We start from the raw sequence: 84780 nt of genomic DNA, 5'->3' as shown, positions 1-84780 counted from the left end.
TCCGGTCGGAGCGGGCGTCGGCGGCGCTGGGCTGGAGGACGCCGGACGAGAACCGCAGGCTGCTCGGCTACGCGGTGTAGGATGTACAGGAAAACGTCCGCAGTCCCGATTGCACACGGACCGTGCGATTTGCACATGAGCCGTGCAGATTGCACACAGGGCGTGCGAGATGCACAAAGGGGGTAGGCAAAAGGTCTCAGGTGCGCCACTCGTCCACGTCCTCGAACTGACTGTTGTAAAGCTCTGCGTAGAAACCGCCCTGCGCAAGCAGCTCCTCATGCGTACCCGACTCCACGATGTCGCCGTCGCGCAGAACCAAGATCTTATCGGCCGAGCGTATCGTGGAGAGGCGATGCGCAATAACGAAGCTCGTCCTCCCCTGCATGAGGGCGTCCATCGCGCGCTGGATGCGCTCCTCGGTGCGCGTGTCCACGTTGGAGGTCGCCTCGTCGAGGATAAGGATGGGACGGTCCGCGATGAAGGCGCGCGCAATCGTGAGAAGCTGCTTTTGGCCCTGGCTCACGTTCGAGGCGTCCTCGTTCAAGCAGAAGTCGTAGCCACCCGGCAGCGTCCGAATAAAGTGATCGGCAAGCGCGGCGCGAGCGGCAGCCCTCACCTCGTCGTCAGTCGCCCCCTCGCGGCCGTAGCGGATGTTCTCGGCAATCGTGCCCTCAAACAGCCACGTGTCCTGGAGCACCATGGCAAAGTCGCTCCGCAGCTCGTCGCGCGGACGGTCGCGCACGTCCACACCGTCGACCAAGATTGCGCCCGCGTCGACATCGTAGAAGCGCATGAGAAGCTTCATGAGAGTAGTCTTGCCCGCACCGGTGGGACCGACGATGGCAACGGTCTCGCCCGGCTCCACCTCGCAGGAGAAGTCGTGGATGATGGTCTTATCGGACGTGTAGCCAAAGCGTACGTGGCTAAAGCTCACCCTGCCCTCGCAGGCGCCCGTTGCGCGCGCGGGGGCGTCGGGTGTCTCCTCCGGCGCATCCAGGAACTCGAACACGCGCTCCGCCGCCGCGGAGAGCATCTGGACCATGTTCGACACCTGCGTGAGCTGGGTGATGGGCAGCGTGAAGTTGCGCACATACTGCATAAACGCCTGGATATCGCCCACGGTGATGGTGCCCGCGATTGCAAGGAAGGCACCCACGGCAACCACCGCCACATAGGCGAGGTTGGCAACGAAGTTCATGATGGGGTGCATGAGGCCGGAGAGGAACTGGCTCTTCCAGCCGGCGTGGTAGAGGCGGTCGTTGTCCTGATCGAAGTCGGCAAGCGCGCGGTCCTCGCGGTTGAAGACCTTGATGACGCTCTGCCCGGAGAAGCTCTCCTCGACAATGCCGTCCACCCGGCCGAGCAGCGCCTGCTGCTGGCGGAAGTAGCGCTGAGAGGCGCGCACGACGATAACCACCAGCACGAGTGAAACAGGGATGGTGAGAAACGTGATGCCCGCGAGCTCAAGCGAGAGCGACAGCATCATGACGGTAACGCCAATGAGCTGGGTCACCGAGGTCACCACCTGCGTCACGCACTGGTTGAGCGACTGGCCGACGGTATCCACGTCGTTGGTGATGCGCGACAGAACGTCGCCCGTGCTCGTACGCTCAAAGTAGGCAAGCGGCATGCGGTCGATCTTCTCGATAATCGCACGGCGCATGCGGTAGCACACACGCTGCGTGAGCCCCGTCATGAGGAAACCTTGGAGGAGGTTGAAGAGCGCCGAGGTGACGTACAGACACATGAGGCCGGCAAGTATATACGAGATGCCGCTGAAGTCGATGGAGCCTGTGCCAGCGAGCTTGGCGGTGAACCCTTCGAAGAGCTTAGTGGTCGCCATGCCAAGGATGCGCGGGCCGACGACGTTGAAGACAACCGACGCCACCGCACAAACGAGCGAGATAACGAGCGCGATGCGCTCATGCGCGATGTAGGCAAGCAGCTTCTTGATGGTTCCGGAGAAATCACGGGCGCACTCGGAAGCGGGCCCACGGCGTGGACCGGGCATCAGCGCTCACCTCCTTCGCAAACGGGGGCGTCGCAAGCAGACGAATCCTCGACCGCATCGGCGGAAAGGCCAAGCTCCTCGGCAGAGAGCTGCGAGGACGCAATCTCAAGATAGGCAGGGCAGCTCCTGAGGAGCTCCTCATGCGTTCCCTTGCCGACCATGCGCCCGTCGTCGAGCACGATAATCTCGTCCGCGTGCATGATGGTGGCGATGCGCTGGGCCACGATGACGACGGCAGCGTCGCGGCAGCTCTCGGCGAGCTCCGCGCGCAACGCCGCGTCCGTCTTGTAGTCGAGCGCGGAGAACGAGTCGTCGAAGACGAGCACCTTCGGCTGAATCGCCAGGGCGCGCGCAATCTGCAGGCGCTGGTTCTGCCCGCCCGACACGTTGGAGCCGCCCTGAGCGATGGGGCTCTGGTACCCCTCGGGCTTGGCCTCGATGAACTCGATCGCCTGTGCGATGCGCGCGGCACGCTCCATCTGGGCATCGTCCATGGTCTCGTCACCATATTTGATGTTGCTCTCGACCGTTCCGGAGAACAGCATGCGCCTCTGGGGAACGTAGCCGATCTGGGCGCGCAACTCGGTGAGCGGGATGTTTCTCACATCCACCCCGTCGAGCGTGACCGAACCCGAGGTCACATCGTACAGGCGTGGGATGAGCTGGACGAGGGTTGACTTGCCGCATCCGGTGGAACCGATGATGCCGAGCGTTTGCCCCGGCTTGATCGTGAAATCGATGTGCTCGAGCGTGGGCAGATCGGCATCGGGATAGGTGAAGGTCACGTCGTTGAACGAGACGACGCCGCGCCAGCCGTTCTCCCCCGCACGCGAGACGCGCTTGCCCTCCTCGGGCTCGCGGATGGAGGTCTCGCACTCAAGCACCTCGAGCACGCGCTCCGCCGCAACGCCGGCACGCGGGAGCATGACCGAGATCATCGTGAGGATCATGAAGCTCATGATGACCTGCATAACATAGTTGATATAGGCCATGAGCGTACCGACCTCGAGGGTGCCAGCCTCAACGCCCAAACCGCCGAACCAAACGATGGCGACCGTCGTGGCGTTCATGACCACCGTCATCACCGGCCCCAAAAAGGCCATCGCGCGGTTGGTGAAAATATAGGTGCCGGTGAGGGCGCGGTTTGCCTCGTCGTAGCGCGCCTCCTCGTAGGCCTGCCGACCAAAGGCGCGAATGGGCATGATGCCGGTGAGAATCTCGCGCGCCACAAGGTTGTTGCGGTCCACGAGACGCTGCATGCTACGGAACTTGGGCATCGTGATACCCATGAGCACGCCAATTGCGATAGCGATGACGCAGATAGCGACCACCAAGATCCATTCCATACCCGTGGGGGTCGACAACACCCGGATGATGGCGCCGATGCCCATACAAGGGGCAAAAAGCACGATGCGCAGACACATGACCGTGATCATTTGAATCTGCTGGATATCGTTGGTCGCGCGAGTGATAAGCGATGCGGTCGAGAACTTCTCCATCTCTGCGGGCGAGTAGGTGAGCACACGCTCGTAGAGGGCATGGCGCACCTCGCGTCCAATGGCGGCAGAGGTGCGGCTTGCGTTGTAGGCAGCCAAAATCGAGCACGCAACCGACAGAAGCGTCACGCCCAGCATGAGCCCGCCTTGGCTCAGAATATAGGATGTCTGAATCTGGGCGAGCTCAGCGGCGGTGGCGCCTGCGGGCGCGGCGCCCGTAAGACCACCGCGGGCGATACCGATGTCAACGATATCGCTCATGATGCCGGGAACCGTAAGTTCAAGGTTCGCCTGGATGAGCAGCAGAACCAACGCGATAACGAAGTTGATCTTGTGGTTCTTGAGGAAGCTGAAGATCTTCAAGCGGCCTCCCCTGCCTGATTGTGGATAGATAAACGCCGGCACCGACGGAGCGCAGGCAAAAAGAATGCGCGGGCACACAGGCCCAGCGCCAAGCTATTTTTCCCAACACGCCGAGACGCTATCGGCAGAACCGGCACTGACCCCCTTCTACACAGGAAGCCAACAGATGAGGTACCGTACGAACATCGGGCCAAAGATTGCCGAAAAATCTTGGCATACCCCTTGCCTTGATGGCTTTGACCTGCAATACTGTCCCTCGCGCAAACCAGAAGCCGGCCATCGACGGCCGAGACGGATCCCTTTTTCGTCCCGGCATGCTGCTTCCGCTGATGGTGATTTGAAGATTGCACGTAGAGGGCTGGTTTTGTGCTATAGTTCCGATTTGTTTGTTCACGCGGCATCGCCAAATGCTGCCCAAGGAGGGTTCAACCATGTCCAAAGTTTGCGAGATCTGCGGTAAGCACCCCGTTGCTGGTCGCTCCATCAGCCACTCCCACCGCGTCACCAACCGTACGTTCCGTCCGAACATCCAGCGTGTCTACGTTGTGGTGAACGGCCACCGTCGCAAGATGAACGTCTGCACCACCTGCCTGAAGTCCGGCAAGGTCGCTCGTTCCTAAGGGACCCTCCCCTCAATCTTTGCGTCATCGCACCCCCGCTTGCGGGGGTGTTTTTTTATAGCTAGACGCGGTCGGTGCGTACGCGTACGCTTTCAGTCGTACACCAACAGATGGAGGCCTTTATGGCGGCAACCTATTCGTTCGGGCGAACGCTTGTCATCGTTAACCCTACGGCCCATTCTGGCGCCGCGGGCACCATCGCGGAGAGGCTGAGCTGCTTTCTCACCCTGTACCTCCACACAGACAGCTCCTTTGAGGTCAAGCGCACCGAGCGCCCGCGCCACGCAACGGAAATGGCGGCGGGCGCCGCAGGATACGATACCGTGCTCGCGCTCGGTGGGGACGGCGTCATCCACGAGGTCGCCTGCGGTCTCATGACAATCCCCGAAGCGGAGCGACCCGTTCTCGGCGTAATCCCCGTGGGCTCCGGTAACGATTTTGCGCGGACCCTCGGTTTTCGCGAAGTAACGTGCGATGCCGACCTGGTACAGACCCTTACCTGCGTGCCGACACAGATCGACGTGGGGCGGATCCGCTACACGCCCTCCGCCGACGCTGCCGCCCCGCTCGACGCAACGGAATACTTTGTAGAGACCTTCTCCTTCGGACTCGATGCCGCTATCGCGCACGGCACCGCCGCGTTGCGGCGCACCACCAAGCTCGCCGGCGCTCCTCTGTACACGTTAAGCGGACTCAATGTCTTTGGCGCGCACTATCGCAGCTATCCCGTGCGCCTTGGCCTCGACGGCGGCGAGAAGCGTGACCTCAAGACCATCATCTGCGCTGTGCAAAACGGACCCACCTACGGCTCGGGATACCGCATCACGCCCGATGCCGACCCGCAAGACGGTGTCTTTGACATCTGCTACGCCACGGGCCCTTTGCCCCGCGCCCTCGCGCTTCCCGTCTTCCTCTCTGCCAAAGAGGGCAAGCACGTAACCAACCGCCACGTCACCATGGGCCGAGCGCGCACGGTGTCGATCGACTTCACCGATGGCGCCTATCCCGCGCAGGCAGACGGAGAGGCGCTCGAACTCAGGCGTGCGGAAATCGATCTTCTTCCCCGCGCGCTCACCGTACTCGCTCCCGCGCGCTAGCGCACCTGTCCGGCGCGCTCCCCTAACAACTCCTCTCCCCTAGTTATGGAGTCGTTTCAAAGTTCCGTTAAGGTATCTGCATCTTAGGAACTTTCCGCTACTATGGCGAGCTCGAGTGAAAGGGGGCCATTATGGCAAAGAAAAACATTGCTCAGGAATTCATCGAGTTCATCAGTCGCGGTAACGTCGTCGACCTCGCCGTCGGTGTCATCATCGGTGGCGCGTTCACTTCGGTGGTGAACGCTCTTGTCACCAACCTCATCCAGCCGCTCATCTCCGCGACCGGTGGCAACCCCGAGGTCAAGGGCATGGCGCTCGTGCTCAACGGTCAGACGATCGACTTCGGCGCCTTCATCTCCGCGGTCATCAGCTTCCTGATCACCGCCGTCGCGGTCTTCGCTATCGTGAAGGGCATGAACACGCTGAACGACCTCAAGAACCTCGCCGCCGCGAAGGCCGGCCTCGCCAAGAAGGCCGAGGAGGAGGCCGCTCCCGAGCCGCGCACCTGCCCGTACTGCAAGCAGGAGATCGCCGACGACGCTACGCGTTGTCCGCACTGCACCGCCAAGCTCGAGGGTTACGAGAACCCCGCCGAGTAGTTTTCAACTATTCAACAATCTTTGCGGGTACGCCCAAGTACAGCGTTCCTGACTCAGAGAGAAGCCCCCTGCCTATCTGCGAAAACAGAACAGGCAGGGGGCTTTTCTTGTCTCGTTACTCGTGCGCAAGCCCCAAGATTGTTGAATACCTGAAAAACCGCTATACCGTCTCGAGCGCCTGGGCAACGTCGGCGATGAGGTCCTCGGTGTCTTCGAGGCCGCACGAGAGGCGCACCATATCGGGCGCGATACCCGCGGCAGCGAGCTCCTCGTCGTTCATCTGGCGATGCGTGGCGTTAGCGGGATGCAGCACGCAGGTGCGCGCATCCGCCACGTGAGTAGCGATCTGCGCGACATGCAGGCTCTTCATGAACTGCTCCGCAGCGGCGCGACCGCCCGTAAAGCCAAAGCTCACTACGCCGCACGAGCCGTTGGGAAGGTACTTCTGCGCAAGGTCGTACCACGGATCGTCGGGGAGCCCTGGATACTTGACGAAGCGAATCTTGGGGTGGTCGTGCAAGAACTCGGCCATGGCCTGACCGTTGGCGCAATGGCGCGGCATGCGCACGTGAAGGCTTTCAAGACCCACGTTCAAAAGGAACGCGTTCTGGGGACTCTGGATGCTGCCCAGGTCGCGCATGAGCTGCGAGGTCGCCTTGGTGATGAAGGCGCCCGCCTGACCGAACTTCTCGGTGTAGACCACACCGTGGTAGGTCTCATCGGGCGTAGTGAGGCCCGGGAACTTGTCCGCATGCGCGTCCCAGTCAAAGTTGCCGGAGTCGACGATAGCGCCGCCCACGGCGGCACCGTGACCGTCCATGTACTTGGTGGTCGAGTGCGTCACGATGTCGGCGCCCCACTCGATGGGTCGGCACATGACGGGTGTCGGGAACGTGTTGTCAACAATCAGCGGCACGCCGTGGGCGTGCGCTGCCGTGGCGAAGCGCTCAATATCGAGCACGTCGAGGGCGGGGTTGGCGATGGTCTCACCAAAGACCGCCTTCGTGTTGGGCCTGAATGCACCCTCAAGCTCCTCATTCGTGCAGTCGGGCGCAACAAAGGTGCAGCTTATGCCCATGCGCTCAAGCGTGTGGGCAAGCAGGTTGAACGTACCGCCATAGATGGCCGAGCTCGCGACGATATGATCGCCCGCGCCGGCGATGTTAAAGACCGCAAAGAAGTTCGCCGCCTGGCCGGAGCTCGTGAGCATAGCAGCCGTACCGCCCTCAAGCTCGGCAATCTTTGCTGCCACGGCATCGTTGGTGGGGTTCTGCAGACGCGTATAGAAGTAGCCCGACTCCTCGAGGTCGAACAGGCGACCCATGTGCTCCGAGGTGTCGTACTTCCATGTCGTCGACTGGTAGATGGGCACCTGACGCGGCTCACCGTCGCCGGGTCGATATCCGCCTTGCACACATACCGTTCCGATATGCTGGTCCATGGCTCCTCGCTTTCGCAGACAGTTAATCACATGTTGCAAAAGCTTACCCCAACGGAGCGACGCCGCGCACGCCGAGGCGGGCCGTTACCCGCGTGCAATCTTTAACGACGCGCCCGGCTCAGCTAAATAGCCAGCAGCCAACGGTCCCCTCATGGCAGCTGATGCGCGCCGTGTCCGCTTCTATCACATTGGAGATGCCCAGGTCGTCGAGAAGCTCCACCCGATGGTGGTCGAGCTCCCATCGCATACCGACCTCTGAAACGCACGCATGGGGCGAGAGCACCATGAACGAGAAGCGCCTGCCCTGAGCACCGTCCATCTCCCACGTGCCGCCAGCCTGGAGCACGCGCCCCTCGAACCCGTCCTCCACAAGCTCAACGGGAGCGTTGGCACCCGCCGCATCGGAGCGGCGAAACGCGGCAAGGCGGCCGAGCACACCGAGAAGATGGTCGGGATTGCCGCCCGCAAAGCACGTGGTGCGCACGCGGGCCCCGGGCCAGCGCCGCTCGATCTCGCCGAGCGCAAGGCCCAGGTCGGTATCGTCTTTATGGGGGTTATAACGCACGACGGCAAACGGGGCGTCCGGCATCCGACGCTCGGCGCGCTCGACCTCGCGCGCGCCTCGCTCCCCCACCGAATCACCGTCGCCGCAGAACAGATCGCACGTAAGGCCCGCAGAGGTGAGCGCATCGAGCCCGCGGTCGATAGCGACCACGCGGGTGCAGCCAACCGCAGCGCGTCTTACCGTGGCGGACGAGGACGGCTCCGGCGAGCCGCCCACCAAAAGAACGGTCTCGGGAACGTGTGTCGCGATGTCGCGGGCCTCTGTCATTGCTGCCTCCTCGTTTCTGCTCCCGTGCATGGTAGCAAATAGCGGACGGACAGGCCGTGCGGGAGCCCGTAGGAGCCAACTTCCGTTGACACTCCCCCGCCAACCGTCAAGCCAGCCATCGCTTGTACGGACATATAAAACGCTTACGAACCCATAGCTACCATCCCCTGACTTAGGTGATAGACAAAATCGGCCGAATGGTATGCTTGTTTTGGTATGGGCTTTCACCGCAAGAGCGCACGAGGGCATAGGACATACCCCCGGACGCTCCCGCCCCCATCCAGTATCTATCGGTTCGCGATGCGCATGCGCGTCGCGCTGTCGAGGGGAAGTGCCTCGTGGAAAAGAAGCCAGAAGCACCCGATACCGCCACTGCAACCGCAACCACGCAAAAGCCCGTGCGCCGGACCCGCCGCACCAAGGCAAAGGAGGAAAAACCGCTCCTCATCATCACCGAGGACGACCTTTACATGTTTGCCAACGGCACCTGGCTGCGCAGCTGGGAGAAGCTCGGCGCCCACCCCGACGAGCAGAACGGTGAGCCCGGCTGGCACTTTGCCGTATGGGCACCCGATGTTAAGAGCGTCCATGTCGTGGGCGACTTCAACGGCTGGGATTCTTGTGCCAACCCCCTCGAGCAGCTCGCTCATAGCGGTGTCTGGCAGGGCTTTGTCCCCCGCCTGCCGGAAGGTGAGCTCTATAAGTATGTGATTGAGACGCAGGACGGCACGCTTCTTTACAAGGCCGACCCCTACGGCTTCTTTGCCGAGAACGTCCCCGGCACGGCATCCCGCCTCATGGATATCACCGGGTATGACTGGAAAGACGGCGTCTGGATGCGCAACCGCGCGCGCCGCGACCACATGAAGCAGCCCCTCAACATCTACGAGGTGCACTTGGGCAGCTGGCGCCGCCACGGCAACGATCCGCAGGGCGAACCGGACGAGAACGGCAACTACCCGGGCCCGGGCGACCCGTTCCCCGCGCAGCGCGGCACCTACTACACCTATGACGATCTCTCGACCGAGCTCGTTGAGTACGTGCGCGACATGGGCTACACCCATATCGAGATCCTGCCCGTGATGGAGCATCCCTTCGACGGGTCCTGGGGCTATCAGCCGACCGGCTACTTTGCCGCCACCGCGCGTTACGGCACGCCCAAGCAGTTCATGCACTTCATCGAGAGCTGCCATAAGGCGGGTATCGGCGTGATCCTGGACTGGGTGCCGGGCGGCTTCTGCGCCAACGCCGAGGGCCTCGCAACGTTTAACGGCAAGATGCTCTACGAGCGCGAGATCCATCCCAACTGGGGCACCCATAAGTTCGACTTCGGTCGCGGCGAGGTGCGCAGCTTCCTTGTCTCTAACGCCCTCTTCTGGCTCGAGATGTTCCACGCCGACGGTATCCGCATGGACGGCGTGTCGAGCATGCTCTACCTGAACTTTGGCGTCGACGACCCCGGACAGAAGAAGTTCAACAAGTACGGCACCGAGGAGGACCTCGACGCCTCCGCCTTCATCCGCCAGGTCAACTGCGCCGTAGGCCGCGAGTTCCCCGACGTCATGATGATCGCCGAGGAATCCACCGCCTGGCCGCTCGTCACCTATCCTCCCGAGGAGGGCGGACTCGGCTTCCACTACAAGTGGGACATGGGCTGGATGAACGACACCCTGCACTATATGCAGACCGACTTCCCGTGGCGCCCGGGCGCGCACCGGCTCCTCACGTTCTCGCTCATGTACGCCTTCAACGAGAACTTTGTCCTGCCGCTCTCCCACGACGAGGTCGTGAACGGCAAGTGCTCGCTCATGGGCCGCATGCCCGGTGACCAGTGGCGCCAGTTCGCGGGGCTCCGCACCCTCGCCTTCTACCAGATGGCCCACCCCGGCGCGCAGCTCAACTTCATGGGCAACGAGATCGCACCCTTCATCGAGTGGCGCTACTACGAGTCGCTTGAGTGGTTCCTCGCCGACGAGTTCGACGCGCACCGCAACCATCGCGAGTTCGTGCGTGCGCTCAACCACCTCTATCTCTCTGAGCCCGCGTTCTGGGAGAACGCCTACACCGAAGACGGCTTCACCTGGATCGACCCGGACAACAACGAGCAGTCGATCATCTCCTTCACGCGCCACGGCAGCAAGAAGAAGGACGACGTCATCGTGATCATCAACTTCGATCCGGCGTCGTACGAAACCTTCCGCATGGGTGTGCCGCGCGAGGGCGACTGGCAGGTCATCTTCAACTCTGACAAGCCGGAGTTCGGCGGCAGCGGCTACATGCTCGACAAGCTCAAGGGCGCCGTGTGCTCGAGCGAGCCCTATCCGTGGAACGGCTGCGACAACTCCATCACGCTCGCGCTCCCCGGCCTCTCGGGCATCGTGCTGAAGCGCATCGGCAAGAGCTCCTACGTGCCGCCGAAGCCCAAGAAAAAGCCCGCTGCCAAGGCCACCACGAGGGCAGCTGCCAAGACCACCGCCAATCCCGCTGCCAAAAAGACCACCTCGAAGCCGCGTGCCGCCAAGGACGCTGCCGCTGACCGGAAAACGAAGGCGTAACGTTTTACCATGAACCCGATTTGCGCGATAATGGAAAAGTTGTGTTCGCCTAGCAACTCGGCGTCAGCCGACAGAAAGGACCCCATGAATAAGATCTTCGACAGCAAAGAGGAGTTCATCGAGGGCTACAAGGCCTCGATCATGTCCCTCTCTGGCAAGCCCTTTGAGAAGACGAGCGATCTCGACCGCTTCACCGCGCTGGCAAAGCTCATCGCCGGGCGTGCCCGCGCCATCCAGACCGATACCGAGAAGCGCGTCTCTACCGAGAAGAAGAAGCGCGTCTACTACTTCTCCATCGAGTTCCTCATCGGTCGCTTGCTCGACAACTACCTGCTGAACCTCGGTGTGCGCGACATCGTCAAGGAGGGCCTCGCCGACCTCGGTGCCGACCTCGACGAGCTCTGCGAATTTGAGCCCGATCCCGCGCTCGGCAACGGCGGCCTCGGCCGTCTTGCGGCGTGTTTCCTCGACTCGATGGCCCATGAGGGCATCGCCGGCTACGGCAACGGCATGCGCTACCGCTACGGCCTCTTCAAGCAGGAGATCGTGAACGGTGCCCAGCATGAGACGACCGACGAGTGGCTCTCCCACGGCTACCCCTGGGAGGTCCGCCGCCCCGACCGCGCCGTGCGCATCGGCTTTGGCGGTCACGTCGTGGGCGTGGAGGAGGATGGCCGCATGGTCTTCCATACCGAGGGCACCCAGGACGTCCTCGCGGTCCCCTATGACATTCCCGTGGTGGGCTACGGCGGCGAGACCGTCAACAAGCTCCGCGTCTGGAGCGCCGAGCCCGTCGAGGAGCAGTTCGACCTCGAGGCCTTCAACCGCGGCGACTACGCCGGTGCCGACGCGCACCGCGCCGAGGCCGAGGCGATCTCCGCCATCCTCTACCCCAACGACGCCGGCGAGCACGGGCGTCTTCTGCGCCTCAAGCAGGAGTACCTCTTCGTCTCCGCGGGCATCTACAGCCTGCTCGACACCTTTGAGAAGGACTTTGGCGCTAACTGGGAGCAGCTGCCCGACTACGTCGCCATCCACACCAACGACACGCACCCGGCCATGTGCGGCCCCGAGCTCATGCGCATCCTCATGGACGAGAAGGGGCTCGAGTGGGACACGGCGTGGAAGATCGTGACCAACACCATCTCCTACACCAACCACACCATCCTCCCCGAGGCGCTCGAGAAGTGGCCCATCTCCACGTTCTCCAAGCTGCTGCCGCGCGTCTACCAGATCATCGACGAGATCAACCGCCGCTACAGCGACAGCTTCGATCGCACCTCCGAGGACTGGCAGAACCGTCTGCGCAAGACCGCCATCCTCTGGGACGGCGAGGTCCGCATGGCGAACCTCTCGGTCATCTGCTCGCACTCCGTCAACGGCGTGGCCAAGATCCACACCGACATCCTCGAGCGCGAGACGCTGAAGCAGTTCTATGAGCTCACGCCGCAGAAGTTCAACAACAAGACCAACGGCATCTCGCACCGTCGCTTCCTCGCCGAGGCGAACCCCTCCTACACCAAGCTCATCAACGAAGCCATCGGCACCGGCTGGCTCGATGACGCCGCCGAGCTCGAGAAGCTCAAGGACTTTGCCGACGACCCGGCGTTCCTCGAGCGTGTGGGCGAGGCCAAGCGTGCCAACAAGGTGCGCCTCGCCAAGTACGTCAAGCGCGAGTGCGGCCTCGACATCGACCCCAACTCGATCTTCGACGTCCAGGTGAAGCGCTTCCACGCCTACAAGCGCCAGCTCCTGAACATCTTCAAGGTGATGGATATCTACAACCGCCGCCTCGCCGACCCCAACTTCCGCGTGGCGCCCACCACCTTCATCTTCTCGGGCAAGGCCGCGTCGAGCTACGCGTTTGCCAAGGAGACCATCCGCCTCATCAACTCGGTCGCCGACGTCATCAACAACGACCCGCGTGTGAACGAGGTCATGAAGGTCTGCTTCATCCCCAACTTCCGCGTGTCGAACGCCCAGCTCATCTACCCCGCCGCCGAAATCTCCGAGCAGATCTCCACGGCCGGTATGGAGGCCTCGGGCACCTCGAACATGAAGCTCATGATGAACGGCGCGCTCACGCTCGGCACGATGGACGGCGCCAACATCGAGATCGTGAACCTCGCCGGTATCGAGAACGAGAAGATCTTTGGTCTCACCGCACCCGAGGTCGACGAGCTCCGTGCAAGCCATATGCACTTCGCATGGGATATGTACAACAGCGACCGTGACCGTTTAGGGCGCGTTATTGACGAACTCACCGATAACACGTTTGCTCATCTCTCGGGTGACTTCGAAAGCATCCATAATGAGCTTATGAGCGGAAACGATCATGACTTTGTCATGAAGGACTTCCGCTCCTACGTTGACGCGTGGGAGGAGCTCACCGCCAGCTATGCGGACCGCAAGAGCTGGAACCGCCGTGCGCTCATGAACACCGCGTCTTCGGGCTGGTTCTCGTCCGACCGCACCATCCGCGAGTACCGCGACGAGATCTGGCACGCGTAACGGATCGCGTCATTGCACGACGGCGCATCCCCATAAAGGCATCCACGGGGCGGACTCACCGTCCGCCCCGCTCGATAGCAAGGTCTATAGGGTTCAGGGATTTTGAAGGAGAACATCGATGAGTAGAAAGCAATGCATCGCGATGCTCCTCGCCGGGGGGCAGGGCAGCAGGTTGGGGGCGCTCACCGCTAAGATCGCCAAACCAGCCGTCTCATTCGGCGGCAAGTACCGCATCATTGACTTTACGCTGTCCAACTGCGCTAACTCTGGTATCGACACGGTCGGCGTTCTGACGCAGTACCGTCCCTACCAGCTTCACGAGTACGTAGGCTCGGGCCGCGGCTGGGACCTCAACGAGATCGGCGCGGGCGTCTCTATCCTCCCGCCCTACGCCACGCAGGAGGGCGGCGCCTGGTATGCCGGCACCGCTGACGCCGTGACGCAGAACCTCGACTACATCAAGTCCCATCACCCCGAGTACGTCCTCATCCTCTCGGGCGACGCGCTCTATCGCATGGACTACCGCGAAATGCTCGCCACCCACATCACCAACAACGCCGACCTCACCATCGCGGTCATGCCGGTGCCGTGGGAGGACGCGAGCCGCTTTGGCATCCTCACGACCAATGAGGATCATCAGGTCACCAAGTTCACCGAGAAGCCCGAGCAGCCCGATTCGAACCTCGCCTCCATGGGCATCTACGTGTTCTCCTATGACTTCCTCGTGAACGCCCTCGAGGAGGACGCCATCAACCAGCGCTCGAGCCACGACTTTGGCAACGACATCATCCCCAAGGCCCTCGCTGACGGCAAGCGCCTGTTCGTCCACGAGTACAACGGCTTCTGGAAGGACGTCGGCACCATCGCGAGCTATCACGAGACCTCGATGGACCTGCTCGGCGAGAACCCCGAGTTCGACCTCTTCGACACCAAGCATCCCATTATGTCGAACGACTCGACTCGCCCGCCGCACTACATCGGCCCCGACGGTCGCGTCGACGACTCGCTCGTCGCCAACGGCTGCAAGATCATGGGCACCGTGCGCCACTCCATCATCTCCACCGACTGCGTGGTCGGCGACCGCGCCATCGTCGAGGACTCCGTGCTGCTGCCCGGCGCCGTCGTTAAGAACGGTGCGCATGTGAGCCGCGCGATCCTGGGTGAGAACGCCGTCGTCGAAGAGGGCGTCAAGCTCGGCAGCGTCGATACTACGAAGGACACCGCCGTCGTCGGAAATGACGTCGTGATCGGGAAGGGGGAATGAACCGATGATCAACTCCAAGGCCATCGGCTATATCACCGCTAACTACGCGGGCACTGAAGCCAGCAAACTGATAGAGAACCGCCCCGTGGCGTCGCTGCCGTTCATGGGCCGCTACCGCCTGATCGACTTCCCGCTCTCCAACATGACCAACGCCGGCATCCGCACCGTCGGCCTCGTCATGCCGGGCAACTGGCGCTCGATCTCCGACCATGTGGGTCACGGCAAGGACTGGATGCTCGACCGCAAGAGCGGCGGCCTGTTCTGCATGCCGGGTAACCCCTACGGCACCACCAAGCGCGGCATGCGCTTCCTTCTGCGCGACATCATCTCCAACCGCGAGCTCTTCGAGCGCGCCACGACCCCCTACGTCGTGATGATGGGCGCCAACATCATCTTCAACATGGACCTCGACGAGATCATCGATGCCCATGAGCGCTCCGGCGTGGGCGTGACCATGGTCTACGTCAAGGCCGAGCGCCATCACGACGACGCCAGCCGCCTCATCATCGGTGACGCGGGCCGCGTCCAGTCGATCGAGGCCGGTTGCGAGTACGGTGACAACAAGTTCATCGACTGCTTCGTCATCAACCGCGAGCTTCTGCTCGACATCATCAACAACTACGCGAACGCCGACTACCTCGATTTCTTCGAGGCTATCGCAGGTGACTTCGCGCGCATCGACGTCTGCAGCTACGAGTACAAGGGCCTCGCTATCGGCATCTTCGGTGAGCGCAGCTACTACCAGCGCAGCATGGAGCTCCTCACGCCCGATGTCTTCGACCAGCTCTTCCAGAAGGATCGCCCGATCCGCACGAAGGCGCACGACGCGGCACCCGCCAAGTACTATGCGGGCAGCAACGCGCAGAACTCCTTCATCTCCGCTGGCTGCAAGATCTACGGCACTGTTCGCAACTCCATCCTCTCCCGCGGCGTCATCGTCGAGAGCGGTGCGAATGTTTCGAACTCCATCATCATGTTCAGCTGCGTCATCAAGCGCGGCGCCCGTGTCGAGAACGCCATCCTCGACAAAAACAATGTCATCCCCGAGAACACCGAGTACCGCGGCACACCCGACGCAATCCTCGTGATGGGCAAGGGAGCACGCCACTAACCGCGCGCATGTAACAACACAGCGCCCGCCCGGCACCGTCTGGGCGGGCGCGTTATCATTTAGGTGTCGCCCCGCAGGCGGCAGTTTTATCTCTCAGATCGATTAGGAGAGTACAACATGGCAAAAGACAAGATGCATGTGGTCTTCGCCTCCGCTGAGGTAGCCCCCTTTGTTAAGACGGGCGGGCTCGGCGACGTTGCGGGATCCCTTCCCCAGGAGCTCGTGAAGGACGGCTCCGAGGTCATCGTCATGTGCCCCAAGTACGCGAGCATCCCCGAGGAGTTCAAGGCGCGCATGGAGCACTTCTGCGACTTCTACGTACCGCTCGGATGGCGCAACGAGTACTGCGGCCTCGAGAAGCTTGAGGAGGGTGGGGTCACCTACCTCTTCGTGGATAACGAGCACTACTTCAACCGTAGTTATCCGTACGGCTTCTTTGATGACGGCGAGCGCTTCGCTTTCTTCTCGAAGGCCATCTGCGAGAGCCTCCAGCATCTCCCCGAGGGCTTTGAGTGCGACATCCTGCACTGCAACGACTGGCAGACCGCCCTCGCCCCGGTCTTTCTACGCGAGTTCTACCAGGGACTCCCCCTGTACGAGCGCGTAAAGACCATCTTCACCATCCACAACATCGCCTTCCAGGGCCAGTTCTCCGACAAGATGCTGAACGACGTGTTGGGCCTTGCGCACATCCCCAACGCAGCGCGCCAGCTCCGCTGCGACTCGTGCTCCATCAACTTCATGCAGGGCGCGCTCTGCTACAGCGACGCCATCACCACGGTCAGCCCGAGCTACGCCCGCGAGATCAAGACCTCCGATTACGGCGAGGGCCTCGACTGGGTGCTCCGCAACCGCTCCGAGAGCCTCCAGGGCATCCTGAACGGCATCGACGAGCCGTCCTGGGACCCCGCGACCGACTATCAGATCACCGAGAACTTCAGCGTGGGCAACATGGCCGGCAAGGCCGCCTGCAAGCGCGCGCTTCAGGAGGAGCTCGGCCTCGAGGTCCGCGACGACCGTCCGCTCATGGTCATGGTGACCCGCCTCACCCGCCAGAAGGGCATGGACCTCGTCACCTACTCGCTCGACCGCATCCTCTCGGGCGGCGTCCAGGTGGCCGTGCTCGGCACCGGCGACCGCGCCTACGAGGACGCCATGAACTACTTCGCGGGCAAGTATCCGGGAACCATGGCTGCGCGCATCACCTTCGACTCCGCGCTCTCCCGCCGCATGTACGCCGGCGCCGACCTCTTCCTCATGCCGTCGCTCTTTGAGCCCTGCGGCCTGTCGCAGATCATCGCCATGCGCTACGGCACCCTGCCGGTGGTCCGCGAGACCGGCGGTCTGCGCGACACCGTCATCCCCTACAACTACGAGACCGGCGAGGGCACAGGCTTCTCGTTCGCCAACTTCAACGGCGATGAGATGGGCGACGCCGTCTTCCGCGGAGCACGTCTGTTCTGGGACGACCGCGACGCCTTCAACCGCGTCGTCGAGCGGGCTATGAAGACCGACTTCTCGTGGAAGCGCTCTGCGAACGCCTACATGGACCTCTACACCTTCCTGCGCCCCGATGTCCAGCCCGTCCCGCCCACTCCCCCGGCGCCCGAGCCTAAGCCCGTCGCCGAGCCGGAGCCCGAGGCAAAGCCTGAGCCCAAGCCCGAGCCGGCTCCTGCGCCTGAGCCCAAAGCGGAGACCAAGCCCGAATCTGCCAAGAAGCCCGAGGTTAAGCCCGAGCCTAAACCAGCTGAGGAGAAGGCCGCGAAAGCGAGCTCCCCAAAAGTAACTGAGAAGCCGGCGGCGAAGAAGCCTGCCGCACGCAAGACCGCTGCCAAGCCGGCTGCGGAGAAGGCTGCCCTCAAGGCCGCTACCGCCAAGAAGACGACCGCGGCAAAGGCTGCCCCCAAGACGACCGCGACCAAGGCCGCGAGCACGCCTAAGACGGCTGAGGCCAAGACCACGGCAAAGGCCGCTGAGAAGCCTGCTACCAGCAAGGCGGCCGCCAAGCCCGCCGCCAAGACGGCAGAGGCAAAGCCCGCCAACAAGCCCGCTGAGAAGGCTCCTGCCGTTACGAAGGCCACTGCTGCAAAGACTACCGCCACGAAGGCTGCCGCGCCCAAGACGGCAACCAGGGCAGCTGCGACAAAGCCTGCCGCAGCAAAACCTGCTGCCAAGGCGGCTGCGGCAAAGCCCGCCGCAGCCAAGCCCGCTGCTAAGTCGACTGCCACGGCTAAGCCCGTCGCAAAGACGACCACCGCAGCCAAGCCCGCCGCGAAGCCCGCGATTAAGACCACCTCGGTAAGCGCGGCCAAGAAGCGCACCACCAAGCGCTAAGAGCTGACAGTCTACCTACCGACGCTAAGAGGAGCCGCCCGCAAGGCGGCTCCTCCCCTATGCCGACACCTTGCAGCTTCCGCTTTCTCAACAGCCCACCTAAAACTGTTGAACTACGCCTTCTATGGGCGGCGCTCTCCCTTATAATAGGTGAGCTGCCCAATTCTTGACGCTCTGTCAAATCCTGTACGTCCGGGCGGCAGATAGATCGGAAACCCCTATGAAGCTCATCCATAACTCTCGCCTGCCGGAATTCCGCTCGCCATTTGGAGCGGTGGAAGTCGGGGGCTCTGTCACCTTGTCAGTCCGCGTTGAGGATCCTGTCCCAAGCCCAATCACCGTTACCCTGCGCACATGGGCTGACGGTGAGGGCGAGCGCCTGCACGAGATGGCGCTCAACGACGAGGGGCTCTACGCCTACACCCTCGCCTACCCGCGCACCGCCAACATCTGGTACACCTTCCATGCGACGTGGAGTGAGGCCGATGGCACGCATGTAATGCACCTCGGCGCACGCGAGGGCCACGTAGGCGGCGAGGGCGTGCCCTACGATTACGCGAACTGCCCGTCGTTCCAGATCAGCGTCTACCGCCACCGCGCCATGCGACCGTCGTGGTACGAAAACGGCATGGTCTACCAGATCTTCCCCGATCGCTACCGCCGCGATGACGCCTGGCGCGAGCGCACCGAGGCGGCGCTCGCCGTCCCCCGCAACGGCGTTCAGCGCCGCCTTATCGAGGACTGGTGGGAGCCGCCGGTCTACGAGCGCAACGAGGACGGTTCAATCAAGTACTGGGACTTCTACGGCGGCTCACTCAAGGGCATCGAAGAGGACCTGCCGCGCCTCTCCGAGCTCGGCATCACTGCCATCTACCTGAACCCCATCTTCGAGGCGGCGAGCAACCACCGCTACGACACCGCCGATTACCTCAAGATCGACCCCATCCTCGGCACGGAAGAGGATTTCAAGAGCCTCTGCGCCGCTGCCGAGAAACTCGGCATCTCGATCATCTTAGACGGCGTCTTCAACCACACCGGTGACGATTCCCGCTACTTCAACCGGTTTGGCAACTATCCGGACGAGGGCGCGTGGAACAATCCCAACTCTCCGTGGCGCGACGCCTACGAGTTCAAGGAGGACGGCACTTACGCGTGCTGGTGGGGCATCGACAACATGCCCGATTTCAACCAGGACTCCCCGCTCGTGCGCGAGCTTTTGCTCGGCGAGGACGGCGTCATCCGCCACTGGACGCGTGCCGGTGCGCGCGGCTGGCGTCTCGATGTGGCCGATGAGCTCCACGAGGACCTCATCGCCGGCATCAAGCAGGTTCTGACCGAGGAGAAGCCCGACGCCCTCTTGCTCGGCGAGGTCTGGGAGGACGCTTCAAATAAGATCAGCTACGGCAAGCCTCGTCACTACCTCCAGGGCGAGGAGCTCGACTCGGCCATGAACTATCCGTTCCGCACCATGGTCATCGACTTCCTCATGGGAAACATCTCCGCCGCCGATGCGGCCGAGGTCATCTGGAGCCTGGCGGAGAACTATCCGCCGGAGGCGCTCGCCTGCTGCCTGAACCTTCTTGGCAGCCACGACCGCCCACGTATCGCGAGCGTGCTTGGCGGCGGCCCCGACGAGAGCAAGCTCCCCGAAGAGGAGCGCGGCCGCTGGCGCCTCTCCCCCGAGGCAATGGGGCTTGCCAAGGCGCGCTTCTGGCTCGCCACGCTCATGCAGATGACGTTCCCGGGCGTGCCGTCCATCTACTACGGCGACGAGTACGGCTTGGAGGGCCTCTCTGACCCCGGCAACCGCCGCGGTCTGCCGCGTCCCAGCGATCCGCATGAGTACGACATGGAGACCATCATCAAGAACGCCGCCGGCATCCGCCGCGAGCTTCCCGTGCTCGTGAACGGCCGCATCGAGGCCTTTGCCTCCGGCGACGACGTGCTCGGCTACACCCGCGTGAACGACTGCGGCGAGGCGGCAACGGTGCTCATCAACCGCAGCCGCACCAACGAGGCGACCGTGCGCATTCCCGCTCGCGGCGAGCGTGCGACCGACGTCGTCTCGGGCGCCGAGCTCACGGTGGACGCCGAGGGCTTTGTGGAGGTCCACCTCTGGCCGTTCGGCTCTGCCGTGGTTTCCTTCCACCCCGCGCGCCGGCTGCAGGAGCCCCTGCATAAGGGTGCCGGTGTGGTCTGCCACATCACCTCCGTGCCGACCGACGACGGACGCCCGGGCACGCTCGGCGATGCGTCCAAGCGCTTTGTCGACCATCTGGCGGCCATGGGCTTCCGCTACTGGCAGGTACTGCCGGTAAACCCCACGGACTTCTACAACTCTCCCTACGCCGGACCCTCCGCCTTTGCGGGCAACATCGACCTTCTGCCCGAGACGGAAGAGGAGCTCCGCGCCGACTACCTCGCTTGGGAGGCGCGCGGCGGCGCCGGCGTTGACATCGCCTACCGCGACTACGTGGCCGACGCGCGCAGCTGGCTTGAGCCCTACTGCGCCTTTATGGCCATAAAGAAGCTCACCGACGGTGCCTCGCGGCACGAGTGGCCGGAGGAGTTTAGCCGCTACCGGCCCGAACTCCTCTCTGACCCGCGCCTTGCCAAGGAGGCGCATATCCAGTCCTACCTGCAGTACCGCTTTGAGCTTGCCTGGCAGGACGTGATGGGATACGCCAACGCGCAGGGTATCGAGGTCATCGGCGACATTCCCATGTACGTCTCCGACGACTCGGCCGACGCATGGGCGCGCCCGGAGCTCTTCAACCTCGACCGCGACGGACGCCCGACCGAGATCGCTGGCGCTCCGCCCGATAACTTCGCCCCCGGCGGACAGGTTTGGGGCAACCCCACCTATCGCTGGGATGTCATGCGTGCGGAGGGCTACGCCTGGTGGCTCGCGCGCCTGCGCCGCGCCACGCGCGTCTACGATCGGGTGCGCCTCGACCACTTCCTCGGCTTCCACAACTACTTCTCCATTCCCGCCGGCCACCCCGGCTCCGATGGCCGCTGGGTGCCTGGCCCGGGCAAGGAGCTCTTTGAGCGTGCCTACGTCGAGCTCGGTCCCCTGCCGTTTATCGCCGAGGATCTGGGCGTGCTCACCCCCGGCGTGCGCTCGCTGGTAAGCTCCTGCGGCTTCCCGGGTATGGACGTGATGCTCTTTGAGGATTACGACATTCGGGCGGGCCTCTATCCGAAGCCGGAGAAGATCCTCTACACCTCGACGCACGACACGGCCACCCTCGTGGGCTTCTGCGCGTCCTCCTTCACCGGCGGCGATGAGACGGCAGCAGCCGAGCTTGCCGAGAAGCTCGTCGAGAGCGCCCTTGCGAGCGATGCGGAGCTTGTCATGATGCCACTGCAGGACGTGCTTGGACTCGGCGACGACTGCCGCATGAACGTCCCCGGCGTAGCAGAAGGCAACTGGAGCTGGCAGGCGGACGAGGCCGATATCGCGGCTGCCGAGCAGGCATGCGCAGAGTTGCTCGAGCGCTGCGGTCGCTCGGCCCACGCGAAGGAAATGTGACGTCCGCGCGCTGTCTTGCCAAGGCGCGTGCCCCGCTTCACATGACGGGGCGTTTTGGGTACAGTATCGGATGGTCAAACGCTCAGGCGGCGCCTTCGGGCGCCGCTTTCGGCAAACAGGAGAGGAAGCACATGGCACGTTACGATTACCGCTGCACCTCGTGCGGCGAGGTCTTTGAGGTCGAGCACGGCATGATGGAGCACCCCGAGGTAAGCTGTCCCGCCTGCGGCGCCGAGGCCACCAAGGTCTTCAGCGCGAGCGGCATCACCTTCCAGGGAAGCGGTTTCTACAACACCGATCAGCGCGGCGGCAGCTCATCGACCGAGGCCACCTCGGGTTCGAGCAGCACCGCACCGGCAGCGGAGACGCACAGCTGCGAAAACTGCCCGCACAAGAATAACTAGAGCTCGCAGGAGCGCACCATACGGGCGCAGAAGTGCCCATCATAGGCACCGGGAGCGGGGGCGGTACGAAACGTGCCGTCCCCTTCTTCGTGCGCGCGCACAAGCTTTGCGGCGCCCGTGAACGCCTCAAGCGAGAAAATCGGGCTCTCGGAGACCAGCGCTAGGCGAAACGCCATCCCCTGTTCGCTCGCGAGAAACGCCTCGATTACATCCCGGTTCTCGGCGTCGAGCACCGAGCAGGTGGCGTACAGAAGCGTGCCGCCGGGACGAACGCGCGCAGCGGCAGCCGTGAGCAGGGAGAGCTGAAGCGCCGGCAGCGAGCCGCCGGGCTGGATGTCCGCCTCCGCAAGCCGCCAGGGAATCTCCGGGTGACGGCGCATGGTGCCCGTTCCCGAGCAGGGTGCATCGACCAGCACGGTATCGAAGAGCATCCCGGCTGCATCGCCTAGAGGGGCGAGCACGGCATCGAGGTCGCGGGCGTCTCCCGCAAAGGCGCGCACGCCACAGAAACCGGCTCGCTCGAGACGCTCGAGGTTCGCGGTGCACTTGCCGGGATATAGATCGACGGCAACATGCTCCCGCGTATAGCCCGCACGCGCTGCCTGGCACGCCATGATGAAGGTCTTGGTCCCCCGTCCGGCACCTTCCTCGAGACAGGTGCCCGAAGACACCGCCGCGGTCGCAACGAGCTGGGCGTGGAGGTCTGAGGCGACCACCTCGGCGCGGGCGAAGGCGCCCGAGTGCGCAATCTGGCCCGCATCGGCGTCGAGCACGCAACCCGGGAGCTCGGAGGGGTGTCCCTCCTGCGGATATGCGGCGCCGGGGCGTACATGCACGCTCACGGGCGCCGGCTCGAGCTCGGATTGGCGAAGCGCCTCTGCAACGCTTGCGGGAAGGGAGGCGTCAATACGGTCGGAGAGCCACACCGGCAGCCCCGCGCGACGGGCGCGGGAGATACGCTCACGCTCGCCCAAGGGCGCATCCAGCGCTAAGAGATAGCCCTCCGCTCCCTCGGCCACGCGCCTCAGCACCGCGTTGGCGAGGCCGGCGGCGCCGCGGGCGACGGAGCGCACAAGCTCCACCCCTTGGCTTACCGCGACCTCGGCGGGCGTCCTCAGATAGACGATCTCGAACGCCGCGATGCGCAGCGCCGCGCGCACGCGAGGGGAAACCTTGCGGGGCTGCGATAGAAAGGTGTCGAGAAGCTCGTCGAGCGCACCCTCCGCTGCCGTGGAGCCCAAAACGAGCCTGCGGCAAAGCCCGCGGTCGCGGGCGTCCAGGCGCGCGACCGCATCCGCGCGGTCGAGCACCTCGCGAGCGTAGCGCTTCTCCCGCGTCGCCGCTACGATTACCTCGAGCGCGACGCGGCGCGCCGGTGCAAGCGCACTCACGACAGGAGCTCCCAGGCGCCCTCTTTGGTCTGGAGGCCGGCCGCCCAGGCGGCAGCATCCATGGCGCGCTTACCATCAGGCTTCACCTCGAGAACCTCAAAGGCACCGTCAGCGCAGCCCAAAAGCACGCGCTTGGCGCGGATCGCGAAGACACCCTCCTTTGGCAGACCGCCCAACGAGGACGCGTCTGCGCCCTCGGGCGCACGAGCGCTAAGGATGCGCACCTGCCTGCTTGCCACCGAGCAACGCGCCGGCGCTGCATCGCTCGATGCGAGCACCCTGCGCACGTTTTGAGAGGCAGACGCAGCGGGATCGAGACGAAGCTCGGCCTTGGCGATCTTGGCGGCGTGTGTGACGAGGGACTCGTCCTGCACCGTCCACGTGGCGGTGCCATCCGCGATGGCGGGAAGCGTCCGCACCAACAGCTCGCCACCGAGCTCTGCAAGCTCAGCTGTGAGCTCATCTGCCGTCTTGCCCGGAACCGAGCACGATGCCTGAGCGCAGTAGTCGCCGGTGTCCACACCCTGACCGATGCGCATGATGGACACGCCCGTCTCATCGTCCCCGGCAAGAATCGAGCGCTGGATGGGGGCGGCGCCGCGCCAGCGGGGCAAGAGCGACGCGTGCACGTTCACACAGCCGAGAGGCGCCATATGGAGGACCTCGTCGGGCAGGATGCAGCCATAGGCCGCGACGCAGAAGATGTCGGCCCCGGCCGCACGGAGGGCGTCGAGTACCTCGGGCGTCATACGGGAGGTCTCAAGCACGGGCAGACCGAGTTCGAGCGCCGCCGCCTTCACGGCAGAGGGCTCGAGCTTCTTGCCGCGGGAGCGCACCGCGTCGGGTCGCGTGACAACGAGAGCCACCTCGTGCTCGCGCGCAAGGGCCGTAAGCGAAGGCACCGCAAACGCCGGCGTCCCCATAAACACAACTCTCATAGCGACCTCCAGTCAGTTTCTTGTCGTTCGACCCAAAAGGCGTTCGCTGGCGCCGCGGGGCGTCTTCCCTGCGTGCGAATCGCGAAGCGAGCCAAAGGCGCTGAGCACGCGGGGAAGACGCCCCGCGGCGCTCGGAGTCCTATTCGGTATCCCCCGGCTTAGCCCCGTGAGCGAGCGCATCCTGGTAACGGCGCATGGCGTGCATGCGGGCCTTCGGCTTCAGACGCTCGAACATGGTGATGCCGTGCAGGTGGTCGATCTCGTGCTGCAGGCACACGCACATAAGGTCGCCCTCCGCCTCGTAGCGCATAAGGTCGCCGTCGAGGTTCAGCGCCTCCACAACCACGCGGTCGGGACGCTCGATCTCGCAGGTGAGACCAGGGATAGAGAGGCACCCCTCGTTGAAGGGAACCAGATGCTCGGACTGCTCGACGATAACGGGATTGATAAGGACGTACGGGTCGTAGTCCTCGGCCGAGGTGTAGTCGACATCGATGATGACGAGCTGGATGAGCTCGCCCACCTGAGGCGCTGCGAGGCCGCAGCCCGTATTCTCGATCATATCGGCCTTCATGCGCTCCACAAGCTCGCGGATCTCGGGCGTGATCTCCTCGATGGGCGCACACTCCTGGCGCAGGCGCGGGTCGGGCGAGATAACGATGTCGTTCATCTCCATGGTCTAACAGCCTTTCTTACAGCAGACGACGCGGAATGCGTCACATGAGGTCGTAGGCATCGACGTCGACGCTCACACTCACGCCCGCAGGAGCGGGACGCGCGTCGAGCACCGCCGCGATAGTATCTGAAATATGGTACCCCAGCGGGGACTTTATCACCACGTGAAAGCGCCAGCGGTCCTTGGCGCGGGCGATGACGCAAGGCGCAGGTCCCAAAACGACCGGGCGCACGCGGGCGTCGGCAGCGCTCGCAATCGAGGGCATCGCGCCCGGGGCCGGCTCCGGCAAGGCGCCGGCGCCTGCACCCGTGGTTGCCTCGATAAGACGCCTGAGGTCACGGGCAAGCTCCTCTGCATAGGAGCGAGCGGCATCCTCGGCAGCCGCCCAAACGGTCACGTTCGAGAGCCTCACAAAGGGCGGGTAGACCGCCTCGGCACGCTGAGCGCGGTCGTGCTCGGTAAAAAATGAGCGGTCATGGGTCGCCACGGCGCGAATGACCGGGTCGTGGGGCAGATAGGTCTGGATGATGACCTCGCCCGGACGCTCGCCGCGGCCGGCGCGGCCGGCCACCTGCTCGAGCAAGTCGAAGGCGCGCTCGCCAGCGCGGAAATCCGGCATCTTGAGGGCATAGTCGGCGTTCACCACGCCTACGAGCGTTACCTCGGGAAAATCGAGGCCTTTCGCGATCATCTGCGTACCGAGAAGCACGGCGCACTCTGCGGCGTCGAACGCCTCGAGCAGGCGCTGGTGACCGTCCTTGCCGCGGGTGGAGTCGGCATCCATGCGGATGACCTCCACGTGCGGGGGCAAGAGATCGCGCAGCGCATCCTCCACCTGTTGGGTGCCCATGCCCATCTTGGCGAGATAGCGGCTCCCGCACTGCGGACAGGCGCTCCCCGGCGCGGGATAGGGCCGCACATGGTAGACGGCGCCGCAGGTATGGCACTCGAGCGTGTGCGTGCGCTCGTGATAGGTAAGTGCCGTCGAGCAGTGCTGGCACGTGGGCACGCAGCCGCATTCACGGCACATGAGAAACGGCGCAAAGCCGCGGCGGTTGTGGAGAAGCACCGCCTTCTCGCGGCGCTCGGCCACCTCAAGAAGCGCCCGCTCGAGCGGAGCCGAGAACATCGAGCGCCGCCCGGCGGAGAACTCGCGGCGCAGGTCGGCAACGGTAACCGTGGGAAGCGTCGCTCCCCCGGGCCTCTCGCGCATCTCCACACGCTGCCACCTCTGACCCGCCCACTCCCCTTTGCGCGTGCGCTCGAGCGCTTCGGCAGAGGGCGTGGCTGAACCCAGGACGAGCGGGATGTTCAGGCGTCGCGCCATCTCCGCGGCGACCTCGCGCGCATGGTAGCGAGGGCTCGACCCCTGTTTGTAGGACTGCTCATGCTCCTCGTCGATCACCATGAGGCCGAGGTCCCGGAAGGGGCAGAAGAGCGCCGAGCGGGCGCCCACGACCACACGCGCCGCGCCCGTGCGGACCATGTCCCACTGGTCGAGCCGCTCTCCCGGAGAGAGTCTCGAGTGAAAGACCGCCACCGCATCCCCAAAGCGCGAACGGAAGCGTCCGACCGTCTGGGCGGTGAGCGAGATCTCGGGCACGAGCACGCAGGCAGAGCGTCCCTCGGCAAGTACGCGCTCGATGGCGGCGAGGTACACCTCGGTCTTTCCCGATCCGGTCACTCCGTCGATTACCACGACGTCGCCGCGGTGCGCATCAAGCGCGCATCCAATAGCGGCAAGCGCATTTGCCTGCCCCTGTGTGAGCTCAGCGGGGGCGGCGGCACGGGCAGAGGAGAGCGACGTCGTCGCCTCCGTGCCGCGCCAGGCGCGCCGCTCCGTCACGGACACGACGCCCTTCTTGGCGAGCGCGCGCACCGTGGCGGACATATCGGTGTAAAGCGCCCTGAGCTCGCGCGTGGAGACAGGACCACAGGCGAGCGCCTCGATAAGCTGGCGCTGACGGTGCGCGTTTTGGGGCGGGCGGTAGGACTGGCCATCTGCGGTGAGGGCGACCACGCGCTCGTGAACCTCGGGGACCGCCTGACGCTCGACGCGGTAGGTTCCGTCCTTCCCGCGTACGAGCCGGGGCGTGCCTCCCGGCGGCAGGAACAAGCGCAGGCACTCGGCAAGCGGTGCCACGTACTCCCTGCTCATCCAAAACGCCATCTCACCGGCAAGGTCAGCACACGAAGGCGGAGCGAGCACGGCGCGAATCGGCTTTACCCGAGCGGACGCCAAACCATCGGTGCCGGGAATATCGGCAAGGGCGTCCGCAAGCGCGACCACGTAGCCGAGCGCCATCTGCCGCCCGAAGGCGACAAGCACCGTACAGCCAAGCTCGACCTCGTCGGCAAGGTGGGCGGGAACGGCATAGGCAAAGGCGTCCGCGATGGCGCGCGCGGGAATGTCCACCACAACCGATGCGTATCCCGCAATAGGCTCCCCTTTTGCGGAGGATTTTCCAGCGCGGGCGTCCACCACAGGAGCGGCGCAGGCGCCGTCTTTTGTCTCGGGTTCAGGGAACAAGGAAAGCTGCTCGCTCATCTACAACAGCGCCTCATAATCACGGCGGTTATGGAACATACCGTACAGCACCACCTGTCGGCGCTCATCATCCACCTTGTAAAACACAACGTTTGTGCCGATGATGATACGGCGGTATCCTCGTCGCGCGAGTGTTGCGCTCGCGGGCACCGCCCCCATACGGGGAAACACCTCAAGCTGGGAGGCAGCATGCTCCAGCTTGTCTATGAGGTCAAGCGAGGCAGAAACTCCCTCCGTAACATCCCTCAGATACCAGACGATATCGCGCAGAAGGCTATCAAACGTGGCAGTTTTCACCACCGTATAGGGATGCTCCTCGCTCATAAGGCGGCTCGCAGGGGCACATCCTCCGCTCCGGAGAGCTCTTCGCGCAGCGCGGAGAGCGACGAAGAAAGCGGCTCGATACGACCGAGCTCGAGGTCACGTTCGGAATCGGCGAGCGAGCTCAGCAACTCAAGCTCAGCGCACATACGGTTGTAGTCTTCAAGTCCTAACAGCACCGTATCGCCGCGCCCGTTAACGGTGAAGATCGTGGGGCGACGCTCTTCACGGCACGCACGGGCAATCTCCGCGTAATGGTTTCGCAAGTCTGAGGAAGGTCTGATATCAGGTGCCATAACGCCTCCTAAAAAGCCATAGTCATATTTTATCTTGATATGACTATGGCTTTTTCTCCGCACAAGCTAGGCGATACCGCAGGCGGCGCGCAGCGCGTCCACGCGGTCGGTACGCTCCCAGGTGAAATCGGGGTCGTTGCGGCCAAAGTGGCCGTAGGCAGCCGTCTTCTCGTAGATGGGGCGGCGCAGGTCGAGGTCACGGATAATCGCCCCGGGACGCAGGTCAAACACCGAGGCAACGGCACGCTCGATATCCTCAACTGCCACCTTCTCCGTCCCAAAGGTCTCCACCATGATGGAGAGCGGACGGGCCACGCCGATGGCGTAGGCGAGCTCGACCTCGCAGCGGTCGGCAAAACCCGCAGCCACGACGTTCTTGGCAACCCAGCGCGCAGCGTAGGCGGCAGAGCGGTCGACCTTGGTGCAGTCCTTACCCGAGAAGGCGCCGCCACCGTGACGGCCCATGCCGCCGTAGGTGTCGACGATGATCTTGCGGCCGGTAAGACCGGTATCGCCCATGGGGCCGCCCACAACAAAGCGTCCGGTGGGGTTCACGTACACGACCGCATCACGCCAGGCGATGCCCACCTCGTCCATGACGGGTGCGATCACATGCTCGAGCATATCGGCCTTGATCTGACCCATATCCTCAATCTCAGGCGCGTGCTGAGTGGAGATGACGACGGTAGTGACCTCGACGGGACGGTCGTCCTCGTAGCGGACGGTCACCTGCGTCTTGCCGTCCGGACGGAGGTACGCAAGCGTGCCGTCATGGCGCACCTGAGCAAGGCGCTCGGCAAGACGACTCGAAAGATAGTGGGGCATGGGCATGTAGGCGGCCGTCTCATTGGTGGCATACCCAAACATCATGCCCTGGTCGCCCGCGCCCACCTGGTCGAGCGGATCAGTTGTCTCCCCCGCCTGAACGGCAAAGCTCTCATCGACTCCCTGAGCGATGTCGGGGCTCTGCCCGTGGATCATGTTGATGACGCCGCACGTAGTCCCGTCGAAACCGTACTTCGCACGGTCGTAGCCAATACGGCAGATGACGTCGCGCGCGATCTTCTGCACGTCGACGTAGGCCTGAGTGCGGATCTCGCCGGAGATGACGACCATACCGGTGGTAAGAAGCGTCTCGCAAGCGCAGCGCACCGCCTCGAGACGGGCCGGCACGCCGTCGGTATCGATATAGCCCTGCGCCTCGAGCTTGGCCTCCTTATCGAGGATGGCGTCGAGCACGGCGTCAGAGATCTGATCGGCGATCTTATCGGGGTGCCCCTCGGTAACCGATTCCGAGGTGAAAACAAACGAGCGCCCCTGGGTGGAACGAAGCGAGTCTGACATGGCAGTCCTTTCTGTCACAGGTAGGCGGCCGTTACCATTCCGCCTGCCCTCGATACGTGAAGAGCATGGTACCACCCCGCGCGGACGCGAGGTGGTACTCCAAACAAACAGGATATGCGCCGATGCAACCTAAGCGCGGTGCGGCGGCGCGACGCGGACCCGGCGCGACCTGGCCGCAGCGTGTGCCCAACGCGACCTAGGCGCGATGCGGCTCCAGTGCGCGCAGCACGATGGCGTTCGCCTCGCGGCAGAGCTCGTCGGTCGGCGCCTCGGCGAGCGTGCGGACGAGCGGCTCGGTGCCGGACGCGCGCACGAGCACGCGGCCGCTGCCGGCGAGGAACTCCTCCGCCTCCTTGGCCGCGGCAAGTACCGCTGGGTCGTTCATGGCGGCGTCCTTGTCCTTCACACGCACGTTGATGAGCTCCTGCGGATAGAGCTTCACCGGGGCACAGAGCTGCGAGAGCGTCTCGCGCTCGGCGCGGATGACCTCCATCACGCGCAGGCTCGTCATGATGCCGTCGCCCGTGCACTCGATGTCGCCGAAGATGATGTGGCCCGACTGCTCGCCACCCAGGCTGTAGCCGTGCTCGCGCATGCAGGCGTAGACGTTCTTATCGCCCACCGCGGTCGTCTCGTAAGAGAGGCTCGCCTCGTCAAACGCCTTGAAAAGGCCGTAGTTGCTCATGACGGTGGGAACTACGGTGCCGGCGGAGAGGCGACCGTGCTTGTTCAGGTACACACCGCAGACGTAGAGGATGAGGTCGCCGTCGACCACGTTGCCGCGCTCGTCCACCGCAAGGCAGCGGTCGGCGTCGCCGTCGTAGGCAAAGCCCACGTCGAGCCCCTGCTCCACCACGTGGCGGCGCAGGCGGTCGATGTGGGTGGAGCCGCAGTCGACGTTGATGTTGAGACCGTCGGGGCTGTTGTTAATGACGCGCACGTCCGCACCGAGGGCGTCGAACACGGGCTTGGCGACCGAGGAGGCGGCGCCGTTGGCACAGTCGAGACCAATCTTCATGCCCTGCAGCGAGAAGTTGGCGCTCGAGATCAAAAAGCCGATGTAGCGGTTGCGGCCCTGCATGTAGTCGATGGTGGAGCCGATGGCATCCCCCGTGGCAAGCGGGACCTCATCGCACTCGCCGTCGATGTAGGCCTCAATGAGCTCGAGAACGTCCTCGTCCATCTTGTAGCCCTCGCCGTTCACGAGCTTGATGCCGTTATCGGTATAGGGGTTGTGCGAGGCAGAGATCATGATGCCGCAGTCAAAACGTCCATCGACGGTCTCGTAGGCAAGACCGGGCGTGGGGATGACGTGCAGCATGTACACGTCGGCGCCCGAGGCAACAAGACCCGCGGTGAGGGCGCTCTCAAACATGTAGCTCGAGCGGCGCGTGTCCTTACCGAGCACGATACGGGCTTTCTTACCCTGGCGCGCTCCGTAGTACCAGCCCACATAGCGGCCGATCTTGAACGCGTGCTCCACGTTGAGGCCGTTGTTTGCCTCACCGCGGAAACCGTCGGTGCCAAAGTACTTCATATCTCATACCTCCGTTATGGACAAGAGAATAGCGGCGCGACCGCACCGCCCTTTCGCGCAACGAAACAGCTTCCCCATTGTACCGTGGGCCTGAACCGAGAACCACCACCGCGCGGAGGCAACACCTGCCGCACAAATGTGCGCGGCCCACACGCTACACATCTGCTGCGGTCGCGTCCGGTACGAACACTGCACTTTGAGATGGTCCGCAGTCTACGGGCATCCGCAATATCACAAGCGTGATGGCTCCCCTTGGATTACCCAACCATCGATGGTTCTCGTCTCGGGAGAGAAGTTGACGCCCACCTTTATCACGGCGCAGCCATCGGCCAAAAACGGTAACGGATAGCTCTCCGAGAGCCCGCGACTCACCTCCACATTAGGAATACCGAGGGTGTAGACACCAGCTTCCTCGTCATACGCCTTGACGGTGAGGTATCCCGATTGGTAGAGCAGCGCCGTCGGGGCAACGGAGTGCTCGGTGGGAGCGTCAAACTCCGCCTCAAGTGCATCCACCTCGGTAAGGTCGACAATCTGCCAGCCGTGCGCACGAATGGCGTCGATAAGCACCGTTGGCGTGCCCGAACCAAACCAGAACGACTTGATGCGGCCACGCGCGAAGGCGGAAAGCAGACTGAAGGGGTTGTAGATGTCCGGCGATTCGGGGGTGAAGTGATAACCGTCGTAGTAGTCCTTGAGGCGCTGGCGAGCAACGGAAGGTGCGACGTTGAGGCGCTCGGCCAAAATCTCTATATCCTCCCCCATCTCGCTATCGAGTTCCTCTGCGGTAATACCGCAGATGCCGGCATATGCCGGGTCCATGCTTATAATCGTGAGATTGTTGAGCTCCGAGAAAATGGAGAGCTGACTGAACTTGGTGATACCCGTAAGGAAGACGAAGCGAAGATCCGCATCGCACGCTTTAAGTGGAATGTAGAACTCGCGCATAACCTGACGAAACGCATCGAACTGTTCGGGGTCATCTATAACATTGAGCAGCGGCGCGTCGTATTCATCCACAAGCACAACGACCTGCTTGCCCGCCTGTTCACGCACATGGGTGATAAGCGCCTGCAAGCGCCCGCCAAGCGTTTCCGCAAGGCGCATGCCGCCGGTGAACTCATTCTCAAGATTGCGAAGGATGTCACTTAACCGAGCCTCGAGCGCATCAAGGTCTCGCGTCTTGACCGTGGAGAGATCTAGGCGTATGACTGGATAGACTTCCCATTCGGTTTCCATCCGCTCCAGCGCCGTACCGGAAAACAGTTCTCGCCTGCCCTCGAAGTACGACTGCATCGTAGAGACAAGCATCGATTTGCCGAAGCGGCGCGGACGGCTCAAGAAGAACGAGCTGCCGTTCTCGTGCGCCAGACGCCAGATATAATCAGTTTTGTCGATATAAACAAATCCACCGTTCCGCAGCTTGGGAAAGTCTCCCCTCCCAAATCGAATGACGCACCGCCCCTCGTCGAGTTCAGTAGCTTTCTTCCTCCATAAGAACACGCCAACCAGAGATTCATTGTGGAGGCCTATCTGATGTCTACCCCAGAGATGCTGTACCACTTACACAAGCCATGAAACGCTGGCGCTCATTCTTGAGCATAGGACCATCCGGCTGATGCCTCTATCAAACATGGACGACAAGCAAGAGAGTGTGGCATCGGACGTTGAGAAGATGGGGCAGTTCTACTTTGCAAGCTGCTGGACCGCCGACGACACCGAAAGCATCCCTATGTGGAACATGTACGCCGGAATACGCTGTGGCGTACGTATAGGGATGCCGGCAAACCCCTTTGTTGAATACTCCTATTCAACCGAGGAGGTATTTCATTTTGATATGAGCAACTGCGTGGTATCGGGAGACCCAGGCTCAAATGTGTGGCATTCCATTCTCCCGCCTCAATACTTTAAAGCGGGCGCCTTCACTACATCGCTCTTCGAGGGCACTGAGGAACTGATTAAAATCACCTATACCGACAAGCGAGAACTTCTCGAGCCGCAGATTGTCACCAATCTAGGCGACCAGTTCGGTATTGCAACCAACAAGTTGGGAAGGTTCAAAAACAAATACCGGAAATTCCAAAAGGAATACCGCTATATTCTTGAGGTATTTCCGCCGACGCTAGGAAACCAGCCAAACCCCCAGGCGATCATGCTGTATTTCACGATGTTCGCGAATCGCCTAGCGAATGATCAGCTGAAATCCCCGTTTAACTACATCGACCTCAATCTGCGACCCGCCGCTGCGCACCAGGCGACATCCAGCTGCCGGCAAGATATGTTGGGGCAACTCCCCCACTTAGCGAAAGCTGAAGATGTACGCATTCGTTTTCAGTTTTCCTTAAGTCTTTACTATTGTTGCCGGAACGTAGGGGCCCTCCACCCTAAATATCCCAAGATATCCTCTGGGACGGACCCCCCGTCTCAACTGGGGCGATGGTGAAATGTAAAGAATCTAGCCCCCAAATAAAGCTTCTTATCTGCACAAAAGGAGCATGGCAACTATAGTTGACAAAATGAAAAGCCTAGCGCTTGAAATGGGCGCCGCGCACCGAAAAGGACTTACGTGCTTTGGCGAGGTAGCGGTAGTGCTCGACACGGTGGGCATCGCTCGCAATGTAGGTGTAGAGGTTCTCCTCAAACAGGCGCTTGGCAGGTTTTTTCTCCGCACCCAAGCGGCCACCGGCCACAAAGTCGGCCGACGCCTGCAGTTTGCAGCCCATTTGCACGAGGCGGCGCGCGATGTCGAGGTCTTTCTGGATAGCACGGTAGCGCTCGGGATGGGCGATGATTACCGTATAACCCATGCCCTGCAGCTCAAAGATGGTGCGCTCATACTGGCGAAACTCGAGCTCACTCGCCCGGGTGGATAGCTCGAGCAAAAACTCACCCGTCCCGTCGATTGCCAGATGGTCCGCCCACTCCATACCCAGGTCCATAAGCTTGGCATGGTTGACCTCAAAGCCCATGGTGAGCGGAAAGCCTCCCGCATGCGCTCGCAAAAGCTCAAAGGCGTCCCACATGGCATTGTAGTCAAAGTAGGGCTCGCGGCAGTGCGGAGTGCAGACGATGCTCGTCACGCCCGCCTCACGCGCGGCATCGAGCATAGCGAGGCTCTCGTCAAGATCCCGGGCGCCGTCGTCGACGCCCGGCAGGATATGGCTGTGGATGTCCCTCATACTAGATCGCTCGAACTACTAACGCGAGAAACGGCTGCCGCTCTGAAGCGACCCCTGTGCAGGGGCAACACCCGCCGCACGCTGGGCGGGAACGCTGCCTGAGGCAGAGCGCTGGGTGGGCACAGAAGCGGCCTGCGGGGTGGCGGAGCGCTGGGTGGGCAGACTCGGCCCTTCCTCCACATGGTCGTGGCCCTTACGCACGCGCTTGCCGTCCTTGTTGTAGTAGGAGTAGTAGTACTCGCTCGTATCGGACTCCGTACCGTTCAAGATCACGCCAATGATGTTGGCATCGGCCTTTTTCAGCTGCTCATAGGCGGCAAGGACCTCGTTTCTGTGGGTGAAGCGGTCACGCACGACGATGGCGGTACCGTCCACCAGCGTGGAGAGAATCGCCGCGTCAACAAAGGTGCCCACGGGCGGCGTGTCCACGATCACGAAATCGTAGCTCGCCTTCATGGTAGCGATGAGGTCGCGGAAGCGGTGCGAGGAGATGATGTCGGCCGGGTTGGGGATGTTGGGCTCGGCATCGAGGAAGAAGAGATTGGCCTGCTGCGTGGCAACGACCGCCTGCGAGAGCTCAACCTGATGCGAGAGCACGCTGTAGATGCCGTAGCGGGCGCGCTCGCCTATGGAGTCGGCGATGGAACGGCGGCGCATATCGCACTCGACGAGCAGCACGCGCTTGCCGCCCGAGGCGACAGCGACGGCGAGGTTGTAGGCGACCGTGGTCTTGCCCTCGTTAGGAACCGACGATGTGAGCATGACAACCTTGATGGGATGGTCGACGCTCGCAAAGCGGATGTTGGCGTAAAGCGTCTTGGCGGCGTTCTGAACCACCTGGGCGTCGGCGCCCTCGGACTTGCGCTGCATCTGCATGGCTTACATGCCCCCCTTCATGACAGGGATGCGGCCGATGACGGGCACCCCGAGCAGCTCCTCGACGTCGTGCTCACCGCGGATGCGGGTGTCGAGGATATCGAGCAGGACAACGATCGCAACCGCGGCAAAGAGACCTGCCATAAGGGCGACTGCGATGTAGAGCATGCGGTTGGGGCCGGATGGGGCGGTGGGCACCTCGGCCTCGTCCACCACGTTGACGCTCTCGACGCTCATGACCTCCTGAGCGACGGCTGAGACGCTCGACATGAGCGCGTTGGCGACGTTGGCGCACTCGACAGGGTCGCTGCCCGTGACGGAGAGCGAGATGAGACGCGTGGTGGTCTCACTCGAGACCTCGATGTCGAAGTCATCGAGGTCCTCGAGGCCAGCCTGACGCGCCGCGTCATCCTCGACGCGGCTCGAGGTGAGGAGCGTCGCAACGTCGTTGGAGAGCATCTGGCTCGCAGAAAGCTCGCTTGAGAGCGCGGAGCCGGTGCTATCGGCCGTGCCGGCGAGCACGTACATGTCGCCCGTGGCGGTGTAAGAGTCGCGCATGACGATAACGCTCGCGAGGGCCATGACGATGGCGCACACGACAGGCAGCGTTACCACCAGCTTGAGGTGCTTGCGCAGCAAGGTGATGAGTTCGAGCAGAGTCATCGGTAACCTTCCAGCTAGAATCGGGCGCGGCTGCGCCTGCTTTTGGTAGGGGCGGTGCTGCGACGCACCGCCGGGGCGCGGTACCGGAGCACCGCTGGGTGCGGAGCGCTTGGAGCGGCACGGCGACACGCGCACAGCGACTCCTCACAAGTCCGCAACAGTGCATGGTACACCTATCCTATGGTTTACGCACCGACAAGGACAATTTTGGTTGTGCACTTACCGTATCGCCATAACCCTGGCCGGCAGCCGCTGCACCAAATTGCACTGCGACCAGTCGACGCAACGGCGTGCACGCCGTGCAAACCCGCTAGGCCGGAAGGTGCTGTGCCCGGCGCCGGCAGAGACCTTGGGCGCAGATGATAGACACGGCAAGCGCCACCATAGCGATAAGGACAAGGTAGGCAACCGCGCCCGCAACGCCCGCACCAGCTGCACCTGCGGCCGCACAGGAGCGTAGAGCCTCGGCGAGCACGTTCACGGGCAGCACTGAGCCCAGGGCGGCAAAGATGCCCTCGGAGAAGAACGCGGGCAGAACGAGCCCCGCACAGAGCAGCTGGATCACAAGGGCAAAGATGAATACCGCCGGGGCTAAGCGCCCGGAGATGAGACGCGCTGCCTGCGCGAAGGCGGCGCAAGCAAGCGCCCCGAGGACGGTGAGCGCCACGAACGAGACGGCAGAGGAACCCGAGAGCCCCGAGGAAAGAGCAGCCGCGGCGCCGATGAGGGTGCCCTGCGCGAGCGCGAGGACCGCGCACTGCGCAAACTGGGCCGCCGCAGCCGCCGCTCCCCTACCCGCAAGCGCGGCGCGTGCGTCAAGCGCGGGCACGACGAGCACAGACGCGAGAGCGCCCAGCCACACAGCAACGGCAGCCGCGATGGGCGCAACGGAGCCCGCAGAGGTAACGCGGTCGCGCACGCTTGTGCGGAAGCGGACCGGGCTCGCGGCGACCTCGGCACGCTCGGCGGCGTTACCGGTGGCATTGGCGAGCGTATCGCCCGCCGCCTCGAGCGTATCGGTCACGCCGTCGGTTGCTTCGGCGATCTGGCGCGTCCCCTCACCCAACTGGCTCTGCACAGAAGCAAGCGACGAGAAACCGCTCCCGAGCGCGCCCACACCCTGGTTGACGGCGTCGAGCGCCTGCGCGAGCGCGGTGTTGCCCGTGCCGATGGCGAAGGTCCCTTGCGCCATGGTGGAGAGCACCTCACCAAGGGCGGCCGCCCCCTGCGAGAGCCCGGTTGCACCCGCGCCGAGGGCACCCTCGCCCGAGAGCTGCTCGCCCACCGCCGTAACACCCTTGCCGAGCAGGGTGACCGAGCTTGCAAGACCGGGCACCTCAGTTCCGTCCGCCAGCGTGGTGCCTGCAAGCGCCGTCTCGGCATAGAACACGTTGGTCACCGCATCGGTTGCCTCACCTGCCAGGTTTGTCACCGCACCGGTGAGGTCCTCCCCCACTCCAGAGAGGCTCTCCGCAGTCGCTTTAAGCGTATCGAGGTCGCTGGCGATACCGGCGTTTGCGTCGTCGAGGACGGACATGCCCGCTGCGGCGGAGGCAGCGGAGTCCGCAAGGCTACGGGAGGCTTTGGATGCGCCGGACACGCGCTCGGCGAGCGCCTTTTGCTCAGTGTCGAGGACGGCGAGCTCGTCGCGCACCTCGGCGATCTGGGTGCGCAGGGCACCGAGAGCATCGGCGTCGATTGCCGCCGTAGACGACGCGCCGGAGCCGCCCGAGGCCCCCGCCGCAGAACCGGCGATGTCTGTCGCAGCTCCATGTGCCGTCGCGCCCTCCGCGCCGGTGCTAGGCGCGCTCGAGCCGTCTGCGGCGGTGCCTGACAGCGCCGCATCGAGGTCTTGAAGCAGCCCGTCGAGCGTGGCAGAAAGTTCGTTGTAGCGCGCATTGAGCTGCGCGAAGTCCTGCTCCACGCCCGCGGTGGAACCGTCCTCGCTACCGGCGAGCTCGGCCGCAAGCGCGTCTGCCCCGGTCGCGACCGCGGTGATGCCGTCGCGCATCGAACCGACGCCCTCGACGGCGGCCGTCGCGTGCTCCTTGAGCGAGGCTGCCGCCGCGGTGGCTGAGGTGAGCGCTGCGGCAAGAGTCTCCTCATGCTTCTCGATAACACCTGTGACCTCGCCCATCGCGGCGAGCGAGCCGGTAGCAGACGTCAACCGTGCGGAGACCTCCTCGAGGCTCGTGCCCGCGGTCACCACCTGCTCACCCATGCCCACTGTAGTCGCCGAAACCGTCTCGAGCCCCTGCGCGAGTGCCTCGGAACCACTTTCGAGCGCTCCTGCGCCCTGAGTCCCGGTGGCTTCGAGACCTTGGGCGATGGCTTCGGCGCCCGTACCCGCAGCGGCGACGCCGGATGAGATGGTCGCGATTCCCTCGGCAAGGGCGTCCGTTCCCTCCGCCGTTTGGGTGAGCCCGTCTGCCAGCTGGTCGTTGCCGGTGGCTACGGCCTCGAGCGCCTCTGCCATCATGGTCGTGCCATCGGCGGAAAGCGTGAGCTTGGATGCTTGAGAGCGGACCTCGTTTAGGACCGAGAGCACGTAGTTCTCGCCCAGATCGCTCTTGAGGCGCGCCTGCACCTGACGAAGGGCGGCGCTGCCCGCCTCGGTGGCGAGCACGTTCTCGGCCCCCGAGGACGCAATCTCTATGGTTGCCTGTTTAGGATCGGAGCTATCGATGCTTGCAACATGCTCGGAATAATCCTTAGGGATCACAAGCGCAAGCGCGAACGAACCCGCCCTGACGCCTGCGTCTGCCGTGTCCTCGTCCACCACCTGCCACGCGAGCTCTTGGGAGTCCGCAAGATCATCCACAAGGTCTTCTCCAGCGTGCACGCGGCGCCCGTCCGCATCGGTCGCGCCTGCGTCCAGGTTCACCACGGCAACGGGGATACGTGAGGCGGCGTCGAACGTGGGCGCGAGGGCGAGCACGCCCACAAGGCAAACCGCAGCTGGCACGAGGGCTACGAGGGCAAGCGTGCGCACAGCACGCGGCTCACGCATGAGAGGGCTCAAGATTCGCCGCAAAACATCAACCACTGAGGACATCATCTGTTTCCCATCTGCACTATATATATGCACCGCTAACGCCGTCAGACCCTGCCGAGGAATCGTTCGCGTTAAGAAGTTCCGCGGAATCGATATCGAGCGCAAACGCTCGCGTAACCACGCGAGCAACTGCGGAATCGGTTGTTCCCACGAGGACCGCCGCGCGCTCCTCGCTCGCGATGTGGGCAAGCAGGCGCAGGAATGCGAACGCCTCGTCTTGGGACAGGCTGCGCACGAAGGCGTCAGTAAGGTCGAGAACCGCAGCGGCGGGGCGACACGCAAAGGCAAGGGCGGCGCTCAGGCGGGCGCGATGCGCGGGGTCGAGCGCGCCGACCGTGCGACCGATGTCGCCCGCAAGCTCGAAACGGCCGAGATAGTCGATAACGTCACCCGCGGCGTCGGACGTACTGGACTTGCCCGCTGGGCTTGCATCGGCGGTCGCGCCGGCGATGTTCGCTGCGTCGGCAACGTTCGACGCGGCGGTGACGTCCGTCGCACGCCGCCGCCTCTGCCAGAGGGAGAACTCACGCGCAAGGGCGTCGCCAACAGTCTCTGCGGACACCGCGTCACACACGCCACTGACTACGCCAACACCCACTGTACCGCGAGGCAGACGGGGGCGCAGGCGAAGCGGCCCTCGCGCGGGGCGCGCCGCGAGCTCGGTGCCTGCGACCGAAAGCGAACCCTCGGCAGGAGCGATCAGACCTGCCACGGCAAGGAGCGCGTCGCGCACGGGGGCCACCTCGGCCGCCGCCAGCGCGACGACCTCGCCCGGGTGCGCCGCAAACGTCGCGAACTCACAGGTGCGCACGCCTCCACGGACGATGCAGAGATCTCGCGCCTCGACAACGGCATCTCCTGAGCCTGCAGCCTCTGCCATGGAATCGCTCCTCCTCTGCCACCTAACAGGTCTTCTGACGGCCGCTCGCTCATGGCATGCGCCCGCCCACCGGAACCTCGCTGCTCGCATTGCGGACAACTAGGCCGTTACATGACCCCTAGCGTACCCGATACGCCCGCTCGCAGTCGCGAAACCGCCGCATCGGGCCAAAGTTGGGACAAATATCTGAACGGTCTGTGCGCGACCGGCGACCGCGCTATAATTCATGTGCTCGAAAGCCCATCCGACCTTGCAGAAAGCGAGTTTCACCATGACCCAGCCTGTCCGCGTCCGCTTCGCCCCCTCGCCCACCGGCAAGCTCCACATCGGCGGCGCGCGCACCGCAATCTACAACTGGGCGTTCGCCCGCGCCAACGGCGGCACCTTCATTCTGCGCATCGACGACACCGACCCCAACCGTTCCACCGAAGAGAACACGCAGATCATCCTGCGCGCCATGCGTTGGCTCGAGCTTGACTGGGACGAGGGCCCCGAGGTGGGCGGCAACTTTGGCCCCTATGCGCAGACCGAGCGCCTCGACATCTACCGTGAGGCCGCCGAACGTCTGCTCGCCGAGGGACGCGCCTACCCTTGCTTCTGCACTCCCGAGCAGCTTGAGGCAGACCGCGCCGCCGCGCGCGAGCGCAAGGACCCGTTCCAGGGCTACCAGCGCCGCTGCCGCAACATCCCCGCGGATGAGGCGCGCGCTCGCATGGAGGCCGGCGAGCGCTACACCATCCGCATCAAGGTTCCCGAGGACCGCGGCGACGTCGTGGTAAACGACGCTGTCCACGGCAAGGTGGTCTTTGATGCCAAGGAACTCGACGACTTTGTGATCTTCCGTTCCGACGGCACGCCCACCTACAACTTCACCACCGTGGTCGACGACGCCCTCATGGGCATCACCCATGTCATCCGCGGCGACGACCACCTCTCCAACACCCCGCGCCAGATTATGGTCTACGAGGCGCTGGGCGCTCCCGTTCCCGTCTTTGCGCACCTCTCGATGATTCTCGGCGCCGACGGCAAGAAGCTCTCCAAGCGCCATGGCGCCACGAGCGTCGAGGAGTACCGCGATGCCGGCTACCTCTCGGACGCCTTTGTGAACTACCTGGCGCTGCTCGGCTGGTCGCTCGACGGCGAGACCACCATCATCCCGCGCGACGTGCTCGCTCGCGAGTTCTCGCTCGACCGCATCTCCAAGAACCCGGCGACCTTCGACCCCAAGAAGCTCGACTGGGTGAACGCCGAGTACATCAACCGCATGGACAACGCCACCTTTGTGGAGAAGATTCTGGTACCGCAGCTCGTTGAGGCGGGCCTCATCGACGCCGAGCCCGCTGTCACCCCGGACGCCGCGTGGTTCGACGCCCTCGCCGAGATCGTCCGCCCGCGCACCAAGATGCCCGCCGACGCCGCCACGGTGGCCGCGCCCATCTTCGCCACGGCCGAGACCCTCGCCTATGACGAGAAATCGGTTGCAAAGGGTCTTGCCAAGGAAGGCATGGCATCGGTGCTTGACGCTGCCCGCGCCGCTCTCGAGGCGCTCGACGACGCCGCTTGGACCGCCGAGGCGATCGACGGTGCGCTCGAGCCCCTGCCCGAGGCGCTCGACCTCAAGAAGCGCGTCGTCTTCCAGGCCGTGCGCGTTGCCGTCTGCGGCAACCTCGTGTCCCCGCCGCTCGGCGAGACCATGGCGCTCATCGGCCGCGAGGACTGCCTCGCACGCATCGACCGCGCCCGCACGATGGCGCTGTAGCAGCTGTGTCTCGTTGCGATATCCGATATCGCAACGAGACACAGCACCCACATACCTCTTGCCGCTAGAGCCGTCCGTGAGGACGGCTCTTTGCTTGTCCGGAGGATTGGGCTAGGCCGCACCCCGCCCGCATTCGTCATAATTCTCCGCCCGCATTCGTCAAAACCGTGTTTACCAGCTCCTGGAGGCTCTCTAGAGCTGGTGAACACGGTTTTGACAAAACGAGGGCCACTGGAGCCGTGTTTACCAGCTCTACCCGTCCACGCACCGTCCGCAAGCCGCGTCACATAACAAAACTCGGGCGGTTTCGTCTGACCCCCGAGGCCCTTTCTCGAAGAAACCAAGTTTAGGAGGGTTTTTAGCCTCAATTCGTTCATACACTTGGTTTCTTTCTCAGGGATGGCCGAAGAAACCAAGTTTGCAACCGCTGAACAAGGCGGGGGCAGGTGCCACAAGAACCGGGACGGCCGGCGGCTTTTGCCGGCAGCCTTCCCGGGTCCAGTAGTGACAGGAAATGATAGGTAGATCTTACTAGCAGCCCTTGCAAGCAGCGCAGGCGGACGGCGCCGCTGCGATACCACCCCGCGCCGTCTCGCGCAGCGTTGCGGGCAGGGCGCGCCCGACCTCGTGCATGACATGGGCCATCTCATCAAAGGGAACAAGGGGCTCGATGCCCGAGAGTGCAAGCTGTGCGGAGGAGAACGCCGCCGCAACACCGATGGCGTTGCGCATCTGGCAGGGCACCTCCACAAGGCCGCCCACCGGGTCGCATACCAGGCCGAGCAGGTTTGCCAAGGCGAGCGACGAGGCAGCGAGCGCCTGCTCGGGCGTTCCGCCGAGCATCTGGGTGAGCGCGGCGGCGGCCATGGCAGCGGCGCTTCCCACCTCGGCCTGGCAGCCGCCCTCGGCACCCGCCACACAGGCGTTGACGGTAAGGAGCATCCCTACGGCGGCGGCGGCGTACAGGGCGTCCATCACCTGATGGTCGTCGAGCCCGCGATGCTCCGCGACGGCGAGGATGCAGCCCGGCACCACGCCCGCCGAGCCTGCCGTGGGCGCGGCGACGATGACGCCCATGGAGGCCGAGCGCTCGAGCACGGCGAGCGCGTAGGCGACAGCGCGCGTCTGGACCTCGCCCATGAGCGCCGCCGTGAGGGCCGTACCGGCATGGGCCACCTGCTGGGCCTCTCCGCCGATAAGGCCGCCGAGCGAGGGACGCGGATCCACAAGGGGCCCGCAGGTCTCCGCCCGCATGGCGCAAAGCACGCGCTCCATGGCGGCAACGGCCTCGCTCTCGCCGGCGAGCACCGCCTCGCGCACAGCCATAACGGCGCCGATATTCATGCCGAGCTCACGGCAGCGCGAGAGCAGCTCCGCGCCCGTGTCGAAGAACTCCTCTCCCCCGCACACCATGCTCGCTGGCGCCGCGCCGGGAACGCGCACATAGGTTGCGGTCACGATGTTGGGCCGACTCCGAAGCTCGTCCAGAAGCGCCTCGTCCGGTAGCTCGTCAAGTTCAAAGACCGTGTAAGCGCGCCCGCCGCGCTCGGTGCGGTAGGTGCGCATGAAGGCGATGTTGATGCCGCGCTCCGAGAGCAGCACCGTGAGCGCCGCGAGGACGCCCGGCGCGTCGCGATGGGCGACAAAGAGCGTGTCGTACTCGCCCGAGATGTCAACCGTCACACCGTTGATGCGGCTCACGCGCACACGGCCGCCACCGAGGCTCTCGCCGCGCACTTGGCAGGTGCCGCCCGCCTCGTCCTGCATCTCGATGTCCGCCGTGTTGGGATGGATCCGCTCGTCATCTCCCGCAATGTCGAAGGCGACCTCGAGCCCTGCCGCCGAGGCAAGCGCGAAGGCGTCGCGGATGCGCTCGTCATCGGTCTCGAGCCCGAGGATGCCCGCCACAAGCGCGCGGTCGGTGCCGTGCCCGCGGTAGGTGTGGGCAAAACTGTTGTAGAGCGTGAAGCGCACGCGGACGATGGGCGCCTGCATAAGCGAGGCGGCGACGCGGGCGCAGCGCAGGGCGCCCGCGGTATGCGAGCTCGACGGGCCGACCATGATGGGGCCAAGGACCTCGGATGCGGACATGGTTGCCATAAGGGGCCTCTCTCCTCTTTGTTCTCGTCCCTCCCATTGTAGCGGGAGGCGCTCGGACGATGGCGCGACTTGCCCGCCGGGTGGGCCGCCGGATTGCCTGCCGGGTGGCCAGCCGGCTGCTGCCGCCGGATCGGCCGCCGGCCATGCCCGCTTGGCAGCGTGTTCGTTCGTGTTGCATATTAGGCGAGACCAAGACCTTGTCCGCTCGGGCGGCTATAATCATGCAAACGGTTCCTACCTGCGGGGCCGCCTTGACGCTGATTTTGGGGAAGGAAGGGTGCACGATGCCCGGCTCCGATATCGATAACCGCATTCCACACCTCGACCGGGAGAACCCCCTCGCTGTCGAGGACACAACTCAGATCCGTATGCCACAAGAAGCGGAACGCACGGTAGCGGCACCGGCTCGCGCGCCGCAGCCCCTGGGCGCCGCTGCCATCGGCACATCAGGGGGCGGGTACGCGAAGGCCACGGGTGGCCCGTCGGCAACCACGGGGGGCGCACCGGCCAAGCGCAAGCATGGCAAAGGTGCGCTCATCGCACTTAGTATCATTGTCGCGATTATTGGCCTTGCCTACGTAGGTGGCATAGTAGCGTTCACGTTTTTGTTCTATCCCAACCAAGAACTCGCCGGCATTGACGTGTCCCTCATGCAGGCAGATGCCGCCGCTCAGAAGCTCGACGGCCAAGTCGATGGCTACACGCTCACGCTCGAGGATCCCGACCTCGGATTTAGCTGGACCTATGAGCCCGAGGGCGGCCGCAACATCTTCAACACCGCAGCCGCCGCGCGCGAGAAGCTCGCCCAGAACGAGCCTTGGATCTGGCCGGTAAAGCTCTATGAGGCCGTGACGGAAAAGGCCGTAACTTCTGACGAGGATGCCCTCGACCTCAACGCAGAGCCCGACCTCTCGCTTTTGGGCGCCGCATTCAACCGCACCGACTTTGAGAACAGCCTTGGCGCGGTCGTCGATGGCTTCAACGCCAACCGCTCGGGCGTCTTCAACGCGCAGAGCTCTTGGGACGCCGACGCGGGGGCGTTCCGTTACGAGAAAGCGGCTTCTGCTCGCAAGCTCAACCGCGACAATATCGTTAAGCTCGCGCTCGCGTCGCTCGCCGACCTCAAGGCCGACGCGTCGCTTACCGAGCTGGGCGAGGACCTGTACCTGCCGCTCGAGGGTAACCCCACCGAGGAGCAGATGAAGGCCGACTGCGACGCCGCCAACGCCTTTTTGGGGACGAACGTGACCTTCAAACTCGGCGACTCGACGGCGGGAACGCTCGACGGCACCACCATCGGCCCGTGGATAACCTTCGACGCCGCGACCGACCCCACCCTGAGCACCGATGCGGTCAGCGCATGGGCGTCTGAGCTCGCCGCGCAGATGAACACCGTGGGCTCCACGCGCACCTACACCCGGCCAGACGGCAAGACCGTGACCATCGGCGGTGGCACGTTCGGCTGGTCCGTCGACGAGGACGCACTCGTGCAGACCGTACAGGATGCTGTGGCCAACCACCAGACGGGCGACATCCAAGTTCCCACCGCGAGCCAGGGCGATGTCTTTACCGGCGCCGGCCAGCCTGACTGGAAGAAATACGTCGATGTCGACATCTCCGAGCAGTACGCGCGCCTCTACGATGAGAACGGCACCCTCATCTGGGAGACGGGCGTTGTGACCGGCAAGGACAACGGCGAGGACGACACCCCCATCGGCGTCTACAAGGTCAACAACAAGGCGCGCAACATCAATCTGGTGAGCCAGAACAAAGACCCCGAGACCGGCGAACCCGAGTATGTGAGCCCCGTAGACTACTGGATCGCCTGGAAGGGGAGCTCTTGGGGCTTCCATGATGCAAGCTGGCAGCCCTCCTGGGTATACAGCGACCCGAGCGCCTACCACACCCGCGGCAGCCACGGGTGCATCAACACCCCCTACGACAAGGTCCAGCAGCTCTTCGACCTGCTCGAGGTCGGCGACTGCGTGATCGTCCACTACTAGGGGACCTCATGGGCGCGCGCATCCTGCTGGTGGAAGACGATTCGGTCATCGTCTCCGCCCTGACCGAGCTTCTGGAGGGAGAGGGCTATGCGGTCGACACCGCTGCCACGCAGACGGCGGCGCTTGCCCGCGCGCTCCCCTCCGGCGGCGATAGCGCGCGCTCGTACGCCCTCGTCTTGCTTGACGTCTCCCTTGCCGAAGGCAACGGCCTTGCCGTGTGCGGAGCCCTCAAGCAGGCAGTGCCCGAGCTGCCCGTCATGTTCCTCACCGCGTCGGGCGACGAGTTCACCACCGTTACCGGGCTCGAGCTCGGCGCGGACGACTACATCGCCAAGCCCTTCCGCCCGCGCGAGCTTCTGGCGCGCATCGCCAGCGTGCTCAGGCGCACGCAGCCGGCAAGCAGGCGCACCATCACCTTGGGTCCTCTCACCATCGACCCGGACCGTGCGCACGTGGAGCGTGCCGGCGAGGAGGTCGCCCTTTCCGCCCTCGAGTACCGGCTGCTTTTGCTCTTTGCAACGCATCCGGGCAAGCTCGTCACGCGCGATCAGATCCGCGATGCCCTTTGGGACGACGCGGGCACCTATATCGAGGAGAACACCCTCACGGTCTACATCAAGCGCCTGCGCGATAAGATCGAGGACGACCCGGCGCACCCCGCCCTCATCACCACCGTGCGCGGCCTCGGTTACCGCGCCCTCGGGTAGGGGCGACGCATGCTGTCGCGAAACCTCCCCGTGAGGCGCGCCGTTGTCGCCTGGCTCGCCGTCACGGCCATCGTGGTAGCACTTGCGGCTGCTCTCCTCGGACGGGACGGCGCCCTTGTCGCACTCGTCGCCTCGCTCGCAGCCGCCCTCCCCTTTCTCATCCATACCTACCTGCGCTACCGCGACCTCAAACGTCTCGCGGCGCGCTTAGACGCGGTCCTTCACGGCGAGCGTGAGCTCGCCTTCGAGCGCATGGGGGAGGGAGAGCTCGCCATCCTTGCCAGCGAGCTCGACAAGATGGTCCTGCGTCTCACCCTCACCGCCGACGACCTTGCCCGCGAGCGCCAGCAGCTTGCCGACGCCCTTGCCGACATCTCCCACCAACTGAAGACACCGCTCACCGCGCTCTCCCTCACCACCGAGCTTGTGCGCAAAGACCTCGTCCGCCGCGGTGATTGCCCGGCGGGGGTAGAGCGGCTCCGGCACATCGAGCAGCTCGAGGTGCATGTACAGGAGCTCGTTGCGACTCTGCTGCGCCTGGCACGCCTCGACGCGGGCGCGCTCCAGTTCGCGCATGCCCCGGTTGCCGTGGCTGAGCTTGTCGAGCGTGCCGCCGCGCCCCTCGCCATTGCCTACGACCTTGCCGATGTGACGCTTACCTACGATATCGAGGACGGCTGCTCCTTCACCGGTGACATCGCGTGGACCGCCGAGGCGCTCGGCAATATCCTCAAGAACTGCCTCGAGGCCACGCCTGCCGGCGGCACCGTCACGGTGCGCGCCCGCGAGGACCTCATCGCCTGCCGTATCACCGTCGAAGACACCGGCCCCGGTATTGCCGAGGAGGATCTGCCGCACATCTTCGAGCGCTTCTACTGCGGGCGGCGCCCCGAGGATACGGCGGATGCGCAGGAGGAACCGTCCGAGGGGACCTCTAGTGCCGTCAACCCGGCGGGTGTGGGAATCGGGCTCTCGCTCGCACGCGCGCTCATCTCTGCCCAAGGCGGGACCCTCACCGCAGAAAACGTGCGCGATACAGATGGTGCCCCCGCGGGAGCGCGCTTCTCCATCACTTTCTTTAAGGACATCGCCGTCTGACGCATCACGGCAAGGTGACAGAAGTGTCACGCGCCGGTCATCCGGCAGAAAGGGCACGTGTCCAGTATGGTAGGTGACCTATCCCCAACGCAGAGGGAGCACCCATGAACATCCTTAGCGTAGAGCACCTCACCAAGGTCTACGGATCGGGCGATACCGCCGTGGCCGCGCTTGACGACGTGTCGTTTTCGGTAGAAGCGGGCGAGTTTGTCGCCATCATCGGCAGCTCGGGCTCGGGTAAGTCCACGCTTCTGCACCTCATGGGCGGCGTCGAACGCCCGACCTCGGGCACCGTGCGCCTCCAAGGGCAGGACGTCTTTGCCCGCACCGACGAGGAACTCGCGGTGTTCCGCCGTCGTGAGGTCGGCCTCGTCTACCAGTTCTACAACCTCATCCCCGTGCTCGACGTGGTGGAAAACATGACGCTTCCTGTCCTTATGGACGGGCGCGAGGTCAACGAGAGCCGCCTCAAGATGCTCCTCGAGGCGCTGGGCCTCACCGGGCGCGAGCGGGCGCTCCCCAACCAGCTCTCCGGCGGTCAGCAGCAGCGCGTCGCCATCGGCCGCGCGCTCATGAACGCGCCGGCGGTCGTACTCGCCGACGAGCCCACGGGAAACCTCGATTCCAAAAACTCCACCGAGATCATGCGCCTTTTGCGCGCATCCAACCGCCGTCTCAAGCAGACACTCATCGTCATCACGCACGACGAGGACATCGCCCTCATGGCGGATCGCGTCGTCGTGATCGAGGACGGGCGCCTCGTTCGCGATGAGCGTCGCCGGGAGCCCGAGCGCACACCCCGCGCGGCCGCGCCCGCATCGGTTGCGGGCACCGGTTCCTTCTCTCCGCGCGGCGGCGCCGCCTACCGCCCCGCGCACGCCGCCGAGGGGGTGCGCTAGATGAGCATCTTCTCGCGCTTCACCCTAAAGTCGCTTTCGCGCAACCGTACGCGTACCGTCGTGTCGATCATGGGTGTGGCGCTCTCGGTTGCCCTCATCACCGCCGTGCTCACGAGCGTGGTCTCACTCTCCCGCATGCTTATCGAGCGCACCGCAGCGGACGAGGGCTGGTGGTACGGCGAGCTCGCCGACGTAACCCCCGAGAGCTTCGACGCGCTTATGGACGAGCCCGGCATCACCTCGTGGACGAGCATCTCAGACCTCGGCACCGTATCGCTTGGTGACGAGAACAGCAGCCTCTTTGGCAGCTACCTTTATGCCAAGACCTGGCCTACGGCGCAGGATGAGGCGGAGCCCCTTCTGGTGGCGCCCGAGCTCGTGGCGGGGCGTGCACCCGAGGCGCCCGGCGAAATCGTGCTCCCCCACTACCTGCAAAATGTTGAGCTCGCGCCCTGCGGGCTTAGCGCGGAGGACAAAACGATCGGCATCGGTAGCACCGTCACGCTCGACCTCGGCACGCGCACTGTCCAAAACCTCGACGACGGCACAACCTACACGGCAACGTCCTACAACGGCAGCTATGTTGACGAGGCGACGCAGCGCGAGTCCTTTGCGGCGGACCTCGGCCAGATAACCGGCACCGTGGTGGGCTTCTACCGCAGCTACGGCGTCTCCTCCACCATCGCCCTCCAGGGCAACAGCGCCTACGTTTTTGACGACGGGAGCGCGCTTGAGCGCGTCGTCTCAGACGGCTCCGAGGCAACCTGGGCATCGGTCCTGTTCCGCACCGAGGACCCGGCAGCGGCCGAGCAGATCGTCGATAGCATCTCAAACGCGAGCAGCTCCACCGGCGGTTCGGTCCACTCCTCCCTCATCCGCTGGATGGGCGCCACACCGGACACCGCCATCTGGAACACCCTCTATCAGATCGCGGCGATCCTCGCGGCGGTGGTTGTCATCGCGGGCGTGTCGCTCGTCTACAACAGCTTTGCCATCTCGGTTGCGGAGCGCACGCGCCAGTTTGGCCTCCTCTCGAGCCTGGGTGCAAGCCGCCGGCAGCTGCGGCGCACTGTGCTCACCGAGGCACTCCTCATCGGGGCGGCGGGCATCCCGGCGGGCCTCGTGCTCGGTCTTGCCGGTTGCTTTGTGGTCTTTGGTCTTCTGCGGGAGGGCCTCATCGCCTTCACCGGCAGCACCACGGCCACCGTCGCGGTGAGTCCCGCCGCCCTTGCCGTCGCCGCTGCGCTCGGCATGGTCACGCTACTTGTGAGCGCTTGGATCCCCGCCATCCGCGCGAGCCGCGTCTCCGCCGTCGATGCCATCCGCCAGACCCAGGACGTACGTTTGAGCCGCACCGCGCTGCGTGCCCAGCGCCGCGCTGCGCGACGTGCCGGCAAGCACGGTCAGACCTACCGCCGCTCGCTCGGCATCGCAGGGCGCCTCTTTGGTGTGCCAGGCTTTATCGCCCACAAGAACCTCTCCCGCAGCTCGTCCAAGGGGCGCGTCACGGTCGCCGCGCTCGCCGTCTCGGTTGCCCTCCTCATCACCTCCGGCTCCATCGCCGACGTGATGAGCTACGCGAGCGACACCGCCGTGAACACCATGGAGGGACAGGACCTTGTGCTCTACATCGACGCCACGGGCGCCGGAGCGGACCAGACGCTCGCCCTCGCGGACGGCAAGGTCGACGGCGAGGGCATGCAGCGGGCGCTTGCGCGCTACTACGCGGACGCCTCCGCCCTGGAAGATGCCCACCCAAACGGCTATAGCACGAGCTATGTCGCCGACATGATCGTGCCCGCCCGCATGCTCGACGATGACATCACGGGTCTCGACGGCAGTGCGAACGTCCATTCCGACGGCACCTGGTACGGATCTGCTTACGTCTACTTTGTGGACGATGCGACATGGCGCGCCTATGTGGACGAGCTCGGCCTCTCTGAGGACGCCTTCTGCGACACCGCGCGCCCGCTCGCCATCGCCGTGAACTCCTACACCACCAACGACGGCGAGACCTACGCCTCTTGGAAACCGTTCAAGGACACCGGTACGGTCGAGTTTCTCGAGTTCACCGACCTCGACGGGCGCTTTATCGCCAGCATCGAAGACGGGCCCGACGGCACACTTCAGGCGCTGTATTACGATGACCGAGGTGAGGCGCACTACCTACCTTACGACGAGGCGGTCGCACGCGAGGACGCCGTCGAGGTGGGGGCGCTCGCCGACCACGCACCGGTCTGCGTCGACCCGTCGGGAACCCTCCAGCTCATCCTGCCCGCCTCCGCCATCGCCCTTTCCGCTAACACCGGGTATCTGCATGCAAGCCTCTCCTTCGACACCGGAGGCAACGCCGCGCGTGCCGCCGAGCTTGAGGACGAGCTCAAGGGCATCGCCGCCGACTATCCGGAGCTCGACTTCACCTACACCAACATTGCCGAGGGCAAGCTGCAGGCGCGCCTCATGGCGACCACGGTGAACACCTTCATCTACTGCTTTGCCATCATCACCGGGCTTATCGCCGTGACGAACGTCTTCAACACCCTCGCCAACGCGCTTATGCTTCGCCGCCGCGAGTTTGCCATGCTCAAATCCGTCGGCATGGGCAACCGAGCCTTCCGCCGCATGATCGCCTACGAGTGCGCAAGCTACGCGCTGCGCGGTTTTGCCATTGGCTTTGTGCTTGCTCTTCTTGCCTCCTACGGGTTCTACCAGGCCATGATGCTCTCGTACTCCACCTACGAGTTCCAGCTGCCCGTGGTGCAGATCGCCGTATCTCTTGTGGTGGTACTCGCCGTGATCGTGGTGAGCGTGGTTTACGCCCTTAGGAAGAGCCAAAGCGAGAACATTGTGGAGGCGCTGCGCGCCGACGCGATTTAGGCCATATGGGCGGCTATGAAGCCGTCGACGGTATCCCAGTAGAGCGCGGGGTCGGTCGAGGAAGCTTGGCCGTGCCCCGCGTTTTCTATCACGAGCTTCTCCTTTACCGTGCTGGCGCAGGCGTTGTAGTTCACATCGAGCATCGAGAAGGGCACGAACTCGTCGGCGTCGCCATGGATGAAGAGCATAGGCAGGCTTGTTTGGGCGAGCATGTCGGTAGCGCTCGCCTCCACAAAACCGTAGCCGGCGCGGATCTGACAGGCGAGGTCGGCAGCGTTGAGCAAAGGGAAGCTCGGCAGGCCAAAAACGTTGTCGAGCTGGAGCGAGAATTCGTCCCACACGCTCGAGTAGCCGCAATCCCCCACAATGAGACGAACGTTATCGGGAAGGTCGCGGCCGGAGGCCATCATGACCTCTGCTCCGCCCATGGAGACGCCGAAGAGCATGATCTTGGCCTGCGCGTCGCGCTTGACGATGTCGTTCACCCAGCCCACGAGGTCCGCGCTGTCCTGCCAGCCCATTTGGATGAGACCAGCGTCCACGTTGCGCTCGTGCCCGCGCGCCGCCGGCATCACCACGGTCATGCCCATCTGCCAAAAGTGGTAGGCGTACTTTGCCATGTCCGCGGGCTTGCCCACGTACCCATGGCACACGACGGCATAGGTGTGCTCCCCGACCGTCTCACGCGGGTAGCAGAGCGCCTGGACCTTCGCCGACGCGCCTCCGTCCGCCGCGGCGGCGTCGGAGGGAATCTCCCACCCGAGAAGCTCGGTGCCATCCTCAGCCGTGTGGGAGATGCTCTGCTTGCGCTCATCGAACCATGCGCGGGCCTCGGAGCTGTAATCGGCATCCTTCGCAGGCGTGACGGTCTCGAGGCCGTCGACGTCGCCGCCGCGCATCATGCTGTTCATGGTGAAGCTCGCGTGCGGGTTCAGCGCGAAGTCGACAAGAAAGTTGCCCGCAAACGCCACAGCGCCCACCAAAAGCACCGCTATCACCGCGCAGATGATAAGCGCGATCTTTACCCTCTTGTGCGACGTTTGTACCATACCGACTCTCCTGCCTGAAAAAATGTACCGCAGGACATGGTAAAGCATTGCCTGCGCGGTCGGGACGGCGCTACAGCTCTTCATGGATCGCGTTACAGAAAGCGAGGGCCCGCCCAAAAGGCGAACCCTCGCTTGGCATTGCGCACTGCTCGGGCGGCGTTACTCGGAAGGAGTAGCCTTGGACGCCGAGCGCGGCTTCTTCTTGCGGCGGGGCGCTGCAGTGACGGTGATGCCCTCCGCCGTGCGGCGCACGCGCGGCTTGGAAGCGGCTTGGGAGCGCTTGGCTTTGGAGCGCGTCGCCTTCTTAGCAGGAGCCTCCGTTGCGCGCGATGCGCCGGCGCCAGTTGCGGCAGACGAGCCTGCCGTCGCCTGCGGCTCGGCAACGAGCGTCGCCTGCGCGCCTGTGTGATGGTGATGCTTATGCTGCTCGGGCGCATGCGCCACACGCGGTGCCTTGCCGTCCTTCTTGGCGGACACCGGTGCAAAACGACCGCTGAAGCGCGCCCAGCGCTCGTGGATGGTTGCACGGTGGGCGCTCTTGAGGCCGAGCATGGGAGCGGCGATGATCGTGGGCGCGATAAAGGTGATAAGCCGCCAAAGCAGGTAGCCAGCCGTTGCGGCAGAGCCGTAGAAGTGGCCGAGGAAGAGCGCGAAGCCGCCCTCGGCACCGCCCGTGCCGCCGGGCAGCGGCACCGCGGAGGAGAGCAGCTGCACGAAGGCCGAGGCGGCCATAACGGAGAAGAAGTCCACGTCGTGATGGCCAAACGAGAGCATGAGGAAGTACGGCACGAGATAGAAGAACGCGAGCTGAATCATCGTGATGACCACGGTGAGGAGCATCGAGCTGCCGTGAGCCATCGAGATCTTGAACTTATCGGAGAATGCGTGGACCTCAGTGTCGAGGAACTCGCGCCAGCCGTCGATCTTGCTCGTGGCAAGGCCGAGACGCGCGAGAATCGAAAGCGCCCAGCGGCCAAGTCTTACGACCGTGTTGGGCATGAGGCAGATGGCAACGATCGCGAGCAGCAGCACCGCGTGGCCGCCGAAGCTGAACACGCACAGAAGCGTGATATCGCCGTATTTCTCGGCAAAGAACGGCATCTTGGCGATAAGCAGGATTGCGCCCCACGCCACGAGGCCAAACTGGTAGACAAGGAAACGGGTGAACTGCGTGGCGCCGGCCTCGCCCACGTTCATGCCGCACTTGGTGAGGCGGTAGATCTGCGCCGGCGAGGAGCCGACCATCATGGGTGTGAGGTTACCGAAGAAGATACCGCTCATCTCGACAGAAATGAGGTCGCGGATGCCGACGGGCGAGTTGGGGTCGAGCCAGACGGCGATGGCGTAGGCGGCCACGCCAAAGAGCATGTAGAGCGCCATGCAGATGCAGGCGACCACGAGCCAGGGGATCTGGACGTTTTGCATGGCGGCCCAAAACTCGGCCACCTGACCTGTCACCACCAGGAAGATGATGTAGCAGATAAGAACGAATCCAATGAAGATGGCGCCGCGGCGCGCGCCCTTGTGGTCGTCGCCGCCAGCGGGCGCCGCATCGACCGTGCCAACGGGCGGGTTGTGCTTGGAGGAATCCGACATGGCGCTCCCCTATAAGGCAATCGATGGCTCGAATGTTCCGACACGTGTAACACACCTAGTTTAGCGTACGTTCCGGCTCGTCCGACCCCCATTCGGCGGGCGGCTCAAAACTCCTAAAGCACGCATGAAAAAAGGCTCCCAAAGGAGCCTCGAGAAATCGTTGGTAGCCCGTACCAGATTCGAACTGGTGATCTCCGCCTTGAGAGGGCGGCGTCCTAAACCGCTAGACGAACGGGCCATAAACGAATGGCTGGGATGGAGGGAGTCGAACCCCCATTGACGGAACCAGAATCCGCTGTCCTGCCATTAGACGACATCCCAATGGTTCATTCGCACGCTCGCGTTGCCGCTTGCGCAAGTAGAAATAATACGGCACCGCGCCGGATGACGCAAGCCCCCAATTGCGATTTTTTCTGGCTGCAGCCTCGCAACCCTTGCGAGCAATACGATGCGCGAGCGGAATATCAGTTATTCAATAATCTGTCCCGTACCTTCAAAGTAGACCGTACGAACGACGCCTCGTTTCCCCACGATTCGAGCATCCAGCAGAAGCGTCTGCTGCAAGGAGTTCACGTAGATTGTTGAATAACTGCAATTCCGCTCGGAAGCGCCCGCGCACGGCGCTTCTTCATGGGTCGGGAAGCTCCTCGCGACATGAAAAAAGGCTCCCGGAGGAGCCTCGTAAAATCGTTGGTAGCCCGTACCAGATTCGAACTGGTGATCTCCGCCTTGAGAGGGTTATCCCACAGCGTCGACTGAGGACAACAGACCTATACAAAAGAGCGTCTGAGCAGGTCTTTTGCAGCGATGAACAGCGACTGACGGAACCTGACGAAAACGGAGTTCCGGTCGCTGTTGTGTCCCGGTTGTGTCCCGTCCGCAACCAGGCCGACGCAATGGTCAGATCGAAGGAGGCCACCATGAACTACAGCGCAGCAGACATTGAAGCCATTTGCGAGCTCGAGGACTACTCCCACTTCCGCGCTGAGCTCGTTGAAATCTCACCGCAAAGCTTTACGCTCGAAGAGCTCAAGGAGATTCTCGGAGACATGATTCGAAGCAAGGTCGCTCTGGAAGACAGCATGCGAGAGCACTTCGCAATGCTCGGAGAGCTCGAGCAGACCCAGCTGCTCGACATGCTGGGAGCCAGCGGCTGCAAGGACCGCGACTGGTGGTACCGGATGCTCATGGATGGTCCGGTGCACAGGGAGTTCCCGACAATCTGAAGCGAATAAGAAAAGACAGCATGCCCCGCGAATATGAAATCGCGGGGCTTCTTAATGAATGTGGGAGACAATGGCCCCCATGAACAGCGGTCAAATCGAAGAAAAATGGAGATCTCAGTTCGCGTCGAAAACGTATACCTCATACCACAGAGGGGATAGCGACGGCATTAGCTTGGCATATAGCCTATCTTGTCCACGCCTACGATTCCTCGCCTGTCGTAGCTGATGCTGATGGTATGGGGGGAGGCGCGCTTAACAGAGGCTGTCCGGGTTCTTCCAAGACGGACATCTGCGCTAGCCAAGTTGGCACTTTTCACCGAGGCCTTCTTGATTCCCAATCTGTCCTTTGTCCCCTCGGGTAGCTCGTAGCTCTGCCGAACCAGCCCAAAGAAGGTGAACCCAGACTCGTTGGCAAGACTCAGCACGAGAGACTTCGCCGGGGAGAACGCGAGACCGCCCGCAGCAGACCCGACAAGAGAGCCAATGAGCATGGGGATGGCAGCGCCACCCGAGACAACGGATGCTACCCCGGCGCCGACCAAAGAGATTGCAGAGACGAATGCACCCTGTGTGAATCCGTCCATGAGCTCCTTTTGGGTCTTCTGTCCGTTCGCGACGAGGAATGCATCCCTGCACGTTTCGACGGTAAGTACGACAAGTGTCCCGATAACTGCTGGCCCCATGGACCTGCTCGCCGCTCTCATGATTCCCTGTCCGAACATGCCCTTCGCAGCGGCGGCGGTGATTGCCGCAGATGCCGAACCGTTGATAAAGCCCGTTGTTCCCCCGTCTAAAGTGGCGGCACCGATGGTGCGGATGTCCTCCTCTGTCAGCTCTCCCTCGGTAACAAGCTTGTCTATGGCACGATAGATCTCCGGGGCAACTTTTAAGGCGGCAGAGACAGCGGCAGCTGTTGCGCCCGCCTTGAGAGACTGTCTCAGCAGGTGCTGGGCCTCGACGAGCTGGGCCGGAGTCATGCCGTCGTCCATAGAATCTAGGTGATTGCCACTGCTCACCTCGATGGCCTTCTTTCGCGCCTCGTCTACTGTCAGCGCCTTCCCCTCGACGCCGCCTTTACCTCTCACGCGGTCTACGAGTCCGTCGGCAACCTTCTCCCACCTCTGCACCTCAGCATCCTTGCCGAGCGCCTTGCTCCTTGCGAGAAGCTTGAAGGCCTCCTGCCGACAGTCTTCGAGCTTATCGGGAGCAACGAGACCAAACTGTCCTTCGTAGAGAAGGTCGGAGGGGCTTGCGCCGGCCCTTCCCTTGAGCGTCGCCCACTCATTGAAGCTTAGTCTCGCTGAATCGGCTGATGCCTTGTACCGGTCGAAAAGAGTGGTACCGAGCGTCCTGACAGTCTGATAGGGGCTTTCGTAGACCTTAAGTTGGTATGCAGAGCCAGGTCCCGCAACATCGACCGAGCCGAGGTCGTGCGAGTGAAGAACCTCGAATCTCACATCGCTTCCCTTGACGGCGGCGTCGATGTTCGCCGTCCCAGCGGCATACTCCTCAGCGAGGAATCCCTTGAGGGACTCCTGGGCCGGCTTTGTTGCCTGATAGTAGTCGTATGCGTTCATCCGACGGTAAAGCTCGTCTATTGCCGCCTGGACGTCGCGAATGTAGTTGACGCCAACCTCCGCGCCAAGATGGCCGCCGCCCTGTCTGAGAACGAAATCGTAGCCGCGTTCGAAGTCATCCATCTCACGCCTCCGCGAAACCACGCATCTTCTCGGTGTAGAAAAGCTTGACAGCGAACTGGTACTTCTGATCCTCGATCTCAGCACCTTTTGTGGCAAAGATGGTGAGGTCGTCAACTCCATGTTTGATAAAGCCGCCGATTCCCTCGAAGAAGCCCCCGATGACCTCAAGTGGGTTGTTGGGACCGTCCTTCGAGTCAGTGTCCGCCACGTGGAAGTCGGCGAGAAGGTCGGGGAAGTCTTGGCCGTATGACCGAGCGAAAGCAAGAAAATCCCAATACTGCTCGCGAGTCCCAGGACCTGAATCGACGGCGATGGAAGCCTGCTTTCCACTGACGAGGATATGGACGCCGCCACCCTCGATCCTGTCAGTCGACTGGGCATTGAGGGCCTCAATGTAGTCACGAGCAAAGCCAGGGTCCCCGACGAACACGACCTTCTGGTCGGACGTGAGCGGGTTGTCGTTGAAGAGCCGCTCGTTGTAAATGACGGTGCGAATCGACCCGTCAACTGGGCCGACAACGTGATCACGATCCTTATCGTCGGCGGTACCCACGAGGTTGTGAAGCAGCTTCGAGTATTTGCCGCGCCCATCGGCTTCCACGATGACAATGGTCTCGGGCTCTGGGATACCGAACATCGCGCCCCCTAAGAAGCGAAGGATTAATACAAAGATTATAGATTCTGCACGGATGTCCTGCCACGTACGCCGGAGGGGTGCCTTTTAGGAGCCCTTCGCAGTGAGGTACCCCGCACCACCCGCGCCGTCGATCCTCATGTACTGGTAGCCCGCGCGCGAGCTCGCGTAGGTCGTGCCCGCCCCACCCACGAGCGACGTGCACTGGTAGAACGTCTGGAAGCCGGAGACGCCGGACGCGGGCAGCGCCCAGTCCGAATCTACCCAGATTGTCACGAGCGCCGAGCACCCGCCGAAGGTGTACGTCAGGTCCTCCAGAGACGACGCGTCGAGCCCGGAGAGGTCGATCTCGGTGAGCCCCTCGCAGCTGTTGAAGGTGTGCTGCATCTCCCGGACGCCGTGGAGGTTCCCCATGCCGGTCACCTCGGTGATGGCCTGGTGCCCGTAGAACCAGTAGTTCGTGTTCACGTGGTCGTAGGTCGCCATGTCCGCCGCGGCGGTCACCGTCTCCACGTCGTGCCGGTGGTCGTACCAGGGCTGGTATCCCACCGAGTTGTACCGAGCGTTCGCGCACAGGTGACCCGACGACACGAGCGCCCGCCCGTCCTCCGGCTCGGTCGCGGCGGTCAGCACGAGCTCGCCGTCACCGTAGAGGAAGCAGCGGAACCACTCGCGCTCGTCCTCGGACCCGTCCGTGTGGGTCAGCACGCCGGTCGTCTCGAAGTGCAGGTTCAGGTGGTCGTCCGTCCGCTCCGGGACGTAGCCCCTCTCCCCGACGAGGCGCCCGCAGCCGCTGAACATGAGGGTCCCGCTCTCGACGTGCGCGTAGAAGTTGTCGGCACGTATCGTCTCCAGCGAGCCGCAGCTCACGAACATCTGGTTCATGTTGGTCACCGTGACGAGGTGGCCGAAGCCCGTGACCTCCACGAGGTTCTCGCAACCGTGGAAGAGGTAGGCGGCGCTCTCGAGGCCGCTCTCCTCCATGTCCTCGTTGATGACGGCGCGCGTGACGGAGAGCTTGTCGTCGCTCCAGGGCCTCGAGCCAGCGGACGAGTAGCCGGCAGGGTCCACCTCCCACGCCTCGAGGATAACGGCTCCCGGCACGTCGGATGAGCGCCCGTCGCGGTAGTTGAACTCGAGCGTGCCGTCCGCGAGCAGGAGTGCCCGGATCTTCACTCCCACGTCCCACGAGAGTGCAAGGATCGCCGGCGCCATCTCGCCCGGCGTGTACGTCTCCGTGAGCCCGTTCTGCGCGCGGATCGCGTCGGCGATGGCGTCGAAGACGGAGTCCGATACCACGCCCGTTCCGGACGTCGCGGGCGCCTGGTAGGGCGTCCCGGTCTTGGTTCCGTCGAGCGCGAGCACCGCCACCGCCATCTCGGAGGGCAGGTAGGTCGCAGTCCCTCCGTTCTGCGTGCGGATCGCGTTGGCGATGTCGGTGAGCACGCCCTTCTGGATCGTTCCCACGGCCATCAGAACTCCACCCCGCTCAGGTCGTCCAGCGCCGCGATTTGCTGCGCCACGTACTCCTTGGTCGCGTAGGCCGAGAGGTCGGGCGTCGCCCCCGGTGCCCCGTCCTCGCCGTCCTGCCCGGGCGCGCCCTGCGGCCCCTGCTCGCCGGCCTCGCCCTTGAGGCCTGAGAAGGCGAAGGCGAACGTGCGCGCCCCGGGGGTGCCGCCGAGCGTCACGGTCACGGAGGGCGTGCCCGTGGAGGCGTCCACCGTGGCGGTGGCTCCCGTGATTTCGGCGTCAGCCCCGTCCTGGCCGTCGGCGCCGGGAGCGCCGTCCTGCCCATCAGCCCCGGGGGCTCCGTCCTGCCCGTCGGCCCCGTCCTCGCCGCGCAGCCCCTCGAGCTGCTCGGCCGTGAAGTCATCGAACGTGAACGCGTCGCCCTTGGGGCCGCGCAGGTCGGCGGAGCTCGTGCCGCTCCCGCTCGTGACGGTGAGCACCGAGCCCGCCCACGAGTGCGTGCAGCCCACGCCGTCAGCCCCAGGCGCGCCGTCGCTGCCGTCGGCGCCGGGCGGCCCCTGCACGCCCTGCGGCCCGCGAAGCGCCTCCAACTGCTCGGCGGTGAAGTCTGTGTAGAGGAACGGGTCCCCCTTTTCGCCCTTCTCGCCACGCAGCTCCTCGATCTCCTCCTCGGTGAGATCATCGAGCGTCATCTTGTCACCCTTCGGCCCCTTGAGCGCCGCCAGCTGCTCTGAGGTGAAGTCAGCGTACGTAAAGGCATCGCCCTTCTCGCCGCGCTCGCCGGCATCGCCCTTGTCCCCTTTCGCGCCATGGAGGAGCGTGGCCGTGGTCGTGCCGCTGGCGTCGGTCACGGTCACCACCGCGCCCGCCTCGGTCTGCGTCACCGTGGCGGTCGGGCTCACTCCGTCGACGCCGTCCTTCCCGTCAGCACCAGGAGCGCCATCGGCACCGTCCTTGCCGTCGACGCCCGGAGCCCCGTCCTTCCCGTTGGCACCCGCAGGGCCAGGCATTCCATCCACCCCATCAAAGTCACCCCGCTGGGCAGCCGCCAGCAGCTCCTCCTTTGCCTGTGTCGCAGCCGTCGCAGCTGCGTTCGCCGCGGCAACGGCACCAGAGGCACCAGCAGCAGCCTCGACCGCCTGCTCCGCCGTTGCCACCGCGCCCTCGGCCGTCGCAACCGCCTCCTGCGCCTTGGTGACAGCCTCGGCAATGAGCGCATCGGCGTTCTCATACTTCTGTATCGCGTCAAGAAAGAGCGAGAACCCGTCCTCGGACTCAGCGCCGCCCACAAGCACCTGCTCCACGCGCACCTCGAACGCACGCGTCGAGATTGCTCCCCCATCGGGAAGAGACACCATCACCTGGCAGTCGACAGAGCCCTCAGCACACGCCATGGCGGCAGGATAGAACACTGAGAACGCGCCCACCTCAGCGTCAACCTCATCGAACGGCTCGCACCCTCGCTCGCGCGTCGCACGATGACGCCACAACAGGTACACACTCGCGCCCGAAAGGTCGACCGCCTCACCGTCCCGCCTCACCGAAAGAGCGATGCCGCGCCCCTCCGCATCGGCGGGAGAGGCAACCAAGGCGCCCGCAAACACGTCATCGCAGGACTCCCAGACCAGCTCATGCAGGCCGAAACCATCAAGACCAGCCATCAGAACTCCACCTCGCTCAGGTCATCAAGCGCGGCTATCTGCTGCGCAACATACTCCTTGGTCGCCAGCGCGGGCACCTCGCCGCCGGCAGCCACGCCCGCTGCCTGCTCGATGGCGGCCACGCTCGCGCCCACGGCGGCAACGGTATCGCCCGCAGCGCCCGCCGCGTCCTCAACCGCCGCCACCCGAGCCTCGACAGAGCTGCGCTCTGCAAATGCTGTGCGCGGGGCAACGCCTACCGAGTAGCGTGCTTCCACAGCATCGCCAAAGAGCCGCACGCGCCGCACCACCCGCGCCCGGAGGCGCCATGCGGGATCGCGCGACGAGTCCACCACCGCGACCTCGTCCCCGAGTCCAACAAAGACAGCACCCGAAAGCGCCACGGCGTCCACCTCGTAGCTCACCAGCGGAGCGCACGTCTCCACAAGAGCCTCCTGCGTGCGGGCGAGAAGAACCTCGGGGTCCTCAACATCCGCGAACGTCACCTCTCCAAAGCGGTGCACGCGGCCGCCCGAGCCGTCTGGCAGGCCCCACAGCAGCCTCGCTTCATCGTCGCCGACCCAGTCGACACCACCGTTCACCTCACCGAACGTGAGCTTGCGCCGATACCCGCCCGTGAAGGCGCCCGTCTCGTCCACCACGGGCAACCCGGCCCCATAGCCGTAGAGCGCCGTGAAGACCTCGTCCTCAGCAACCGTGCGCGTGCAGCCCGTCATGTTCCGCCCGTACTCGAGCCGCGCCCCGCGCCACGAGCCCAAAGCCGCCACCGCACGCACGGTACGCGACGACACGTGACCGCCAGACACCACGATCGCAGGCTCGACCTCGCATCCCCACACCTCGCACGCGCGACGGAGCGCCGCGAGCCGGTTCACGTGGTAGAGGTAGCAGTCATGGGTGTCAAACCATCCCAGCACGGAAGCCTGCCAGCGCGTCCCCTCAAGCACGACGCCCAGCGCGCCATAGAGCCCCAGGTCCGACACCCGCTCCTCCTCGACATAGCTGCCAAGGAGGTCGCACAGGCTCGACTCCGCGTACACCTCGCACGTAGCTCCCAGCGCCTCGTCAGTGCGCACCACCACGTGCTCGCGCCATCGCCCGTCCTCGGGATCTCGCCACAGGATGCGGTCGTACTTCTCGGGCGTCTCCAGACAGAGGAACAAGAGCACGTCTTCGCCGCCCAGCTCCTCGCGATGCTCCACCGCACCGGCCGGATGCAGAATCCCGATGCGCTCGTCAGCGCGGTCAAACCAGAAGAGCGTCGGCGCCGCGCCACCCATCAGAGCCATCTTTCTGTGAAGTTTGCTGTGAAGTCCGTGCATCCCGTGAAGGAGAGCTCGTGCGAACCCGGCTCCAGCCAGAAGAAGTCGCTCTCCAGCGTCACGTCGGCATCGGCCGCCGCTCCGTCAACCAACGCGCGCCCTGCGGCACAGTCGACAACGATCTCCTCACCGCCAAGAAACACCCGCTCCACCTCAACGCACGCACTCGTTCCAACATCCTCGACAACCACGCCATCACCAGCCGAGGCCTCCATCACGAACGTCGGCCACGTCCGATACGTGCCGCCAACGAGCAACGACAGCCCCGCGCTGCCCGCAGCAGCCAACTTCTCCTGCTCCTGTCCCCACGCAACGGGATCGAACGCCGTGAACACCAGCTCGCAGGAGCCATCCTCGAAAAGGTTGTCCCACGACCCCGCGTCCGTGCACACGGCATCGCGGTAGACGAGTCCCGGCTCCCCGGGAAGCTCCAGGTCACTCCCGGCATCCGAGGCGAGCCATGAGGCCGCCTGGTGCCGCACGGCGGAGAGCCCCTCCACACCCTCGTCATCCGCAAGGTCGAGGAACAACCGCACGTTCAGCACCTTGGGCGGGATACGTGTGGAAAGAAGAACCGCACCGGCACGGCCGGGCACCTCAGCGGCCTCTACGGAGATGCCATGCGCCGCGGGCAGCACCACCTCAGCCGTCGAGAAGGACGAGAAGTCGTGCCCTCCAAACGTGATGGATCGGGCCATCAGAGCCGTCCCCTCGCGCGACCGTAGGACACGGCCCGACGCTGCTCGCGCTCAGAGAGCTCCTCGTCTCGAAAGCGGCTGCCCGAACGGCTCAAGCAAATGTTGGCAGGAAGGTCGCGCCTATCGCGCCAAGCGCCCCGGCCATCATCTACCACGGCTTTTGACTCCTTTCTGACAGTCATATCTCCCTCGCAACCGTCAGCCTCACCGTGAATGCCCACACGAAGCGCCCGCTCGAGTCGCGCTCCCTGAAGGTCGGCGCGTCCGTGTCGATGCCCAGAATGCGCACCCCGGAGCCCTCTGCGTTCCACTCGGAGCGCCCAGACGAGCGCACAGCCGCTTCGCACAGAATCGCGACATCGTACGCGGCAGCATCCGTTTCGCGGACGGCAAACACCTCCACCGAGGCGACTCCGCGTTCCTCGCCGTCTTGGCGGCTCTCACGCGAGAAGCCCGCCCAGCGAACCACGACGGGCTGTTCGCTCAACAGTGCGCTTGGCGCGATACAGAACACGTCACCGACTCCCGCCGCGCGCAGCATCCCCGCCACGGCATCCACGACCGCCCTCATCGCAGCTCCACTTCCCAGTGGTGCACGCGTCCGTTGAACCCCTCGAAGCGCGAAACCTTAGCAGCCACGTACGACCTCCCATGCACCTCCACGCGCGAGCCCGCGGGAATCTCGAAAGCACCTGCGCTCATGACGGCATCCACGAAGAGCGTGCCCGCCCCGGCGTCCGCGCTGCGGTGCGCATTGGCGACCACCGACTGTGCCCGCTCGAACCTCACGTGCGAGATGGCGCGCGGCTCGCCAAAGCCGCCATCGACCGCCGGCTCGCGCACTAGGCACGAGTCCGACAGCAGCCTCGCGGGTATCGGACGCAGCCACGCCATCAGCGCACCCCGCAGAACAGGAGCCCCGTCCCAGCAAGTTCTTTCTCGCAGGCGTAGGTCGCCTGCTCCTCACCGGTGGTTCCCCGGTTGTCGTAGTGCGTCACCGAGAAGGACCCGATCTGGAAGCCGCCCACCTGTCCCTCGCCAAACTCCGCGAACGCCTCGGCTGCCGCGCAAACCGCACGCCGGTACGCAAGCTCGTCCGCATCACACGCAGGCACGCATCCGCCGCAGAGCCACCGCACGTGACGCTCGGCTGCGGGGAGCGCTTCCGTAAACGCCTCCACGCCCATCCCGCCGCCATACGTGTCGCGATAGAAGCCAAAGTCCACAGACGTCGCACCCGCACAGCCCACAGCGAACCCCCTACGCCAGCGGAGCCACAGACGCATAGACGCCGTCAAGCTTGTTGTCGAGCAGCTCCACGATGCCGTACTTGCGGTACTTCATCATGTAGGAGTCGAGTGTCTCCAGCTCGTCGGGGCTGAACACGCGGCTCGCCACGTGCTTGTCGAACTTAATCACGGCGCTCTTCTCCACCACGAGGAAGTTGATCGGTGCGCCTGCGCCCACGAGCTCGTAGTACGTGGAGAGGCCGCTCTTCTGCGGGCTCGCCACCTTGGAGTAGGTACCGGAGCTCTCGGTGTAGTAGGTCTTGCCGCTCACGACCTCGGTGTCGGAGGTGAGCTCGTAGGCACCTTCGGCGGGCGCGTAGCCAAACTGGTCCTCGTCTCCGGAAAGCAAGTCGATGTGCGAATAGAAGCGCACCTGCGGAACCTCGACGATGCGGGAGAACCGCTCGAGCACGCGGTTCGAGCGCGTCGGGTTCGCAAGGCTGAAGTCATCCAGCACGCCCTTGAGCGTCGGCGTGATGAAGAGGTAGCGCGAGCCCGTGGTCACCTGCGCCTCGTCCATCGCGTTCGTCGCTGCGCGCAGGTCGGCAAGCACGTCCTCCGCCTCTGCGTCGGAATAGTCGGTCGTGGCAGTGGAGACGCCCTCGTGCCCTGCGATCTCGGCAAAGGTGAAGGCGTCGGCCTCCGGCGCCACCTGCGTGCGCTGGAGCTCGGAGCCAGCCTCGACAAAGCAGTCGAGCACGCCGGCCTCCTCCACGTCCATGACGTCAGCCAGAAGGCGGATACCACGGTCGTAGTTAAACGTCTTCGTCTCGAACTCGTAGGTGATGCTGCCGGTCTTGTAGCCCACGTTGCGTGTGTAGTTGCCAAGGCCGGATACCTGGATCTTCGGAACCATGATCTCCTTGGCATTGCGCCCCGCGCGCACCATGCGGCGCGGGCTGTTCAGGCACGCGGAGACCGCCGCGCGCTGGTACACCTCGTCGAGGACGGTCGTGTAGTTCCTGACGGATGCGATGCTGTTGGCCATCTGCTACTCCTCGTCCGCGATGCCCGCGATCTCGCGCCACCGCTTCATCGTCTTGCCCTCGTCGGATGCGGCCCCCGCGTTGGGGAGGCCGGTCTTGCCGCTCTGCTTGGGCTCCGCTCCCCCGAACAGCCAGGGCTCGGCTTCCTTCAGCTTGGAGACGTCACCGCCGTGCTCGTCGAGAAGGGCGCGGGCGGCCTTGACGCTCTTAGCGCCGGCCATCGTGAGCTCGAACTCGACACGCTGCTCTTCGCCCTGGCGTCGCAGCTCGTCCATCTCGGCGCGCAGCGCCTCGGCTGCCTCGGCAGTCTTTGCCGCCTCCGCGATTGCTCCCTCCAGCTCCGCAATCTTGGCGTCGCGCTCGGCGAGAAGGGCCTCGTAGTCCGTGCTCGCATCAGCAGCACCGCTGCCCCCAACCGTCAGCGGCTCCTGCGTCGCCTGCGGCTCCGGCTCGCGCGCCGTCGTGCCTTCCGTACGCTCCGGCCCCTGCGAGCCAACCTCATCACCGGCCATGTCAACCGCCTCTCAGCTTATGGCCGATAAACGAAATCGGCCCCCTAATACTGCCAAGCAGCTTAGAGGGCTGTCACAAAGCAAAAAACGGATAGGAGGTGCGCTACTCGATTCCGAGAACACGTTTCCAGTTCTTCGGGAATCCCATCGGCGCAAGATTTACAGAGGGGTGCCGGTCGACGCAGGCGGCGAGCTCGTCACTGAGAGGCCCCCACTCCTCCGGCCAAGACTTCTCGTATATCCTGCGGAGCACCAGAAAGGTCGGAAACTGCTTGTTGGCGTCCCGTCGCCTGATACGCCTCTCGTCTTGCCTGAGAAGCGATGGGCGGATGGTCATCACGCGGTTGTAGAACCGGTCGTGATGGGCCGCGATGTTGCGGACCGTAGTCAGGTGGTGCACCCAGCTCTTCAGGTAGTACGGATTCGTGCCGAAGGCCTCTGCGACCGCCGCCTGCACCCCCTTGGATCTCTCGCTCGAACCAGTGCTGGGGCAGAGGTTCCCGTAGAGCATCGAGAGCGTGCCGAACGACATGCTCTCCACCGCCGCCCAGACCGGGAGCTTCCCGTACTTGTCCATGTTGTGGACCACGCAGGGCACGCCCTGATCGCGCGCTCGGTCCCTCTCGCGCTCGAAGTTCGAGATTGCCCTCCGAAAACTGGAGCGGCTCCTATAGTTCCCAGCGTCGAGATATGCCCCCGCGTCGCACAGGTTGGCAAAGTGGTAGGCGAACTGAGTCCTCAGCTTTATCTCGATGGGCGCTATCGCACGCCAGAGCCACGCGCGGAGCTCCCGGTCGAGCTGGTAGATCTCCCAGACGTCGTCGAAGCTCGCCCCCTCGACGAAGGAGCCGTCCCGCTCGAGCGTGAGCCAGTACCCGCGGAGGCGATAGTAGTTCAGCTCGCGAAGCCGGGCGACGGCAAACTCCTCGTCCGACACGAAGAGGCCCCGTCCCTCCATCTTGGAGAGCTGCTCCTCGTAGGTTGTAGCGTCAGGGAGTGGAGAAAAAGATGACCCCGCCTGGTTCGCTGTTCCCGTTGGGACTGAAGCGTGCGGGGTACTGTCAGTACGATTTATACCACCGTTCGCCACGTCCATGCAAGCCGAGCCCTCGCAAGCATCGGTGACCGGATCAACTTCCATCAAGTGCCCACCTTACTTCCTCGACCTCATGGGGAGAGATATGATTTGTCCCTTCGGAGAATTTGCGGCCCTTCTGAAACTACCAAATAGCGTCATCATGAAATCCTCTGGCAGAGCAGTCATCTTGTTGAACTCATCTTCCGATCCGACGAGCGAGGTGGAGATGACCTCAAGACACTTTCTTGCCAAAGCAGGACGCTCGGGAGCCATCTCCTCGTCAAACGGCTCAATCTTGCGCCATCTACGACGGCTGATGGAAATGTACAGATTCCGATATCCCGCATCGTCAATGATGCCAAGGTCTCTTGTCCTGCGAATCATCGCCGATATAGAGGTCTTCCAGTATGGTTTAAGATCGCGGTATCCATCGAGACTTACCGTATAGAGCGAATCGACGAACTCTTCTTCCGGCAAAAGAAGCGCCGAGGCGAATCTATGCGCCTGTGTCTCAATGAGCTTGCAAACAGCGGGCGTTGCCAGAAGCGAGCTATCGATATTTCTGTGCAGAACAAGGTGTCCGAGCTCGTGAGCGCAGTCAAATCTCCAACGGCAAGCATTTCCCTGGTCAGTCCCCACGACCACATACGGATGTGCCTCGTTCCAGTCGACAGATAATGCATCAAGGGTGTCAGCGCCAAGGGGCATCATAAAAACGAAGACACCATGCCTCTCAAGAAGGCCAATCATATTGTCTATGGGACCAGCTGGCACGTCCCATGCAGCCCGAACAGTTGCCGCAGCCTCCTCTATCAGCTCATCAGTGATCAGGAGAGGGTCGCTTGGAATCTCCATGTCGAACGGGGAGAACTCGGGCAGGTCAAGCATGGATTCAAAGTATGAAACGCAATCATCAATCCACTCCAGCTTGCTCTCGGCAGCATCTCGCGCCCGCTTGGTTGCCGCCGACATCGATCTGTAGAACACGGGCTTATCCGAACCATGGTCTACCCAAGGCCTGTAAAGCAGCTCTACAGGAACCTGCAAGAACTTGACGATGCGTTCGACCACCTCCTGGGAAGGGGTAGTCGAGCCTTTCTCGTACTGGGAGACTGCCTGCGAGGTCTTTCCAATAAGTTGAGCGAGAGCCCTCTGCGTCATGGAACGAGCCCTGCGAGCCTGCGCGAGTCGTCTCCCTTGAAATCCCAACTCAGGCATGCTTCCTCAACAGTCCTTCCTTTGGCTTGATGTCGAAATCATCAAACACAACCGCTTGAGTGGTGGCAGATTGTACAGCCACTTTCGAAAGAAGGTCTATACGGTGAGTAACATCCTCAGGCGAAATCCCAATCTCTTGGAGTTCGATTCGCTGGATGAGGTACCGCTGTCCCTTAGCTCGGAGTGAATAAGCAAGGATTAGGGCTCGCACGTCGTCATCATAAGCAAAGCTACGAGTGTCATCCAAGTCAAATAGGCGCAGCTGGGCAAGATTGCACCGCAGCCCTGAAGGGCGGGTTACATTGCGCTTGCCATACATCCGCGCAACCGTCAGCACGGTTCCGCCGGCCCTGATGACTGGACTATGGTAGCGCTGCCGCTCGGGCTTCTCATAGGTGCACTCGAGCCCACTGGCTGCAGCAAGGCCTGCGACTGCCTCGTTAATCTTCGCGCGACAGTAGTCGCCCACAACATCACAGCTGGACATGTCGGCAAAGTCCGCCCGACAGTGGCTAATTCCCGCCTTGAATCCGGTACGGACTGCCCTCACTGCGTGCTCAACAAAATCGGTGCCGCCGAGCGGCCTCAGAATCTCGAGGTCATAGGGGGTGTACAAGGGGCATTGAATCAACGCTGCCTCCTAACATCACTATACGATGTAAGTATCATAGCAATAATTCTACAAAAATGAAAGTCGTTGTGTTAATCTGAATTACCCTGAGCGCTGAGCTGACGTAGCGAGGTAATTCCATTCCCTCTCCCTTTCGCAACTCGCACACATCACTCACCCGCAAGCTTCCCCCCGAACGCCTCCTCGACGAACTCCGCCAGCCTGCCCTCCTTTGCGAGCTCGGCAGAGTCCGCCATCACGAAGTTGGTCTCGCAGCCCCCGCCGACCTCGTTGTCGTAGCCGAGGATGTAGTGCGTCGAGATCTGGTAGATGATCTCCGTCGGGGCGATGCCGAAGACCTGCCTCTCGAGGATGTGGTCGAGCCGCTCCCTGTCATCCGGGATGAGCTCTCGCATCCTCGGGCTGTTGTACAGGCGCTTGATGACCTCGGTGACGTAGATGCCGGACTTCATGTAGAGGTCGGCGAAGGTGTTGCCGGGGTCGTCGAAGCACCCGGGGTTCTCCCGCTCGAAGAGGTCGAGCATGCGCGCCACAACGCGGCGGGGCGTGAAGATCTGGTTGGTCCTCTGCGGGGGCACGTAGTCGAAGATGTCCTCGTCCTGGCCCTCGTCGAAGTAGTTGGCGAGCCTGGTGCGCAGCGCGATGAACTCCCGCACCGAGTCGTCGAACACCACGGGGTCGAAGAGCTGACCCCCGAAGTGGACGACCTGGCCGGTCTCGGGGTCCGTGACGTCCCCGCCGTCGCGCAGCAGCCGAAACTGGTCGACGGTGACGCTCGTGACCTCCTGGAACACGCTCGCGGGGATGATCCGGTCAAAGTTCGAAAGCGTCGTGCCCTCGTCGCCGTACGCCATGAGGAACGACGGTATCGTCCGCGAGAAGCCGCGCAGGTGGTCGCGGATGTTCCCCTCGAGGGTCTGCTTCTTCGCCTCGCGCCTAGCGGTCTCGACCTCGCGCACGACCGTCTCCCCGGCGCTCCTCACGAGCTCGCCCCGGGCGTCCCTCAGGTTGCTGACGAGCTCCCTGCGGGCATCCTCCAGCCGCTCGTCGTGCCTGCGGTTGATGCGGTCCGCCTCCTCCTGCGTCTCGGCGCCCTCGAGCTCCTGCTCGCGCTCCCGCTCGATCCTGTTGCGCGCGATGTTGAAGCTGCCGACCTCTCGGTTGAGCTTGATGTCCACGTCCGCCTTGATGCGTCGCTCCACCTTCCTCTGCTGCGCGGGGCGCATGTCGGAGCCGTAGCTCTGCCTCGCCGCCTCGACGAGGGGCTCGGCGATGCCCGAGCTGAAGGCGCGGGCGAGCTCGTCGAGGAAGGAGTCCTCGGGGTCGCCGGCGCCCTCGGCGGAGATGGAGTCGACGGCGCCGTCGAACTCCACGGCGATGTCGCCGTAGACCTTGTCCCCGAACAGGCTCTCGGCGAGCCCCACGACCTGCTCGCGGGGGACGTCGACCTCCCCGTTCTCGTCGAGGTCGAGCTCGTCGGCGGTGCCGGAGCGCACCCCGAGGTCGTCGGAGGGCGTCTTGTAGGGCTCCATCCGCTGCAGCACCTCGATGACCTCGGCGGGGGCGTGGAAGACGCTGCCGATGTTCTGGAAGAGGAAGTCGCTCATGAAGCCGCGGCGCACGACCTCGCGCGACCTGATCTTGCGCGGGATGGAGAGCACGCGCTCGGCGTCGAGCTCCACCATCTCGCCTCCCTCGTCCTCGCCGATGACGGGGAAGAAGTTGAGCAGCGTGCGGATGCGCCGTTTGCGGTCGTCGAGCGTGCCGCCGCCCGAGGCGGTGTCGGTGTAGAGGTCGTTGGCGAACTCCTCGAAGATGGTGAGCGTGCGCGCCGGGTCGAAGTCGAAGACGTAGGCGTTCTCCTTGCGGAGGTACTTTCCGCCCCTGCAGAAGAGGCAGGGGTTCTGGGCGCGGAAGGCGGCCTGCATGTAGAGCGAGGGGCTCTTCATGTTGGAGAGCATGAGCACCGCCGTCCACTCCGGGACCGTCACGCCGGTGGTGAGCTGGCCGACGGAGAGCGTGATGGTCCTGTCGTGGGAGGCTATCGCCGCCCGCACCCTGTCGAACGCGCGCGCCGTCTCGCCCTCGTCGTCGAGCCTGCCGTCGCCCGCCGCGAGCACGACCTCGTAGTCCCTGAACACGGGGTGCTTCCTCAGCTTCCGCGCCAGCGCGCGGGCGGAGTCCACGCGGTTCAGCATCCAGAGCGTGTGGCGCAGCTCGTCGCGCAGCTCCGGGGTCGAGAACGGGAACTTCCCCTGCGTGGTGAGCGCGTCGAGGAAGCGGTCGACGTCCTCGTTGTGCTGGAAGTAGCCGTTCTGGTTTGTCGCGAAGAACTCGTTCAGGTCGAACGCGTACTCGACGGTGTCGCCGTCGATGTCGCAGCCGCGCCTGACCTCGCCCTCCACGATGTCGGACATCTGGTAGGTGAACATGTTGAGCCGGGGCAGGTCGGCGTAGGGGTTCGGGAGCTCCGCGTCGCCCCAGTCGTGCTTCGCCCGCTGCTCGTCGGCGTAGGTCCAGTTGAAGATGGCGTCCTCGGGGAACTTCTCGTTCGCGATGGCCTTGAAGGGCGTCCCGGAGAGGTGCAGCGTGAACCTTCTTCTGATGTGGTCGAACGCCACGTCGGTCTTCATGGTGTCCACGCCCTCGTGGGCCTCGTCGATGATGAGGACGTCCCACTCGAGGTCGGCGACGTGGGCGAGCTTGTCGTACCTGCCGCCGAACTCGATGGAGCCCTTGAGGTCCTGCAGGCTGACGAACTCTACGAAGCCCCGCGGTCCGCCGTTGCGGAGATTCTCGAGATACTTGTCGCGCGTCAGGCAGTGCGGCTTTCCCCTGAGCGCGTCGACGGAGCTCACGAAGCAGAGCCCCGACCCCGTGCCAACGAACTTCACGTAGTCGTCGTACCAGGAGTTCGCGATGGCGGGGCGGTTCGTCACGATGAGGACCCTCTCGGCGCCGAGCCTCCGGCACAGGTCGTAGCTCGCGAGCGTCTTACCGAAGCGCGGCTTCGCGTTCCAGAGGAACTCGCCCCGTTCGTGGCTCCGGGCGTACGCCGCTGCCCGCTCGACCGCCTGCACCTGCTCGTCACGCAGGCGGTACTCCACGGCGGCGGGGGTGCCCGTGACGCCGTGGTTCTCGCGGAACTCGTAGAAGCGCATCTTCGCGGGCTGGGGCGCGATCTCAAACCACTCGGTCCCCGGCTCGTTGGCTACGTGGAGCCGCCTGAGGTAGGCGTGGAAGTCGGTGTCCTTGAACGTACCGGAGCCGTCCTCGTAGGTGGCGTTGCCGTGCCACTCTATGACGGCCCTCACGTTGGCGGTGTGCGTCTGCTGCCACACGCGCCGCTCGACGTCCTGCTCCGTATAGCCGATCTTCGTCCACCCGTCGTGGCGGGCTATCTCGGGGGTGGTGTAGGCGTAGATCTGCGGGAGCGCCGGGCGCGAGGTCTTGACCCTGCCCGTGATGTCGGCGAAGGACATGTCACTCCATCTCCTTCACGTTCGTCTCGATGAACTCGACCTCGCCGTCGTCGAGGCCGTACTTGCGGTACAGCTGGCGGTCGATGTCGGACACGGACTTCGACCAGTCGATGTCGGAGGAGGGGGTGAAGTCCTGCAGGGGAATCGTCCTCCAAACCTGCTGAGGACTGTGCTGTGTCACCTTCCTGGCTCCCAAGAGGGCCCTGAAAAACTTGGTCTTGTAGTATTTGGCAAGTGCTCGGGCCTCCTCCTCTGATGAGAACGGGCCAGCGTTGAGAAACGTGTCTGCTGAGCCGTCTCCAGGAAGACCTACAACGGGCTCTGCCAAGCGCTCGCCAAAGGCGCCAGATGCGTTTGCTTCCGGTATAAACAGCTTGTATGCGTCGAGGTATTCGTTGGCCTTTACATACCGCGCGTCAATGTACCTGTATTCGCGCTGGCCCCGAATACGTCCGAGCATACGAATATAAGACGCATCTCGGGGAGCTTGCACGAGAAACACGTCGGGCACCTTCTCCATGAAGCTGGATACGATTTTGGTTCTCGTTCCGCTGTTCATGATCTTTTGAACGTTGTCATTGTCGGCGTTCTCCTGGAAAAACGTGTCGGAAAACTTGTATAGCCGCTGGGAGGCAAAGATGCTGTCGAGCTTCTCTTTACCGGCCGTTGCCCTGCTTACGCGTCCGATTATTTCGTTCAGCGCAGGAAATGCGGTGAATACTCCTATCGCCCCATAGTCGACTCTTGAGTTGCGAAGCGTTACCGCCACGCCACCCTTGATGTCGGTGTTTGCAAACACCTTTGAGGAATCTGGTTCGTAGTCGACTACTGTAATGTGCGGGTCGTCGAGCATCTTCTCGTTCCAGCTTGGTAGCGTTTGCCCCGCGTTGAAGAGGAAGCGAGCAGGAGTGATTAGCTCAACGATGTCAGCGACCTCGTAGCAGGCATCCATGAACTTGTCATAGATGGGCTGAGCCCGAGTATTCCCCTCGCCGGGATCGGTTTGGTATGGCGGATTGCCAATCACCGCGTAGAACTTCTTCTCCATCGGACACGCCTTGCCTTTCAACGACACGTACTCAAACGGCTTTTCCCCTTGCCAGTCGTAGATGACGCAGAGCGGGACGGCGTCCCTGCCCCCTTGGTCCGTGGGCGGCGGCGCCCCGTCCCCAACGTCGTCGGCGCCGAGCGCGTCGAACAGCGAGAGCTGCACCGGCTCGAGGCTCGGCTCCTCGTAGTCGAAGAGCGTCGACTGCACGGGCGCGCCCGCCCTGGTGGTCGGGACCGCGTCCGTGAACCCGTTCATCTGCCAGAGGTTCCACGACACGACCCACGCCGCCCGCTCCACGTCGGCCTCGGGGGGCTCGGAGCCCCAGCGGTGGCGGAAGTGCTCGCAGAACGTCTCGAGCACGTTGACGCGGGCGATCAGGAGGTTGTCGCCCTGGAACTCGAAGCCGTACGTCGCCCTGAGCGCGGCGAGCGCCCACTTGAGCCAGTCGCCGGGAGTCCTGGTCCTCTCGGTCACGACGCGGAGCTTGCGGTCGAGGAAGCCGATGCGGTCCTCGACGGGGATCTCCTCGCCCGTCACCGTGTCGTAGCGCGAGCACACGAAGGGCGCCTCGCCGCACGTTATCTCGAGCCGCCTGCTCCCGACGTAGGCGCGCCAGCCGCGCCCCCGCGTCCTGGGGAACCTGATCTCGTCGCGGCTCGTGTCCCAGCCGCCGGGCGCCTCCGAGTTGAACGTCCCGTCCCGGCGGAACCACTCCCGGTCGAGGAGGTTGTTCATCCTGTTCACGAGCCACGAGGGCGTGAACACCTCCGCGCGCGTCTTCGTTCGCTGCGACTGGCGCTCCTGCTCCTTGGAGACCCGGGGCTTGATGACGCCGGAGCTCATGCCCGTGATTCTCCCCACGGCGATCTCGTCGTCGCCGCGATAGCCGTCCCCGAGGCGCTCGTACTCGCCGTCCGCCCAGATGATGTTCTTGCCGGTCGTGCGGTCGCAGAGCAGGGTCTCGAGCACGCGCGCGGGATGGCGCCGCTCGAACGACTCGACGAAGCCCGACGTGAGAAAGTGCGCGACACCTGGGGCGCCGTCGCATGTGGCAGCGTTATTCGAGCGCGACGATGCCATAGACGAGACACCCCCTACCAGAGACATAGCAGCGCAGCCGGAAATTCGCTCAGCGGGCTACGGGCAACCTATCGCGACGATTAGTGATTTTACCAAAGCAAACTGCCGTTCCAGGAACGGCCCGGCAGGAACATGACCTGAATTCCCCCAACCATCAATGTCGCACCGACCGTAAATCAAGCGGGCTGATGGACAGGAGGATATGTCTGCGCCGCCAGTCCTGGCCGTCTGCCCGGCCGCGCGCTGCGTCGACGGGGATTGTCCGCAGCCCGGCCGCCCGCGCTCCGGGTGCGCTGCCGGGCCGTTCGCGCCACGCGGCAGCCATGGCGCGTGCACGTCTGCTGGGACGGCCATGGGCGCAACCCGCGCGCGTCTTCACCACGGCTCCGGCAGCCCGCTGCGCGGTCTGCCTCCGCATGTCCGGGTTCAGCCGCGCGCGGCTATGCGCCCATGGCCTGTCGAAAGGTCAGTCGGCGCCATGTCAGCCGCGCGTCGCGCCCGTCCAGCGGCGCGCACCCTGCGCACGGCCGTCCGGTCTGCTGCCGCATGCGGGTCGTCCGCACGCACCCGGTCAGCCGTCCAGGGCGGGCGGCGCAGCGCTCGTGGCAAGAGCATGCGGTGCGCACGGGAGCCGCTGCGGAGAGGCCCCGCCGTCCCGTGTCCGCGCTACCGCGCGGAGCGGCGTTCGCCGCATCCCCTCGCAACCGTCACGCAGGGGGCCGCAGCGGCCACTGTGAAGCCCGCTACCGCCCCTCGGATGCAGCGGCGACACCCGACCCCGCACGCATCGCCGAGGCCGCCACAGGGCTGCCCAGCTCGCCCGCAAGTCTCCTCGCGGTCTCCTCGTCCTCGCCGTACCACTTGGCGCGGTACTCCCACGCACCCATGAGGCCCGAGGCCACCTCCGCCATGTCCTGCCGCTTCTCGGCGCTCGTGTCCGTGATGATGCTGTCGTCGAACGTGACGCGCACCTCGCCCTCGTCGGGCAGCTCAACCCCGAGCGAGCGCGACGCGGCCATGACCGCACGGCAGATGCCCGCTATCGCGCCCTCCAGGGCATGCTCGTGCCGGCGTATGTTGCGCATGAGCGCCGAGTTGTCGGCCGACACCTCCGTGGCCGTCTTCACGTACCCCGCGCCGTCGAAGTCGAAGTACCCCAGCCCGAAGCCCGTCAGGTCGCCGAGCATCTGCAGCGCACACCTGAACGCCCTCACCTGCGCGTCGGTCCGAAGCGCCGGCGCAAACTCCTGAATCGTGTCCTCCGTGCTCATGACCTTCCTGAACACGGTGCAGTCCTGCCGCCCGAACGGTATCGAGACCTTCCTACCCTTACCGTCCGTCTCCTGGTCGAACATCACGTCACTGAGGAACACACGCATCTTGCCATTGTCCACCTCGGAGATCATCGCGTCGAAGGCGAGGTCCACCGCCTGGATCGCGTCCACCGCATCCGCGAACACGCTCTGCCCGTACGGGCTCATGTCCACGCGCGTGTTGTCCACGGCGGGCTTGACGATTGCGAAGGTGGGCCACGGGCTCCCCGTCTCGTACACGGGGCACACGCCCGTGGGCGCGACCTCGTTGCCATGCTCGTCAAAGCACACCGTGACGATCCGGTACCCGCCCCTCCCTGCGCTCTCATAGGGCGAGAAGGACAAGCCGCCCGTATCAACCCCTCCAGCCTCGAGAGATGAGGATGCCGAGAAACCCGTCCCGCCGCCACGCAGGTGCATCTGCAGCTGGTCGACCACGCGTCCCCGGTAGAACGCCCGCGTGACGAACGCACACTCCGTCACGCCCTCCTCGTCCCACGTGAGCGGGATCACCATGCGCGCGTCGTAGTGCCGGATGCGCACGTTGCCCGCGTCCGCGTCCACCCACAGCGCCCACGCGCCCGTCCCCATGCCAAAGGCCCTCACCACGGTTGCCTGCGCCGCCGCCATGAAACCGCTTCGGGCGAGAAACCCCTCTAACCAGTCCGTGCACTCCTGCGCCCCGCACACCACCTGCGTCTTGTCGTTCAGGAGCAGCGACCCCCACTCCCGGCACACCCGCATCGCAGGATGGATCGAGCGCCTGTGCACCTCGTACACGCGCCCAACGCCGTCGGTGTCGTGATAGTCGTAGAACGACCCGCACGCCTGCATCCACTCGTGCCACGCGCGAATGTGCGGCTCCATCGCCTCGAGCGGCAGCGCGAACCCGAGCGCCCGCAGGTACTCCCGCACGTGCTCAGGCACCCAGTACTCCTCCTCATACGCCTGCCCCATCTACATCGCCCTCCATCGCTTACGCCCAACCGGCTCCCCTGGCAACTCTTCCAGCCTTCGCCCCTTTTCATTCGCTTGGCGAGAAGAACGTGCTGCCTCCGCCACACGCTGCCGCATATCTCTCCCATGAACCGCTGGCTTTGGTTTTGGATGCCGAGAATCCCGCCCGCACATCCACGGCACATCGCATCGTCCGTCCTCCCCGCGTTTAAACTGGCGAGAAGAACGTCCGCTACCTCGTGTTTTCAGTTGTCGACTGAATATGTCGAGAAGCACGCTCCTCACCCCCTCAGCACGTCATCCATCATCGCGTAGCGAACTGCGTCGATGGAGTGGTCATCACCGTCGGGAATCTCGTCAATCCAGCGCCCGTCGCGGTCGCGCAGGAACTCCTTGCACATGAACTCCTCGAACGTCCTCGGGCACCGGGCGGGGTCGATGACGATCTCCCTCAGGCCGGCAAGCCAGTCGTAGGAGAGCCGGCGCATCCGCGACTTCCTCGCGGGATGCACGCGAATGCCAAGCTCGCGCCGCCACGTAGCCATCTGCACCTTTGAGTCGGGTGTGTCATCGCACCACACCATCTGGTCATGGAAGTAGGGCTCCGCACCTGGCTCGTCGGCGTAGGTGAGCGCGTTCACCACGATGCGGCCGGTATCGGCGGGCATCATTTTGTTGGCCGAGTGCTCCTCGAAGACCGTGAGCCTGCGCGCGCCCGGCTCCCAGCCGCAGCGCACGAAGCGCCACGGATCGGGGAACCAACCCCAGTCCACGCCGTTTCGGACGCGCTCGAAGCCTCGTACGCGTTCGTCGGTGAGCCTCGCCTCCACGATGTTGTCAAAGACCGCACCGCCGGTCCCAGTCACCTCGCCGAGGTACTCCCAGCGCCACGCGCGCTCGTTCTCCTCGCGCAGGTACTCCGCCTCCTCGACGAAGGGCGCGCCGAGCCATCCCGGGCGAGTCTCCACCACATCAAGGTACGAGGAGCGTCGAACAAGCGTGTCCGCCCGGCGCCTTCTCTCGACGCACTCCACGTTCACCCAGTTCCACATCGTCTTGGGCGGGTTGTAGCTGTAGAAGATCCAGAAGTCCTCCCCACCTCGGCGCAGCGAGTTGAGGATCGAGCGAACCGCCTCGATGCCGTCAAACTGGTCGAGTTCCTCGAACCACGTGATGGCGCAGTACCCGCGCGTGAACTTCACGCCCTTGAGCTTGAGCGGGTCATCAGCGCCGCGGAAGACGATGCGCTGCCCCGTGGGCAGATAGACGATCTCCATCGGCGAGAGCTTCGCCTTGAAGTACGCCGAGAGCCCCAACGCCTCAATCGCCCAGAGCACCTGCTGGTACACCGAGTCGCGCAGCGTGTTGGAGAAGCGCCGCACCACGCACGCGTTCGCGTAGGGAAAAGCCACAACGAGAAGAACAATGCACAAGCTGATGAAGCTCGACTTCGTGCTCCCTCGACCGCCATGCAGCCAGTAGTGCGTATGCCCGTGCGCCATGACGTCACCGAGCACGTCGTGGAAGCGCGGGATACAGAGGTCGGCGGCACTAACCATCGACACCACCCGCCTCGTCCCCGGGCTCGTCCTCATCGGCCTCCGGCCTCGCCGCGCTAACCGCCACGCCGAGTACAATTTGCGGAGCCGCCTCGGCGCGCTCGCCCTTGTCACGGGTAGCCTGTGCGTACTCGTCGGGATACTTTCGCTCCAGGAGCCACGCAGCCGCCGTCCACTGGCCGTTCTTCTTGGTAGCCGCCTCACGGATGGTGGTGAGAAGCGTCCGCTTGTAGTCAGCTTCTGCCTTTTTTAGTGACTCGCCTAACGCGCGATGCAGCCTCCCGCTCGGCTTGGAGAGCCAGCGGTACAGCGTTGCCTCGTGAATGCCCACCGCCCGGCAGATGTCCTTGTTGGAGAGGCCATCACCTTTGAGTGAGGCCATCTGCTGGATCAGTTCCTCGGTGAGCTTTGCCCTCATGCCGGGCACCTCCCTCCGTGACAAGCCCACATTCGTACAGGCTCATTGTCCGGAGGTGTCACAAAGAAGGCGCCCTGAAAGGCGCCTAATGAGTGGGCTCAGGAATCAAAAGAGCTTCTTGAGGATGTCCAAAACACCTCTAGCATCCGTAACTGTTTGGGACCTGCTCTCCGAATCGCCATCATCGTCGTGATAGGAGTAATCGACCCGAACGCCAGGCTCGTCAGTGAACGTATATGTTGTCGACTCTTTGTAACGGTAACGACCATCCGAACTAAAGCCAACACCGCTAGCACTCTTCGTCCTGCTTTTCCCTTTGTAATCAGTCTCGTACGAGTCGAGGAAACGATCGAGCATGAGTGCATCGTCATCGGACATGCGTGTGTGGCTAATATCAAGCCGTTCTCCTATACGACTGCGAAGCCGTTTCTTCTCGCTCTTGTCCATAATCGACCTCCTTTACACGAGGTTTACCTTGCAAATGATTCTACCCACGCTCCCGCTTGCCCCTCAGTCCATGCTTGCGCATGAGTCGCGAGTTCTGCTGCCGCAGTCGCGCGTACTCCCGGCGCGCCGCCTCAATCTCCGGGCCCTCCTCGCACCCTTCGGCCTCGCGACGCAGAAGCTCGTTGAACGCCCTTTCCTCGGCAACGTGCGCCTCCTCCGTACAGCGCGGGCACATACCACTCTGACGGTTCAACCGCACGCCGACGGCACCGCACTGAGGGCACACCGCCCTCACCCGTAAGCTCGCATGGATTCGCGATGCCTGCATCTCAATCGCTCGGACGGTTCTCTCCACGCCGTAGCGCCTACGAATCTCCTCGCGCACCGCCTCAGCGCCCCGGTATCCCAGCTCGCGGATCACGTCGTTCTGTCCGGTCGTCCATGCGCTCATAGGGTCGGCCCCACAAAGCCTGTCAGAACCTGTGAAAGCAAGGCACGGGAATCAACGCCATAGAAAAGGTTGTCAAGCAACCTTTCTATAGGTGTTGATTGCCTAGCTTTCCCGCACCCATTGCCTGTCAATTGACGAGCTTGACAACCCTCGAGCTTTCTCTGACAAGCTTTCGCGCTACTCATCGGCACCGCTCACCTCCAGCAAATCGGTGCCAAGCGGCGGTTGCCAAGCCGCCCAGGCTATGTGGTTGCGCTTCTGGCCCTTGCCGTCCACCCGCATCTTCACAAGCTGATACTCGTCAAGGTCGATGAGATAGTCCTTGACGGTGTTCACAGAAATCGCCGTGACGTTCTGCACCGTCGAGAAGGGCACGGGTTCTCCGCCATTCTTGTCGAGAAGCTCCTTGATCTTCTTGCGCACCTTCTCCTTGCGCTTCTCCTTCTGTGCGGTCTTCTTGCTCGCCTCAGCACGCCGAGCAGCCTCACGCGTGGGCGCCTTGTCGAACTTGCCACTCTCATCACGAAAGAACATCCCGTCGATGCGCACAGCGTTGAAGTCGAGGTTCTTGTTGGCCTTCGACTTCTTGAAGCTGCGAAGATCGGTCGATACGCGCACAACCACGGCGCCGTCGGGAAGGTCCGCAGCATCCTCCTCGCTCGGGGCAAGCTCGGTGAGCGACCACATCGCACTGTAGTTGCGTCCCAGGGTACCCGCACCGCTTACGCGATCGCGGGCCTCCTTGAGGTCCTGCGGCCCCTTGCTGAAGTGGTGCATGTAGATGACACCGGCTCCAGTTTTGCTCGCAATCATCTTGAGGTATCCGAGCGTCGTCCTCGCGTCAGCGTTGCTGTTCTCGTCACCCGCAAACAACGGGTAGATTGGGTCAATGATGACAACGTCAGGACGATAACCGCTTCCACAGACTACCTCGGCGATGTCCTTGACTGTCATCTCCGGGCTATCGTCCGTGTGGGCGATTCGCACGTGCGAAGCAACATCAGCGGCAATCCCATATGCGAGAGATGCCTCGACGATGCGGTTCACGTACTCCGCCTGGTTCATCTCGGAGTTCACCACGAGAATCCTCTCGCACTGCGTGAACTCGAACCCGAGAAGACCCGTACCCGTCGCAAAGGCCACGACCATTTGAGCGGCAAGGAATGTCTTGCCGACCTTGGGCGCCGCACCGACAAGCATGATGCCCTGCTTCCGAAAGGTATTCTCAATCAGCACGGGCGGAAGCTCCTGCAACTCGGACGGCATGGGAATAAACAAGTTCTCGAAGCGCGCTGCGACGTCCTTCTCCTCTTCAGCGTCCTGGTCACCAGCATGAGGACGATGCGCCTCCGCCCAGCTGCGGAAGTCCCGCGCACCCATGTCCGTGCCGAGAAGCGACTGTCGCTCCGTCCCTCGGTTCGCCCCCGCCAGCCTCGTCAGACGGCTCGCGTCCTTGTTGGCGGCGTCAACCTTGAGCCCGGCGGCGTCACAGAGCTCGTGCAGCAGCCGCACGCGATCCTCATAGTGGTTGGGTCCGTCTGCCTCCACGCGCACCAAGGCATGGACGGACTTTCCGCCGCTCTTGGTCAGCGTCGTGATGGGCAGGTCGAGCTCGCCCATGATGCGAATCTGCTCGTCGACGGAAATCTCGTCGCTCTCTATGAGGGCGTGCCGCCACGCCGTTGTCTTGCCCTTGCCACGCCCCGTCCCATCGGTGGGGTTCTGGCAGACCCATATCCCCGCCTCAGGCTCGTATCCGTCGAGCACGCCTCCGAAGCCTTCGCTCTGTAGGCGCGCGATGAGGTCGTCGCGCTCGTAACAAGCGCCGCCATCCGCGGGCCCCCACTTGCAACGCTTCTCCGACCACTTCGCCCGCACGGAGAGATTCACGTACTCGCCCGGCTCGAAGAGCGCCTCGAGCTGTGCCACGGCCTGCTGCACCGGCGAGAGGTCTATGGCGGAGGGCAGGACAGTCGAAGGAACCTGGACAACAAAGCTGTCGGAGGCGTCCTCCACCCAGCCCGCACGTTTCGCGTGCCAGAAGAGCGTCCCGGCGGTGATGCGCCCGTCTTCGCTCACATGCTCGAAGAGCTTGCGAGCCTGCGCCTCGTCATAGTTGTCCGGATCGGATGCCGACCACTGAAGAAAGGTATCGACGTCACCCCCGGCGGCCTTATAGCTGATGCCAATGTTCTTCCATGTTTCGTAGTCTCGCGGCGGCACCATGGAGAGAAGTGCTCTGTCGGCACGCTCTTTGGAGACAGCGCGTCCGTTCATGCCCCATCGCCGCCCGGGAGCCTGTGACGTGCCCTCACAATGGAGACGCAGCAAATGGTAAGCTGTGCCCGCAGCCCCTTAGGGGTTGCACTCCAAGCGTCCGCCGTGCGCCGTCCTCGCCAAAAGACAAGCACGGCGGGCGCATTATTCCGGAGACTCATGCGTCACCGCCCATCACATACTCAACAAATCGCGGCTTCGGCACGAACCACTGCCTGCAACCCACCTGCACGGCGGGGATCTTGTGCTCTCGACAGAGCTTTCGCACGTACTCGACTGTGAACCCGGTCAGTTCCGAAATATGCGCGGGGGTCAGCAGGTCAGGATATGCCGAGAAGAGCGTGGTCCCTTCGTCTTTATCCGCAACCATCGTTACCGCGTCCTGTTTTCGCGAAGACGCCATCACGCCACCTCCGAATCCTTCACCTCGTGAAACAGCAGTGAGGGGTCGCCTTTCCATCCGAGCGCATGAACGATTTTCTCGACCTGCCCGGGGTAGGGGCGCAGCCTCCCGTTCACGATTTGGGACACGCTGCTCACATGCAGACCCGAGAGCCGTGCGAACTCGCTGAACGACCCGCGCTTCCTGATCTCTCGCTTCACCAACAGCTCAGCCATCGTCACCTCCAATTTGGTGTTGACGTTTGTCAGAATTGATTCTAAAGTAGCTATTAACGGCAAAGCTTTTGTTAACGGTAAAACGTCATTATTGGTTGGATTCGAGCAAATGAAGGTTTCATACATCAATGAAGGGATTGCTCTGGCGTGGCCAGAGGCCATGGAGGACAAGACCCCCTATGACATCAAGCGCGTCGTCTCCGACATGCTCGCGGTGAGGACAACCAAAGACGTCATCGACTTCGTCCTCAGTACCCCGGCGTCGTTCTTCAAGGACATTGTCAACGTGGCGTCCCGCACCCCAATTTTCGAGAATGACCTAGTTCACTACAAGCCCGTCCACGCATTCAGAGGCAACGTGCTCGACCTCGTTGAGCGCATCTACCCTGACATCGAGATTCTCGACATGCTCGTGGTGAAGTCAGGCGAGCTCGGGACGTATGTTGAAAATTACTTGCTTGCAAAGCCGCGCGACGATGAGCCGGTCTATGCAAACGTGCTTTATCCACCAAAGCGATTCTACGAGATTCACTTCAGCACGATTGAAACGCTGATCTTGAACGTGCAGGCCGTTCTACGTATGGCAGCAATCGCAAACGGAGAGCAGCCCCTAAACGGACTGGAGATTATTCCCCTCAAAGGCAATGTGCCGGCAGTCGCGATCGACACGGGCCTTTCCATCAGCTCCGACATGAACCGAATCCCCGCGCAACACCCAAGCTACAAGACCTACTTCAGCGAGAAGGAAACGAAGGCTCTCAAGGCCGAGTTGGCTGAAATGGGAATACGGGAGCTATGCCACATCTATCACGGGAAGGGCCACGGTAGCGTCTTCCTCTACCCAGAAGGCATGTCAGACCAGGAGATGGCGGCAAACATCTTCACCTCCTTCATGAACAGTCTCTTCGAGAAGGGCTCTGAGCTGATGTATGTCGGCAACACCTTCAAGATAGAGAAAACGAGCAAGGGCTTCAGGGTCATCGACTGCCCCTGGCCCCTGCGCGACATGTACCGGCAGGCAGCCGACCTCGCCGCAAGCAACAGCGTCAAACTTTGCCCCCATTGCGGCAAGCCTCTCCTCTCCGACAGATCCCGCGGCAACGAGGCGATGTACTGCTCAAGGAGCTGTAACACCAAGGCCTCTGCTCAACGGCGGGAGACCACGTACGCGCTTGCAGCGTCGGGCGCCCCGCTGGAGGAGGCAATCGCCCGAATCGGATCCCGCTACGAGCAGAGCGTCCGACGCTGGTACCAAGAGGCGAAAGAGCTGCTTGACTAATGCCCACCCCGCCCCATAGGGGCGTGATGGAATAGCAAAAGACCTGCTCACGACGCTCGCCAACCAAGGAGGTGAATGTAATGGCAAAAGGAGACGGAAGCATTACGGAGGTAAAGAAGCCCGACGGAACCAGCTACGCCCCCAAGCACTGGAAGGTTCGCATCGACCTCGGCACGAACCCCGTCACCGGCAAGCGTGACGTGATCTCGCGTAACATCAAGGGCACCAAGTCCGACGCCTGTAAGCTGCGCGACCAGCTCAAGGCAGATCTCGAGTGCGGTCTGTCGGCCAACGCCGACAAGATGACCTTCGCCGAGTTCGCAGAGCAGTGGCAGCAGGCACGAGAGACTGCGGCAGAGATCAGCAAGACGCGCCTGCGCCGGGAGCGCACCATCGTCGAGGACATGTGCTCCTACATCGGCGGTATCAAGCTCCGGGACATCACCGCCCAGACCATCGAGGGGCTCTACATGAAGATGCGCTGGGACAAGACGGAGGAGAAAGGCAAGTGCAGCGGCACCACAATGAACATGATCCACAAGCTGCTCAAGCAGATCCTCTCGCGGGCCGTGGACTACGACCTCATCCTGCGCAACCCCGCCGAGAAGGTCAAGGCACCGCGATGTGACATGCCGGACCGCCGCTCCCTCACCACTGCCGAGGCAAGGCAGCTGCTCACAACCATCGACGAGGCGGAGGGCGAGGCCTATGCGTCCCGTGACGCCATCGAGGAGCGACAGGAGCGGCGAGGCGACACCTCGGAGCGAAGCTACCTGCGAGGCCTTTCCGGCATCGGCAACGTCATGGCCGCACGCATCGGCCTCGCAACCGGAATGCGGCGCGGCGAGGTGCTGGGGCTCACATGGGGCCACATCAGCTTTGCGCGGGGAACCATTCGCGTCACCCAGTCGGTCACGACCTACGGTGAGGTGAAGGAGCCGAAGACCGAAGCGGGCAAGCGCGTCATCGCAGTGGACGAGAAGACCATCGAGCACCTGAAGCGCTGGAAGCAGTTCCAGCGAGAAGAGCTCTCCATCCTGTCGCTTGACCAGACGAGGGACACCCCCGTCTGCTGCAACGACAAGGGCGGGGTCATCGCCCCGACAAACTTCTCGCGCTGGTGGCGGTCCTTCACGAAGGACCACGGCTTCGAAGGGCTGAAGTTCCATGAGCTCAGGCACACCCAGGCAACGCAGCTCGTTGCCAGCGGCATGGACATGAAGACCGTTCAGCACCGGCTTGGCCACGCCTCAGCAACCCTGACGATGAACCTCTACGCCCACGCACTGCCCGAGAACGACGCCCAGGCGGCACGGCTCATCGGCAACCTGTTTTCCGAGACGCCGAGCGAGGCTTATAGGACAAAATGTGTGTCCGGCTAGTCCCAGTCCATCCGGTAGGGCTCCGAGTGATGAAGCTCCGACCAAACGATGGCATCGCCCCACCGGGGGATGGCCC

Annotated in this window: 64 protein-coding genes, 2 tRNA genes and 1 pseudogene; 20 read left to right on the top strand and 47 right to left on the bottom strand. The window is 63.6% G+C overall.

The window, feature by feature from the left end; translation table 11 throughout:
• Nucleotides 1-196: 196 nt before the first annotated feature.
• Both B5F89_RS09360 and B5F89_RS09355 read right to left on the bottom strand, forming a co-directional pair.
• On the bottom strand, nucleotides 197-2011 hold the full coding sequence (locus tag B5F89_RS09360) for an ABC transporter ATP-binding protein (protein WP_087431515.1): 1815 nt from the start codon (nucleotides 2009-2011) through the stop codon (nucleotides 197-199).
• The gene (locus B5F89_RS09355; protein ID WP_087431514.1) at nucleotides 2011-3870 is read right to left on the bottom strand and encodes an ABC transporter ATP-binding protein; all 1860 of its coding nucleotides are present in this window, start codon (nucleotides 3868-3870) and stop codon (nucleotides 2011-2013) included. The genes B5F89_RS09360 and B5F89_RS09355 overlap by 1 nt, the downstream gene beginning before the upstream one ends.
• 431 nt (nucleotides 3871-4301) lie before the next feature.
• On the opposite strand from B5F89_RS09355, the gene rpmB reads away from it, so the two are divergent.
• The 3 genes from rpmB to mscL all read left to right on the top strand — a co-directional run bounded on the left by rpmB (nucleotide 4302) and on the right by mscL (nucleotide 6186).
• Complete coding sequence (rpmB, locus tag B5F89_RS09350) at nucleotides 4302-4490, top strand: 50S ribosomal protein L28 (RefSeq protein WP_087203834.1); 189 nt, start codon at nucleotides 4302-4304, stop codon at nucleotides 4488-4490.
• Between the two features lie 122 nt (nucleotides 4491-4612).
• Nucleotides 4613-5587, top strand: a complete 975-nt coding sequence (locus B5F89_RS09345; protein WP_087431513.1) for a diacylglycerol kinase family protein — start codon at nucleotides 4613-4615, stop codon at nucleotides 5585-5587.
• Between the two features lie 131 nt (nucleotides 5588-5718).
• Nucleotides 5719-6186: a large conductance mechanosensitive channel protein MscL gene (gene mscL, locus B5F89_RS09340; protein WP_087431512.1), complete on the top strand. Its 468-nt coding sequence runs from the start codon at nucleotides 5719-5721 to the stop codon at nucleotides 6184-6186.
• A gap of 160 nt (nucleotides 6187-6346) precedes the next feature.
• Here mscL and B5F89_RS09335 read toward each other — a convergent pair whose 3' ends face one another.
• Together B5F89_RS09335 and B5F89_RS09330 are read right to left on the bottom strand one after the other, a co-directional pair.
• Nucleotides 6347-7627, bottom strand: a complete 1281-nt coding sequence (locus B5F89_RS09335) for a PLP-dependent transferase (protein WP_087431511.1) — start codon at nucleotides 7625-7627, stop codon at nucleotides 6347-6349.
• 118 nt (nucleotides 7628-7745) lie between these two features.
• On the bottom strand, nucleotides 7746-8459 hold the full coding sequence (locus B5F89_RS09330; RefSeq protein ID WP_087431510.1) for a thiamine diphosphokinase: 714 nt from the start codon (nucleotides 8457-8459) through the stop codon (nucleotides 7746-7748).
• Nucleotides 8460-8857: 398 nt separating this feature from the next.
• Here B5F89_RS09330 and glgB point away from each other — a divergent pair, with 398 nt between their 5' ends.
• The 7 genes from glgB to B5F89_RS09295 all read left to right on the top strand — a co-directional run bounded on the left by glgB (nucleotide 8858) and on the right by B5F89_RS09295 (nucleotide 22173).
• Nucleotides 8858-11014, top strand: coding sequence for a 1,4-alpha-glucan branching protein GlgB (gene glgB, locus B5F89_RS09325; protein ID WP_255375181.1), 2157 nt, complete (start codon nucleotides 8858-8860; stop codon nucleotides 11012-11014).
• A gap of 84 nt (nucleotides 11015-11098) precedes the next feature.
• Nucleotides 11099-13525: a glycogen/starch/alpha-glucan phosphorylase gene (locus B5F89_RS09320; RefSeq protein ID WP_087431509.1), complete on the top strand. Its 2427-nt coding sequence runs from the start codon at nucleotides 11099-11101 to the stop codon at nucleotides 13523-13525.
• Nucleotides 13526-13643: 118 nt separating this feature from the next.
• On the top strand, nucleotides 13644-14789 hold the full coding sequence (locus B5F89_RS09315) for a glucose-1-phosphate adenylyltransferase (protein ID WP_087431508.1): 1146 nt from the start codon (nucleotides 13644-13646) through the stop codon (nucleotides 14787-14789).
• A gap of 4 nt (nucleotides 14790-14793) precedes the next feature.
• Nucleotides 14794-15900 (top strand): glucose-1-phosphate adenylyltransferase subunit GlgD, encoded by a 1107-nt coding sequence (gene glgD / locus B5F89_RS09310; protein WP_087431507.1) that lies wholly within the window; start codon nucleotides 14794-14796, stop codon nucleotides 15898-15900.
• Nucleotides 15901-16017: 117 nt separating this feature from the next.
• The gene (glgA, locus tag B5F89_RS09305) at nucleotides 16018-18234 is read left to right on the top strand and encodes a glycogen synthase GlgA (protein ID WP_204230662.1); all 2217 of its coding nucleotides are present in this window, start codon (nucleotides 16018-16020) and stop codon (nucleotides 18232-18234) included.
• A 220-nt stretch (nucleotides 18235-18454) separates the two neighbouring features.
• Nucleotides 18455-21769 carry a 4-alpha-glucanotransferase gene (locus tag B5F89_RS09300; protein WP_087431506.1) on the top strand — a complete coding sequence of 1105 codons (3315 nt, stop codon included), beginning with the start codon at nucleotides 18455-18457 and terminating at the stop codon, nucleotides 21767-21769.
• Between the two features lie 131 nt (nucleotides 21770-21900).
• Entirely contained in the window at nucleotides 21901-22173 is a 273-nt protein-coding gene (locus tag B5F89_RS09295) for an FmdB family zinc ribbon protein (RefSeq protein ID WP_087431505.1), read from the top strand.
• Here the strand turns inward: B5F89_RS09295 and B5F89_RS09290 are convergent.
• The 9 genes from B5F89_RS09290 to B5F89_RS09250 form a co-directional block, all read right to left on the bottom strand.
• A complete protein-coding gene (locus B5F89_RS09290; protein ID WP_239286738.1) occupies nucleotides 22170-23564 on the bottom strand; it encodes a transcription antitermination factor NusB in 1395 nt (464 codons plus the stop codon). The genes B5F89_RS09295 and B5F89_RS09290 overlap by 4 nt on opposite strands.
• Nucleotides 23561-24502, bottom strand: coding sequence for a methionyl-tRNA formyltransferase (fmt, locus tag B5F89_RS09285; RefSeq protein WP_087431503.1), 942 nt, complete (start codon nucleotides 24500-24502; stop codon nucleotides 23561-23563). Before fmt ends, B5F89_RS09290 begins: the two co-directional genes overlap by 4 nt.
• A gap of 139 nt (nucleotides 24503-24641) precedes the next feature.
• Nucleotides 24642-25178, bottom strand: coding sequence for a peptide deformylase (gene def / locus B5F89_RS09280; RefSeq protein ID WP_087431502.1), 537 nt, complete (start codon nucleotides 25176-25178; stop codon nucleotides 24642-24644).
• Nucleotides 25179-25218: 40 nt separating this feature from the next.
• Nucleotides 25219-27726 (bottom strand): primosomal protein N', encoded by a 2508-nt coding sequence (priA, locus tag B5F89_RS09275; protein WP_087431501.1) that lies wholly within the window; start codon nucleotides 27724-27726, stop codon nucleotides 25219-25221.
• Nucleotides 27727-28050: a type II toxin-antitoxin system RelE/ParE family toxin gene (locus B5F89_RS09270; protein WP_087431500.1), complete on the bottom strand. Its 324-nt coding sequence runs from the start codon at nucleotides 28048-28050 to the stop codon at nucleotides 27727-27729.
• A complete protein-coding gene (locus tag B5F89_RS09265) occupies nucleotides 28047-28343 on the bottom strand; it encodes a type II toxin-antitoxin system Phd/YefM family antitoxin (RefSeq protein ID WP_087431499.1) in 297 nt (98 codons plus the stop codon). Before B5F89_RS09265 ends, B5F89_RS09270 begins: the two co-directional genes overlap by 4 nt.
• A gap of 66 nt (nucleotides 28344-28409) precedes the next feature.
• Entirely contained in the window at nucleotides 28410-29687 is a 1278-nt protein-coding gene (gene metK / locus B5F89_RS09260; RefSeq protein WP_087431498.1) for a methionine adenosyltransferase, read from the bottom strand.
• Between the two features lie 196 nt (nucleotides 29688-29883).
• The gene (glmM, locus tag B5F89_RS09255) at nucleotides 29884-31224 is read right to left on the bottom strand and encodes a phosphoglucosamine mutase (RefSeq protein WP_087431497.1); all 1341 of its coding nucleotides are present in this window, start codon (nucleotides 31222-31224) and stop codon (nucleotides 29884-29886) included.
• Nucleotides 31225-31455: 231 nt separating this feature from the next.
• Entirely contained in the window at nucleotides 31456-32727 is a 1272-nt protein-coding gene (locus tag B5F89_RS09250) for an AAA family ATPase (protein ID WP_239286739.1), read from the bottom strand.
• Between the two features lie 151 nt (nucleotides 32728-32878).
• Between B5F89_RS09250 and B5F89_RS09245 the strand changes: the two genes are divergently transcribed.
• Nucleotides 32879-33667, top strand: a complete 789-nt coding sequence (locus B5F89_RS09245; RefSeq protein WP_143758364.1) for a hypothetical protein — start codon at nucleotides 32879-32881, stop codon at nucleotides 33665-33667.
• 82 nt (nucleotides 33668-33749) lie between these two features.
• Here the strand turns inward: B5F89_RS09245 and B5F89_RS09240 are convergent, their stop codons facing one another.
• The 5 genes from B5F89_RS09240 to B5F89_RS09220 form a co-directional block, all read right to left on the bottom strand.
• Nucleotides 33750-34403, bottom strand: coding sequence for a CpsB/CapC family capsule biosynthesis tyrosine phosphatase (locus B5F89_RS09240; protein ID WP_087431494.1), 654 nt, complete (start codon nucleotides 34401-34403; stop codon nucleotides 33750-33752).
• Nucleotides 34404-34421: 18 nt separating this feature from the next.
• On the bottom strand, nucleotides 34422-35279 hold the full coding sequence (locus B5F89_RS09235; RefSeq protein WP_239286737.1) for a CpsD/CapB family tyrosine-protein kinase: 858 nt from the start codon (nucleotides 35277-35279) through the stop codon (nucleotides 34422-34424).
• 3 nt (nucleotides 35280-35282) lie between these two features.
• Entirely contained in the window at nucleotides 35283-35942 is a 660-nt protein-coding gene (locus B5F89_RS09230; protein WP_087431493.1) for a GNVR domain-containing protein, read from the bottom strand.
• 310 nt (nucleotides 35943-36252) lie between these two features.
• Nucleotides 36253-39000: a YhgE/Pip family protein gene (locus B5F89_RS09225; RefSeq protein WP_087431492.1), complete on the bottom strand. Its 2748-nt coding sequence runs from the start codon at nucleotides 38998-39000 to the stop codon at nucleotides 36253-36255.
• Nucleotides 39001-39016: 16 nt separating this feature from the next.
• Entirely contained in the window at nucleotides 39017-39877 is an 861-nt protein-coding gene (locus B5F89_RS09220; RefSeq protein WP_087431491.1) for a hypothetical protein, read from the bottom strand.
• A gap of 271 nt (nucleotides 39878-40148) precedes the next feature.
• Between B5F89_RS09220 and gltX the strand changes: the two genes are divergently transcribed.
• A complete protein-coding gene (gltX, locus tag B5F89_RS09215) occupies nucleotides 40149-41636 on the top strand; it encodes a glutamate--tRNA ligase (RefSeq protein ID WP_087431490.1) in 1488 nt (495 codons plus the stop codon).
• 531 nt (nucleotides 41637-42167) lie between these two features.
• On the opposite strand, the gene sdaAA is transcribed toward gltX, so the two are convergent.
• On the bottom strand, nucleotides 42168-43736 hold the full coding sequence (gene sdaAA, locus B5F89_RS09210; RefSeq protein ID WP_087431489.1) for an L-serine ammonia-lyase, iron-sulfur-dependent, subunit alpha: 1569 nt from the start codon (nucleotides 43734-43736) through the stop codon (nucleotides 42168-42170).
• Nucleotides 43737-44020: 284 nt separating this feature from the next.
• On the opposite strand from sdaAA, the gene B5F89_RS09205 reads away from it, so the two are divergent.
• The 5 genes and pseudogenes from B5F89_RS09205 (at nucleotide 44021) to B5F89_RS09185 (ending at nucleotide 51320) form a co-directional block, all read left to right on the top strand.
• On the top strand, nucleotides 44021-45739 hold the full coding sequence (locus tag B5F89_RS09205) for a L,D-transpeptidase (protein ID WP_158098462.1): 1719 nt from the start codon (nucleotides 44021-44023) through the stop codon (nucleotides 45737-45739).
• Between the two features lie 8 nt (nucleotides 45740-45747).
• The gene (locus tag B5F89_RS09200) at nucleotides 45748-46446 is read left to right on the top strand and encodes a response regulator transcription factor (RefSeq protein WP_087431487.1); all 699 of its coding nucleotides are present in this window, start codon (nucleotides 45748-45750) and stop codon (nucleotides 46444-46446) included.
• A 9-nt stretch (nucleotides 46447-46455) separates the two neighbouring features.
• Entirely contained in the window at nucleotides 46456-47544 is a 1089-nt protein-coding gene (locus B5F89_RS09195) for a HAMP domain-containing sensor histidine kinase (protein ID WP_239286736.1), read from the top strand.
• A gap of 104 nt (nucleotides 47545-47648) precedes the next feature.
• A pseudogene (locus B5F89_RS09190) lies at nucleotides 47649-48323 on the top strand (ABC transporter ATP-binding protein); the annotation flags it as partial.
• A 120-nt stretch (nucleotides 48324-48443) separates the two neighbouring features.
• Complete coding sequence (locus tag B5F89_RS09185) at nucleotides 48444-51320, top strand: ABC transporter permease (RefSeq protein WP_087431486.1); 2877 nt, start codon at nucleotides 48444-48446, stop codon at nucleotides 51318-51320.
• On the opposite strand, the gene B5F89_RS09180 is transcribed toward B5F89_RS09185, so the two are convergent.
• From B5F89_RS09180 to B5F89_RS09165, 4 genes are all read right to left on the bottom strand, one after another.
• On the bottom strand, nucleotides 51317-52369 hold the full coding sequence (locus B5F89_RS09180; protein WP_087431485.1) for an alpha/beta hydrolase: 1053 nt from the start codon (nucleotides 52367-52369) through the stop codon (nucleotides 51317-51319). The two genes, B5F89_RS09185 and B5F89_RS09180, sit on opposite strands and share 4 nt — an antisense overlap.
• Before the next feature lie 159 nt (nucleotides 52370-52528).
• Nucleotides 52529-53965, bottom strand: coding sequence for a flippase-like domain-containing protein (locus tag B5F89_RS09175; protein WP_087431484.1), 1437 nt, complete (start codon nucleotides 53963-53965; stop codon nucleotides 52529-52531).
• A 161-nt stretch (nucleotides 53966-54126) separates the two neighbouring features.
• Nucleotides 54127-54203, bottom strand: a tRNA-Glu gene (locus tag B5F89_RS09170).
• Between the two features lie 9 nt (nucleotides 54204-54212).
• Nucleotides 54213-54286 (bottom strand) — tRNA-Gln (locus B5F89_RS09165).
• 599 nt (nucleotides 54287-54885) lie between these two features.
• Here B5F89_RS09165 and B5F89_RS09160 point away from each other — a divergent pair.
• Entirely contained in the window at nucleotides 54886-55191 is a 306-nt protein-coding gene (locus B5F89_RS09160; RefSeq protein WP_087431483.1) for a hypothetical protein, read from the top strand.
• 167 nt (nucleotides 55192-55358) lie between these two features.
• Here B5F89_RS09160 and B5F89_RS09155 read toward each other — a convergent pair whose 3' ends face one another.
• The 24 genes from B5F89_RS09155 to B5F89_RS09995 all read right to left on the bottom strand — a co-directional run bounded on the left by B5F89_RS09155 (nucleotide 55359) and on the right by B5F89_RS09995 (nucleotide 82043).
• Nucleotides 55359-56891: a hypothetical protein gene (locus B5F89_RS09155; RefSeq protein ID WP_087431482.1), complete on the bottom strand. Its 1533-nt coding sequence runs from the start codon at nucleotides 56889-56891 to the stop codon at nucleotides 55359-55361.
• 1 nt (nucleotide 56892) lies between these two features.
• Nucleotides 56893-57528: a hypothetical protein gene (locus tag B5F89_RS09150; protein WP_087314158.1), complete on the bottom strand. Its 636-nt coding sequence runs from the start codon at nucleotides 57526-57528 to the stop codon at nucleotides 56893-56895.
• 84 nt (nucleotides 57529-57612) lie between these two features.
• A complete protein-coding gene (locus tag B5F89_RS09145) occupies nucleotides 57613-58998 on the bottom strand; it encodes a hypothetical protein (RefSeq protein WP_087431481.1) in 1386 nt (461 codons plus the stop codon).
• Nucleotides 58998-60656 carry a BppU family phage baseplate upper protein gene (locus tag B5F89_RS09140; protein WP_087431480.1) on the bottom strand — a complete coding sequence of 553 codons (1659 nt, stop codon included), beginning with the start codon at nucleotides 60654-60656 and terminating at the stop codon, nucleotides 58998-59000. The genes B5F89_RS09145 and B5F89_RS09140 overlap by 1 nt, the downstream gene beginning before the upstream one ends.
• On the bottom strand, nucleotides 60656-61936 hold the full coding sequence (locus B5F89_RS09135) for a phage tail spike protein (RefSeq protein ID WP_087431479.1): 1281 nt from the start codon (nucleotides 61934-61936) through the stop codon (nucleotides 60656-60658). The genes B5F89_RS09140 and B5F89_RS09135 overlap by 1 nt, the downstream gene beginning before the upstream one ends.
• The gene (locus tag B5F89_RS09130) at nucleotides 61936-62676 is read right to left on the bottom strand and encodes a phage tail domain-containing protein (RefSeq protein ID WP_239286735.1); all 741 of its coding nucleotides are present in this window, start codon (nucleotides 62674-62676) and stop codon (nucleotides 61936-61938) included. Before B5F89_RS09130 ends, B5F89_RS09135 begins: the two co-directional genes overlap by 1 nt.
• A gap of 178 nt (nucleotides 62677-62854) precedes the next feature.
• Nucleotides 62855-63247, bottom strand: a complete 393-nt coding sequence (locus tag B5F89_RS09125; protein ID WP_087431478.1) for a hypothetical protein — start codon at nucleotides 63245-63247, stop codon at nucleotides 62855-62857.
• The gene (locus tag B5F89_RS09120) at nucleotides 63244-63570 is read right to left on the bottom strand and encodes a putative minor capsid protein (RefSeq protein WP_087314168.1); all 327 of its coding nucleotides are present in this window, start codon (nucleotides 63568-63570) and stop codon (nucleotides 63244-63246) included. The genes B5F89_RS09125 and B5F89_RS09120 overlap by 4 nt, the downstream gene beginning before the upstream one ends.
• A complete protein-coding gene (locus tag B5F89_RS09115; protein WP_087431477.1) occupies nucleotides 63570-63926 on the bottom strand; it encodes a hypothetical protein in 357 nt (118 codons plus the stop codon). Before B5F89_RS09115 ends, B5F89_RS09120 begins: the two co-directional genes overlap by 1 nt.
• A gap of 10 nt (nucleotides 63927-63936) precedes the next feature.
• Nucleotides 63937-64953, bottom strand: a complete 1017-nt coding sequence (locus tag B5F89_RS09110; protein ID WP_087431476.1) for a hypothetical protein — start codon at nucleotides 64951-64953, stop codon at nucleotides 63937-63939.
• A gap of 3 nt (nucleotides 64954-64956) precedes the next feature.
• The gene (locus B5F89_RS09105; protein WP_087431475.1) at nucleotides 64957-65463 is read right to left on the bottom strand and encodes a hypothetical protein; all 507 of its coding nucleotides are present in this window, start codon (nucleotides 65461-65463) and stop codon (nucleotides 64957-64959) included.
• Nucleotides 65464-65566: 103 nt separating this feature from the next.
• A complete protein-coding gene (locus tag B5F89_RS09100; RefSeq protein WP_158098461.1) occupies nucleotides 65567-66421 on the bottom strand; it encodes an Abi family protein in 855 nt (284 codons plus the stop codon).
• A gap of 195 nt (nucleotides 66422-66616) precedes the next feature.
• Complete coding sequence (locus B5F89_RS09095; protein WP_087431473.1) at nucleotides 66617-67759, bottom strand: XRE family transcriptional regulator; 1143 nt, start codon at nucleotides 67757-67759, stop codon at nucleotides 66617-66619.
• Nucleotides 67752-68390 (bottom strand): hypothetical protein, encoded by a 639-nt coding sequence (locus B5F89_RS09090; protein ID WP_087431472.1) that lies wholly within the window; start codon nucleotides 68388-68390, stop codon nucleotides 67752-67754. Before B5F89_RS09090 ends, B5F89_RS09095 begins: the two co-directional genes overlap by 8 nt.
• A gap of 149 nt (nucleotides 68391-68539) precedes the next feature.
• Nucleotides 68540-71872, bottom strand: a complete 3333-nt coding sequence (locus tag B5F89_RS09085; protein WP_087431471.1) for a DEAD/DEAH box helicase family protein — start codon at nucleotides 71870-71872, stop codon at nucleotides 68540-68542.
• 1 nt (nucleotide 71873) lies between these two features.
• The gene (locus tag B5F89_RS09080; protein WP_158098459.1) at nucleotides 71874-74003 is read right to left on the bottom strand and encodes an Eco57I restriction-modification methylase domain-containing protein; all 2130 of its coding nucleotides are present in this window, start codon (nucleotides 74001-74003) and stop codon (nucleotides 71874-71876) included.
• Nucleotides 74004-74746: 743 nt separating this feature from the next.
• Entirely contained in the window at nucleotides 74747-76273 is a 1527-nt protein-coding gene (locus tag B5F89_RS09075) for a hypothetical protein (RefSeq protein ID WP_239286734.1), read from the bottom strand.
• A gap of 281 nt (nucleotides 76274-76554) precedes the next feature.
• Nucleotides 76555-77832, bottom strand: a complete 1278-nt coding sequence (locus B5F89_RS09070) for a phage terminase large subunit (protein ID WP_087431469.1) — start codon at nucleotides 77830-77832, stop codon at nucleotides 76555-76557.
• Nucleotides 77825-78250: a transposase gene (locus tag B5F89_RS09065; protein WP_087431468.1), complete on the bottom strand. Its 426-nt coding sequence runs from the start codon at nucleotides 78248-78250 to the stop codon at nucleotides 77825-77827. Before B5F89_RS09065 ends, B5F89_RS09070 begins: the two co-directional genes overlap by 8 nt.
• A 105-nt stretch (nucleotides 78251-78355) precedes the next feature.
• Nucleotides 78356-78697, bottom strand: a complete 342-nt coding sequence (locus B5F89_RS09060; RefSeq protein WP_087431467.1) for a hypothetical protein — start codon at nucleotides 78695-78697, stop codon at nucleotides 78356-78358.
• A 40-nt stretch (nucleotides 78698-78737) separates the two neighbouring features.
• Nucleotides 78738-79148 (bottom strand): hypothetical protein, encoded by a 411-nt coding sequence (locus B5F89_RS09055; protein ID WP_087431466.1) that lies wholly within the window; start codon nucleotides 79146-79148, stop codon nucleotides 78738-78740.
• A gap of 177 nt (nucleotides 79149-79325) precedes the next feature.
• Complete coding sequence (locus tag B5F89_RS09050) at nucleotides 79326-81425, bottom strand: AAA family ATPase (protein WP_087431465.1); 2100 nt, start codon at nucleotides 81423-81425, stop codon at nucleotides 79326-79328.
• Nucleotides 81426-81582: 157 nt separating this feature from the next.
• Nucleotides 81583-81828 (bottom strand): helix-turn-helix domain-containing protein, encoded by a 246-nt coding sequence (locus tag B5F89_RS09045; RefSeq protein WP_239286733.1) that lies wholly within the window; start codon nucleotides 81826-81828, stop codon nucleotides 81583-81585.
• Nucleotides 81828-82043: a helix-turn-helix transcriptional regulator gene (locus tag B5F89_RS09995; protein WP_204230661.1), complete on the bottom strand. Its 216-nt coding sequence runs from the start codon at nucleotides 82041-82043 to the stop codon at nucleotides 81828-81830. Before B5F89_RS09995 ends, B5F89_RS09045 begins: the two co-directional genes overlap by 1 nt.
• A 109-nt stretch (nucleotides 82044-82152) precedes the next feature.
• Between B5F89_RS09995 and B5F89_RS09035 the strand changes: the two genes are divergently transcribed.
• The gene (locus B5F89_RS09035) at nucleotides 82153-83322 is read left to right on the top strand and encodes a hypothetical protein (protein WP_162609590.1); all 1170 of its coding nucleotides are present in this window, start codon (nucleotides 82153-82155) and stop codon (nucleotides 83320-83322) included.
• 80 nt (nucleotides 83323-83402) lie between these two features.
• Entirely contained in the window at nucleotides 83403-84704 is a 1302-nt protein-coding gene (locus tag B5F89_RS09030) for a site-specific integrase (protein WP_087431462.1), read from the top strand.
• Nucleotides 84705-84780 lie beyond the last annotated feature (76 nt).

This window comes from Collinsella sp. An307, assembly GCF_002161805.1.
In the GTDB taxonomy this organism is placed as follows: Bacteria; Actinomycetota; Coriobacteriia; order Coriobacteriales; family Coriobacteriaceae; genus Coprousia.
Note: the sequence above shows the minus strand (reverse complement) of the source record. Positions and strands in the feature narration are given on the sequence as shown.

Bases quoted from the DNA above. Each gene is read 5' to 3' on its own strand.
- B5F89_RS09085 (WP_087431471.1), bottom strand. From the start codon at position 71,872: ATGTCCTTCGCCGACATCACGGGCAGGGTCAAGACCTCGCGCCCGGCG.
- glgD (WP_087431507.1), top strand. From the start codon at position 14,794: ATGATCAACTCCAAGGCCATCGGCTATATCACCGCTAACTACGCGGGC.
- B5F89_RS09265 (WP_087431499.1), bottom strand. From the start codon at position 28,343: ATGGCACCTGATATCAGACCTTCCTCAGACTTGCGAAACCATTACGCG.
- sdaAA (WP_087431489.1), bottom strand. From the start codon at position 43,736: ATGGCAACCATGTCCGCATCCGAGGTCCTTGGCCCCATCATGGTCGGC.
- B5F89_RS09295 (WP_087431505.1), top strand. From the start codon at position 21,901: ATGGCACGTTACGATTACCGCTGCACCTCGTGCGGCGAGGTCTTTGAG.
- B5F89_RS09055 (WP_087431466.1), bottom strand. From the start codon at position 79,148: ATGAGCGCATGGACGACCGGACAGAACGACGTGATCCGCGAGCTGGGA.
- B5F89_RS09205 (WP_158098462.1), top strand. From the start codon at position 44,021: ATGCCCGGCTCCGATATCGATAACCGCATTCCACACCTCGACCGGGAG.
- B5F89_RS09225 (WP_087431492.1), bottom strand. From the start codon at position 39,000: ATGATGTCCTCAGTGGTTGATGTTTTGCGGCGAATCTTGAGCCCTCTC.
- B5F89_RS09130 (WP_239286735.1), bottom strand. From the start codon at position 62,676: ATGGCCCGATCCATCACGTTTGGAGGGCACGACTTCTCGTCCTTCTCG.
- B5F89_RS09100 (WP_158098461.1), bottom strand. From the start codon at position 66,421: ATGGAGGGACGGGGCCTCTTCGTGTCGGACGAGGAGTTTGCCGTCGCC.
- gltX (WP_087431490.1), top strand. From the start codon at position 40,149: ATGACCCAGCCTGTCCGCGTCCGCTTCGCCCCCTCGCCCACCGGCAAG.
- B5F89_RS09150 (WP_087314158.1), bottom strand. From the start codon at position 57,528: ATGTTCGGTATCCCAGAGCCCGAGACCATTGTCATCGTGGAAGCCGAT.
- metK (WP_087431498.1), bottom strand. From the start codon at position 29,687: ATGTCAGACTCGCTTCGTTCCACCCAGGGGCGCTCGTTTGTTTTCACC.
- B5F89_RS09995 (WP_204230661.1), bottom strand. From the start codon at position 82,043: ATGGCTGAGCTGTTGGTGAAGCGAGAGATCAGGAAGCGCGGGTCGTTC.
- mscL (WP_087431512.1), top strand. From the start codon at position 5,719: ATGGCAAAGAAAAACATTGCTCAGGAATTCATCGAGTTCATCAGTCGC.
- B5F89_RS09105 (WP_087431475.1), bottom strand. From the start codon at position 65,463: ATGGCCGGTGATGAGGTTGGCTCGCAGGGGCCGGAGCGTACGGAAGGC.
- B5F89_RS09185 (WP_087431486.1), top strand. From the start codon at position 48,444: ATGAGCATCTTCTCGCGCTTCACCCTAAAGTCGCTTTCGCGCAACCGT.
- B5F89_RS09045 (WP_239286733.1), bottom strand. From the start codon at position 81,828: ATGGCGTCTTCGCGAAAACAGGACGCGGTAACGATGGTTGCGGATAAA.
- B5F89_RS09030 (WP_087431462.1), top strand. From the start codon at position 83,403: ATGGCAAAAGGAGACGGAAGCATTACGGAGGTAAAGAAGCCCGACGGA.
- B5F89_RS09095 (WP_087431473.1), bottom strand. From the start codon at position 67,759: ATGCCTGAGTTGGGATTTCAAGGGAGACGACTCGCGCAGGCTCGCAGG.
- B5F89_RS09135 (WP_087431479.1), bottom strand. From the start codon at position 61,936: ATGGGTGGCGCGGCGCCGACGCTCTTCTGGTTTGACCGCGCTGACGAG.
- glgA (WP_204230662.1), top strand. From the start codon at position 16,018: ATGGCAAAAGACAAGATGCATGTGGTCTTCGCCTCCGCTGAGGTAGCC.
- B5F89_RS09200 (WP_087431487.1), top strand. From the start codon at position 45,748: ATGGGCGCGCGCATCCTGCTGGTGGAAGACGATTCGGTCATCGTCTCC.
- B5F89_RS09315 (WP_087431508.1), top strand. From the start codon at position 13,644: ATGAGTAGAAAGCAATGCATCGCGATGCTCCTCGCCGGGGGGCAGGGC.
- rpmB (WP_087203834.1), top strand. From the start codon at position 4,302: ATGTCCAAAGTTTGCGAGATCTGCGGTAAGCACCCCGTTGCTGGTCGC.
- def (WP_087431502.1), bottom strand. From the start codon at position 25,178: ATGGAGATGAACGACATCGTTATCTCGCCCGACCCGCGCCTGCGCCAG.
- B5F89_RS09230 (WP_087431493.1), bottom strand. From the start codon at position 35,942: ATGACTCTGCTCGAACTCATCACCTTGCTGCGCAAGCACCTCAAGCTG.
- B5F89_RS09140 (WP_087431480.1), bottom strand. From the start codon at position 60,656: ATGGCTGGTCTTGATGGTTTCGGCCTGCATGAGCTGGTCTGGGAGTCC.
- B5F89_RS09050 (WP_087431465.1), bottom strand. From the start codon at position 81,425: ATGAACGGACGCGCTGTCTCCAAAGAGCGTGCCGACAGAGCACTTCTC.
- B5F89_RS09330 (WP_087431510.1), bottom strand. From the start codon at position 8,459: ATGACAGAGGCCCGCGACATCGCGACACACGTTCCCGAGACCGTTCTT.
- B5F89_RS09345 (WP_087431513.1), top strand. From the start codon at position 4,613: ATGGCGGCAACCTATTCGTTCGGGCGAACGCTTGTCATCGTTAACCCT.
- B5F89_RS09160 (WP_087431483.1), top strand. From the start codon at position 54,886: ATGAACTACAGCGCAGCAGACATTGAAGCCATTTGCGAGCTCGAGGAC.
- B5F89_RS09180 (WP_087431485.1), bottom strand. From the start codon at position 52,369: ATGGTACAAACGTCGCACAAGAGGGTAAAGATCGCGCTTATCATCTGC.
- B5F89_RS09125 (WP_087431478.1), bottom strand. From the start codon at position 63,247: ATGAGGGCGGTCGTGGATGCCGTGGCGGGGATGCTGCGCGCGGCGGGA.
- B5F89_RS09145 (WP_087431481.1), bottom strand. From the start codon at position 58,998: ATGGCCGTGGGAACGATCCAGAAGGGCGTGCTCACCGACATCGCCAAC.
- B5F89_RS09335 (WP_087431511.1), bottom strand. From the start codon at position 7,627: ATGGACCAGCATATCGGAACGGTATGTGTGCAAGGCGGATATCGACCC.
- B5F89_RS09070 (WP_087431469.1), bottom strand. From the start codon at position 77,832: ATGGTTAGTGCCGCCGACCTCTGTATCCCGCGCTTCCACGACGTGCTC.
- B5F89_RS09075 (WP_239286734.1), bottom strand. From the start codon at position 76,273: ATGGGGCAGGCGTATGAGGAGGAGTACTGGGTGCCTGAGCACGTGCGG.
- B5F89_RS09235 (WP_239286737.1), bottom strand. From the start codon at position 35,279: ATGCAGATGCAGCGCAAGTCCGAGGGCGCCGACGCCCAGGTGGTTCAG.
- B5F89_RS09110 (WP_087431476.1), bottom strand. From the start codon at position 64,953: ATGGCCAACAGCATCGCATCCGTCAGGAACTACACGACCGTCCTCGAC.
- B5F89_RS09320 (WP_087431509.1), top strand. From the start codon at position 11,099: ATGAATAAGATCTTCGACAGCAAAGAGGAGTTCATCGAGGGCTACAAG.
- B5F89_RS09035 (WP_162609590.1), top strand. From the start codon at position 82,153: ATGAAGGTTTCATACATCAATGAAGGGATTGCTCTGGCGTGGCCAGAG.
- glmM (WP_087431497.1), bottom strand. From the start codon at position 31,224: ATGAAGTACTTTGGCACCGACGGTTTCCGCGGTGAGGCAAACAACGGC.
- B5F89_RS09270 (WP_087431500.1), bottom strand. From the start codon at position 28,050: ATGAGCGAGGAGCATCCCTATACGGTGGTGAAAACTGCCACGTTTGAT.
- B5F89_RS09195 (WP_239286736.1), top strand. From the start codon at position 46,456: ATGCTGTCGCGAAACCTCCCCGTGAGGCGCGCCGTTGTCGCCTGGCTC.
- B5F89_RS09120 (WP_087314168.1), bottom strand. From the start codon at position 63,570: ATGGCGTGGCTGCGTCCGATACCCGCGAGGCTGCTGTCGGACTCGTGC.
- B5F89_RS09220 (WP_087431491.1), bottom strand. From the start codon at position 39,877: ATGGCAGAGGCTGCAGGCTCAGGAGATGCCGTTGTCGAGGCGCGAGAT.
- B5F89_RS09360 (WP_087431515.1), bottom strand. From the start codon at position 2,011: ATGCCCGGTCCACGCCGTGGGCCCGCTTCCGAGTGCGCCCGTGATTTC.
- fmt (WP_087431503.1), bottom strand. From the start codon at position 24,502: ATGAGAGTTGTGTTTATGGGGACGCCGGCGTTTGCGGTGCCTTCGCTT.
- priA (WP_087431501.1), bottom strand. From the start codon at position 27,726: ATGAGCGAGCAGCTTTCCTTGTTCCCTGAACCCGAGACAAAAGACGGC.
- B5F89_RS09155 (WP_087431482.1), bottom strand. From the start codon at position 56,891: ATGGATGACTTCGAACGCGGCTACGATTTCGTTCTCAGACAGGGCGGC.
- B5F89_RS09240 (WP_087431494.1), bottom strand. From the start codon at position 34,403: ATGAGGGACATCCACAGCCATATCCTGCCGGGCGTCGACGACGGCGCC.
- B5F89_RS09060 (WP_087431467.1), bottom strand. From the start codon at position 78,697: ATGGACAAGAGCGAGAAGAAACGGCTTCGCAGTCGTATAGGAGAACGG.
- B5F89_RS09065 (WP_087431468.1), bottom strand. From the start codon at position 78,250: ATGAGGGCAAAGCTCACCGAGGAACTGATCCAGCAGATGGCCTCACTC.
- B5F89_RS09080 (WP_158098459.1), bottom strand. From the start codon at position 74,003: ATGGCATCGTCGCGCTCGAATAACGCTGCCACATGCGACGGCGCCCCA.
- B5F89_RS09300 (WP_087431506.1), top strand. From the start codon at position 18,455: ATGAAGCTCATCCATAACTCTCGCCTGCCGGAATTCCGCTCGCCATTT.
- B5F89_RS09175 (WP_087431484.1), bottom strand. From the start codon at position 53,965: ATGTCGGATTCCTCCAAGCACAACCCGCCCGTTGGCACGGTCGATGCG.